The sequence below is a fragment of the Stenotrophomonas sp. SAU14A_NAIMI4_8 genome (assembly GCF_003086695.1).
In the GTDB taxonomy this organism is placed as follows: Bacteria; Pseudomonadota; Gammaproteobacteria; order Xanthomonadales; family Xanthomonadaceae; genus Stenotrophomonas.
Genome location: NZ_CP025999.1, coordinates 422820 through 536514, shown reverse-complemented (window position 1 = coordinate 536514; position 113695 = coordinate 422820). Strand labels below are relative to the sequence as shown.

The window sequence follows — 113695 nt, the reverse complement described above, 5'->3', positions numbered from 1 at the left end:
CGTCCTGCACAGGAGGGATGCCGATGCTGGGGCTGTATCTGTTCGTTCGCTTGGTGGGCCCGCTGCTGCTGGGTGGCCTGGTCGCGCTGTTTGCGTCGCGCTGGATCAACGCGCGCCTGGCCAAGCGCCCGGCGCAGCAGATTGCGCTGCCTGCCGAGAGTCTGCTGGACAGCCCAGCTGCAAAGCGCCGCTACCGCCGCATGCGTCGGCGCAGGCCGAACCTGACACACTTTCAGGTGCCGCCGCAGGCACCGCGACACTGGCTGTGGATCACCGTGGCCGTGGTCATTCTTGCGGCGTTTGGCGCGGCCGTGCTCACACCGGAGGGCGCACGCTTCCAGGTCATGGTGGAAAGTGCCGTGGGTTACCCGTCCACGGTCATCGACGTTGCCATCGACGAAGGGCAGCAGGATGCGCTGCTGCAGGCCTGGACCCCCGTGCTGATGCAGGCGGTGCGACCGGTCAGCATGCGCTACCAGCGCGGCCGCTACGGACCACCGTTTGATTCCCATGCGGTGATTGCCGTGCAGGTACGCCGCCACGGCAATCGTCTGCAGATCGCCACCGGCCAGCCGGTACAGGCCGAGCGCCTGCGTGCAGCACTGGCCACCCTCACCCCGGCTGCCGCGCCGACCGTGCAGATTTCAGAGCGCACGGTGGCGCCGTGGCGGGAAATCGGCTGGCGGGCCTGGGGGCCGCGCGTAGCGCAGTAAGTCGGCTGCTGCGTGGCTTCGCTGTGCAAGGTGCAGTGGGCACGCCACCTCAACCGCGCGGAAGCTTCGCCGCCCACATGTTGTCCACCAGGTTCGGATAGCGGCGGCCGTTCTCCTCGGCCCGCTGCCGCGCGGCGTCTTTCTGCGCCTGCGACAGCGGCTGCTTCTTCTGGCCCTTCGGGTTGGGCTTCTTCCAGGGCGGGGTGCGGGGGCTGGCCATGGCGGCAGTATGCCTGTGGCGCCCTACTTCTTCAGGAAATTCAGCAGGGCCAGGTTGAAGTCATCGGCATGGCTGGTATTGCAGCCGTGCGGTGCATTCTTCAGCACCACCAGCTCGCTGCCATCGATCGCCTTGTGCGTGCGCGCTCCCGAGCCTTCCAGTGGCACCGTCGCATCGCTGTCACCGTGCAGTACCAGGGTGGGCACGCTCACCTTGTCCAGGTCCGCGCGGAAGTCGGTGGTGGCGAACGCCTGCAGGCAGCCCAGCGCCGCGCGTGGGTCGGACTGGTGGCACAGGGCGATGGCGGCCTGGCGAGTCTCTTCGGTCACCATCAGCTGGCCGTTGGCGCTGAAGAAATCGCGGGTGAAGCCCTCGAAGAACGTCTCCCGGTTGGCCTGCAGCCCTTCGCGCATCGCATCGGCGTTTTCCTGGCTGAGCGGACCGTTCGGGTTGTCGTCGGTCTTCAGCAGATAGGGCGGCACCGCCGCGGCGAACACCACGCTGTGCAGGCGATCCTGGCCATGGTTGGCGATGTAGCGCGCCACCTCGCCGCCCCCCATCGAAAAACCGACCAGAGTGACGTCGTGCAGATCGCGGGTGTCGATGATCGATGCAAGGTCGGCGGCCAGCGTGTCGTAGTCGAAGCCTTCGGCGGGCTTCTCCGAGCGGCCGAAGCCACGCCGGTCGTAACTGATCACCCGGTAGCCGGCGTCGCGCAGCACCGGCACCTGGGCCTTCCAGGATTCGGCTGACAGCGGCCAGCCATGGATCAGGATGACCGGGCGGCCGGTACCGCCGGTGTCTTCAACGTGCAGGCGAATGGAAGGGGCAGTCATGGCAGCTCCCGTGGGGAAAGGAGGCACCTACCCTAGGCAGGCCCACCGATAGCCGCCGTGAGGGAATCGGCCGCGGCCGTGACACCGCGTGCACGGCGCAGGCCGGGCCGTCAGCCCTGCGGCCGCTTCATGCGGTCATAGACATCATCGGCCTGCACATCCACGTGGTCGACGCGGGTCACCTTGAAGTTCAGGTAAGTGCGCTGGTCCTTACGCGAGATATCCAGCGTGGGCGTACCGAAGATGAATACCACGCAGGCTTCACCGCTGGCGGCAAAGCGCTGCAGGCGCTTGATGTGCAGCGCGCCCATCTTCGAAGCAGTCAGCGCGCTGTTCCAGACCATCGCCGTGGGCGCCTGCGGCGGGTCCAGCACCTGCTCACCCAGCGCATCGACGCGCGTCATGAAGCGGATGCGGTAACCGTCGGGCGTCTGCGCGATCTTCGCCTTGCCCCAGTACACGCGTGGCTGACCGGACAGGCGGGCCCGGCGCGGCGAAAAATTCTCGAACATGTCGCGGTAGCTCAGCGCCGAGGTCGCGCCCGCGGTCAGCGTCTGGGTATCGTCCGTACCGTCCCGGCGTGCCTTCAACCAGCGCGATACCAGTGAGGCCACCGAATAGAAATCGGTACGACGGCTGCGCAGGCCCGCCGCATCACCGCCACCGCCGCGCGTGCTGCCACTGCCGCCCCCTGCGGCGGGCGCCGCATCACGCACGGTGAAGTAATCGGCCGGTCGCTCGAACAGGAACCGGTCCGGCGGCGGCGCGCCCGCTGCATGGGTCTGGCCCTCGCCTGCAGCGCTTGCCTGCTGCGCTTCGCGCTCGGCCGTATACGGACAGCCTTCGGCATGCGCCGGCCCTTTGTGGAGCACACGGTAATGCGGCTGCACCTGCAGGTTCAGCGCGTCGGTTTCCAGGTTGACGCAGGTATAGCGCGCCGGGCAGCCCTCCTGCGGGCAGGCGAAGGCCCGCCGGTCGTTGATCACCCCCGCCCAGTACAGCTCATAGGCGCGCTCGGCATTGATCACATCGTTGAATTGCTCGCTGTACGCCAGTTCCGTTGCCATCGCCTTCCTGTCCGCTCCGTCAGCGCTGGTGATAGCACTGCACTGCCACGCGCCCAGCGTACCGGGTTTGCAAGAACTGGTCCGACAAGCCGGGCACTGATTCCACCGCACATGGCATGGGCGCGCGGTAGCAGCGGTCGCCCCGGCCTGCGCCGCCCCGGCTCAGCCCTGCGGGCGGGCCACCCGGGTCAGCATCCAGCAGCCATAGCGGCGCGCGAAGGTGTACTGCTCGGCCTGCGCATCGTCACCCAGGCGTACCTGCTGCCCACCCTCAGCCAGCGGCGTGATGGCCGGGGTGGCACGCAGCGTAGCGCCCCGCAGGCGGCGCAAGCGCGCCGGCCCCGCTTCCCGGTGCACTTCGGTAGCCACCGGGCCGCCCTCGCTGGCCACGCCATAGGCGGGGGTCTCATATTCCAGCGGATCGGTGGTGTAGCGCATGCGCACCCGGTCGTCGGCCGGATCGGTGAAATGGCGCAGGAACTGCGCGAAGTCCTGTGCCGGGCAACTGGGGTCATCGCCCTCGGCCGGCATCGACTGCGCATGCCCCGAACCGCCCAGTGCGAGCATCCCCATGCCCAGCAGCCAGCGCCTGAATGTGTGCACGTCCATCGTGCCGTTCTCCCCGAAGCATCCTGGTCAACCTGCGCGCGCCATCCCCTGCACCGCAGGCATACAGGCTAGCAACAAACCGGTTACCCACGCAGCCACGGGCGTTCTACACTGCCACCCCAGATCCAGATGCGGCCACACGGAGGCCCCCATGACCCCCGACCACCCTGACTACACCCTTCACCAGCAGATTCGCCAGGGCGTGGCCGCGCTGGACGAAAAGCATGGCCGCAGCTTCGACACCACCAGTGAAAACCTGACCGCCAGCCTGACCGTGAAGGCCCGCGAACAGGGGCTGGAGCGCGCCGACCACGTGGTGGTGAGCAATGCCACGGCCCAGCACCCGGCCGGGCACAACATCTTCGTGGTGCAGGGCGACCCGGCCAACCCGGCCCATCTGCGCGCCATGCTGCCCACCGCCGAAGCGGCCCAGGTGCCGGCAGAGCAATCGCTGCAGAAGCTGGGCATTGCCCCGCAGCAGCCGGCCGTGGGTTTGCAGCCGGAACAACAGGCGCGCGAGCAGGAGCAGCAGCAGAACCCGGGGCAGCGTTTGGGCTGAGGCGTTGTTTACCCGATGGCCGGACAGTGTTCCCGATTTCCAGACACCATCCGGCCTTCTGGCATAGGCGAACCTGGGGTAGTGGTAGCGGGGCTGCGCTACCCCATGCGCGGCCCAGACTGTTCCTGCACCTGGCGCTGCTGCAGCTCGTCCTGCGAGCGTGCCTGCGCGGCTTGCGACAGCTCCTGGGCTCGCTCGAACGACGTTTCCGCGGGCGTCTGTGCGGCTACCGCGGTTGCCATGCTCGCGCGCAGATGTGCGGGGTCACCCGGATCACCTTGGACGATGAAGATGTTCTGCGCGGCATCGGCTTGCGCAGTGCGGTTGCTCAACAGCACATGATCGATGTGGGTCAGGCCATTGGCCTTGGCCAGGGCGTACAAGCTGGCGCTGATGTTCTCGCTGGTGGCGTCGAACGTGCGGCCGTTCTGTGCGTCCAGCGCGGCTACGCCTTGATTGATCTGCGCCAGCATCGGATCGTTGCGATGGCTGACATCCGCACCTGCAGCTGCCAGCGCGCGATCAGGTGACAGCGTCGGCGCGTCGTTATCAGAAAAGATCTTCTCGCGCCAGTTCTGCGTGGGCATCTCGTTGAAATGCTCCTTGTTCAGATCGCTGTCCGGGAACGGCGGTTTGATCATCTGGATGGGCTTGACGTTGTAAATCGGCTTGATGTCACCTTCGAAATCAATAACGCCAAGAACCTTGGAATCATGGATTCCCGCGTGCTTCAGAGAGGCCCAGACGAAGTCGGTGCAGCTGTTTGTGAACGTCTCGTAGTTCTTGGAGAATCCGTACTTCTCCGGATCTTTGGCGAACTCACGGATCCGATCAAACTGATCTTTGCTGATTTCGATGGTGCGGGAATAATAGGGATCTTGGTACTGTCTCGTGTCAGTCTCAACGATGGCCCCTGGGACCGCGACGTCGTGCCACTGGCGCTGATACCCGACAGGCGCCCCTCCCGGCTGGAAGCCATGGCTTATCCGATCATTCCCCGCTGCGGTCTCCATGTACACGTGACCTGAAAGCGACCGCTGCGTGCTGCCGGTCAGCGGCGTTCCTGGTGCAGCAACATAGAGGGTCAGCGTATGCCGTACGTCCTTGTCCATTACTTTGACCTCGCCATGTAGCCAATGAGCAGTTCAACGTTCAAGTTCTTCAGGTCGGATCGGTCTTCAAGCAGCTCGATAGATAGTCTGTATCTGCCAGGCTTTGCATTTGACAGGAAGGCCAGGCTAAGTGGCCTGTAGCGCGACGTCGGGGAGATAAGCCCGGCAGATTCCAGCGGCCACGTTGCGGGGCTCATCGCGACTGCCTGTGGCACAAAGCCCTCCGAGTCCAACAGTACATCCCGACGAATGACGGTGTCATAGCGCGTCAGTGGCAGCAATTCCTCTACGTCTTCATGCTTACCGAACAGGCGCACTTTCGCCAACAGCTTTTTACCGTTGAGCAAACTCTCCGCGCTTGAAACGGCTTCCGCGTCTCCAACAACACGCACGCCAATCCAGACTTCGGCAGTCAGATCTGCTCCAGCAGGCGGCAGCTCAAACTCCAGATCCACGATCTGCCCCGCCTTGTCCAACGCAATCGGGCGGGTCAGCGGAACCACCGTGCGCGCAGCGGCTTCCTCTGCGGTCAGAACCTTCGGCGGGGGCGGTGGTGGCTGGGCAGCGCAGCCAAGCAGCATGAGCAGGGCTATGGCCAGTGCGACGGCGCGCAGGGGCGGCACGGGGGCGATGTGCATCACGGCGTCCATGGGTCGGGTCGGCATTCCATCGGGGCCCTGCCAGCGTGTGGCCAGGCCGATGGCCGAATCTTCGCACAGGCTCGTGAACACACCTGTAGGGCAAATCTGAAAGGTGACCTGGGCCACGGTTTACCGGTGGCCCGGAAAGGAAAAAGGCAGGGTCCGCACCCTGCCTTTCCTGCGGAAAGCCGCCAGGCATGGCCTGGCGCTACCCCATCTCCGCTCGCCAGGCATGGCCTGGCGCTACTGTGTTACAGCTGGATGCGGGCGACGCTTTCTTCGCTGCCCTTGGCATCCTTTTCGCCATTCTTGATGCTGACGTACAGCACGTTGTTCTTCGCATCCAGGGCCAGGCTGTTCGGGTGCGTGGGCACTTCGTACGTTGCGACCTTCTGGTAGCTGTTGCTGTCGAAGGCGGTGACCGTGCCGCCATCGCGGTTGGTCACGTACAGGCGCTTGCGCGGTGCATCCAGCAGGATGCCCAGCGGGCCGGCATCGGTGGGGATGCTGGCCAGTTCCTTGCCGGTGCTGCGGTCGAGCACCAGCACGCGCTGGCCCGGGTGCTTGCTGGTGAAGCCCTCGCTGCTCTTGGTCATGTAGTTGCGGATCATCTCCGAACCCTGGTCGGTCACGAACAGGCGCTTGCCGTCCGGGTCCACCGCGATGTTCATCGGCTGCTCGGCGGCGATCTTGTGCTCGGCCACCACCTTCTTCGAATCGGTGCCCACCACCACCAGATCGGCCAGCAGGTTGCTGGTGTACACGCGCTTGTTGGCTGCATCCAGCGCCAGGCCCGGGGCCTTGGCCTTGCCCAGGCCCGGAATGGTGTCGATCAGCTTCAGCGTGGTGGTGTCTACCACGAACAGCACGCTGCCTTCGCCGGAATGACCGGTGACGTACAGGCGGTTGGCCGCGCTGTCGACCACCAGCTCACGCAGGTCGTGGGTGTAGCCGGCCTTGCCGTCCTTGCCCACCTTCTTTTCCATCAGCTGCACGGTGCCGATGGCCTTGTTCTGCGCGGTGTCGACCACGGTCACCGAGGTGTCCACGGTGTTGCCGACGTACAGGCGGTTGTGGGCGTCATCCAGCACCACACCGAAGGCCTTGCGCTCCAGCGGAATGCGGGTCTGCACGGCCAGCGTGGTCGGGTCCAGGCGCAGCACCTGCGACGGGCCGGCGTTGTCGCCGAAGCCACCGGACGAGGCAACGAACACGGCCTTCTGGCTCGGGCTGTAGGCCAGCTCGTACAGGCCCTGGGCAACGGCCTGGCGCTGCACGGCGGTGGTGGTGCGGGCGGCGGCGTTATCGGCGAAGGCCGGCGGCGCGCCCACGCTGAGCGAGATGGCCACGGCCAGTGCGGCCGAGCGGAAAAGCGACAAACGGTTCATGCGAGCATCCTTGAAAGGGCACGGGAGGGTGTCCTGGCTCGCTGGGCCGTACTGCGACGGCCCGCCCCGCATCTGTCTGCGCAGGGTGGGCTGGCTGGGTTAGCAGGCCAATGGTAGCAGGTGGGGCTGGTGCGTGGGCCGCGCGCGGCGGGGCGGTGGCCTCAGGCCATGCGCGGGCCTTGCGACTGCTGCAGCTGCTGGTCCTCCTGCAGGCGCTGTGCGTCGCGCTGCGGCTGGGCCTGGGCAAGCTGTTCGACGCGCTCGAACGAAGCCGCCACCGGGGTCTGCGCCGCCACATCCGCCGGCAGGCTGGCGCGCAGGTGCGCTGGATCGGCGCGATCGCCCTGCACGATGAACAGGTTGGGCGCTGCATCGCCGCGGCGCTCGCCCACTACGACCTCATCCACCCGCGCGAAGCCGTTCTGGTGGGACAGCGCAAGAAGGCTTGCACTCACATTGCCCAGTTCATCGCCGAACGCCCCCGTCGCCGCTACCTGCGTGTGCAGCTGGTTCAGGCGCGCATGATCGGCGTGGGAAGGATCGGCGGGCGTACCGTCCAAGGGGTTGGCATTCTGTGCCGGTTCGCCATGCTGCGAGATCCACCATTGACCGAAGCTCTGCTTGGGCATCTCATTCCACTTCACCGCATCCAGCTCACTTCCCTTGATCTGCTGCGGAATGGCGTTGATGGCCGGAATGTTGTCCAGCACCTTGATCGAGCCTTCGTAGTTCTTGATAGGACCGGCTGCACCGACCGGGTGCAGCCCGGCGTGGTTCAGCGCATTCCAGGTGAAGTCCGAGCAGGCATTGGTGATCAGGTTGTAGTTGTCCATGTCGAAGCCGTGCTTGGCCGGCGACTCGCCGAACTGTTTCAGCTTTTCGTATTGTTCCTTGCTGATCTCGATCGTGCGCTCGAACCGCGGATTCTGGTAGATCCGCACATCATGCAGTTCAACTTTCCCATGGCTGCTGCCATCGGCACCAACGTCGCGGGTCAAGCCAAAGCTCAGCGGCGCCAGCTTCTTTCCCTCCTCGTCGAGCGCTCCAGGCCGGTCCAGCGAAAAATACATGTGGCCGACCTGGGAGTCGTTCAGAACAATCTCATGCCCCTCCCGCTTGCCATGGCGCGGCGTGCCGGGTGCAGCGGCATGGATGGTAACGGTGTAGCGCTCGGCTGTCGGTTGCATGACTTACTTTCCTAGTGAGTAGTAGGCCGCAATGAACTCGACCTGCAGATTCCTGAATTCGGGCCGATCGTCCACAGCGTCGACCGTAACCCGGTAGCGGCCCGCATCAATCAAGCCTGCATCGGCCATCTCCAGCGTCCGATATGACACGTCCCGCGAGTGAAGCCCTGCCTCAATCAACGGATAGGTATCCACCGTTGCGGGCGACACACGGTCCACGTGACCATCGTTGGGAATTGGAACCCAGTCTCGGCCATCATCGGATGACCGCGAAAGAATGACGGCGCCAGCGTTCTTCCTGTCCAGGCGATCAAGGTGAACCCGCACCTTCAACGCGCCCTCTCTCAGACTGTCGGCGGCCTTTGACAGCGCCTCTTCGTCCTGTCCCTGCAACCTCAAACCAAGCTTCAGCCACGGCATCTGTGGATCAACCACCGCGGGCGCATCAAAGGTCACATCCACGATCCGCCCCGCCTTGTCCAACCGCACACCACGAGTGAACGGCACCACGGTGCGGGCTTCGGCCTCGGCGCGGGTGAGCAGCTTCGGCGCTTCCGGTGACGAACCACTGCCGCAGCCCACCAGCAAGGCAAGCGCCGCAGACGCAACAACGGCACGCACCGCGCGCATCACTGCTCCTTCAACCGCAGCGAATCGGCCACGTCGGTCTGCGCCGCCACTTCGGTGGCAATGCTGGCGCGGCGGTGCCCGGGGTCGTTGCGGTCGCCCTGCACGATGAAGATGCTGCCCGCGGCGGGGCTGTCCTGCGTGGGGCGACTGAGCAGCACGTGGTCCACGCGTGACAGGTTGTTCTGCTTGGCCAGCACCAGCAGGCTGGCGCTGATGCGCTGGCTGGTGTCATCGAAGGTGCGCCCGTGCGCGGCATCCAGCTCGGCCACTTTCTGGATCAGCTGCGCGAACAGACGATGGTCGGGGTGCGAGGGGTCCAGCAGCGTGCCGGCCACTTCAATGGGCGTGGGCGGCGGCTGATCGTCGGGCCGTACCCCTTGGCGGTGCAGTTCGGCCTCGCGCGCGGGCATCGGGTGGTGATGCTCGGCGTTCAGATCGCTGTCCGGGAACGGTGCGGCAATGCACTGGATTTCCGGCAGGTTGAACAGCACGGCGAATTCGCCCAGGTCGCTGCCACCATCCAGCGGCGCGGGCAGCGGGTGCAGGCGCGCGTAGTTCAGCGCGGCCCAGACGAAATCGCTGCAACGGTTGATGGTGGCCGGGCGGTCCACGTCGAATTCGAACTCGGCGGGTTCCTCGGCAAAATCGCGCAGGCAGCCGTAATGCTCCTCGGTGATTTCCAGCGTGCGGCTGTAGTAAGGGTCCACGTGCTCGTCGGCATCGTCGTGGCGCACCTGTGCGTACTGCACGCCGCTGGCGGTCTCGCCCGGCGGCAGGCGCGGTGGCGCGAAGCCGTAGCTGTGGGCCTCGTCACCGGCGGCTACCTGCAGGAACATCTGCCCGCGCGGCGAACTGCCGCCGCTCTTCAGCGGGGTGCCCGGCGCGGCCAGGAATACGGTGACGGTATAGCGTGTTGCCTGCTCCATGCCTGCTTTGCCTTGTTGGGTACTGCGGTCCTGGCCGGATGATCGCACAGGTGGGTGGAGCGGCAGGTGGAGGTGGGGGTGGTGACGCGATTGGCTTGCTGAATGTGTGAACCAGAGAGCATTCCGGTGATTCCGGCAAGGTGTTGCAGCATGCGGCGCCGGAATGGCGCGGCGCTGCCAAAACACATGCACCGATCTGCATACTCGGTGCGCTGCATCTTCTCGATAATCAGGATGCAGGACACGCAGCGTGTATGTGCGTAGCGCGCCTCTCAAGAATCTCCCGAACCCGCCGCTAATGCCGTTCAAGCGCCCGTTCGAGAACCCGATGAGCACCGAATACAGCACGCCGCCGTCCCAGGCCGCCACCGTCAACCCGATGCGTCTGCCCAACACCCTGCACCTCACCCTGGGCGCATTCGCCATGGTGATGGGCCTGGTGCTGCTGCTGGGCGTCAGTAACGCCGAACAGGTACGCGCCATGGGCCTGGGCTCGGTCGGCCGTGCCATGACTGGCCTGACCCTGCTGCTGTTGGGCGGTGTGCATGTGGGCGTGGCCATGCGCTACTTCCGCTTCACCGTGCTGCCGGGCGAGGCCGGGCAGATTGCGGTGCCGTCGGGCACCGGCTCGGTCAGCAACCACCTGGTGGGCCTCATCAACGACGGCATCACCGTGCGCCAGCGCCCGGATGATCCGCTGCTGTCCATGCTGTATGGCCTGGTGCCGCACCTGATCAACGCGCCGTCTGCCATCCGCTGGCATGCGGAAACCCAGCTGCGCCGCGCCGTGTATCTGGCCGGTGTGCTGGTCAGCTTCGCGCTGGCGTGGGTGTTCGCCCAGCCTGCGGCCTTTGCCTGGATGGCCGGCCTGTACTTCGCGCTGGCCGTGCTGCTGCTGAAGCCTTTCGCGACCCTGGCGGCCATCCGCCGCGGCGCCATGGAAGCGGCCCCCGACACCGTGCCCGCACCGCGCTGGGGCGCGATGGTAGCGCTGCTGCTGGTGTCCATTGCCGGCCCGCTGGCCATCACCCTGTCGCCGGTGCAGGTGCCCACGCCGCCCTTTGCTGTGGCCACCGTCGTGCTGCCCACCATCGCGGTGCTGGGCAGTGCGCTGATCGCCAGTGCCCTGTTCACCGTTTCGCTGATCGCCCAGACCGGCGGCTACAGCGCCTCGGCCGCGCGCCATCTGGTGCGCGAGGATCTGCAGATGCCCGATCTGACCAGCGGCCTGCTGGAGCGCCTGAAAACGCGCATGCCCTACCCCAGCCAGTACTACGCGCAGGACCACGAGGTCAGCAATGATGCCTTCGACGGTCACCTGCTGCTGGAAACCGAACCGCGCGTGCGCGCCGACCAGAGCGCACCGCGCTTGGCCGAAGCGTTCACGGCCGCCTGGAACTCGGACACGCAGCGACCGCTGCTGGCGCTGGGCCTGTTCGGCCTGGTGCTGGGCCTGGTGGGCGTGGTGTTCGCCTTCCTGTACGCGCGCAGCAGCGGCGCGGCCATGATGGGACTGATCGCGCTGGGCTTCATTTCCTCGGCGCAGTTCGCGCTGGCGTCGGCACACAAGCTGTGGAACCGCGTGGACTTCCAGTCCACCGTGTACCGGGTCAGCTACCGCGGCACCTACCACCGCGCCAAGCGCGTGGCGGGCAATGCCTACGCCGGCAACGGCACGCTGGCCGAGGGCGCCGTGCGCTTCGGGCCGCTGCGGGTGGCGGTGTGCGTGGCCGAAGTGACCTCGGTGGCTTTCGCGCGTGGCGGCAAGCGCCACATCACCGCGCTGGACCTGCTGCCGGACGAATCGCGCGCCCTGTTCGGCGTCTTTGAGGACTACAGCCGCGACGCACAGGATCGGGCCGGCCAGTTCTACCAGCAGGAACACCAGGTGCGTGAGGTGATGAGCCAGGGCGCACGCCCGCCGGAGCTGCCGCAACGCCAGCAGACGGTGGAACAGGTGTAGTGCACGGCCCCCGAGGTTCGCTTCGGGGGCCTTTCTTTGAGTGAAACCGTGTCGCCAGGCGTTACGCTGGCTGGCACTGGAAACGGAGATTCCCGATGTCTCGATTCACTGTGATGCTGGCGCTGGCGCTGGCACTGGCGGCGCTCGCCTGTGGCGCACCTTTTGCTGCGGCCGGCGCGGAAACGCCCGCTGTTACCACTGAGGTGTATGTAGAGCCCGGTGACAACGCCGGCCTCGTACTGGAACACACCCCCGCCACGCTGTATGCGCCGCTGCCGCGCCTGCCCGACGGTGTCCAGGCACCGCCGTTGCCGATAGTCGTGGCGGCCGATGTGGATGCCACCGGTGTGGTGACCAATGTGATGGTGGAGCTCTCCAGCCGCCTGCGTGACGTGGATCGTGCGGCGTTCAGAACGATCAACCAGTGGCGGTTCGAGCCGGTGGTGATCGATGGCGTGGCCGTGCCGGTGAAGCTGCGGGTGAAGGTGCAGTTCCTGGCGGAGAACTGACACGCGACTGCCAGGCGGGCGCTGAGCGCACGCGCCGCGCAAGCGGTCTAGCCCGCGCTGGCCGCACGCACCTGTATGTCCTGCTGCACGCGCTCGTCCTCCAGCTGCTGCTGTGCAAGATTGGCCGCTGCACGCTGCGCCGCCTCGTAGCTGACCGCATCGAACGCCTGCAGCGATTCCTCCACCGGTGTCTGCACTGCCTGCTCGGTAGGCATGTCGGCGCGCCGGTGGGCGGGGTCGGCCGGATCGCCCTGCACCACGAACAGCCGGTGGCCAGCGGGATGCTCCGCGGTGGCGTTGCTGACCAGCACGTGGTCCACCCGCTCCAGGTCGTTGTCCTTGGCCAGCACCAGCAGGCTGGCGGCCACCCGCTCGCTGGTTGCATCGAAGCTGCGGCCGTAACGGGCGTCCAGGTCCTGCACGCGCTCGCAGATCTGCTGGTAAAGCGGGTAGTCGGCATGGCCCGGGCGCGTGGGGTTGGTTGTTTCCTCAGGCGCGCCCTGCAGCGGCTCAGCAGCGCTGGGCTGGGGCGCAGATGCGGGTGCCGCAGGTTCGGGCACAGCCTCCTCAAGCACCACCTCGGGCGCTGGCGCAGGTTTGACCTCGGCCTGCTCACCCTCAGGCGCCACGGCGCGATCGACGGCGGGCTGTTCTGCAGTTCCCTCTGGCACAACCTGTGTCGCCTCCGGTTCGTTCTGCAGCGGCGCTGCAGGTTCCATCTGCACGTCCGGCGCAGGGGGCGGGGGCGGCGGGTCTGCGACCACCGTGCTCGCGTGGGCCATGGGCTCGCGTTCAGTGGGCTCGTCCCGCACAAGCTGCGCAGTGACAGGCGCTGCCTCGGCCTGCGTTGGCAGTGACTCAGGCGTAGTGTCGTGGCTCGGCTGCAGCGACGGCTCGGCAGCCACTGGCGTGGAATGCGTGGTAGCGGGACGTTCGGCCTCTACCTGCGGCGGCGGGTGCTGCGCCGCTTCGGTGCGCCGCTCGGGCTTTGCAGCTTCCTCAACCTGCCGGGATGGCTGGGAGGTGCGTGGGTCATCCGTTGTCAGCAGTGCATTGGGATCGCGCTCCCGTGTTGGGCCAGCCGGCAGCACCGGTGGCGCAGCTGCAGCCGTCGGCTCAACGGGCGTGGGCGGGCGATGCCGTTCCGCTGCGCGCTGTGCTTCGGCGACGGCGTCGGGTGCGTCGGCAGGTGCGGGATCGTCCGGCCGCGCATGCTGTGCAGCAGCCGACGCCACCTGCCCTGCATCCACCGTGGCAGCGCCCTGCCGATTCGCCTCCTGCAGCGCCTGCTGGTACGCCTCCTGCTCGCGCGGCGACAGTGCGGCAATACGCAGCTCGGGCGGCTCGGGTATCGGCGCCTGCTCGCCAGCGCGCTCGCGCACTTCGCGCCACGCCGCCTGCAGCTCTTCGGTGGTTGTCGTGGCAACCGGCCGGGCCACGCCGTCTTCGCCCACCTGGTAATGGATAATGGCGCGCGATTCACCCGCGACGCCGTCCACCGCGGGCGCCAATTGCTGCAGCGTGGGCCCATTGATGCCGTGCTGGCTGCGTGTACGCTCCATTGCCAGCTCGATGGCGTCCAGCCACTGCGGCGAAGGCGTGATGCCGGCCGAGGCGTATCTATGCCGGACCTCGTTGCGGTTCATCTCCGCGTTCGTGGGCGCCGGCCTGGCCTCCAGTTCGGCAAGGCTGCGCTCGAGCGCATCCAGCGATGGCTGCTGGATGGTGCGGGTCAGCTCCAGCTCCAACGCCATGTTGCCCTGGGCCACTACGCCCTGGTGCGACCATTGCCCAGCCGCATCGCGGTGATACAGGGTGTTGTCCGACCCAAGAATGGCATCGGGCTTGGCGCGCGCCGCGTCCACGGCGTCCGGCACCAAGGGCACGAAATCACTGGCGCGGCTTGCCGCGCGCGCTTCCAGGTAGCTGGCTGCGATTGCCGCCTTGCCATGCGCGATGTTGTCTTCAATGCGCTGCACGGCCTGCCGGTTCAACTCGGCCGCACGTTCCGGGGTGGCTAACTGGGTTTCGTACACGCCGCGATCGTTGGCCCCCACCACGTCTGTCTTGACCTGTCGGATCCATTGCTCGGTCTGCGGATCGCGCTGCCAGTTCTGGTTATCCAGACCGTTCACATCCTGCGGGCCAGCGGGAAGGTTGAACGGGTTCTGCGGCTCGGGCGCCTTGCCCAGTGCCAACTCGACAGCGCTCGCGCTGGCCTTGGCCCCCAGCTCACGCGCCTTTTCATAGCTGGCACCCACGCTGAACTCGACAGCGTTGGGCGAACGTTCGGCGGCATCCTCCAGCTTCGCCTGGCGCTGCCAGTTCAGCCTGTCGAACTTCCAAAGCACACCCGCCGCGTCTTCCTGCTGATACACCGCACGGTTGTCGAGCAGATCGGCGCCCTTGTCGAAGGCCTTGCTCATGAACAGCGCGTCGGCCGCCACCACTGCCGCCGGCACGAAGCTGGAGGTTCCGATGAGCGATGCCGTGGCCATGCCGCCCAACCAGCCCCCGCCACTGCGTGCGAGTGTGTGGTTGAACTCGGACTGGGCGGCGGTGCCATTGCCTTGCTGCAGGTGCTCGGAAATGCGTTGGGTGGTCAGGATGGCGTCCACGCCGGAGGCGAGGAGACCGCCGGAGCGGACGAGCTGGCTGGCGGAGGCTTCGCCTATGAGGAGGTCGAGGGTAACGAAGCCGCGTTGCGAGACGGGTTTGTATGCATGGGTCGCTGTATGGGTAAGATCATAGAGGTCTGCCCGGGCTCTACCGATGCCGGGAAGGTCGTCCACCAAGGTCTGCTGAACGCGAGCACGCGTCGCTTCGGAAAGCGCCAAACGGCCAGACTGCTCCGCATCCGATACCGCAAGCCGCATTTCCATTCGCCCAGCGACTTCACGCGCCAACGCATCACGCTCGCCAGGACCTGCCACAAGATTCTGAGGTTTGGCGAGAACCTCATCGAGCAAGCGCCCAACCCGCGAGTCCGACCGGACCATTGCCGCCCACTCTGACTCAACGGGACGCATGCGATTGAGCTCATTCAACTGATCAGCGTGATCAATCCTATACTGCGCTCTGGCACCAATCGTGCGAAGGTTGACCTCGTCGGTTTCACGCGATGTCATGAAGTTCGGCGTGGTAGCGAATAGGTCACCATTGATCAACGCCACCTTCAACGTGTCACGCAGCTCTTCGACCCGAGAGGCGACGCGCTTCAGTGCAGCTAGATCGTCGTTCAGGGCGGCGATACCGTCTCCAGATCTACCGATCGCGTTGATGGCATTGGTCACACCTGACGTATACGAGCTGCGCGTACGGCCCCGGTGCGGCGATGCTTCAAGATCTTCAGCGAGCCCACCGTTTACCGCAAGGTACAGGCGGTTGGCCGACGAGTCTGGATCCATCAAACCCCGCTCAACCAGCTTATCGAGCAGTTCGTTGTTTACGAACAGGCTCTTCTCAAGAACATGGTGGCTTTGCAGGATCACTCCATTGGACTGCATTCTCGCGATCTCCTTCGCAATGACTCTCGTGCAGAATTGCTCGCTGGGCGATCAAAGGCTGGCGGCATCCATCAGCCACACTCCACGCGTGAGGGGAGTGTTTCCAAATCCAGACTCAATCATCGCGTCACGCATGACGCGATCGCAGTACACATCTGCAGTGAACGGAGTCCTGAACACATGGGATCCAGCTACGACGTCCTTGCGAAAGGCGAGATTGGCGCCACCGGCTATGTCATAGAACTTGCCATTTGGATATCCATCCACGAGCACTTCCACGTTGGATGCTGCCTGATCAATTGCATCCAAGGTGCGAACGACTTCACATAGAAAGTATGAATTGTCCGCAGAGAAATCCGCAGATACAAACGCGCACTTCTTGAACTCGAACCCCTCCGGATCAACTCTTTCAAGTACATTCTTGAAAGCCTCGGAGACTAGCCAATAGCCTTTGAATCCTCCCTCAAGATCACGGGGCATTTCTCCAATCGAACTGTCATAGCGAAGGCACGGGACATCCCTCAGGCCCGAGAGCCCCCCGCTTCCGGGCGGCAGACTGAGGTGGCGTGCCAGCGGGATGTCCTGTTTGTTCTCCAACACTAATCCTCGTCCGCGGCCACCACCCCTGGTATCCGGCGTTACGAGGTAGAACTCGCCACTCCTCGGCGCGTTGACTTCTTTCACTCTGATCTCCCGATTCGAAGCATTCTCTGCCGTACACACGCCTTGGTGCCCCGGCCTCATCCGCCGCCGATTTCTCCGCCTTCTCGCATACAATTCCGTGCCAAGGCAAATCGCGTGCGCCGGCAACCAACGGCAGCTATGTTTGGACGGCTTCATCCACGATGGCCGGCAACGGCCCCCTTTTTACTCGGGGCTGGGCCTTCGGGCAATCGGAATGCAATGAAACCCCATATGGAACGGACCTGCGTCAAACCCAGCGCCCGCCCTCACGGAGAGGAACCCATCGCCGGGCCAGGTCTCCAAGGCACCGGGCTGAGAACTCGAATACAGCCGTGACCAGCGCAGGGAGGTACTCTGGCCTTGCGGGTGGGGACCATAGCCCCCGGCAAAGGCCAGGACCCTCAAGGAGTTCAACATGCAAGGAAGACAGCTGATCTTGGCAGCTACGCTCGCGCTGTTCAGCGGAACATTGAGCTGCACGTGGTGAAGCTGCAGGAAGCGAAGAAGGGTTTTGTGCTTCTACCATGTCGCTCGGTGGTCGAAAGCAGTTTGGGTTGGGTCAACCGCTTCAGGCGTCTGGCCCGGGACTACGAGCGCCTACCTGAGACATTGGCTGGGCTCCACTTGGTCGTCTTCAGTATCCTGCTGCTGGGAAACGCCGCCAGCCTTCTTCAACGTCCATAACACGCTCTAGGTCCCCATTCCTTGGCTGATAGATTCTGTTAGCGGATTCGTGCTTCTCAATGAATCCCTCCTGCGCCAATAGTTGCAGGAGAGAATGACTGTCAAACTCAGCTTGCTCAAAAACATGGTGGCTTTGCAGAATTGTCATTGAGATCGCTCCTTCCTTGGCAGCAGAAACCAATCTATCGACAGAGATCAGTAGTCAGCTGAATCCTCCAACCAGACCCCGCGCGGATGCTCGCACCCACCAAACCCGCTCTCCACAAGGGCATCCCTCATGACTCTGTCGCAGACGATTCGTCGAGAATGAAGATCCATGAAGAGATGCGATCCACGGGTAACATCCTTATGGAACGCAAGACGCGCCCCGCCTGCAAGGCTGTAGTACTTGCCGCCAGGGTACCCGGTGCGCACGTTGACCACTGACGCAGCTTCGTCAATGGCGTCGAGGGTCCTCACCACCTCGCAGAGAAAGCGCGCATCTCCCTCCAGATGATTATCCTGGACGTACTCGCAGCGAGCGAAGGAAACCGCGTCCGGATCTACAGATTCAAGCACCCGCTTCAACGAATCAGATACCAGCCAATAGCCTTTGAACCCGCCTTGCAGGTCAAGAGGCAGTTCGCCCTTGCTGACGTCGAAGCGCAATTGCGGCATGACCGCCAGCGCTTTGAGCCCACCACTACCCGCAGGCAAGCTCAGAGCCTCAGCGAGTGGAACATCATCGGCATTGCTCAGCGTGATCCCGTGACCGCGCGCGCCTCCTCGGGTGTCTGGGTCGATCAGATAGAACTCGCCCTTCTTGGACGCATGCTGATTGGCCATTCTCTGTCTCTCACGTCTGTCACCGCAGTTACACTGCGTATCCTCTCTGAAATAGGCTGCCGCCAGAGCTCGGCGAGCCCCTAGCTCGCCCATTGGACCTCGCTCCCTCAAGTCTTGTCACAACGACTTCCGTGCGCTTGCGAACCGACCAATGAGAGACCGATGGCGTCCATCAGCCAAGCGCCACGCTTGAATGGACTGACGCCAAATACAGATTCGATCATGGAACTCCTTTCCAACTGGGAAGTCCGTCTGGCGCTAGTAGTCCGCAGCGTCTTCAATCCAGATACCGCGCGGATTCGCTGCCGTCCCAAATCCGTGCTCAACCAAGCAGTCGCGCAACACCCTATCGCAGTACACCCGGCTACCTGAGTGGATGTCCATGAACACATGTGCCGCACCTACCTCAGCCACTTTGAATGACAACTTTGCTCCACCGGAGAGGCTGTAGTACTTACCATTCGGGTAGCCTTCAAGGACCTTCACGCTGGATGCCTCTTCATCAACAGCGTCCAGAATCCGCCTGATTTCACATAGGTAATGTGGCTCACCTTCCGAGCCATCCTCAAGCTTGAAAGTGCACCTCGCGAAAGAAAAACCATCTGCGTCCGCTTGCTCCAAAACATCCTTGAGCGCCTGCGATACCAGCCAGTAGCCTTTGAAACCGCCATGCAGATCCGAAGGCATGTCGCCGATCTGGCTATCGTAGCGAAGCCTGGGAACCGTCTTCAGCGAAGTCAGTCCACCGATTCCAGCCGGATCGCCCATGAATGCAGGCCAGGGGATCTCATCCTCATTGTCCCACTCAACCCCGTGCCCCCGACCAGGCGCGCCGATATCGGGGCTGAGCACATAGAACATGCCTTTAGGCGGGTCAACCTTACTCATGTCTACCTCTTTCATCCTCGAGCTACTTTGCTGGGACGAACGCGAGCCAAATCTTGCCTGCAGGCGTCGCATGCTGGCAGCGCCGTTCTGTAGAACACCTTGGCGACCACAGGGCAACCACTACATTTCCGCCGGCTGGCTTTCGTTCCGATGCTCCCTGGGGCAACAGCCGTGCGTTCGCTGCTCAACGAACCCTCCAATGTCAGCCGGTCACCACGTCATGGAACCAGACCCCGTTTGAAGAGCTCTTGGTGACTATTCCGGCGGCTTCCACCGCCTCCTTGAAGACGCGATCACAGAACACACCTTCGTAGTACGGGAGGCGGAACACGTGTGCATCGCCAATGACCTCCCGTTTGAACGCCAAGCGCACATCGCCGGTAAGTCCATAGTACTTACCCTCTTCGTAGTCATCGCTGACAATGATCTTCAACTGAGATGACTCTTCGTCCAGCGCGTCCAACGTTCTTACGACGTCACATAGAAAGTACGAATCTCCGCTTGCTCCGTCGGCGTAGCGGTAATCGGTTTCGTTGAACGCAAATGCCGCGGGATCCACCGTCTCCATGACATGTCGAAGCCGTGCTGAGACAAGCCAATACCCACTCATGCCTGCCTCAAGATCCTGAGGTGGCCACCCCTCCGTCTCGTAGTACACAAGACGGGGAACTTCGCGGAGAGCTGGGAAGCCACCGCTATCCGGACGCAGTAGAAAGTGTGGAGGCGTCTTGAGTTCCGGTTCATTCACAAAGATTACGCCATGCCCCTTGCCGCGACGCCTTGCATCTGGCCGCAACTCGAAGTACTCACCCTTCTTCGGAATATTCGATGTCATGAGGGGCTGTCCTAGCGAATGATCGAGAGCTCGCAGTCATCGACTGCAGAGGACAAGGCTGCCAGATTTCCAGGCGAGCGCCTAAGCAGAAGCGTGCGCAGGCCTGGGAGGTTCTCAAACACCACACCCTGTCGCCTTCCCCGTCGGCTGGCATCCGGCATCAGTAGGACGAACTCGCACCACTCAGGATGACTCATGCGCGAAGGCTCCATTCCATGCAGATCATCATTCATTCCCTTTCCACGATGATCAGATGCGTGCTGCATCGATGAAGGAGATCCCACTCAGCCTTGTGGCCGTGGGAATCCCCGCCGCCCGGATGACGTCGACGAAGCAGCGGTCGGCGATGACAAACGTACTGAACGGAGTAAGGAACACGTGTGCGCCGCTCAGAGCGCTCCTGTTGAACGCCAGGCTCGCCCCACCGGTGATCGAGTAGAACTTTCCATTCACGAAGTCGTCGTCCACCTCTATGTCCAGCCGGGATCTGTCCTCATCGAGTGCGTCCAACTCACGCACGACATCGCATAGGAAGTAACGCGGTCCCCGCGCGCCGTCCGGCATGCGGATCTCACACTCCACAAATGCAAACGCTTCCGGGTCGACCGCGCACATGGCATTGCGTAGACGCTCGGAGACAAGCCAATAGCCATCGAAGCCACCCTCCAGATCGCGCGGCGTGGGCCCTAGAGATGCATCAAAGATGATGCGCGGCGTCTCGCGCAACTCGGGAAAGCCACCCCCCTCCGGACGCAGGATGAGTCGGGGCGGCGTAAGCAGCGCCTGCACATTGTCGAAGACGGCACCTCGAAAAGGATGATTCGTCTCCAGATCAGGCGCGAAGAGGAAGTACTCTCCCATCTCGGCCAGGCCATCGTCTGTGGGCTCCATCGCGTGCCTCCTTGGCATCCCTGTAGCGCTGCAACTCGCTTCTATACGGCCAGCACCAGATCCCCATTGATCAGCGCGACTTTCACAATGTCCTGCAAGTCCCGCACAGCGCCCACTGCCCGTGCAACCGCGGCCGCCTCGGCAGGCAGGTAGAGCCGGTTCTGCGAGGCATTCATATCGAAGGCTCCGGCCACGTCCAGACGCCGAAGCAGTGGGCTGCCGGCAACGATCGTCGGCCCAATGGCCAGGTGCAGATCGAACAGGCCTACCTGTTCATCACTATTGGACATGCTTTTCCCTTCCAATGAGCACCAAGCAAGATGGCCAGCAACGGCCTCTTTTTACTCGGGGCCGGGCCTTCGGGCAATCGGAATGCAATGAAACTCCATGAGGAACGGACTTGCGTCACACCCTGCGCTCGTCCTCACGGCGGGGAATCCATCACCGGGCCATGTCTCCAAGGCACCGGCCTAAGAACTCGAACACAGCCGTGCCCAGCACAGGGAGGTACTCGGGCCATGTGGCTGGGGACCATCGCCCCCGGCGGAGGCCAGAGTTCTTCTTGCAGCTTCAGATATCTGTTGCGTCCGTAAACCACAGCCCTCGGGATACTTCCCCGCCACCGATTCCAGCGGCCAGAACCGCAATCCGCAGTGCGCTGTCGCAGAACACCAGATTTCCAGAGTAAGGCGTCCGGAAAACATGCGAGGCTCCAATCAGATCCTTGCGGAACGCCAAGGAGCTTCCTCCTCGAAGGTCGTAGAACTTGCCTCCTGGATAGCCTTCGTCTCGAACAATACGAAACGTTGAAGCGTCTTCGTCGACCGCGTCCAGGACGCGAGTAACATCACATAGGAAGTAGCTTGGCCCCTTGGAGCCATCAGCAAGCCTGTAGTCGCACGCCACAAATTCAAATGCGTCCGGGTCGAATGAGACGAACACGTCACGCAGGCGGGCCGAGACCAGCCAGTAGCCACTCATCCCCCCCTCGAGGTCCTCCGGAGGTTCACCCTTCTTGGGCGAGTAGACGAGTAGCGGTTTTTCGATCAACGGAGGAAATCCCCCTCCCTCAGGACGGAGGACAAGCCGTGGAGGAACCCTGAGGTTATTGACATTCTCGAACACCACGCCATGCCCCCTCCCGCCACGAGTTGTGTCAGGCATCAGCAGGAAGAACTCCCCACACTTGGGCAGGTTTGACTTCGACGGCTCCATACTTCTCATCTTCCCCTGAATACCGGCTTCCAGCCTAATTGCAGCTGGAAGTTGCTGGAAGAGGTATTCATATCGAACAGCTCCCCCTGTTCAAGTAACCGGCCTGAGAACTCGAACACAACCCTGTCCGGCGCCGGAAGGTACTCTGGCCTTGCGGATGTGGCCATAGCCCCCTGCAACGGCCAGGAATCTCAAGGAGTTCAACATGCAAGGAAGACAACTGATATGGGCCGCTGCCCTCGCGCTGTTCTGCGGAACAACCCATGCCCAGACCTCCGCCGCCGCTGCCGCTGCCGCTGCAGATTTGGACGCGGAAATGGAAATCGTTACCCGCAACTACATCACTGAAAACCCCAGCGTTTCGATCGATGACGCCATCACACGGCTCGCCATCCAGGGCGAACTCAATCCCACGTTCGAAGCGCTCAGAAGCGAGTTCGCGGACCGCCTGTCCTCCCTTTCATTGCGGCATGCACCCGATCAGCACATCTTCGTGGAACTGACCGGAACCGAGCCGGTGCCCAACCGGGTAGTGAAGACCGGAAGCGGAAGCACGCGCGTGGTGTTCGAGACCGGGAACGTGCACACGGAAGCGGAGTTCGATCGGATACTCGAACGGAACAACCCGCTGATCTTCAGCTCGATTCCAGGGTTGACAGGCATCTCGGGCTTTCCGGGCGAAAACCGCGTGCTGATCATGATCGAGGGCGATGCGGAGATGGCCAGAAGCCTGGACCCGCAGGTGAGGCAGCTGGCGCGCACCATGGGGCTCCAGGTCGACATTGAGCCCAACCACGGCAGGTCACGCAATCTCTAAACTGGACCTGAAAGTTGAGCGCCGAGCCGCCCGGCCACTCCGGTCATCGTTACCCGGCGTCAGCCCTGAAGACGCGCTGCTGACGGAGCGGCGCCCGCAAAGCTCCCCTCCCACCCCTGACATCCCCATCACCCGCTTTCACGCCGCTGGAATCGCGGCCTGCGCACGATCAGTCACACCCCCAAGCAGACCCCAGCGACGGCACCCAAAGCCTCGCCATCTGATCGTGATGCAGCAACTCGCCCCCGATTTCTGGAACCTGCGCGGCACCTTCAAGGTCGCCGGGCTGCTCGACGTAGGTACGCAGCTTTCCGTACTCCGCCGCAGCAATGGCCGCTTCGTGGTGCTGGACAGCTACACCCCCAGTGACGCCCAGCGCCAGGCCCTGCTCGGCCTTACCGCCGGCGGCACATTGGTGGACGCGATCATCAACGTGCATCCGTTCCATACCCTGCACTGCGAGCCGCTGCACCGGCTGCTGCCCGCTGCCCGCCTGATCGGCACCCGCCGTCATCTGCAGCGGGCGCCGCACCTGCCGTGGGATCCGCACGTTATCGAGGACGTGGCCACCCAGGCCGACTTTGCCGACGACCTGGATTTCTCCATTCCCGCAGGACTGGATCTGGTGCCGGCCAATGACAGCGTGCACGCCGGTTCGGTGCTGGTCCGCCATCGCCACAGCGGCATTGTCCATGTGGATGACACGCTGAACGTGTTGGCAGCGCCCGGCATGCTGGGCAGGTGGCTGCCGCAGTCGCGCCTGAAGTTCCACCCCACGCTGCCGCGTGTGCTGCAGCCGCGAGCCGGTGCCGCTGATGCGTTTGATCGCTGGGCCCGCGCATTGGCCGAGCGCTGGGCCGGCACCCCGTTTGTCTGTGCCGCCCATTCGGCGGTGCGCGAGCTGCCCACCCATGGCTGGCGCGACGAACTGCTGAAGGCCCTGCAGAACCTGCAGCGTGCGCTGCACCGCCATCGCCGTCACTACGGCTGACGCCGCTACTACCCTCGCCCTCCCTTCCCCAAGACAAGGTGGACCTGAACATGACCAAGCAACAGCTCACGACCATTAACCCGCTTACCGAAGGGGTGCTGGATACCTACGCCTACATGTCCGACGCGCAGGCAGCGGACACCGTAAAGGCGTGCCACGAGGCTTTCCTGCAGTGGCGCCTGCGCAGCCTGGAAGAGCGCGCCGCGGTGGTGGCCGCCATTGCCCGCAAGCTGGAAGAGAAGAAGGAAGCCTTCGCCCAGCTGATGACCAACGAAGTAGGCAAGCTGATCGGTGACAGCCGCAGCGAGGTGGACCTATGCGTGGCCATCTGCAAGTACACCGCCGAGCAGGGCCCGACGGTGCTGGCCGATGAGGAGCGCCCCTCGGCCAATGGCGTGGGCATCGTGACCCATTCGCCCATCGGCGTGGTGTACGGCATCCAGCCGTGGAACTTCCCGGCCTACCAGGCGGTGCGCTACTCCATCGCCAGCCTGATGGCCGGCAACGGCGTGCTGCTGAAGCATGCCGAAAGCTGCACCGGCAGCGGCCTGTTCCTGCGCGATCTGTACGAGGAGGCCGGCCTGCCCAAGGGGCTGTTCGGCGTGCTGCTGATCAGCCATGACCAGTCCGATGCCATCATCGACCACGACCTTGTGCGCGCGGTCACGCTTACCGGTAGTGAAAAGGCCGGCCGCACGGTGGCCGAAAAGGCCGGCAAGGCACTGAAGAAGACCGTGCTCGAACTCGGCTCCAACGATGCCTATCTGGTGCTGGACGATGCCGACCTGGAACTGGCGGTAAAGACCTGCGTGAAGGCGCGCCTGTTCAACAACGGCCAGACCTGCGTCAATGCCAAGCGCTTCATCGTGACCGAGAAGAACTACGACGCGTTTGTTGAGGCATACGCAAAGCAGTTCGAGCAGATCCGCATGGGCGACCCGAACGACGGCAAGACCCAGCTCGGCCCGATGGTGTCCAAGGCCCAGCGTGACACCCTGCACGAGCAGGTGAGCAAGAGCGTTGCCCAGGGCGCGCGGCTGGTGGTGGGTGGCGAAGTGCCGGCCAAGACCGGCTGGTTCTACCCGGCCACGGTGCTGGCCGATGTGGCGCCGGGCCAGGTGGCGTATGAGGACGAGCTGTTTGGGCCAGCTGCGGCCATCATCAAGGCCAAGGACGATGATGACGCCATGCGCATTGCCAACGACAGCCGCTACGGGCTGGGCGGCGGTATCTTCAGCCGCGATGTGAGGCGCGCGCGCGAGCTGGCCACCACGTACTTCGATACCGGCATGGTCTGCATCAACGGCTTCAACGTGGCCGGCCCCACCCTGCCCTTCGGCGGGGTGAAGGCATCGGGCTACGGGCGTGAGCATGGGCCGGAGGGGCTGAAGGAATTCGTCAACATCAAGTCGATTACGCTGCCGGCGGGGGCGTGATGTGGGCGGCTTCTGGAGCGTCACGGAGCGGGACGACCTCCCTTCAGGTGAGCGAATCGTTGATGGAACGGTGACCTCGAGAGCACTTCTGATCATGGCAAGCCTGCGCTGCTCACGCTGCACGCCATATAGTGGCCAGACCGCTGCAATGGATGTGCTGATGATCAGGAGTTCTCTACGGGCGTTGGGCGCTCGAACCGCCACATGTGGGCTTGTGGCTCTCTTGGCGATCGGAGTGGGTTGCGCGCGAACACCTGGTGCGTCCAGCGCCGGCGAGCGGAGCTCAGGACCTGAAGCACAGCCGTCCAGCATTCCGATGGCCGAGCTGCAGGCGCGCATCCTCACTTACGCAGATTCACTCAGGTCGCGCGCGGACATCAGTCCCGAGAAGTTCGGCGAGGCAATTGGATTCACTCTATTGCCCGTCCAAGGAAACAGCATCAAGACGCGAGCAAGGAATCTTGGCGTGGCGGAGGGCTACAACTACAGCGCGTCCTATTTCTCTGTCGAAGCGCCGGATGACTATCCCATGCACTCGATCATCTTCTATCAGGCGGGGAAGCCATCTGTCACCGAATCGCCCGACGGCGTCTGCTACTGGGACGCAGACAAAGCGGGGCGCGAGCTGGAACGGTTGGGGTACTCCGGGGGAGAGGAATCTCCATTCCAAAGAGGCGGTATCAGGAACTTTTGGCGTGCAGGTGGTGAGGGAAGACAGACGCTGAGCACTACCCTCCTCACTTACGCGAGTGGGACAAACCCAGGAGCAACGAAGTGCGTCTATGAAGTGCGATTCGGAGGAGCTGACCAGTGACGGAAGTACGACCTGAAATCGAGCCATTGCTGGCAGACCTGAAGTCGGACAAGCAGCTGCCGATGGGTAGAGATGGATGTGCGGCGCGTGATGCTCTGCTTTCAGGACGCAAGCCTTTGGAGAGACGTGGACGCTGAGCGTACGATCAGAGCACACTGGCCAATGGGTTGAGTAGGAACGACTATGCCAATGGACTTCAAGCCACTCGGTAGTTCTGCGATTGACGCCAGCAGCGGCGTATCCATCCCGCAGCCTCGCATGCTACCCGCAACTCTGCCGGAAGGCGGAACAGGCATCGAGTTCCAGTACGCATTCCGTCGCAATGGCGATCGAGTGGGCGGTTTAGGGATCTTCGGAATCGAGACTGCATTGGTGATCAATGGTCACCGCGAGTGGCTGTACAAGCTCGAGATCACGCACCATTCGGCCTTCGATTCGATTTTTAGACTGAAGCGAAAGATTGGAAACACGGATGATGATTTCATCTTTCTTTCCGCCATTGCCGAGGGTCTTGTAGCTGTATTTGTAGGCAGCGCCGATAGTACCGAGCCACAGAGAAATGTGGTTGTGACTTCTCTCAACGCCCTCAGTCAGCATGGAGTTGCGCTGCCCCAGCACATTCCATACTCAGCGAATGGCGAGATTGTCTTGGCAGAGGCATGCGTTCCCGACAGCCAATCGCAGGCGGTGGACCCGTAAACAGATGCGTGTTCAGTTACTTTTCCGCACAACCGTGGGTGGAGCGACCAACAGAGCGAAGGACAGTCCGCTATCGCCTCATCAGGTGAAGCGAGGTACCGGCTGCATCGATGCGGTCGAGCGTCATGTGCATCCTTTCAGTCGCTCTCCCCTTTGTCCCCCCTCCCAAGTGCGGATCCCGATAGCGCAGCAGGAATGGTAAACACTGTCATGCCCTTCGATTTCGAACCTACAGACATGTCTGCCGTAGATGAGCAGAGCGGAATCTCTATCCTGCGACCCAGGATCCTTCCAGATGCTCAGCTGGATGGCAGCGTAGGCATTGAATACCAGTACACGTTTAACCGCGACAGCAAGACTGTGTGGGCCATTGGCTTCTTTGGCAAGCAGGCACTCATCAGCACGAACGGCGGTCGCGAACGCCGTTACACACTGGACCTTGGCCCTGATTGGGTACTCAATGACATGCTCAAGTTCAAGGACTCGCTCGGCAATTTAGATGAGCCGTTTGCGCTCATTCAGAGCCTTGCACAGGGCCTTGTGAATTCGTTCGCTGTAGAGGTCGGCAACCCGCAGGACCTGCGCTTTGTAGCTTTCACCCGCGCCGACGCACTGGCACGCGTTGGGGTACCGGTTCCGGAGGGAACTCCAATCTGCGATGACGGCTCCATCATCCTCGCCAGCGTCTTCATCCGCGCTCACCAAGTCTGAGGAGGACCTTCATGGCCAGCTCAACCTTCGATGACTACGCCAGGACAACGTTCTCTGTAGCGACGGACGTAGCCGACGACACTGCTATCAGTACACGGCAGATGGACGAGGCGATCGACTATCTGAAGTGACCTGGCTCTGGCCCCAATGGCGCGGCGAGTGTTTCGGAGTAGGTGAAAGGGAGGCTGCACGGCTTCCTCGACTCATGAAGCATTACACCGCGTGGGGTATGGGACCCAGGAGCACTCCAGGACACCATCTGGAATCCAGTTGGCTTGCGGGCAACTGGAGGCAGGGCGGGTGACGCAATTGGCTTGCCGAATGTGTGACGCAGGCAGCAATCCCGTGCGTCCGCGAGCCAGGGTGTGGAGTGCAGCAGGAACGCCTCATATAGTTGGTGCATGTGAAGCAAGGGACTTGCTTATGGACTTCATCATGAGACCGCCGACGCTGCTACCGTTGACTGAACGTTCGCGTGGGCGACCGGTGTGATACCGATGGTGAAGCCCTCCCTGTTCTTGTGAACTCCGATTGGCCAATTTGACTGGTCATCACCAGTAGTCTCACCACGATATGCAGGTATTGAGATGCCCTTCCACTTTCAAGCCAAGCCCTACTCTTCGCTCGATCCAGCCAGCGAAACAGAGATCCCTCGTCCAAGAATTGGACCGACTGTCTTGGGAGACGGCCGGCACGGGACCGAGTATCAGTTCGACATCTATCGAGGAGAGACGCGGGTAGGCGGCGTAGGCTTCTATGGATGGGACGAAATGACTCAGGATGGTGGTCGCCCTGTCCACGCCTACGTCTTTGACCTTAGGCAACCTCAGGTCATCCTCGCCATGCTGAGATACAAGCAGAGGTTGGGTAGCGTTGATGACGACTTCACCTATCTCCAAGGCCTTGCACAAGGGTTCGCAATGTCATTCGCCGGTCGTACTGGCAATGATGAGGTCCTACGGTACCTCGCGGTGACCAACGCAGAGGCGCTAATGGAATCGCAGGTCCCGGTGCCTGCAAATGTCGCCAAGTGGGCCGACGGTTCCATTGTGCTGGCTATTGTTGACGTCGCTGTATCCGGCGGCTGAGGTCGTATGCCATGAGCAGATTCATCTTCGATGACTTTGTGAAGACCACGCTTGGGGGCGCAACCCAGGTTGGGAGCGGATATCCCCTGACGGCACAGCAGGTTTCCGATGTCGTCACCTATCTGAAGTCACCCGGATCTGGTCCTTCCGCCAACGTGAGCTTCGAACAGTATGTGACCGGCAGCATGCAGGCCCATCCTCCTCGGCTTCCAGACGGGGCGGATTACCTTGCGTTCTCCGGTCAGGACACCGCCGGCACCTCCAATTTCACCAACGCGGAAGGGTACAGAGATCAGATCAACGGCAGATCGGGAGTAATTGGGGATACACCATGGGGGAAGTTCATCAGTGGACTGGCCAAAGATCCCGCGCATATCCCCGACCTTCAGGTGATGGAAGCTGGACTCAAGCACGTGATGGACTCGAAGGGCATCATTCCTTACGACAAAGACCATGCGGGCGTGCTTCGCGACGTGATGTGGAACGCCGGTAGCCCGACATTCTTCGAGAACGCCATCGCGACGCGCAAACCGCTGGTCGCCTTTGTGGACGGTGCACCTTCCAACCGTGGTTTCGCCAGGTTCGAGCTGCCCACCGCCCTCGAACACCCCCAGCTCCGCATCAACGGCTACCCGATAAGCGCCTTCGGTCCCGACCCGCTCACCTTTGCCAGCCAGTCAGCCGCCGAGTACCAGACCCTAGAGCGCACCCTGGCCCAGCACGCCACCACCAACACTGGCCAAGCGGTCGACGTGGCCCAGGTACGCCTGCACCTGAAGCCCATCGATGGCTATGACGCCATGGGCAAGACCCTCTTCGAGAAGCCCCTGCACGACTACAGCGCCCTAAGCCTGCACGAGATGTCCACCACCCGCGCGGAATGGGTCGCTGCTCGCTCGGCGCTGTCCACAGGCCCGCGTCTGTTCGCCGATCTTCCCGAGCCACTGCCGCATTCGCCGCTGCAGCCGGGCGCGCCGCGCGGGCCTCCGGGCGTGGCAATAGCCGAGGCAGTACCTCACGGGGTGAACCCCGGCATGAAGGCGCTGGGCGTGGCGGGCGTCGCCCTTATGGCGCACGACTTCGCCACTTCCGGCCACAAGTGGGTGGAACTGAACTCGCAAGGCAACACCGCAGGTGCCGATTCCACTTCGGCGCACTTCGTCGGCCGCAACCTGGGGGGTGCGCTGGGCGGCTTCGCCGCAGGTGCGGGCATTGGGGTCGTATCCGGCTCGTGGTCGGGCCCCGGCGCTGTTGTTGCGGGCATCGCTGGCGGCGCGCTTGGCGCCCATCTGGGTGAACAGTGGGCCGCACAGAAGGACATCGAGCGGGTCTATATCCAGCAGGACCCGTTGCACCGCACCTGGACGCGTAGCCCGGCAGACCCGGAGGGCCGCTGGCTGCGCGGCGCCGAGCAACAGCAGGTGCAGAGCGCCGACCTGGGGACTGGCGTGGAAGTGCGGCCCGTGCAGACGGCGCAGGGCGCCGATGTCACCTTCAGAGCCGACTATGTGGCCACCGGCACGCTGGAGCGCCAGTTGAACTGGCAGGCCGCCCGCGCCTCTTACGAGCTGGGCCTGGCCAACCTGCCACCGCCGCAGAATCCCTATCGACTGAATGCCAGTGGCTTGAAAGAGCCGCCCCCCAGCGCCTTCGAGACCGGAAGGGAGTTCGTACGCGATACCGTCTCGCGGCAATGGGAGCTGGAGATACGGGAAGTCGTTGACGGGCGCACGCCCATCACCCGGCGCGAGCCCGTTCCGCCGGAACGCGAACCGGCCCTGGATGAGCAATCGCGCACCGTCATCGCGCAGAACGCGGCCAACACCCCTGCGTCGGTGGCATCGCGCTACATGGTGGCCCACGAGCAGGGCCGCTGGAGTGATTTCGGCGACGCGCAGAACCCGTCCGTTCCGCAGGCAATCCGCAAGGCGCAGGACGGCGCCGATACCCTGCGTGCAAGCGACGGCCGCAGCTACAGCCGTGATGCGGATGGCCAGTGGGTCCACGAGGGCGTGGGCTTCAACAGCCAGGCCAATCGCAATATCGGCGATGAGCTGGAGATCACCTGGCAGAGCCAGAATGCCGGCATTGCAGACATGGGCAGCATGGCCGAGCAGATCAAGGCCACCGTACACATCGCGCCTGAGGGCGTGCGCGGCCAGGTGGAGACGCTGTACGCAAAGCACGGCATTCCGCGCACCGAGGAGCAGCTTGCCGCCACTACCGCTGCGGTGGAACAGAAGCTGGCCGCCGTTGGAAAGCAGACCGACATCACGCTGGAACTGATGCCCGACCCGCGCACGCACGCGCCCAGCGCGGACAGCGCCATCGCCTCCTTCGGCACTGCCCCGGGCAACCGCATGGAGCTGACCTCCACTACCACCGTGGAGGACATGGCGCGCATGCAATCGGCCCATGGGTCCCCGTCCCCTGCCCTGCCGCAGATGGATGGGCAGCAACGCGAACACCCGACCGTTCCCGCTGTGGTGCAGGAACAGGAACGCCCCACCCATGCAGTGCACGGCCATGCCAGCAAGCCCGCGGAGGAACCCCAGACCGCAGGCAGCCCGCTGCTGCCGGGCCACCCCGACTACGCACTCTACGAACAGATTCGCGATGGAGTAGCTGCCCTGGATGCCAAGCACGGGCGCAGCTTCGATACGATCAGCGAACGGATGAGCGCGAGCCTGCTGGTGCTGGCCAAAGACAGCGACCTGTCACGCGTGGACCACGTAGTGCTGAGCAACGCGACCGCGCAGACCCCTGCGGGACAGACGGTGTTTCTGGTGCAGGGCGAGCTGAACGATCCCTCGCATCTGCGCTCCTCAATGCCCACAGCACAGGCCGTGCAGACGCCGGTTGAGCAATCGCTGCAGCGGTATGAAGGCGTGAGCCAGGAAGCGCAGCAGCGTGCGATGGGTCGTGAGCTTGAGCAGCAGTCGCAGGAGGAGCGGATGCAGCAGGAGGTGAGGGGGCGTGCGGCGAGTATGGGGTGATCGACACCAGCTACCCACGAAGGTTCAGGAGGACGGGGGCGTCGACGCTGCAGCTTCGGGAGCTCGGCGACGCCCTTCATCCAGCAACAGGCAGTCGGCATACACATCGCTGAGCCTGCGAACCTCGCCCTGCAGGCCGGGCACCCCGGTGAGGATGGCCATGTGCTGTCCTGCCATCATCAGGAGATTGTTGCTGTAACGCACGACGTTCACGGCCAACTCCAATGGGAAACCTGCGCGGCTTCGGCCAACCGCATGCACACCGGCGTGAATGAATGAGTTCAGCGCAGCCCACGCATGCTTCTTCAGTTCCTCCAGCAGTGGAACAAGGTTGGCCATGTCGGGGACTTGGGCAAGCGAATCAATCATCTTGCTCAGCATCGGAAGTGCCCTGCCCTCATCCTCCTTTGGCGACGATGACAGTAGCTTTACTTGATCGTCGGATGCACAGTGACGCAGCCAAACGCCGCGGACGAATGCCTCGAACTGACAGCGCAGCATTGCAGCCGCGGATGACTCAAGCCCTGCCTCCATAAGCATGCGAACCGCCTCTGCATGCTCCAGACTCAACACCGTCGCGTCCAGTGAAGTCCGGAACCTCACGCCGTTGTCAGCCAGTGGATAGTCGACGGTTGCGAGCATTGCTTGCCGGAGCAATGCAGATTGGTTGAACAGATGGTCCATCATGTTGATCCCCTGAATTTCCCTGGGCCGAATTGCGATCCCTGCAAGAACCACAGGCAATCAAGCGGAGTACGGGATAGGCCGCGCAGAACACCATTTGCACACCTACCCACGCTAGGAATGCGACTTCATCCCCAGCCACCGCTCCAAGCTCTTGCCGCCGTTGAGCAGGAGATCCGATTGAGAAAGGCACCGCCATGCCACGGCAACGCCAATAATCACCCAAAGCCAATAGCCAAAAGAAACGCTGGCGGTCACCTTGCCTATGACGAGGATGTAGCCAAGCAGGAGGGCCACCATGGCGGCCACGCCGTAGCCGACCATAAGCGCTACGGCAATGATGTTCCTGGTCTTGGGATTACCGAACCATTTCCGGCGCCAGCGAATCTCGCCGGTAGCGTCATCAGTCTCAACAAGGTCCCAAGCGTTGGCAACGTCCACGATGGCGCGTGCGGGTTGATCTAGCGCACACAACTTACGGATGACGGAGACCGGCAGATAGGCGCCGCAGTGGTGCCTGATGGCAACGGATAGCCAGAGGTCATCCTTGGCACTCTCCTCACGGAATAATTCAAGGAAGTCCTTCCGGGCCGAAGTACGCTGATGATTCAGGCCTGACAGCCATTTGAAGATTAATACCAACACCGCGCAAAGGGCGACGGGAACCAGAAACTGGTCGCCAGCAACATCGACCAATTTGTTGACGATGCCTTCCATGGAAATCCCCCATCCTCCCTGTCTTGCGTGAAGCATCGCCGATCGGTTGGGGTTCCGCAATTGAGCGTAACGGGGCTAGACGAGCCCAGTCCTGGCCCACGAGACGGGCCTCACCGAAGCTGGCGGCCCGCCTCTTCGACGATGACCATGACTCCGATCGATCCCACTTGGCTGGCCGCCTTCGATGCCGAGCTTCTCTACCTGTTCGCCATCGACCACCAGGATGCTGGCATGGATGCCTCCCTGCTGGACTGCTACGCAGATTTGCCGCCGCGTGAGGCGGCGTTGGCGTTCGGCAGTGACTACGACCTGGGGCGCGACGATGCGCTCTGGCCACGCCCTGGATTGGGGGTCATTGTTAAGTAGGTGACGCAATTGGCCTGTTTTTATAGCGGGCGCTGGATGAGGGTGTGTCGCAATTAAGCACCTGCTGCTGCGAGAAGTGCGCTCCGCGTTCGACATAGCGGCGGCAGCTTAACTTTCGCCGCAACCACTGTGCTGCAACGGGTTTCGCGGATTTTCTGCCGTGCCACAATGCTGGAAGCATCAGAACTGTCGGCCTTCTTGGCTGCGGTTTCTTGGCATTGGGCTTCTGTGCGGGTACACCTTTGCGTGCCACCGAGAAGGGTGGCACGGGCGTCGAAAACCCGTTCAATAGCCGGTGTGTTTACGCTTGTCAGCCGGCGTCACCTTTGCGTGGCGCCGGCTGGCAATCCGTTCGCGTTCCATGGCGGGCGGTGCGTGGGGGCCTTCGGGCCCGCCGGCTTGGCTATTGACCGGTTTTCGAGCCACGTACCGTCCGCCTCCCTTCGGGGTGGCGCTGCCGTCTGTCCTGTACGGAGCACTGCCATGAACGCATCGGAATTCCGCCCCCTGCACGCTGCCACCGACCCGGCCAATGCCGAGCCCGAATTGGACAGCGGTTCAGACCCTACTGCCTTCCTCACCACGTTGCGGCGCATCCAAAGCGGCGCCGCTGCCGATGGCCAGCCCTGGCCGGAGCGCTCGGCCGCGCTAGGCCGCCGCATTGCCCTGGCCGACGCCGACTGCGCCCTGGCAGGCCTGCGCGTGGTGCAGGAGATGCTGTTGGCCGGAGAGCGCGCGCGACAGAACGGAGAGCCCGCGCAGCACCTGGGCGACCGCACGATGGAGGGGCTGATGCTGGCGTGCGTGGCGCTGACGGCGCAAGCCAGCGCTTGCCTGCAGGTACGTGGCTAGTGCCTGCGCTGTGGGTCTGGTGCGCTGCGGCTCTGGTGCCGCAGCGCGACCCATGAGGGTGCCGCCCGTGGTTGTAACCAGCACGCTGATGGTGATGGGCCTGGTGTTCTCGGACTACCTCCTTCCCCAAGCGACGCTGGAGGTGAAGGCCTACCGCAGGCTGTCGGATTACTCCTTCGGGGTCATGCGGCAAGAGGCTGAGGCGTTTGCGCAGGCGCGGGGTGGCGTCCGGTTGGAGGTGGGCTCGGGGGATGGGAGCGAGCGGTACTTCGTGCTGCACACCAACGGGCAGCCGGTGATGCTGGTGGACAACTCATCACTGCAACTGGTGGTGATGGTTGTTGGGGATGCGGGGGAGCGGGCTCCGGATCTGGGGGATTTGCAGCAGCAGTGGCGGGTGCGGACGCGCCCGGATTGGGACCGGTGGCGCTAGCACGTGGGAGACCAGCCTCAAAGGCCATCGCGCCTTAGTACCAGGGCTTACATGCCGATCCAGTTTCGAACTTCTTCAGCTAGCACCCTTTCACTCAGAAAAGGATCTGTCTCAGGCGACGCCACCCACGCAAACTTTCTCACCCGAATCTTGCCGACTGCGGCCGGCAAAGGGACCAAGCCATCCTCCCGGCGCCTGAAGCCCACGACGAATCCTCTTTCTGCCTCAAAGCCAGATGCGAATGCAACGATCTGATTGAAGCTCGCACGGTCCCAGTCCCCACCGAAAAACTTGTATTTGACGTCTCCCACGATGCGACTTCCATCCACGACGAGGTCGGGATTTAGCGTGATCCCTCCCTCTGCCAAACGGAGCCCACGCTTCATTACATCGATGGGCGACAACGCATTTGCAAGAATGTTGCGCAGTCCGCTCTCCACTATGCCTGGCGTTGGAATCAGGAAGCAAGTCCCCGAGAAATTGCCGGCTTCCATGGAGGCTCCTCTCGAAGCCAAAACTAGCTTCGCAAGCGGCAGCGCCTTTGAATAGCGCGCGTGCAGACGGGTCGCCTGAAATTGCCAGTCGGATTCACGCAACACACCCACAGGCCCCATCGACAGTACGAGGCGGCGGGCGCGCCGCCTCTCGTCCGCATCGATGCTGGGGTCCGAAGCAATCGCAGCACAGCTCGCTTTCATCAGGCGGTTGATCGCCGCGTCTTCGTCTAGCTCTGAATATGTGCAATGAACCGCCACTCGACCAGAGAGGTTCGCCAGAACGGTGGGGACCGGCTGCACGGAGCCCCTCACCTCAGCTAACTCCTCCTCGTACTCGCTGTAGTCCCGATGCAATCCAAGCCGCAGGACGCGCTCTGCTTCCGCAAGCAACCATCGACAGACTAGTTCGCGCAAGTCTTGCGAGCTCCCGACGCGAGCTGGCGACCCGTCCACTCTCGGCGCCACCTCAGATTTTCCCATTAGGTGACAGAAGTGGGTCAGCGGGATCTTAGGGGCAACCTGCAGCTGGAGGTCTCCCAAGCGGACCACACCGACCACGTTCCTAAATTTCAAGATGTGCATGCCATTAGGGCGATATCCAACGCTAACCACTGATGCTTGTTCATCAGCGTTAGCGCTACCGTCGGCAACCGCTTTGGACTTTGAACCCCACCAACTGAGGCGCCCGGCCATCCGACGACCAATATCCTCTAGCGCCTGGACTTGCTGATCTGACAAGCGGACGGCACTTTCTCGATTCTCTTCAAGAACGACTTCAGTCAGCATAGTCTGGCCATAACTGGTTCACGCTCAGGGCGCCGATACCGTCCGGCTGATCGTAGTAGTACTCCTCAATGAGCGGCAAAAGCTTTCGCTTCCAGACCTCCCGTAGAACTTTCGGGGACATGTCATTGCGCATGAAGAAGGAGTGGCCGATGGTGTGGTGCCGGTCCAGGTCCCTAGTGAGATGATCATTGAGCCTGGACAGCCCTTCAACTACGGCTTCCGACGGAAGAGCTCTGGAGTTGAAGTAGCGTTCCAACACATCAGCATCAGGTGCGAGCTCGAAGATTTCAAAACGGCGCCGCATCGCCGCATCTATGGAACGAATGCTGCGATCGGCGGTGTTCATCGTTGCGATGAACATCAGATTGGACGGCAGCTTGAACTCCTTGGACAGCTGCAGACTGATTGCCTGATCCCGATACTCAAGAAGATACAGAAGCTCCCCCATTACCCTCGGGAGATTTGCTCGATTTGCCTCATCCATGATGATGACGTAGGGATGGTCTGGATCGTTGAGATGTCCGGCCTTACGCATGTCACTTACTATCTGCAGCACCACGCCTGCCTTCACGTCGAACGAAACGCCTGAAGGGCCTGCAACTGGGCGCAAACCTTCGATGAAGGCCTCATACGTATAGCTGGGATGGAACTGAACCAATCGCACCGCGCCCTTGCGAGCCCTAGTTAGATAGGTTGCTAACTTCTGGGCTACCCAGGTCTTGCTGGTACCGGGTGGACCAGCCAGAATCAATTGCGGCTGACTCCCACGCAGACAATCGATCATGCTGCTGAGCTCACCTTCGGCGAGGAGCGTCTCAGCCGCCAACCAGGACATGTCTAGATCGACCTCGAGCTCGACGGGAGCGCTTGACGCCTCCACGCGAGCAGCATCCTGGCTTTCATCGTCGCCGAGCCATGAGTCTTTGATACGCTCGTACACGTAACCAAATGCGTTCTGATTCACCACGCTGTTGGGGGTGGAGAATCCGTCTAGCAGTTCCAACTCTTCAACCGGGAAGGGGGTGATGAACTCGATGGCCTCGAGCTTGAACCATGTCTTGTAAGCGCCATTGGCGCTATCGTTGAATCGGTTTCCTTCATCGTATGTTCCCGGTAGCGAAGGCCATGGATTGGCGATCCCGTCCGCAGACGGCGCGCAGCGGAGCATCCCCACGCGGGCCTTAGCAACGATCTGACGTTTGCCTCCATTGATGTAGAGCGTGAAGCCGCTTGACAGCTCGTCGCGGACGCCTTCTCGGAGCCTGAATGTCCAGCCGCTAGCCCATCCGCCATTGCTGTCTATGCCTTCTAGCACAGAGCCGTAGTCCCGAGAAATTGTCTGCCATGTTCCCACGAGCGCAATGCGGCGATCGAGTCGTGGCGCCACCCGATCGCTGTGAGCATCGACAACTGCACCGTAAGCCTGAAGAGCTGCTTCGAGATCGACGATCAGCGATTGGTCGGAGGGAAGTTCGTCCACGCCGTAGTATTTGAACGCGATCGTGGACGCTTCATACATGCGCGCCTTGCTGCCACTCGAACGAAGATCTATGCCCGAAGAGAGATCGAAGCCCGCGTCGGCGAGACTGGGGATTAGAGCCCTTATCCCATCTGCACGGTCATTGAGCTTTCGAACGGCTTCCTTCCGATGAAGTGACTCGAACTCAGTTACTCCTTGGGCGAGAGTGAGGTAGACCCCGTCCCCTGCCTCGCTGAACAGATAGACGACGTAGACCCCACGCTGCGTTGTGGTGGTTTCTCTTCGATCAAGGATCGACAGCCAGGGGATTGTTGCCCAGTTGCCCTTGCCGTAGCTCGCCACCACTTTTAGATGCTCGTTACCGGCAACAATGGCAAGCCGCTCGACTCCCTCTTTCAGCTCCCGAAAGACATCTGCGACCTCATTCTCTCCCCCAAAACTGACCTCAGACCGCGCATGCTGGTACGTGCGAAGAATCGTGCCAAGCTTGGCCCTAAGGTTCTGGGATTCTTGGCCTGGCAATTGATCTGTCATAGGAGGCTCCTAGCCGCTGTCCGATGGCCTTGCAGAAAGGAGGCCAATTGCGACAACAGTATCGGAAGGCCATATAGCTCATCAATGATCTCTACTGTCCTGAATCGACGCAGTCGGCCTCCAAGGCCGTGTGATAGCCCCAGCGGACACCTAAAAAAGCGTAGATCTCCTGGAACGAGAGTGCGTTGAGCGAAATGACGGAGTCAGAGTTCAAGCCATGGCCCATCAGGCAAAAGAGCGCGCCCGCCCCTGAGTTCATCAAGGGCAGGCAGACAGTGCCTGCTACCTGTCGTCGGCTCGATCTAGTCCCAGTGCAGGCCGATCGTTCGGTCCAGGACGGCAAGCGCAGCACCTGGAACACCTGATAGTCAGACTGTAGGACGTCTGCGAGCAGAATGGGCGGCGGTTCAGTGACGTGCAGTAGGCTCGCGTCACGGACATTCTAGAGATTCGGGCTCGCGCATGATCAGTCGCCCTTGCCGGATAGCGGCGAGGGCTGACACTTTCGGTCCGCCAGGTCTGCGGCATTCCTTAGACCTCAACCCGACTCCTCCTTTTCCTCCGTGTGCCTTTCGAACTAGGCACGTCAGTTTGACCAGATGCGTACATTCGGACATAGGTGTCGAGCAGCCGTTCGACCGCCAGATCACCAGCGTCCACTTTTTCCGGACTTCTCAGCTTCGAAAGAATGGTCACGAGCTGCTGGGCAGGGAATTTTATGATCAACTTACCCTTATTATAGAACTCCCTAAAAGCCTCCAACTCCGCCCCTTTGCGAAGCCCAAACTCAGCATCCCGGCAAATTATGAACGCAAGCTCTCCATACTCGCGACCAAGATACCCGTAAACCTGCCTAAACTCATCAACCCCAATTTTTGCATAATTCTTAACCTCAAATATCACCTGCCTGGTCTTGTAATCATTAAGCACCCGACTCCAAATGCCGCCACCTTGATTTGTAGCCACTATGTCGCGCCTCTGGGAGGCGTTAGCATTGGGCCTCAGCTGGATATTGGAGAGTTGCTTTGAAAACGCGATCTCGACCGCCTTCTTGCACCAGACTTCGAATTGAGATGCTCCAGCAACCCCATCGGGAATGCCATTAAGCTCAGACATCAATTGCCCGAGAATACGTTTTCTCTGCTCACCACTCTGGGATTCGATCGCAATCTCGTATTCATCATATATTTCCTCCGCCTCACCCTGGGTCAGCTCAAAGCCACTTATGTTGAGTGCCGGCCAGTAGCACGGATGAATCATTAGAACATCTTCGTCCACAAGCGATTTTTCAAATCTCTTACCGTCGTGTGAATAAACAAAGCTTGCAATTTGCTTGTCAAAAACGCCGATGAACCCGATACCATAAAGTGCTTTAAGGACCTCTTGCGCGCTTCCTAGTATCGTAAAGTGTTGCGACTCGGCAGCGGTTAGGCCAGGGCTCGCCATGACGTTAGAAATCTTTTCTTGAACCTCAGTAAGCCTCAGCTTGGCGTCTCCACTAGAGAATGAGGAGACCAATGCTCTTAGACCAGGAAACACAGCCTCATACTCTTTCCCAAGATCATTGAAGCGAGTCACAGATATGCTTTTTGCAGACTCGTCAAAATCTGCCTCAATCAAAGTGGTCCGTTCCTGCCGTTGCGCCTGGTAGAAGGCCGTATTCAAGAGCGCAATAACATCCCGAGGACGGTAGAGAGTCAGCCTCAGACATCTCCTAAAACCCTCGCGGCCATGGAGCTCGTTTGCCGTGATGGCATTCCATACCTTTACATCGCTCTCTTTGGATATGCCGAAGACATATCTAATTCTCTTTGCCACCATGTAGAAGAGCTCCTGAGGATCCCAGTGAAGCCTAAGAACTTGGGACTCAAGATTTCTTGTAAAGTCTTTATCTTCGGCCTCAATCGCTCGAAGCATGTTGTCGCGAATGAACACAATCGCCCTAAAATGCCCTGCTAGGGATGACCTAATTTCGTCAGTCCCATACAGAATTCCATCAATGATGCTTGTGCCGGTAATGTCTGGCTCGTAGCCCTCATCAAGCCGATCTACAAGCAACACATATTCCTGTCCTGATTCAGATACAATTTCTGATATTTCGCTTGTCAGTCTCTCGACTGAGAGAAAAGCCGGAAGCTCCGCAATACGCTCATCCTCCCCTTCAACCTCAGCCTTAAAGACCTTCAGGACAGATCGGAGCCGATCAACTGGCGACAACCCGCGACTGCGCCAGTTTGTGACTTTGTCCGCAAGTTCTCTATTGGATTCAATATATTTTTTAAGCTTATAGTCGCTCAATAGCATTGAGGCGATTTCCATTAAGATCGTATACTTCCATGCGATCTTGATCCCAGCCCTCATTTTTGACAAATTGGCGCCAAACATTTTCGCTAATGGCCGAAGCCCAATCATTTGCTCTTCAACAGGAGCAATTTTTATCACTGGCGTCTTTCGATCAGACCATACTTTGCTGAGACGGTAGGTAATTGCACTCTTTCCCGTGCCACGTCGCCCCACTACGATGAACCTATCGACGCTCTCAAACAGAGTTCGATAGTCTTGCCATTCATAAAATGACTCATCGAGCGCTTTGTGGTCATTTTCTCCTCGCACATCCCCGAACGCATTCGGCTTTGCCGCCATTTGCACACTCCCTGTCTGTGCACACTAAATCCATAAAAAAAGGGGCAGCTTTCGCTGCCCCTTTCTTAATAATCAAACCCCAACAGGGTTAGCCTTCTCCGGATCAATCTTGTACTGCTTGATCGCCCGAGCCACATCCTTAGCCGTCATCTTCCCGTCCTTCGCCAGCGCCGCAATCGCGGCATGCGCGATGTAGTACCGGTCAACCTCGAAGAAGCGACGCAGGTTCGCACGGGTATCCGAACGACCGAAGCCATCCGTGCCCAGCACCGTATAAGACATCGGCACGAACGCACGAATCTGGTCCGCATACGCACGCACGTAGTCGGTGGCGGCAATCGCCGGGCCCTGGCGGCCGTCCAGCAGCTCGGTCACGTAGGCCTTGCGCTGCTCACCTTCCGGGTGCAGGCGGTTGGCACGTTCCACGTCGAAACCATCGCGACGCAGTTCGTTGAAGCTCGGGCAGCTCCAGATATCGGCGGTCACGCCGAAGTCCTTGTCCAGCAGCTCGGCGGCGGCAATCACTTCACGCAGGATAGTGCCCGAACCCAGCAGCTGCACGCGCAGATCGCCCTTCTTCGGCTTGCCGGCGTCGGTCAGCAGGTACATGCCCTTCACGATGCCTTCGGCTGCACCTTCCGGCATTTCCGGGTGGGTGTAGTTTTCGTTCATCAGGGTCAGGTAGTAGTACTCGTCTACCTGGTCTTCCATCATGCGCTTGGTGCCGTGCTGCAGGATCACCGTCACTTCGAAGCCGAAGGTCGGGTCGTAGCTGCGCACGTTCGGAATGCCACCGGCCACCAGATGGCTGAAGCCATCTTCGTGCTGCAGGCCTTCACCGTTCAGCGTGGTGCGGCCGGCGGTGCCGCCCAGCAGGAAGCCGCGGGTACGCATGTCGGCGGCCTGCCAGGCAATGTCGCCCACGCGCTGGAAGCCGAACATGCTGTAGTAGATGTAGAACGGCAGCATCGGCACGTTGCTGACCGAGTAGCTGGTACCGGCGGCCATCCACGAGCTGATCGCGCCCGGCTCGCTGATACCCTGCTGCAGCACCTGGCCGCTCTGGTCTTCGCGGTAGAACATCAGCTGGTCGGCGTCGACCGGCTTGTACTTCTGGCCGAACGGCGCGTAGATGCCGATCTGGCGGAACAGGCCTTCCATACCGAAGGTACGGGCTTCGTCGGCCACGATCGGCACGATGTGCGGGCCCAGTTCCTTGTCACGCAGGGTGATGTTCAGGCTCTGCACGAAGGCCATGGTGGTGGAATAGCTGCGCTCGCCGCTACTCTTCAGCAGGCGCTCGTAGGTTTCCAGCTTCGGTGCGTTGAAGCTCTTTTCGGCCTTGCGGCGGCGCTGCGGCAGGTAACCACCCAGCGCGGCACGGCGTTCCTGCAGGTACTGCACTTCCGGCGAATCCGGGCCCGGGTGGTAGAACGGCACCTGGCCGTCGGCCAGCTGCGCGTCGGTCACCGGAATGTTGAAGCGGTCGCGGAAGTGGCGCACCGCTTCGTCGTCCAGCTTCTTGGTCTGGTGGGTCGGGTTCAGCGCTTCGCCGGCGCTGCCCATGCCGTAACCCTTCACGGTCTTGGCCAGGATGACGGTCGGCATGCCCTTGGTGTTCACGGCCTGGTGGTAGGCGGCGTACACCTTGTGCGGGTCGTGGCCACCACGGTTCAGGCGCCAGATGTCGTCGTCGGAAAGACCGGCCACCATGGCGGCGGTTTCCGGGTACTTGCCGAAGAAGTGTTCGCGGGTATACGCGCCACCGAAGGCCTTGCAGTTCTGGTATTCGCCGTCGACGGTTTCCATCATCAGCTTCTTCAGAACGCCGTCGGTGTCCTTGGCCAGCAGGGCATCCCAGTAACCGCCCCACAGCAGCTTGATCACGTTCCAGCCGCCGCCACGGAACACGCCTTCCAGTTCCTGGATGATCTTGCCGTTGCCGCGCACCGGGCCGTCCAGGCGCTGCAGGTTGCAGTTCACCACGAAGATCAGGTTGTCCAGGCCTTCACGGCCGGCCAGCGCAATGGCGCCCAGGGTTTCCGGCTCGTCGCTCTCGCCGTCGCCGATGAAGCACCACACCTTGCGGTCGCTCTTTTCGATCAGGCCACGGTTTTCCAGGTAGCGCATGAACTGTGCCTGGTAGATGGCGGCCAGCGGGCCCAGGCCCATCGACACGGTGGGGGTCTGCCAGTAATCGGGCATCAGCCACGGGTGCGGGTACGACGACAGACCGCCGCCGTCCACTTCCATGCGGAACTTGTCCAGCTGCTCTTCGCTGATCCGGCCTTCCAGGAAGGAACGCGCGTAGATGCCCGGGGCGCTGTGGCCCTGGATGAACAGCAGGTCGCCCGGGTGGCTGTCGCTGGGGGCGCGCCAGAAGTGGTTGAAGCCCACGTCGTACAGGGTGGCACCGGAAGCGAACGAGGCGATGTGGCCGCCCAGATCGCCCGGCTTGCGGTTGGCGCGCACCACGGTGGCCATCGCATTCCAGCGGATGATGGAACGGATGCGCCATTCCAGCTCGGCATTGCCGGGGCTCTTGGCCTCCAGCTGCGGCTCGATGGTGTTCACGTATTCGGTAGTGGGAGAGAACGGCAGGTACGCACCCGAACGACGGGTCAGTTCCACCATGCCTTCCAGCAGCTGATGCGCGCGCTCGGGGCCCTCGACATCAATGACGGCCTTCAACGACTCGATCCACTCCTGGGTTTCAACAGGATTGGTGTCGTTGTTCAGCACTTCGTTCAACCAGTTCATTAGCGCTCCCATTACCGCACGCACGCGCGCGACTGTTGTATAGATTTCTAGACCGCAAAGTGTAGCGCACCAAGGGCTTTCGTCACTTCGCTACGCTGCCGTATGGAGGCGTTTGGCCTGTGTCCGCAAGGCCTGTCCCGGGCTGTCCCGGCGCCGGACAGTCTGGTTTTTCAGGCACCTGCGGGCGGCAGGCCCCCTGCCCCGGTGTCGCTTCTGCACCGCTGGGTGCATCGGCAGGACGCAGTGTTACCGCTGGCGATGACCGTTGTAGGGCAAGGCCTGCGCCGTTGTAGGGGCGTTCTGGCGGCTGGCGATGAACCGCCGCCAACATGTCGCGCCTGCCTCTGGATTGGCCGTGGGCCGGGCGGGAAGCTGCACCGCGCAGGCAGCCCCTTCCCCTGCGGCGCCCGCCACCTGGCGCCGCAGCTGCTTCGCCCAGAACCCACCGCAGCTTTGCGGTGGGTTCTCTCGTTGGGGCCGCCGTGGCCTGAATGCAGCATGGGTTTGGCCCGAATCTGGACTTGTCCGGTCCGGCTTATCGATATATCGTTTGCGCACTCGTTACCGATATATCGAAATGAGCCGATCCGCTACCCTGCGGGCCCGCCCGGCCCCATCCCCCGAAGTGCCCCGCCGCAATGGCCAGCCGCGCGTGCTGAGCCGTGGCGACCTGCGCCTGCTGGTGCTGGCCCTGATTGGCGAACAGCCGCGCCACGGCTACGAGCTGATCCAGCACATCAGCGGCTTGTTCATGCAGGCCTACACGCCCAGCGCCGGCACCATGTACCCGCTGCTGGCCAGCTTCGAGCAGGCCGGCTGGGTGGAATCGCACGAAGAAGATGGCCGCCGCGTGTTCCGCATCACCGCCGCCGGCGAATTCGAACTGAAGGTGCAGCGGCCGCAGGTGCGGCTGGCCCAGCGCCGCGCGTTCGACCGCGCCCGCGAGATCACCAAGGCCTCGCTGCCGGCGCCGCTGGCCGCGGCCCTGCGCGAGTTCAAGCAGGCGCTGGTGCGCCACCACGGCCGCTGGAGCGAAGGCGAGGCCGAACAGGTGGCCGCCCACCTGCAGCACGCCGCCGCGTTGTTGAACGGATCCCTGGGCGATGGACCGCTGCCGATCACCCCGACCGAGCCAGACTGACGCCCGCCAGGTCTTCCCCCTTTGCCGCGCGCCCCGCGCGACCTTACCGCTACAGGTACTGACATGACCGACCATGAAAACAAGCGACTGCGCCTGGATGTGCGCTTCCGCCAGCTGACCGTGCTGCGCACCGAAACCGTAACCCCGCACATGCGCCGCGTGGTGCTGGGCGGTGCCGACCTGGCCGGTTTCGATTCGCCCGGCGCCGACGACCATATCAAGCTGTTCTTCCCCAACAGCAGCGGCGAGATGGTGCTGCCCACCATGACCGCCGAGGGCCCGCGCTACCCCGAGGGCAAGGAACATTCGCCGGCGCGCGATTACACCCCGCGCTGGTGGGACCACGAAACCGGCGAACTGGCCATCGACTTCGTGCTGCACGACCAGGGCATTGCCGGGCCGTGGGCACAGCGCGCGCAGCCGGGCGACACCCTGGCCATCGGCGGCCCGCGCGGCTCGTTCGTGGTGGCCGACACCTACGATGCCTACGTGCTGATTGGCGATGAAACCGCGCTGCCGGCCATCGCCCGCTGGCTGGACGTGCTGCCCGAGCACGCCGAAGTGCAGGCGTGGATTGAAGTGAGCGACGAAGACGAGCGTCAGGACCTGCCGCAGTACGAAAACGTGCGCATCCACTGGCTGGAGCGCAACGGCTTCCCGGCCGCCACCAGCACCCTGCTGGAAGACCAGTTCACCGATTTCGAAGCCCCCGACGGTGACACCTTCTACTGGATCGCCACCGAATCGCGCCGCGCGCGCATGATGCGCAAGTTCCTGGAAGGCCACCTGGGCGTACCGCGCGACTGGATTCGTTCCACCGGCTACTGGAAGGCCCACCCGGACGAAACCGACGGCGATTGATGATGTGGGGTCAGAGCCCTTTCCGCAGGAAAGGGATCTGACCCCGCTACAATCGCGCTCCTTTCCCGCACCTGTGAGGCCCCACCATGGGCAAACTGACCCTGGCCGGCATCGACAAGCTGCGTACCCGTTTCGCCGATGACGCCGCCTGCGATACCGCCCTGGCCGCCTTCGCCGACGCCGCCGCCCTGCGCGCGCCGCTGCGCGAACTGCTGGACGCCGAGCACCGCTACCTGCAGGCCGAATTCGAAGTGGCCCAGGTGGCCGACGTGCTGCGCCGCGACCAGAAGTACGCACCGGTGGGCCGCCCGTCGGTGCACATCGTGCAGCTGCGCAAGCAGCAGGCCGCCACCAAGCAGGCCGCCCTGATCGCCCGCCAGGTGGTAGCGCAGGCCGCGCAGACCTTCGTGCGGGTAAGCGGCATGACCGTGAAGGCCAAGCAGAGCCCGAGCGACGCATGCGCCGCATGGTTGATCGCGCAGCGGTGATTGCAGGGGTACGGTGGCCATGACATGGCGCGCGTGCCAAAGCGGGTTTCGGCGGCCATGACCCGGTAGGGGCCAACCTTGGTTGGCCCACGGGATCACAGGCGTGCCAACCAAGGTTGGCACCTACCAAAGCGAATTCCGGCGGCCATGGCCCGGTAGTGGCCAACCTTGGTTGGCCCACGGGATCACAGGCGTGCCAACCAAGGTTGGCCCCTACCAAAGCGAATTCCGGCGGCCATGACCCGGTAGGGGCCAACCTTGGTTGGCCCACGGGATTACCGGCGTGCCAACCAAGGTTGGCACCTACCAAAGCGAATTCCGGCGGCCATGGCCCGGTAGGGGCCAACCTTGGTTGGCCCACGGGATTACCGGCGTGCCAACCAAGGTTGGCACCTACCAAAGCGAATTCCGGCGGCCATGACCCGGTAGTGGCCAACCTTGGTTGGCCCACGGGATTATCGGCGTGCCAACCAAGGTTGGCCCCTACCAAAGCGGTTTCCCCAAAAAAGAAGGCCCGCTTTTCAGCGGGCCTTCTGCCTTCTCACGACGAGTGAGCGGGTTACATCAAGCGGCCGGCTTTTCGCCGGTGGCTTCGGTGGTGATGCGGATCTTCACTTCATCGCTCACGTTCGGGGCGTACGCGCCCACGCCGAAGTCGCTGCGCTTCAGGGTGGTGGTGGCGTCGAAGCCCGCCGCCGGCACCTTGGCCATCGGGTGCTCGCCACCGCCGTTGATGGTCACGTCCAGGGTGACCGGCTTGGTGATGCCCTTGATGGTCAGGTCGCCGGTGACAGTCAGCTTGTTGGTGCCGGCCGCTTCAACCTTGGTGCTCTTGAAGGTGGCATCGGCGAACTTGGCGGCGTCGAAGAAATCGGCGCTCTTCAGGTGTTCGTCGAACTTGGCGGTGAAGCTGTTCAGGCCGCTCAGCGGCAGCTTCACTTCCACGGTGCTCTTGGTCACGTCGGCGGCGTCGTACACCAGGGTGCCTTCCACGTTGCCGAAGTGGGCGCTGGGGTTGGAGAAGCCGAAGTGGCTCCACTGGGCCAGCACGTCGGTGTGGCTCGGGTCCAGCTTGTAGGTGCCCGAGGCGATCTGGATCGCTTCAGCAGCCGGGGCAGCAGCAGCAGCGTCGGCGGCCGGGGTGGCAGCCTGTTCGGTGGTGGCCGGGGCGGCGGCATCGGCGGCCGGGGCAGCGGTGTCGGCCGGCTTCGAGCAGGCGGCAATGGCCAGGGTCAGGGCCAGCGGCAGCAGCAGTTTACGGGTGGCGCTCATCAGGAAACTCTCCGGATCGTAGGGTGGGTACACGGTGCAGCAGGGGCCCGCCAAGGTGGCTGGGCCGAAACCGAGACAGCGACTTACGCGATGCGCGCCGCTTCGTCGAACGACAGACGCGGCAGACGGGGGAACAGGCCCGAGGGGTCACCGTAACCCAGGTTGACCAGGAAATTCGACTTGATGCTGGTGCCGGCGAAGAACGCTTCGTCCACCTTGGCATTGTCGAAGCCGGACATCGGGCCGGCATCCAGGCCCAGCGCGCGCGCGGCCAGGATCAGGTACGCACCCTGCAGGCTGCCGTTGCGGAACGCGCCTTCGTGGCGGCCTTCACGCGGGCCGTCAAACCAGGCCTTGGCATCGGTGTGCGGGAACAGGTAGGGCAGCTTTTCGTGGAAATCTTCGTCGAAGGCCACGATGACGGTGACCGGCGCGGCCAGGGTCTTGTCATGGTTGCCTTCGGACAGCGCCGGGGCCAGCTTGGCCTTGGCTTCGGCCGACTTCACGAAGACGAAACGCGCCGGGCTGCCGTTGGCGGCGGTGGGGCCCCACTTCAGCAGTTCGTACAGCGCGTGCAGCTGGCTGTCGTCCACCGGCTTGTCGGTGAATGCGTTCTGGGTGCGGGCGGTGCGGAACAGCTGGTCCAGTGCAGCAGCGTCAAGCGCGTGGGACATCGTGGATCTCCAGGGCAGCAACAGGGAAAAGGGCGAAGCAGCGCAGGGGCTGCGGCGCGAAACAATGAGCCGCAGTGTAGAGTGTCGCGACTGTTGCAACACCCAGCAGGGCTGAAACGAATTAATGCCAATGGTGAAACGATCGAGCGCGCCGTGGACGATCACGGACGGCCGTGCAGGCAATGTGCGCCAGGCCGTGGCGCTGGCTTCGGCGCTGCGCCTGGGCACCCACCGCCCGCTGGTATTGCAGCCGCGCGCACCGTGGCGCTGGCTGTCGCCGCGCCGCCTGCCCGGGGATGTGCACGGTTTCGGCGAGACACTGGCGACATTGGCCGCCGAACCGCCGCCGCTTGCGATCGGCTGTGGCCGCCAGGCCGCCGGCGCGCTGCGTGTGCTGCGTGCACGTGGCAGCAAGGTGGTGCAGATCCTGGACCCGCGCATTGCCGCCCGCCATTGGGATCTGCTGGTGGTGCCCGAACACGATGCCCTGCGCGGCAGCAACGTGCTGACCCTGCTGGGCAGCCTGAACCCGGTGGACGATGACTGGCTGAGCCTGGGCCGCGCCGCCTTCGCCGATTTCCATGCCCTGCCCGGCCCGCGCACCGCCTTGCTGGTGGGCGGGCCGACGTCGCTGGCGCCGTGGGACGAAGCCGGCATGGTGCGCGTGTTCCAGGCCCTGGCCGAACAGCTGCGCAGCGAAGGCGGCAGCCTGCTGGCCACCACCTCGCGGCGCACACCGCCGGCACTGGCCGAGACCCTGCGCGCGATCTTCGCCGACCTGCCACATGTGATCTGGGGCGACGGCGGCGATGGCGTGAACCCCTATGCCGGCCTGCTGGGCTGGGCACAGCGGGTGGTGGTGTCGCCCGATTCGGTGAACCTGCTCTCTGAGGCCTGCGCCACGCGGCTGCCGGTGGCGGTGGCGCTTGCCGATACCGCGCAGGGCCGGTTGGCGCGCTTCCAGCAGCAACTGCGCGAACGCGGGCGGCTGCAACCGCGCTGGCTGGACTGGCAGTGCGCGGCCATCGAGCCGCTGCGCGAAACCGCGCGGGTGGCGGCCGAAGTGAAGGCCCGGCTGGGGCTGGGCTGACCCCGGGGCATGCCCGTGCCGGCCGCACAACGCCGCCACGGGCATTGGGTATGATCGGCCACGCGGGGCCGCCCCGCGCCCGCTCGCTCCATGGAGGAACAGACGATGCGTACCCTGCCCTGCACTGCCGCCGCCCTGGCACTGGCCATGGGCCTGCTGGCCACCGCCCCTGCCGATGCGCGGCGCGTTTATCACATCATGGAAAACACGCCGGAGCCGGTACGCCTGGATGTTTCGCCCGGCCTGGTGGCCAGCATGGCCGCCGCCGACGAAGCCGCACGCAACCCCCCGCCGGGCCAGGCGCCCACGGCACCGTCCAACGGCGCGCCGCCGCCAATGCAGGTGGTGTCCATCGGCACCAACGTGGATGGCGAACGCGAGGTGCTGCTGCAGCAGCCAGGGCAGCCGGGCAACACCGCCGCGGTGCGCTGGCCGAACCAGGCAGGTGACCCGTCGGTGCTGTTCCATGTGGGGCAGCAGGTGCAGTTCGACCACACCCCGTCCGAAGGCCGGAAGGGGCTGATGGCGCGTGACGCGCAGGGCCGCCCGCTGACCCATATTCCCGAACCGGCGCCGGCATCGCAGGGCTGGAACACGCAGTACTAAGCCGGCAGTACTGAGCCCGCCGTACTGAGGCTGCCGCTCCGCCTGAACGGCGGTTTTTGGCGTTGCGTGGGTACGGGGGGATAATGGCCGATTCCTTTTTCCTTCCCGCCCGCCATGTCCGTGCGTCCTGCCCCCGTGTTTGCTCCCCTGACCGCGCGCGCCCTGGTGCTGGCCGTGCTGGCCATGGGCGCGGTGGTGCTGCTGTCCAACGTACTGGTGCAGTACCCCATCAATGACTGGCTGACCTGGGGTGCCTTCAGCTACCCGGTGGCGTTCCTGGTCAGCAACCTGATCAACCGCCGCTTCGGCCCCGGCCCGGCGCGCCGCGTGGCGTGGATCGGATTCCTGGTGGCGGTGGTGCTGTCGGTGTGGGTGGCCACCCCGCGCATAGCCATTGCCTCGTGCTCGGCCTTCATCGTGGCGCAGCTGCTGGACATCACCGTGTTCGACCGCCTGCGCCGTGGCAGCTGGTGGCGCGCACCGATGGTGGCCACCACCTGCAGCGCCACGGTGGACACCACCATTTTCTGGTCGATCGCTTTTGCCGGTTCCACCCTGCCGTGGGTGAGCTGGGCCGCCGGCGACCTAGCCGTGAAGCTGGCCATCGGCGTGTGCCTGCTGGCCCCGTTCCGCGCGTTGCTGTGGAAGATGGCGCCGCTGCGCAGCGAGCTGCGCTGAGCGCGGGTTCCCGCCTGGCCACATGACCCGGTAGTGGCCAACCTTGGTTGGCCTGCGGGGTCTCCGTGTGCCAACCAAGGTTGGCACCTACCAAAAGCACATTTCCCGGCAGGCCACATGACCCGGTAGTGGCCAACCTTGGTTGGCCCGCGGGCTCCGTGTGTGCCAACCAAGGTTGGCACCTACCAAGAGCGCATTCCTGGCCGGCCACATGACCCGGTACTGGCCAACCTTGGTTGGCCTGCGGGTTCCGTGCGTGCCAACCAAGGTTGGCACCTACCAGAAGCGGGTTCCCGGCCGGCCACATGACCCGGTAGTGGCCAACCTTGGTTGGCCTGCGGGTTCCGTGCGTGCCAACCAAGGTTGGCACCTACCAAAAGCGCATTCCCGGCCGGCCGCATGACCCGGTAGGGGCCAACCTTGGTTGGCCTGCGGGGTCTCCGTGTGCCAACCAAGGTTGGCACCTACCAAAAGCGCATTCCCGGCCGGCCACACGACCCGGTAGTGGCCAACCTTGGTTGGCCTGCGGGTTCCGCGTGTGCCAACCAAGGTTGGCACCTACCAAGCGCGGGTTCCCCAGAGCGGGTTCCCGGCCGGGCGCGGATCACGCAAACGGCAATCCTGCAGCCACGCACGCGGCGGTAATCACGCTGCAGGCGTCTTCAATCGCGGGGGTGGGCGGGGCCAGGCGTGGGCGGCGATCCAGCGTGCAAGCCAGGCCAACATCCAGCAGCGCGGCATGCGCGCCCTGCAGTTGCTGCGCGGTAGCGACAGGCAGGAATTCCGCCGCGGCCAGTGCATCAATCAGCGAGGGCGTGTCGCGCGGCTGCAGCAGCGCGGGCTGCTGTGCGCTGCGCGCCAGTACGCCGGTCTGCAGCAGGAATTCCAGATCCACCACGCCACCGCGCCCCTGCTTCAGGTCGAAGCGGCCGGCATCGCTGCGGTCCAGTTCGCTGCGCATGCGTCCACGCATCTTCAGCACGTCGGCATACAGGGTGTCCTGGTCGCGCAGGCGGCCCAGGGTCTGTGCGCGCACCTGTTCGAAATCGGCCAGCAGGCTGGCATCGCCGGCCACGCCGCGCGCACGCACCAGCGCCTGGTGTTCCCAGGTCCATGCGCGCTCGCGCTGGTATTCGGTGTAGCTGGCCAGCGAGGACACCAGTGAGCCCTTGCCGCCATCGGGGCGCAGGCGCACGTCGATGTCGTACAGGCGGCCGGCAGCGGTGACCGCGCCCAGCAACGCCATCACCTTCTGCGCCAGGCGCGCATACCAGCGCCCCGGTTCCAGCGGGCGCGGGCCATCGCTGGCTTCCACGCCAGCGGGATGATCGTGCAGGAACACCAGGTCCAGATCGGAACCGAAGCCCAGTTCCAGCCCGCCCAGGCTGCCGTAGCCGATGATGGCAAAGCGCCCGCCCGGCACCTGCCCGTGCGCGGCGTGCATGTCGGCCTCGGCCAGGGCCAGCACGGTCATCACCACCGCCTGCGCCAGCTCGGCCAGTTGCCGGGTGCTGTCCACCGCGCCCTGGCGGCCATCCAGCGTGGCCATGGCCATGCGGAAACTGAGCGCCAGGCGCGTTTCGTTCAACCAGCGCAGCTGCGATTCGGGGTCTTCCACCGGCAGCACCTGCCGGCATTCGGCCAGCATGCCGGTGAAGGCGGGCATCGGTCCGGACACGCGCACATCCAGCAGTTCGTCCAGCAGCAGCGGATAGGCGGCCAGGCGTTCGGCCAACAGCGCGCTGCGTGCCAGCACATCCACCAGCCGTGCCAGCGCGCTGGGTTGTTCGTCCAGCAGTGCCAGGTAGCTGGTGCGGCGCAGGACCGCCTGCAGCAGGCCAAGCACGCGCTTCAGTGCGGCATCGGGCTGCGGCGAACGGGTGGCGGCATGCAGCAGCGCCGGCAGCACGCGATCCAGGCGCGCTCGGGCGTTGTCAGAGAGCGCCTTCACCCCAGTGCTCTGGGCGAAGTCGCGCAGCGACTGGTCGGCGCCGTTGGCGTCGAAGAAGCCGGCCTCGGCCAGCAATTCGGCATTGCTGCCCTCGGGCAGGCTGCGCCAGTAGCTGGCCAGCGCATCGGGCGCGGCCTGGCCCTGGCGCGGCGCCAGCAACGCAGCGAATTCGGTACTGACCCGCTGCTGCTGTTCGGCCAGCGCAGCGCGCAACGCGTCCCAGTGCGGGTAGCCCAGGCCCGTGGCGATGCGCTGGCGGTCCAGCGGGTCGCTGGGCAGCACGTGGGTCTGGGCGTCGCGCAGCATCTGCAGACGATTTTCCAACCGCCGCAGGAACAGGTAGGCCTCGCGCAGTGCCGCGCCATCGTCCGGAGCGATCTGCCCGGCGTTCACCAGCGCCTGCAGCGCCACCAGCAGGCGACGCTCGCGCAGCACCGGCTCGCGGCCGCCGCGGATCAACTGCAGCGCCTGGCACAGGAATTCGATTTCGCGGATGCCACCGGCGCCGCGCTTGATGTCTTCATGCAGCTCGCGCCGGGCGACTTCGGCGGTGATCGCCGCCTTCATCTCGCGCAGGCCGTCCAGCGCGGTGAAATCCAGGTAACGGCGGTACACGAACGGACGCAGGCTCTGCAGCCAGGCCTCGCCGGCGGCGATATCGCCGGCCACGGTGCGCGCCTTCAGCCAGGCGTAGCGTTCCCAGTCGCGGCCTTCGCGCTGGAAATACTGGTCCATGGCAGCGAAGGACAGCGCGACCCGGCCGGCGCTGCCGAACGGGCGCAGGCGCAGGTCCACGCGGTGGCTGAAGCCATCGACCGTGGTGTCGTCCAATAGCTTGGCCAGGCGCTGGCCGAGGCGGGCGAAATATTCCTCGGCAGCCAGCGGGCGCGGGCCGTCCGATTCGCCGCCGTGCGGGTAGGCGTAGACCAGGTCGATATCGGAACTGAAGTTGAGTTCGCCGCCGCCCAGCTTGCCCAGGCCGAACACCACCAGCTGCAGCGGCTGGCCGTCGGCATCGCGCACCACGCCGTGGCGCTGGGCGAATTCCTGCTGCAGCGCCTGCAGGGCCAGGCGCAGGCAGTCTTCGGCCAGCACGGTGGCGCCGGCCAGGGTCTGCGGCACGTCGTCCAGGCCGGCCAGGTCGCGCCAGATCAGCCGGGTGGACATGGCGGTGCGCCAGCGCCGCAGCTGCGCCGGCCAGTCGCTGGGCTGCAGCGGGTCGAGCACCGGCGCCGGCACCGGCGGGCAGCCCGGCGCGGCCAGCTGGGCCAGCAGGCTGGGTTGGCGCACCAGGGTGTCCAGAGCGAAATCGCTGGCCACGGCCAGTTGCGCCAGGAACGGCAGCCGTTCAGCGGCGATGGGCTCGGGCACGGCCTGGGCCAGGCGCGCCAGGGCGCGGTCTACCAGGGGCTGCAGGGAAGCGGGCACTTCGGCGGGGGCAACGGTCATGCCCCGATTCTCGCGGGGCCGGATGTCTTTGCCAACGGCTGGCATGGCAGCGGGGTCGGATCCCTTTGCCGGCGGCAAAGGGCTCGGACCCTACCCCAACGCTCGCTCCATTGGGGTCAGAGCCTTTTGCCGTTGGCAAAAGGATCCGACCCCATCCCTGCGTATTCAGCTTGGGCGCCAGGCAATAAAAAAGCCCGCTTGCAGCGAACTGCCAGCGGGCTCTGCTCCCTCCCCCACGTCGGGATGCAGGGCCATCGTGCGGGCTGCGGACGGACAATGCACGCTGCACTGCAAAACAAAACTGCTGGGTATGGTAGCCCCGGCCCCGGAAAAGCCATTCCACGAAGGTAGAACGCCCCGTACCGGGGGGGATGGCCGATAATCGAGCTTTCCCCCCAGAAACACTGTCGTCATGTCTGTTGATCGCATCGCCAACGCGCGTCTTCGTGACCGCGTGGTCTCTGCCGAGGCCGCAGCCGCGCTGATCCAGCCCGGTGAAACCGTGGCCATGAGCGGCTTCACCGGCTCCGGTTACCCCAAGGCCGTTCCCGTGGAACTGGCCCGCCGCATCGAAGCGGTGCACGCCCAGGGCAATCCCTTCCAGATCAAGCTGATGACCGGCGCCTCCACCGCGCCGGAGCTGGATGGCGCGCTGGCCAAGGCCGATGGCATCGCCATGCGCATGCCCTTCCAGAGCGACCCGGATGCGCGCAACCGCATCAACGAGGGCAAGCTGGATTACATCGATATCCACCTGAGCCACGTGGCCCAGCACGTGTGGTTCGGTTTCTACGGCGAGATCGACACCGCGGTGATCGAAGTGTCGGCCATCCGCGAAGACGGTTCGCTGGTGCCGTCCACCTCGGTGGGCAACAACAAGACCTGGCTGGACCTGGCGAAGAAGGTGATCGTCGAGGTGAACGAGTGGCAGCCGGCCGGCGTGGATGGCATGCATGACATCTACTACGGCACCGCCCTGCCGCCGCACCGCAAGCCGATTCCGCTGGTGAACGCCAACGACCGCATTGGCGATACCGCGCTGCGCTGCGACCCGGACAAGATCGTGGCCGTGGTGCGCACCAACGGCCCGGACCGCAACAGCCCGTTCAGCCCGATCGATGCCACCAGCGAACAGATCGCCTCGCACCTGATCGAATTCCTGAAGCACGAAGTGAAGAAGGGCCGGCTGCCGCCGAACCTGCTGCCGCTGCAGTCGGGCGTGGGCAATATTCCCAACGCCGTGCTGGCGGGCCTGGCCAAGAGCGGTTTCCGCGATCTGGCCGCGTTCACCGAAGTGATCCAGGACGGCATGCTGGACCTGCTGCGCGATGGCGTGCTGAGCTATGCCTCGTGCACCGGCTTCGCGCTCAGCCCGCAGGCCAACGAAACGTTCAAGGAACACATCGATTTCTACCGCGAGCGCATCATCATGCGCACCCAGGAAATCTCCAACCATCCCGAACTGGTGCGCCGCCTGGGCTGCATCGGCATGAACGGCATGATCGAGGTGGATATTTACGGCAACGTGAATTCCACCCACGTGATGGGCACGCGCATCATGAACGGCATTGGCGGTTCGGGTGATTTCGCCCGCAATGGCTTCCTGTCGGCGTTCCTGAGCCCGTCCACGGCGAAGAACGGCAGCATTTCGGCGATCGTGCCGATGGCCAGCCACGTGGACCACACCGAGCACGACGTGTCGGTGATCGTGACCGAACAGGGCCTGGCCGACCTGCGTGGGCTGACCCCGCGCAAGCGCGCGCAGGTGCTGATCGACAACTGCGCGCACCCGGATTTCCGCCCGCAGCTGCAGGATTACTTCGACCGCGCCAGCCGCGAAAGCTACGGCAAGCACACCCCGCACCTGCTGCCCGAAGCGCTGTCGTGGCACCAGCGCTGGCTGGATACCGGGACGATGAAGGGCTGATTGCTGTCGGGGTCAGAGCCCTTTTCTGCCGAAAAGGGATCTGACCCCGATCATGGCGCGCGTCGGGGTCGGATCCCTTTCCAACGGAAAGGGCTCTGACCCCACCCCTGCATCAACCGCGCAGCGCCGCCAGCGATTCAGCCTGCAGGCGCTCGTAGATCTCGAACTCGTCATTCACCGCCACGCCCAGCGCCTGCTCGAAGGCCTCGCGGTTGGCGTGCGCGGCATAGGCGCGCTGTTCTTCGCCGCCCAGGTTCGACTGGAAGATGCCGGCGGCGCTGACCGGCAGGAAATCTTCGTAGACGATCGGGTCGGCCGTGGCCAGGCCCGCCGCCACCAGCACTTCGGCCGGTAGATCGGCCACGCGCTCCGGCGCGGCACGGCCGGCCTCGGTCAGCTGGTAACGGTAGTAGCCCAGGCCTTCCTGGCGCAGGGTGTCATGGTCGTCGGGGAAGCTGGCGAACACCGCCTGCAGGCGCTGGCCGTAGTCGCCGCCGGTGCTGCCGGCACCGCCGGCGTCACGCGCCTGCGCCAGCAACTGGTCGTACAGCGCGCGGCCCTTCGGGGTCAGGGCCAGGCCGCGCTGTTCGATCTCGCCGAAGCGCGCGGTATGGGTGCCGGCGTCGCCGCCTTCCGCATCCGGGAAATGCACGGCCTCTTCCAGCGCCTTGAAGCTGGTCTGCCGCAGCAGGATCGGGCAGGCGCGGCGCGGCGGGCCCTCGATCACCGCCTTGGCGGCCATGCCCTGTTCGATCATCGCGCCCTGCGCCGCATCGATATCCAGCGTGCGCGGGGTCAGGTGGTTGATATGCGGGCCACGGAAGCTGACCACGTCGGCCACCAGCCGGTGCGCGTTGTGCAGGGCGTGGTAGGTGGGCAGATCCACGGTGGCATCGCCGTGCCAGCGGAAGGTTTCCAGCGCTTCGGCCACGAAGCGTTCGGCATCGGCCTGCGACAGGCCACCGTCACGCTCGGCCTGGTCGATCAGCGCCAGCGCGCCGTCGGTGAAGATACGGCGGCGCTCGAGGATGCGCGCGGATTCGGCGCGCAGGGTTGCGTCTTCGATCAGTTCCAGCCGCAGCAGCGAGGTGAACACGCGGAACGGGTTCTGCGCCAGTGCGGCGGCAGTCAGCGGGCGGAAGGCGGTGGAATGCACCGGCACGCCGGCCACCGACAGGTCGTAGTAGCCCACCGGGTACATGCCCATCACTGCGAACAGGCGGCGCAGGGTGGCCAGTTCCTGCACGGTGCCGACGCGGATGGCGCCATGGCGCTCTTCGTCCAGGCGCGCACGTTCATCGTTGCGCTGCAGCTGCGCGGCCAGTGCGGGGTCGTTTTCCAGAACCTGCGTGTTGATGCGCTCCACCAGGTCCACCAGTGCGCCGTACAACGGCACTTCGGTGCGGTACATGCGGGACATGGCCTGGGCGAACAGGCGGCGGATCAGATCAGGCGAAACGAAAGAGGCGCTCATCGGTTACTCGATCACGGGAACGGGGAACAACGCGAATCCCTATTGTCGCCGCAGTGCGCGGCCGCGGCGAGACGCACAGCAGCATGACGGATATCGGTAGCGCCGGGCCATGCCCGGCGGATTGCTCTGCTTTGGTGGGTGCGAACCTTGGTTCGCACCGATCTGGCAGGGGCCGGGGCAAAGACGTGCGAACCGAGGTTCGCACCTACCAGACCCCCCGGCAGGCATGGCAGCAGCCGGGGACTGCTTTGGTAGGTGCGAACCTTGGTTCGCACTGATCTGGCAGCAGCCGGGGCAAAGACGTGCGAACCGAGGTTCGCACCTACCAGCCCCCCGCCAGGCATGGCAGTAGGCGTGGACTGCTTTGGTGGGTGCGAACCTTGGTTCGCACCGATCTGGCAGGGGCCGGGGCAAAGACGTGCGAACCTTGGTTCGCACTGATCTGGCAGCAGCCGGGGCAAAGACTGCGAACCAAGGTTCGCACCTACCAACCCCCCGCCAGGCATGGCAGTAGGCGTGGATTGCTTTGGTGGGTGCGAACCTTGGTTCGCACTGATCTGGCAGCAGCCGGGGCAAAGACGTGCGAACCGAGGTTCGCACCTACCGGACCCCCGCCGGGCATGGCCCGGCGCTACCGGCCCAGCTGGCGCTTCAGGGTGGCATCGAGGGTGATCGGCCGGTCCCAGTGCTCGAAGCTGGCCACCACGGCGTGGCGCACGGCGCGCACGTGCAGATTGGTCGGCTTCACCGGCATGCGCTCGACCACCGCTTCCCAGCCGCCTTCCGGGTTCTGGCTGAAGGCGCGCACGCTGTCGCGGCAGGTCTGGCCGCTGGCCTTGGCCCAGAAGCAGGCGAAGTAGATATCGCCGGCCTGCCAGCCATGGGCAGTGAACAGCGCGCTGACATAGGCGCGCGGCACGTCGGCATAGCGCGAGACTTCGTCCAGGAAGGCGTCAGGGTAGCGCTCGGCGTAGTGGTTGATGTCCTGCAGCTGGGCATCCAGCCAGCCGTCGCCGCTGTTCACTTCATAGGCCGCCGAACGTTCGGCGGTCTGCTGGGCCAGCACGGTAGCCGGCACCAGCAGCAGGATCGACAGCAGCGCGCGCAGGATCAGGTTCATGCCCCGATTCTGCCGTAGCCGCTGCGCCCTGTCAGGCCGCGGTGGCCTTGGCCTCGATGGCGGCCAGCGCGGCCGGCCAGTCCCAGGCGGTATCGGCGGTGACCATGCGCGGCTCGTCCTCGGCCACGCCGTGCTCGGTTTCGTGGGCCCAGGTAACCGCGTACGGGGTATGGATGCCCCAGCCACCCAGGGTGACCACCGGCTCGATATCCGAACGCAGCGAGTTGCCGACCATCACGAACTGCGAGATCGGCAGTTCGAACTCGGCCAGCACGCGGGCGTAGGTCTGCGGGTCCTTCTCGGACACGATCTCGATGCGCGGGAACAGGTCGTGCAGGCGCGCAACATCGATCTTCGCTTCCTGGTGGAACAGATCGCCCTTGGTGATCAGCACCACCGGGTAGTGTTCGGCGATGGCCGCCACCGATTCGCGCACACCGTCGATCAGCTCAACCGGGTGGCGCAGGGTGTCATGCCCGATGTCCAGGATGCGCTGGATGTCCTTGGCTTCGATGCGCTGGCCGGTGATGTCGATGGCCGCTTCGATCATCGACAGGGCCATGCCCTTCACCCCGTAGCCGAACACGCCCAGATTGCGCTGCTGTACTTCCAACAGGTGGCGCGCGGTGCGGGTGTCGTGCACGTCGATGTAGCGCGACAGCAGGTCCAGATAATCCTGCTCGGCCTTGCGGTAGTAGTCCTCGCTCTTCCACAGCGTATCGTCACCGTCAAAACCGACCAGGCCGATGGCGCGCGACGGCGCGGGCGTGGAAGTGTTCATCGCACAAGGATACAGGCCCCCGGCACGCAGAAAAAACCCGGGCGGCCGAAGCCGCCCGGGTCCCCATGCACCGGTTGTCCCGACGGTGTTGGATCAGCGGCCCGGCGCGGCGTTGCCGCCGGCCGCGGCGCCCTGCTGGGCCGCCACGTAGGCCTTGTACTCATCGGGGCTCAGTTCCCCGTCCTTGTTGGCGTCGGCCTGGTCGAACACCTGGGCCAGGCCCGCGTTCACCTGCGCCTCGGCCTTGCTGATGGTGCCGTTGCCATCGGTATCGATGCTGGCCCAGGTCTGGCCGCCGCCACCGCCACCGCTGGCCTGCGCCGACGCTGCGGCCGCCGCGTTGCTGGCCTGGTCAGCGGCCTGGCCGGCCTGTGCCGCCGACTGCTGGGCCTGCGCGGCCTGGTTCTGTGCCTGCGCGGCCTGCTGCTGGGCGGACTGCGCCATGGCCGGGAGGGTGAGCAGGCTGCCAGCAGCAACGACCAGGGCGATCAGGGGCTTACGGTTGCGAATCGTCATAGGGGATATCTCCTTTGGGTGGTGTTGCGCGGCCTGTTGTTTCCGCACGACACCTACCCTGCCACCCCGTTTCTGAATCGATTTTGCGCCGCGACCGGCGCCACCACGCGGCATTAACCACTCGGCCACGCGCATGCTTTAGCGCAGTGGTTAGCGCGAAGTGAGCGGCTCATAAGACGCGCATTCAGCGCGCGTGGATTTAACCTGCAGGCAACGAAAAACCTGCGTCAGTCGACGTTCTGCGTGGATGACCGCGAACTGAACACGATCCATCCCAGCGCCACGCCGGCGAGCGCGCCGGCGATTTCCAGCACCACCCGGCTGCCCAGTTCGTTGGGATCGTGGATGGTGGACAGGAAGATGCGCGCATACAGCGGCGACTCCAGCCGCACGATGCCCATGTAGAACAGCTTCCAGATATCTATGCCGGCGCCGATGATCACCGCCAGCACGCACGAAGCACCGATGGCCTGGTTCACCGAACCGCCCAGGCCACGCACCACGCGCAGCATCAGCAGGTACATCAGCAGGCCGACCAGCAGGGCGATGCCGCCGGCTTCCAGGGTGCCAAGCAGGCCGAAGTGCAGCGGAAGGTTCATGCGGGCGCGCGTGCGGGGAGAGGCGGCCAGTGTAGATCCACGCCATGCGTGGATGAAATCCTGGGCGGCCATCGAACACCATCCACGCGCGGCGTGGATCTACTGCACACGGTGGATCCACGCCATGCGTGGATGAAATCCTGGGCGGCCATCGAAAACCATCCACGCGTGGCGTGGATCTACTGCACGGGGACGTCGTAGGCGGTGCTGGGGTCCGGTTCGGGCCGCAGGGTGTAATGCCACCATTCCTGCGGGTAGTTGGCGAACCCACGCCGGGCCATGGCCTGCAGCAGCTGCTGGCGGTTGCCGCGCTGCGCCGGGGTCAACCCGGGTGTTTCGGTATGCGCGCGCACACCGAAGAAATCGAAATCGGTGCCCATGTCCATCACCACGCACGTGCCCGTGCGGCAATCCAGCAGGCCCAGGTCGACGGTGGCGCCACGGCTGTGGCCCGAACGTTCGGCGATGTAGCCGTCGGCCAGCAGCTGCGGCTTGTCCAGGTCTGGGTACTGCACGGCCTTGCGCGATTGCTCACGCGGATCGTGCACCCAGGCCATGAACGCCTGTACCGCGCGCACGGGCCGGTAGCAGTCGTATACGCGCAGGCCATAGCCGGCGCTGCGCAGGTCGGCTTCCACCTGAGCCAGCGCCTGCGCCACCGGTGCCAGCAGATAGCAGGCCGGCGCCTGGTAGCCCGACACGGGGGCGCCGGTGAAGTTGTTGGCGCCGGCGTAACGGATGTCGAGCTGGATCTGCGGCGACACGGTGCGGATCTCGACCAGCCCGGCCGCCGCAGCATCAGTGGCTGGGGAAACTCGTGGTGGCTCAGCGGCGCGGGACGTAACCACCGCTGTCAGCGCAATCGCCAGTGCGAGTGAAGTGCAGATCCTGGAAGTCATAGCTGAAGTCGATCTCGGGGTCGATGGCACGCAGGTCCAGCGTTGGCGGCGCGCCGTCGCCCGGCTGCAGCCATGCCTGTGCCTGCTCACCCAGCGTATCCCAGTGCAGCAGCCAGCGCCCCTGCACCTGCTGCACGCTGGCCTGCAGCTTCGGTGATTTTTCCACGGCAAAGCGCAGCCCCTTCGGCCCGGGGCACAGCGATGCGGCGCCCAGCCAGGGATCACGATAGCGGCCCTGCCAGCGCGTCAGGTCGTCAGACGTAGCCGCGGGCGCCCGTGCGGTGGAGGGCAGCCCGCCAGCGCTGGCCGCACGCACCGCGCGATCGGCGGCCAGTTCGGCCAGGTAGCTCATGGCAGAGGCGGCCTGCTCGGGCGCGGTGTAGCCCTTCAACATCGACTGCATCAGCGCGGTGCGTGCATCCTCGCCTTCGCCATTGATCAGCATCACCACGCCCACCTTGCGGTCGGGCAGCAGCGCCAGCGAGGAGTACATGCCCGACAGCGTGCCGGTGTGCGCCACCTTCCACTGCCCGTCCATGTCTGACACCCGCCAGCCATAGCCATAACCGTAGAAGTGCGCGTTGTCCCAACGGCGCTGGCGCTCGCCCAGCGGCATGGGCATGTGCAGGGTCCACAATGTGCGCCGCTGCTCGCTGCCCAGCCAATCGGGCACCAGCGCAGGGTCCAGCAGCACCTGCATCCAGCGCGTCATGTCGGCCAGCGAACAGCGGATGCCACCGGCGGCCATCGATGTCAGATCAGGGCTGTGCGCACCATCGGCGTTGACCACCACCGGTTGCCCATCGCGAACGGTATGTGGCTGCGCCACGTTGCCCACGCGCTTCACCGACCACGCACCCACCTGGCAGCGCCGCATGCCCAGCGGCTGGAACACCTGTTCGCGCAGCAGCTGGTCATAGGGCTTGCCGCCGGCGGCGGCGGCCACTTCGCCAGCCACCACATACATCAGGTTGTCGTAGGCATAGCCACTGCGGAAGCTGCTGACCGGCTTCAGGTGGGCCAGCCCGGCGATGATGTCGGCGCGGGTGTAGGTATTGGGCTCGGGCCACAGCATCAGATCGCCAGCGCCCAAACCAAGGCCGCTGTTGTGGATCAGCAGGTCGCGCACCTGCATGTGCTCGCCCACCCAGGCGTCATGCATGCGGAAGGCGGGCAGGTACCTGCGCACCGGGTCATCCCAGCGCAGTTTTCCCTGCTCCACCAGGCGGGCCAGCAGGGCGGCGGTCATGGCCTTGCTGTTGGACGCGATCTTGAACAGCGTGTCTTCGTCGATGCGTCCGCCATCGCCGCGTGCGCCCTGGACGTAGCGGTAGGCCACGCGGCCGTCTTCCACCACGGCCAGGGCGATGCCTGGCAGGTGCTCGTGCTGGACCACGGCGGCTACGTCGGCATCGATGTTTGCGGTGCTGGTGGCCTGTGCGTGGACTGCCGGTGCCAGTGCCAGCAGGGCGATGCCGGCGCAACGCCGGCAACGGCCCCGCACGCGGTGTCGCGCACCCTGCGAAGCGCAGTCGAGCAAGCTCGACGCTACCGGGCGCGCGCCGGCGGCGCGACTCAGAAGTTCCACGTCACCACCAGCTGGGTGTAGCGCGGGGCCTGCCAGCGCGTGCCCGTGCCGAAGGTGGCTTCGCGGTACACGCCCGGCTGCGCTTCGTAGCGCTGGTGCACGTTGATGGTTTCCTGGTTGTTGAACAGGTTGTACACCGACAGCCGCGCGCTCAGGTCGATGCCCTCCACCGGCAAGCGCCAGGTCACGTTGGCACCCAAGGTCCAGGTCCACGGCAGGCGACCGAACGCACCGCGCGGGCTGTACTCGAACTGGCGCTGGTCATACGGGCCGGAACAGTTGGCCACGCACAGCCAGCCGGTGCCGCCGCCGCTGCCCTCGCTGGAGGTACTGCCGCCGGCGATGCTGTCGTTGGGCCACATCACGCCATAGGCGGTGATCGGGCCACCGGACTGCACCTGCAACGTGGTGCCGAACGACCACTGCTTGTTCAGCGCATACGCCGCGCGCAGCTTGAACTGGTGGCGGAAATCGTTGAACAGCACGCCATAGCGTTCGTTGGTGGCCGGGTGGTCCCAGAACTGCACCATGCCGGTGTCGCCGTAGTTGGTGTCCGAGTTCACCGGGCCTTCGAAGTTGCCTTCGCTCTTGGACCACAGGTAGGAGGCGTTGAACAGCCACTTCTCGTCCCAGGCGCGGTCGATCTGGAATTCCAGCCCCTTGTAGGTGCGCTTGGGCTTGGAATAGCCGATCACTTCGCCGCTGCCGCCCTTGCGGTAGCCGCTGTTGGCGGTATCGATGGTGATCCAGCCTTCCTGCGCGCAGCCAATCCTGGAATCGCCCCAGATCGTCAGCGATTCGCCAGGGTTGGCGATCGGCCACAGGGTGCTGGGGGTCGGCCCGCACGGGGTGTAGTTGATGCGGATGTCATCCAGCGCGCGGGTCATGCGCCGGTAGGTGGCATTCACGCCCCACGACCAGGCCTGGTTGATCATGCTCTGGAAGCCCAGGATGTACTCATCCTGGTAGACCGCCTTCAGGTCCTTGTCCACGCTCTGCCGCAGGTCGGCACCGCCAGTGTTCATGCGCGTATCGGTCGGGCCGATCTGCTGGCCGATGATCGGCGCCATGTACGCCGAACCGGTGGGCGAGGTCTGCTGCTGCCAGCCTTCCAGCACGTAGTAGCTGTATTCGTCGGTCAGGCCGCCGGCGAAGTTGACGTTGATGTTGTTGGTGACCGGCAGGTAGTAGCGGCCGGCGTTGCCGAACAGCTTGGTGCTGCCATCACCGCGCATGTCCCACGAGAAGCCCACGCGCGGCGCCACCAGGTCGTCCATCTTGATGAAGGCATTGCCCTGCGCGGTGCGGTTCTCGAAGCGGTCCCAGCGCACGCCCAGGTTCAGCATCAGGTTCGGGGTGACGTTCCAGATGTCTTCCAGGTAGAAGGCATTGGCTTCGGTTTCGAACTTGCCACCGGACTGGCGGTTGCGTGCACGCAGCATCTCGGTCACGCCGGCCGGCACGTAGGCGTTGGCGCCGTCCCACACTTCATCGCCGGGGCGCGCCACGTAGGCGGTATAGCTCAGCGCGGTGGGGCCGGGGTAGCGGGTGGACTGATCGGTGGTCATCAGTTCGCGGTCCACGCCGAAGCGCAGCAGGTGGTCACCCAGCTGCCACTCGAAATCCAGGCGCGCCACATCGCGGGTGTCATCACGCTCGGCCACCGCGGTACCGGTGGGATGGCAGCCGGCGCGCAGGCCCTGCAGCTTGTACAGGCGCGTGCCGTAGGTGCTGTCGGTGAACACCGGGCTGCAGGCCTGGTCCAGCGACGAATTGGTGAACGCACGCTGGTTGTTCTGCCCCACCATGGCGCGGGCAGTGAAGTTCTGGCCGAAGTGGCCGGTATAGGTGGCCGACCAGTTCTTGCCGCCGGTCTCGGTTACCGAATCGCCGCCCCAGGCGCCGATCTCGTCCTCGTCCCAGTCATAGCCATAGGACGCGTTGGTCACATCGCCTTCGTCGGAAAACGCCAGCAGGGCCAGGCTGTGGTTGTCGTTGATGTTCCAGTCCAGCTTGGCGCCCCAGAAGCCGTTGCCGGAATCATTCTTGAACCAGGTACTGCCATCGGACGAGGTGTTGTGGCCCTTGTCGCTGCGGTCTTCGTACATGGCAAACAGGAACAGCTTGTCCTTGATGATCGGGCCCGAGCCCCAGACGTTGGTCTTCAGGAACGAGTTGTTGTCACGGCTGCCATAGGAATGCGCACTGCCATCGCGGTGGAAGTGGTCGCCCGCGCTGGAACGCCAGGCGCTGGGTTCGGCGGTCACTTCCACGCCGCCCTTGAATTCGTTGCTGCCCGAGCGGGTGACCGCATTGATGACACCGCCGGTGGAACGGCCGAACTCCACCGAATAGCCGCCGGTCTTGACCTGGAATTCGTTGAAGAACGCGAACGGCGCGGTGCTGAAGCCGCGCCGGGTGTACATGTCAGTCACATTCAGGCCGTTGATGAACACCGCGTTTTCAGCCACCGACGAACCGGCGAAGGACAGCCCACCGAACGAGGAATTGCCGCCCACCACGCCCGGCGCCATCAGCGCCACCGCCGACAAGTCCTGCGCCACCGGCAGCCGCGAGATCTCCTGGCGGTTGATGTTGAACGAGGTTTCGGTGGAATAGACATCCACGCGGTTGACCACGCGCGTGCCGCGCACCTGCAATGCATCCAGGTTGGTCACGCCGCCGCCGCTGGCCAGGTTCACCGTGGTGGTGCCGCCCACCGCCACGCTCACCGCCACCTGCTCGCCCAGGGTCTGCCCATCGCGGCTCAGCTGCAGCTGGTAGTCGCCCACCGGCAGCTGGCCCAGGCGGTAGCTGCCATCGGCGCCCACGGTCACCGTGCGGGTCAGGCCGGTGCTGCTGCTGACCACGGTGATCTGGTCACCGGCGCTGGCCCGGCCGGCCACCGCGCCGGTCACGTTCTGTGCGAATGCGATGCCCGGCGCGATCACGCCCAGACACGCGCCCAGGGCGACGCTCAACGCCGCCCGCTTGATGCTGTAAGCCTTCATCCCCTGCTCTCTCCTGCAAGAATTGAATGGTGTGGAATGGATCTAGCGGATGTCGCGCTGGGGTTGCCTGGCGGGCAGTACCTGCCACTGGAAGTCATAGCTCCACTGGTCGAAGTACAGGTTGCCGCCTGCCCACTCGGCCTCGCCGCGCTGCGAGTCGACCGTTTCCGAGCGGTAATGCTGTTTGGCCGGCACCAGGGGCTGGCCGAAATCATCGTTGAAGGCGATGCGGTAGCCGTCCAGGCCACCCAGGTAGAAGTCGCGCAGCGCAGGCACATCGCTGGCCAGCGCGCCGGTGGTCACGTCCATGGGCAGCCAGCCATACGGCGCCAGGTACACCTGCCCCCAATCGTGCAGGTTGTTGTAGCCGCTGCCATCGTCTGAAAACACCATGCCCGACTGCCAGCGCGCGGGAATGCCGTTCATGCGCAGCAGGGCGATCAGCAGCATCGTCTGCTGGCCGCAGTCGGCATGGCCGGCGCGCAGCGCGTAGTCGCTGATGTTGCTGAGCGTGGAATACTCGCGCGCACCGGCCCAGGGAATGCGATCGACCGCGGCGAACAGCCTGCGTACCACTTCATACGGCCGCGTTTCGCCCTGCAGCACCTGGTCGGAGAACAGCTTCAGCGCCGGGGTGAACTGCACATGCGGCAACTGCTCGGCCAGGTACGGCTGCAACGCGGGGTCGGCAGGCGTGGCCTGCACGCGCGCCGGATCGATGGCCGTATGCCGCGCGAAGATCGTCAGCGCGTAGCGGATCTCGAAGCGGGTGGGTTGCCCGGCCACGGCTTTGGCTTCCATGTACGCCGTGCGCTGCAGGGTGCTGGGCGGCGCCACCTGCGCGTTGCTTGGCGTGCTGCCCAGCCACTGCAGCTGTTCCTGCTGGCCGGCAATCTCGCGCGGGTATGGAATCCACGCGCGCACGGTTTCGCCGGCCGGTACCGCATCGGCTTTCACCGTCAGCGATTGGGTGAACTCGATGCGTTGCGGCAGCACCGCGGCGATGCCGGTGCGCGCGGCCGCGGCCAGTACTTGCTGGTGATGCGCGTTCAGCACTTCATTGGGGCCGGGCGCTGGCAGCGGCGCATCGGCACGGCGGCGCGCACGCGCTTCATCACTGAGCAGGAACAGGTTCGACGGCGCGCGCTTGAAGTACCAGCGGGTGCCGTCGATATCCAGGTGTTCAATCAGCCCGCGCTGGTCCCAGCGCGCGAATTCTTCGTCGGTCAGGTCGGGAATCCAACGGCGCACGGCCGCCTGTGCGGCGGCGCGGTCCAGGCTGAAATCCAGACGGATGCGGCGCATGCGCTCGTCCTGGAACTGCAGTTCGGCGGTGCCGTGCGCTTGTGCGATCAACGCCTGCGCCTGCGCGAAGTGGCCGGCGTCGACGGCATCGATCACCTGCAACAGGCGCACGCCAGACGACGGTGCCGCCGCAGCCGCGCACGCCCACAGCAGCAGCGCGGCACCCAAGCCGGCGGCAACAGGCAGACGCGGTTTGCGAACGACGGATTCCACAGCGACACTTCCCCAGCGCGGGTGGTAACGGCTGTGTAACACGGGCGGCAGGGGTGGTCAATAATTTATTCTTGCTTTCGCCGCCAAAAGGAATAAATATTCCTAACAGGCATTCGAGGAGGGTGTGCAGCGCATGATCCTGGCTTCCCGCAAACCGCGCCGTGGCACCTGGCGCCGCTGGTCCCTGGCCCTGTGCCTGCTGGCCACCCCGGTCTTCGCACAGGCCGCACCCGATCCCGGCGCTCCGCTGCCGTATGTGATCGGGCTGCACGAGGCCTACCTGACCCCGGACTACTGGGCCGCGCGGCTGGACAATGCCGATGCACCGATCCTGGACCGCGCGCAGATCCAGGCGCAGAACGCGCGCATGCGTGCGCTGGATGCCCACATCCAGGATATCGCCGCGCTGCCCGCGCAGCTTTCGGCGCAGCAGGTGCGCGCCAGCATCACCGCCCTGTCGCAGTGGCCGACGCGTGCGCTGTTCAACGACGCCGGCCAGGACATCGCCCCGGCACAGCGCAGCGCGATCGAAGCCAACCTGGGCCTGCAGGGCGTGCCGGCGCAGGTCAGCCCGGCCTATGGCCTGGTGGTGAAGCGCGCCGCACTGCGCACCTTCCCCACCCGACAGCGCGTTTTCAGCAGCCGCGGCGATACCGATATCGATCGCTTCCAGGAATCTGCGCTGTTCCCCGGTGACAAGGTGGCCGTCGTGCACCGCAGTGCTGATGGCCGCTGGCTGTTCGTGCACAGCGAACGCTACAGCGCCTGGATCGAAGCCGAAGCCGTGGCCACCGGCGAGAAGGCCAGCGTGGTTGGCTATGCCACGCAGGGCCCGTACCGCATCGTGACCGGTGCAGTCGCTCATACCGCCTACACCCCGGAAGAACCGCGCGTATCGCGCCTGCAGCTGGACATGGGCGTGCGCCTGCCGGTGCTGGCCGACTGGCCGGCCGCCACCGCGGTGAACGGCCAGCAGGCGCATGCCGCGTGGGTGGTGCAGCTGCCGGTGCGCGAAGCCGACGGAAGCCTGAAGCTGGTGCCGGCCCTGCTGCCGCGCTCGCAGGACACCGCCGCCGACTACCTGCCGCTGACCCCGCGCCTGCTGCTGCAGCAGGCCTTCAAGTTCCTGGGCGAACGCTACGGCTGGGGCCACGACTACGACACCCGCGACTGCAGCGGCTTCGTTTCGGAAATCTACCGCAGCTTCGGCGTGCTGCTGCCGCGCAATACCAGCGCGCAGGCAGTCAGCCAGGCGCTGGACCGCCTGCCGTTCACCGACAAGGACAGCAAGGCCGTGCGCGACCGCGCCGTGGCCAACCTGCAGGTGGGCGACCTGGTCTACATTCCCGGCCACGTGATGATGGCCATCGGCCACGTCGACGGCCGCACCTGGGTCATCCACGATACCGCCGGCGGCAGCTGGTTCGGCGCCGACGGCAAGCGCGTGCAGGCCCATCTGAATGGTGTCTCGGTCACCCCGCTGGAGCCGATGATGGCCAGCGACACCGTCCGCTACATCGACCGCATCACCAACATCCAACGCCTGCGCACCAAGACCCCTGAATGAAGATCACCGCCATCGAACTGGGCATGCTGCGCGTGCCGCTGAAAACGCCGTTCAAGACCGCCCTGCGCACGGTGGAAACCGTGGAGGACGTGGTGGTGCTGGTGCGCACCGATACCGGCCACACCGGCTACGGTGAAGCACCGGCCACCGCGGTGATCACCGGCGATACCCACGGCTCGATCATCGAAGCGATCCGCCACTTCATCGCCCCGCGCCTGATCGGCCAGGAAGTGGTCAACCTCAACCGCCTGTGCGGCCTGGTGCAGACCGCCATGGAGCGCAACACCAGCGCCAAGGCGGCAGTGGAAATCGCCCTGTACGACCTGTGGGCGCAGCTGCACGGCGCACCGCTGTACCAGATGCTGGGCGGCGGCGACCCGGTCATCACCACCGACATCACCATCAGCGTGGACTACATCGACAAGATGGTGGCCGATTCGCTGTCGGCCATCGATCGCGGTTTCGAATCGCTGAAGATCAAGGTGGGCAAGGACATCGGCCTTGACATCGAGCGGGTGAAGGCGATCCACACCGCCGTGCAGGGCCGCGCCCTGCTGCGCCTGGATGCCAACCAGGGCTGGACCGCCAAGCAGGCGGTGCACGCCATGCGCACGCTGGAAGAGGCCGGCGTGGTGCTGGAACTGCTGGAACAGCCGGTGAAGGCCGCCGACATCAACGGCCTGAAGTACGTGACCGACCGGGTGAACACCCCGGTGATGGCCGACGAAAGCGTGTTCAGCCCAAGCCAGGTGATGGACCTGATCCAGCAGCGCGCGGCGGACATCATCAACATCAAGCTGATGAAGACCGGCGGCCTGTCCAACGCGATCCGCATTGCCGACATTGCCGGCATCTACGGCGTGCCGTGCATGATCGGCTGCATGATCGAATCGAGCATCAGCGTGGCCGCCGCCGTGCACCTGGCCGTGGCCAAGAGCGATGTGATCACCAAGGTCGACCTGGACGGCCCCTCGCTGGGCCAGTTCGACCCGGTCAGCGGCGGCGTGCATTTCAACGAATCGGAAATCAGCATTGCCGATGTACCCGGGCTGGGCATCACCGAAGTGCGTGGGCTGGAGATGCTGGGTTGATTCATGCCTTGCGGCTGGATTGGCGTACAACTGACGCTGGGTCGCGCGTTACTTTTCTTTGCGCGCAAAGAAAAGTAACCAAAAGAAACGCTCCGCCATCCGCGAGCCGACGTGCTGCGCACGCCGGTGCCCTGCGCTACAAGGCGGATTCAAGATCCAAGGCAACAGCCGCCGGTAGATCCACGCCACGCGTGGATGCATTTGCCTCTGCCCCACCCCGTATCCCCTTCGCGGCTGGCACGCGCGCGATATGTCCGGGGTCGGGCGGGTGGCGCTTGCAGGGGTGTCCGCGCCATGGGCCCGAGGCATGCCTCGGGCGGGTTGGGCAGGACGCCCAACCCCGGCCTTGCCGTTTGCGCAGGACAGCGCAAACGAGCAAGCGCGGCCAAGCCTCCATGGACGGATTCACGGCGTCCCCTGCAAGCCCCACCCGCCCGACCCAACACATGACCCGCTCTCCGCGACCCACCGCAACGCCTTTGATAACCCCCGGACGCCCCCCATGCCGCCCCTGCTGAAAATCCGCGCCGAGCGTGGGCAGATGTCGGCCATCGAACGCCGCATCGCCGATTTCATCCTGGACAACGCCCACCTGCTGCGCGATTACTCCTCGCAGCAGCTGGCCAGCGCGCTGGGCATCAGCCAGTCCAGCGTGGTGAAGTTCAGCCAGAAGCTGGGCTTCAAGGGCTACCCGGACCTGAAGTATTCCATCGGCCAGGACGTGGCCCGCGCCGGCAGCGCCGCGCCGCAGGCCCCGCATGAGCCCGAGGGCGGCGACGACTACCAGCGGCTGGACGACGCCCTGCAGCGCAGCAAGGCGCAGGCCGAGGAAGAAACCCGCGCAGCCAATCCACGCGAGGAAATCGAACGCATCGTGCAGATGCTCGATGGCGCGCCCAAGCTGTTCGTGTACGGGCTGGGCGACGACGGCCTGTACGCACGCGAATTCGCCATGCGCCTTTCGCTGCTGGGCCTGCTGGTGGTGCCCCACACCGACCCGGTGCTGCTGCTGGCCAACCTGTCCGCCGCGCGGCCCGGCGATGTGCTGCTGGTGTTTTCCGAATTCGGCCACCTGCCGCAGCTTTCGCACCTGTCGCGGCAGTTCCAGGACATGGGCGGCAAGGTCGTCTCGATCACCCGCCATACCGCCAACCCGCTGCGCGCGCACGCCGCCGCGTCGCTGGTGGTCTGCGCGCACGACCGCGCGCCGCAGGTGGCGCAGCTGCTGTACCGTAGTGCCATGCACGCGCTGCTGGATTTCCTGTTCGTGCTGCTGTGCCATGCCAATCCGGATCGCCAGCGCCAGCTGGCGGTGAACCTGGAGCGGATCGACCACCTGTTGGATTCCTGACCGGAGTACCCGCATGAACCGCTTGTTCCGTCGTGCCGTCAGCGTGGGTCTGTTGATCCTGCTGCCGCAGTTGCCCGCCGCCGCCCTCAGCCCGCTGCCGCCGCCCCTGGCACACAGCAACCAGCTGGTGGTGGTGGTGACTGACGACTGGGATGCCACGCAGGGCAAGCTGCAGGCCTACACGCGCGGCGCCAAGGGTTGGCAGCCGCAGGGCCCGGCATTCGACGTGGCGATCGGGCGCAAGGGCAGCGCCTGGGGCCTGGGCCTGGCCGCCGCGCCGATGGACGGCCCGCAGAAGCAGGAAGGCGATGGCCGCAGCCCGGCCGGTGTCTTCGCCATCGGCAGTGCCTTCGGCTACGCTGCCAAGGCCAGCACCGGGCTGACCTATCTGCCGATGCAGCAAAGCAGTTACTGCATGGATGTACCGGCATCGCCGTACTACAACCAGGTGGTGGACGCGCGCGAGGTGGGTGCCGAGGCGGTGAAGGATTCCACCGAGCCGATGCGGCTGGACCTGCACAACAAGGGCGACGTGCGCTATCAACAGGGCTTCATCATTGCCCACAACGCCGGCAACGAACCCGGCCGCGGCAGCTGCATCTTCGCCCATCTGTGGCGCCAGCCCGCCGAAGCCACCGCCGGCTGCACCGCCATGACCGCCGCGCACATGCGCACCCTGCTGGCCTGGCTGAAAGATGACGCGCAGCCACGCTTCGTGCTGCTGCCGCGCGCGCAGTACCTGCATTACCAGGACCGCTGGCAACTGCCCGCATTGACGGGGGCACTGCGTTGAGCGCACAGGACGAACCGCAGCTGCAGCGCGCGGTCAGCCGCTGGCAGATCGTCGGGCTGTCGATCAACGATGTGATCGGCAGCGGCATCTACCTGCTGCCGGCGGCCACGGTCGCCCTGCTCGGCCCCTTCAGCCTGTGGGGCGTGGTCGCCGCCGGCATCGTGGTGGCCCTGCTGGTGCTGTGCTACGCGCAGGCCGCCAGCTACTTCGATGAACCCGGTGGCAGTTACCTGTACGCGCGCGAAGCCTTCGGCCGTTTCGCCGGTTTCGAGATCGGCTGGATGATCTGGCTGACCCGCATCAGTTCCGCCGCCGCACTCAGCAATGCGCTGGCCGATGCCGTGGCGCGCTTCTGGCCCTGGGCCGGTGCCGGCGTCGGCCGGCTTGCGGTCATCGTGCTGTCGCTGGGCTTCCTGACCGGGGTGAACATCATCGGCGTGCGCTCGGCCGCGCGCACCGGCATCGTGCTGGTGATCGGCAAGATGCTGCCGCTGCTGCTGTTCGTGGCCATCGGCGCGTTCTACATCGATCCACAGCTGGCCTTCTCCGGCCAGCGCCCGGATCCGCACGACCTGCAACGCATGGGCGAAGCCGCCCTGCTGCTGCTGTACGCCTATGCCGGGTTCGAGAACATTCCGGCCGCCGCCGGTGAATACCGCAACCCGCGCCGCGATATTCCCTTCGCGCTGATCACCATGATCGTCACCGTCACCGTGATCTACGGTGCGGTGCAGCTGGTCGCGCAGGGCACCCTGGCCGGCCTGGCCAGTTCGGCCACGCCGCTGGCCGATGCCGCCGCCGGCTTCGGTGGCGAGGCGCTGGCGCTGATCCTGACCGTGGGCGCCACCATTTCCATCCTGGGCACCAACAGCAACACCATGATGATGGGCCCGCGCTTCCTGTTCGCCCTGGCTCGCGATGGCTACGGGCCGAAGGTGCTGGCGCAGGTGCATCCGCGCTTCCGCACGCCGGCCGCCGCCATCCTGTGCCAGGGCGTGATCGCGCTGGGCCTGGCGCTGTCCGGTTCGTTCGTACAGCTGGCCCTGCTGTCGATGACCACGCGCCTGTTTGCCTATATCGGCACGGCGGCGGCAGTGCTGGTGCTGGCCAAGCGCTTTGCCGACCGGCCCGGCGCGTTGAAGCTGCCCGGTGGCCCGCTGATTCCGGTGCTGGCGCTGCTGCTGTGCGTGGCGCTGTTCATCAGCGCCAGCTGGCAGAACATCGCCGCCGCGCTGATTGCCTTCGCCATCGGCGCGGTGATCTACAAGCTGCCGCGCAAACCCGACATCGCGTGATCGGGGCCGCCGGGCATGGCCCGGCGCTACCGTGGGGATACCTGCCCTTCACGCAACCGGCCCGGGCTGTTAACCGCTGCCCGGGCACGATCAGGCTTCGTCCACCACGGAGCCCAAGCGATGAGCCCCGACTACCAGATTCCCGGCCGCGTGCCGGAAGACAGCACCCCGCGCCAGGCCGTTTCCGACTATTGGCGCGATCGCTACACGGCCGAGCCGTACTACGACGAAAGCCTGTACTTCGACGACTATGAACCGGCCTATCAGTTGGGCCATTCCGCGCGTGCGCAGGACATCATCCGCGCCTACGAGGAAGTGGAGCGCGAACTGGAAGGCCGCTGGGCGCAGGAACGCGGCAAGAGCCGGCTGGAATGGGCGCAGGCGCGCAACGCGGTGCGCCGTGGCTGGGAAGAATCCGAGCGCGTGCCACGCAATCGGTGAACACGGCTGCGCATCGGTGGCGCCGCGCATGCTCGGCGCCACCGCTCATCCGTCATTCCTGTTCCGGCAGCGGCGGAATGGCCGTCCCACGCGGCGCTTCACCCGCACCTGCCGCGATCAGGTCGCGGGTGTTCTTCTGCACCGCCACCGCACCAAACAGCGACAGCGCGAAAGCCATGCCATAGAAGCCCTTCTCGCTCAGCGCCAGGGTGGCGTTCCACAAGCCCACCAGCAACAGCAGCAGCGCCGACAGCAGCGCAAACCAGCACAGCGCGTAGTACAGCCCGCTCACCGGGATGCCTTCCACCCGGTCGCGCACGCTCTTCTGCAGGGAAACGGCGGCAAACAGGCCGAACAGCAGCAGGGTCAGGTAGTAGCCTTTCTCGTTCAGCGCCATCTGTGCGTTGAACAGGCCGATCAGGTAGGCCACCGCCCCCAGCAGCAGGGCCACCCACGAGGCGGCGATGAAGGCGGGGGACGGTCGGGCGGTAACGGGGGTGTGCATTGCAGATCCTTGCAGACTGGCGGGCATGCATTGCCCGGGCACGGCCACCCTAGACCATTGGCGAAGCGCCGCACAGGGGGCAGCAGGACCTTCGGGCCACGACCGTCACCCCCACGGTGGTATACAACACAGAGCCTGGCCATCCGCATCCCCGTTGGAGATACCCATGACCCGCACGCCCCTGCTGCTCGCCCTCGGCCTGTTGCCGATCCTTGCCACCACCGCCTGCAGCGCCGCCGGCCCGGACACGGCAGCCACCTCCGCAGCCGCCGCAGCGCCGGCCAGCACTGGCGAGCGCCCGTTCACCGCCACCGAAATCAGCCGCTTCGACCAGCCCTGGGCCATGACCTTCCTGCCCGACGGCAGCCTGCTGGTGACCGAAAAGCGCGGCAAGCTGCAGCACGTCGATATCGCCAGCGGCGCCAAGCATGAGATCCGCGGCGTGCCGAAGGTGGCCTATGGCGGCCAGGGTGGCTTCGGCGATGTGATCCTGCATCCGGATTTCGCCCGCAACAATGTCGTTTACGTCAGTTATGCCGAAGAAGGCACGCTGAACACGCGCGGCGCGGCCGTGGCCCGTGCCACCCTGGCACTGGACGCGCAGGGCGGTGGCGAGCTGAAGGATCTGCAGGTCATCTGGCGGCAGACGCCGAAGGTCAGCGGCCAGGGCCACTACGGCCACCGCCTGGCGTTCGGCCCCGATGGCAAGCTGTGGATCGGTTCCAGCGAGCGACAGAAGTTCGATCCGGCGCAGGACATGGGCAGCAACCTGGGCAAGATCGTGCGCCTGAACGACGACGGCACGCTGCCGGCCGACAATCCCTTTGCATCGCAGGGCGGCGTGGCGGCGCAGGTCTGGTCGCTGGGCCATCGCAACATCCTGGGCATCGCCTTCGATGGCAACGGCAAGCTGTGGGCGCAGGAAATGGGCCCGGCCGGCGGTGACGAGCTGAATCTGATCCAGCGCGGCTCCAACTACGGCTATCCCATCGTGTCCAACGGCGATCACTACGATGGCCGCCCGATTCCCGACCATGACACGCGCCCGGAATTTGCCGCGCCGAAGGTCACCTGGAACCCGGTGATTTCCCCGGCTGGGCTGATCTTCTACAACGGCGCGCTGTTCCCGCAGTGGAAGGGCAGCGCCTTCATCGGCGGCCTGTCGTCCACCTCGCTGGTGCGCGTGGCCTTCGACGGCGACAGCGCCCGCGAGGCCGAACGCTTCAACATGGGTGAGCGCATCCGCGAAGTGGAACAGGGCCCGGACGGTGCGCTGTGGCTGCTGGAAGATGGCAGCAAGGCACGCCTGCTGAAGCTCACGCCGAAGGCCTGATCACCTGGCGATGCGCAGCTGGAACGGCCCCGCATGCGGGGCCGTTCCGCTTTTCACTTACTGGATGGTGATGACCTTCACTTCGCTGCGCGTGCACGCCGCATCCAGGCACGTGCCGTTCAACCAGACCTGGCCATCGCCGATCATCACGCCCTGCTGGTTCACGAAGACCTTGCCGAAATCCTGTTCGGACACGGCCTTGACCACCGCCGGGGTAATGATGGTTTCGTAGTTGCGCTGGAACTCACCCGGGCCGGTGATCTTCCTGCCGCCGGCGATATTCAGCGGGAAGCGCACTTCCTCCACCACGGCCGCACGGTCGCCACCGACCACGGCGGTCTTGAACGCGTTGAACACCTTTTCGTATTGCGCGGCGTCGCCCAGCACGCTGTCGATGCGGGCACGCGCGTCGTCGGCGCTGGTTTCAGCCGGCGCGACCGCGGGGGCGGCGGGTTCAACGGCAGGCGTGGGCGCGGCCGCGGCGTCCATCGGCGGCGGTGCGTCGGCCGCCGGTTCGGCCGGCGCGGGCGGCTGCGAACAGGCCGCCAGCAGCAGGGCCGGCATCAGGAAAGCAATCTTGCGCATGCGCGGACTCCATCGGATCGAAAGCCCGATGGTAGCGCCGGGCCACGCCCGGCGTGTTCGTGCATCGTGAGCAAGGCAACGCCGGGCATGGCCCGGCGCTACCGCTTGCCGTAGATCCACGCCATGCGTGGATCAGGGCGCAATCAGCCCTTCAACAGCTCGAACTGCACCGCTTCACCGGCCGCCGACGAGGCACACACCCACACGTCGAACTGGCCCGGCTCGGCACGCAGCACGCCGTCGCGGCCAGTGAACGCCAGCTGCTCGCGGGTCAGGGTGAACACCACCTCGGTCGATTCACCCGGCTGCAGGGCCACCTTGCGGAAGTCCTTCAGTTCACGCACCGGGCGCACGCGGCTGGCCACGCGATCGTGGATGTACAGCTGCGCCACTTCTTCGCCGGCCACGCGGCCGGTGTTGGTCAGGGTGGTGGTCACGGTCAGGGTGTCATCCCAGCCCAGCTGCGCGGCGCTGAGCTGCGGCACGCCGTAGGCGAAAGTGGCGTAGCCGATGCCGTGGCCGAACGGGTACAGCGGCTCGTTCGGAATCTCGCGCCAGCGCGCCTTGAATTCCGACATGGTCGGCAGTTCCGGGCGGCCGGTGCGCGGGTGGTTGTAGAAGTACGGCTGCTGTCCGGACACCTGCGGGAAGCTGACCGGCAGGCGGCCGGACGGGCTGTAATCGCCGAACAGCACATCGGCCACGGCATGGCCGGTCTGCGTGCCCAGGTACCAGGTAACCGCCACGGCGTGCGCATTGCGCACCGCGCCCTGCAGGGCCAGCGCGCGACCGTTGCGCAGCAGCACCACCAGCGGCTTGCCGGTCATCGCCACGGCCTCGGCCAGCGCCTGCTGTGCCGGCGGCAGGGTGATTTCCACGCGCGACTGCGCTTCACCGCTGTACCGCTGCGGTTCGCCCAGTGCCAGCACCACCACATCGGCACGCAGCGCAGCGGCCACGGCCGCTTCGGTGCCGCCCGGGATGGCCGCTTCCAGCTCACAGCCCGGCACGATTTCCAGCAGCGCTGCATCGCCGATGGCCGCGCGCACGCCGGTTTCCAGATCCACGTAGCGCTGCTTGTCGCCGAACAGGGTCCAGCAGCCTTCAATGTTCTCGCGGTCCTGCACGAACGGGCCGATCAGGGCGATCTTCTGCCCGGTCTTCTGCAGCGGCAGCACGTTGTCGCGGTTGTTCAGCAGCACGATGGAACGGCGCGCGGCGTCGCGCGACAGTGCGTCGTGGGCGGCGATGTGCGAGGTGTCTGCTTCGCGGGCCGGGTCCAGCGACCGGTACGGGTCGTCGAACAGGCCGATGGTTTCCTTCAGCCACAGGATGCGGCGCACGCCTTCGTCCAGCACGGCCATCGGCACTTCGCCGCTTTCCACCAGGCCCGGCAGGTGTTCGGCGTAGAAGCCGCTCTGCATGCTCAGGTCCAGGCCAGCGGTGAACGCCTTGGCGGTGGCATCGCGGTCGTCGGCGGCATAGCCGTGGGCGACCAGTTCCATGTCGGCGGTGTAATCGGAAATGACCACGCCCGGGAACTTCCACTCACCGCGCAGGATGTCGGTCAGCAGTTCGGCGTTGGCACTGGCCGGCACGCCGTTGATGTCGTTGAACGAGGACATCACGGTGATCGCGCCGGCATCGAAGGCGGCCTTGAACGGCGGCAGGTGCACGTCGCGCAGGGTCTGCGGCGAGATGTCCACCATGTTGTATTCCATGCCGGCCATCACCGCACCGTAGGCGGCGAAATGCTTGGGCGTGGCCAGCAGCGAATCGGCGGCGCGCAGGTCGCTGCCCTGGAAGCCACGCACGCGGGCGGCGGCGAACGCACAGCCCAGCACCACGTCCTCACCGGCGCCTTCGGCACCGCGGCCCCAGCGCTGGTCGCGGGCGATATCCACCGCCGGCGCGTAGGTCCAGTGCAGGCCGGCTGCGGTGGCCTCGATTGCAGTGGCACGGGCGGTGCGCTCGGCCAGGTCCGGTTCGAAGCTGGCTGCTTCGCCCAGCGGGATCGGGAACACGGTGCGCATGCCGTGGATCACGTCGGCGGCCAGGATCACCGGAATGCCCAGGCGGCTTTCCTCGGTGGCCACCTGCTGGATGCGGCGGCCCAGTTCGGCGCCCACGCCATTGAACAGCGAGCCGACCTTGCCCTCGCGCACCTGCTGCAGCACCTGGTCGGCGTTGCGCACGTTCGCTTCCGGGTTCACGTCCGGCGCGAACGGACGCACCATGTCGGCGAAGACACCCAGCTGGCCGACCTTTTCCTCGACGGTCATCTGGGCAATGAGGGATTCGATGCGATCGGAGGCCACCAGCTGTCCTTATGAAAACGTTTACAAGCCCGGCATTCTAGCGTTCCCGGGCGGTTTGGCGAGAGGTTTCTACGTTCAGTTTCGTGCGCCCGCCCACAGTCTGGGCGTTCCATACGGGTGCGGACGCGAGGGTGCAGCTTACTCCGAGCCGGCCTGCTGGCGCTGCCCGGCCATCAACATGGCATCGCTGGAGGCCTGGAACACCCGCAGCCCGAAGGCCGGCAGGATGGCCAGCAGGTGGTCGAAAATGTCCGACTGCACCGCCTCGTACTCCGCCCAGGCGGTGCTGCGGGTGAAGCAGTACAGCTCCAGTGGCAGGCCTTCGGTGGTCGGCTGCAGCTGGCGCACCAGCAGGGTCATGTCCTGGTGGATGCCGGGGTGGTTGCGCAGGTAGCGCTCCACGTACACCCGGAAGGTGCCCAGGTTGGTCACCCGGCGGCTGTTCACATCGGCCACGCCCTGCTCGCGCAGGCGCCCGTTCCACTGCCCCAGCTCCTGTTCCTTCTGCTGCAGGTAGTCGCCCAGCAGGGCGAACTGGCCCAGGAACTGCAGATCGCCGTCATCCAGGAAGCCGACGCTGTGCTGGTCCAGGTACAGCGCGCGCTTGATCCGGCGGCCACCGGCTTCCTGCATGCCACGCCAGTTCTTGAACGATTCGGTCACCAACTTCTTGGTCGGAATGGTGGTGATGGTCTTGTCGAAGTTCTGCACGGTGATGGTGTGCAGGGCGATGTCGATCACGTCGCCATCGGCGTTCTGGCTGGGCATTTCGATCCAGTCGCCAATGCGCACGCGGCCGTCGCCACTGATCTGCACGCTGGCCACCAGCGACAGGATGGTGTCCTGGAAGATCAGCATCAGCACCGCGGTGGCCGCCCCCAGGCCGGTCACCAGCGGCCCCAGCTTCACCCCCAGCAGGGTGGCCAGGATCGACAGGCCGGCGGCCACGAACACCACGATCTTGACCACCTGCAGGTAGCCCTTGATCGGCTTGTTGCGGGCATCGGGCTTGCGCTCGTACAGGTCGTTGGCCGCGTCCAGCGCGTGCGACACCGCCAGCGCCAGGGTCAGCACCGCCCAGGCGGTACACAGCGCCACTACGCCGCTGACCAGGCGCGGCGGCAGATCGGGAATCAGGGCCACGCCCGAGGCGATCACCTGGCTGGGCACCACGTTGGACAGGCGCGCGATGACCCGCATCAGGTGGCTGCCTCGGCCGGTATCGGCGCCGGGCAGGCGGCTGATCAGCCGCCGCAGGCCGCGCAGCAGGATGCGCTTGGTCACCCAGTTGGCCAGGCCGGCGGCGACCAGCAGCGCCGAAATCATCAACGCCAGGTAGGCGCCGGGATAGGGTTCCAGTGTGTTCTGCAGCTGGTCCAGCCACTGTACCGCCACCACCGCGTCCACCATCCGTTGTCTCCTTGTTGTTGTGTCATGCAGGCCGGCGCGTGGCCGGCGGAAAAACCCGCGTCCGTCAGTCGCGCGAACGCTCGATGATCACACCCACCGCGCGCGCGCCGCGCACCGCACCGGGCTTGCTCAGTTTCAGCCGCAGCCACTTCACCTCGAACTCGTCCAGCACGATCTGCGCGCAGCGCTCGGCCAGGGTTTCCACCAGACCGAACTCCGATTCGCGCACGAACTGTTCCAGGCGCTTGCTCACCGCCTTGTAGTTCAGGGTATGGGCGATGTCATCGCTGGCAGCCGGGCGACGGTTGTCAAAGCCCATCTCCAGATCGAACACCAGGTCCTGGCGGATGCGCCGTTCCCAGTCGTAGATACCGATCAGGGCGTCGATGGTCAGCCCTTCGATGAAAACCTTGTCCATTGCGGTTACCAGCCGAATACAGACGGCCATGGTACCGGCACGGCGGTGAGCCTGCCCGGAACGGGGGGTGGCGGTGGATGCGGCGGAAAAAACAAAGGGCCCTGCTAGCGGGGCCCTTTGGTACCTCTCAACGTCCTCGGGGGGAGCTGGAAACCAGCCGCGAGTCCCGAAGCACACGCTCACGAAGGTATCGCATCGGCCCTGCTCGTTGCGAGAGGCGATTGCGGCATTGCTGATGCCGGAAAAAGCAAAGGGCCCCGCTAGCAGGGCCCTTTGGTACTACCGTTTGTCCCCGGGGGGAGCTGTTGAACAGCCGCGGATCCCGGTGGCGCAGCATTCGAAATTGAAGCACGTCAGGCCTGCTGATCAAGAGGCGATTACGACGATGCCGGTGCCTCAAAAGACAAAGGGCCCTGCTAGCGGGGCCCTTTGGTACCTCTCAACGTCCCCAGGGGAAGCTGGAATCCAGCCGCGAGTCCCGGAGCACACGCCGCAAGGTTAGGAGTGCCACCCAGCCCAGTCAATTGGCAAATGCGACACGGCAGACGACAGGGTGAAAAACCGAGCCGATCCACAAAAAACACTGACGATCCTGATGCCGTTTTCTGATGTTCCTGCCTCGTTCCCAAGGTCAATGTGAAACCACGTTCCCTGGGAGTGAGTTGATGAAGGAAAGCAGGATCCTGCAGGCAGCGCTATCCCGGCAGAGATGGTCGACCTACGAACGCATCGCTTCGCGTTGCGTAGCCGAACCAGCCACGCTCTATGCCTGGAACATGCAGATGTGTGCTGCTCTCCTGCCACCGCTGCACATCTGCGAGGTCGTGATCCGCAATGCAGCCGCTACGGCGCTGGCGCATCGCTATGGTCGATGCTGGCCTTGGCATCCAGCGCTGCTGCGCAGCCTTCCTGCCGAAGGCGCGCTTGCATCGCTACGCGATGCCTGCGGCAGCGCCGGAGCTCCCAGGGATGTACCGGAGGTCATCGCCAAGCTGCGATTCGGCTTCTGGCAGCAATTGTTCGCTCGACGGTTCGAGCATTCGATCTGGGCCGGGACCATGAGCCTGGTGCTGCCACACGCACCGTCGGCGCCGCTGTCCGTCCTGCGTCGGTCCATCCATGCCGACCTCGACCGCATCCGCCACCTGCGCAACCGCATCGCTCACCACGAACCCATCCTGGAGCGCGACATCGGTGCCGACCTGGCCGCGATCGGGCGACTGATCCATGCGCGCTGTCCGCATACCCTGGGCTGGTTACAGCGCCATGAGCGGGCGACGACGGTATTGGCGGCATCGCCGTTGGGTGCCCGCCCGTAAGGTGCCCGCCGGGCATGGCCCGGCGCTACCGGCGCGCGTGGTTTACGCCGCCGGGAAATCGTCGTTCACACCGCCGGCAGGGTCGCCATGTCCCAGCGCGGGGTCACCTCGACCTTCGGCGGGTTGTGCTGCCCGGCCTGCAGCCGCAGCGCGCCGGCGAAGGCGATCATCGCGCCGTTGTCGGTGCACAGCGCCGGGCGCGGGAAGCAGGCACGGCCGCCCAGGCGTTCGGCCATCTGCTGCAGGCGCGCGCGCAGGCGCTTGTTGGCACCCACGCCGCCGGCCACCACGATCACGTTGGTACCGGCCGCTTCCAGCGCGCGCTCGCACTTGATGCTCAGCGTTTCCACCACCGCATCTTCGAAGCCACGGGCAATGTCGGCGCGGGTCTGCTCGCTCTGGTCGCTGTCGCGCCAGGCCATCAGTACCTGGGTCTTCAGGCCGGAAAAGCTGAAATCCAGACCCGGCCGGTCGGTCATCGGCCGCGCGAAGCGGTACACGCCGGGCGTGCCCTGCTCGGCCAGCCTGGCCAGCTGCGGGCCACCCGGGTACGGCAGGCCCATCATCTTGGCGGTCTTGTCGAAGGCCTCGCCGGCCGCGTCGTCCAGGGTTTCGCCCAGCAGGCGGTACTGGCCGATCGCATCCACCGCCACCAGCTGGGTATGGCCGCCGGACACCAGCAGGGCCACGAACGGGGCCTGCGGCGGGTCGTCTTCCATCAACGGCGCCAGCAGGTGGCCTTCCATATGGTGTACGCCCACCGCCGGCACCTCCAGCGCCCAGGCCAGCGAACGGGCCACGCCCGCCCCCACCAGCAGGGCGCCGACCAGGCCGGGGCCGGCCGTGTAGGCCACCCCGTCAATGTCGTCCACGCCCAGCCCGGCCTCGCCCAGGGTCTGGCGGATCAACGGCAGCAGCTTGCGCACGTGGTCACGGCTGGCCAGCTCGGGCACCACACCACCGTATTCGGCGTGCAGGGCGATCTGGCTGTAGACCGCATGGGCGCGCAGGGCCGCGCTGCCGGCCAGGTCGGTGTCATACACCGCCACGCCGGTCTCATCACAGGAAGATTCGATGCCAAGGACTCGCATGCCTGCTATTATGACGCCCCTGCCGGTCCCTCGGGGGCTGTGCAGAACCCTCTGCAATCGAACCACCGGCCCGTATTCAGGGTTGGCCGCTTGCAGTTTGTCTTTTCGCCGCTATAATGTGCGGCTCGCCGGGCGTGACCCGGTTCTACTGTGTCCCGGAGATTCCATGCCCAGCGTCAAAGTCCGCGAGAACGAGCCCTTCGAGTTTGCTCTTCGCCGCTTCAAGCGCACTTGCGAAAAGGCCGGTGTGCTGGCCGAAACCCGCAAGCGCGAGTTCTACGAAAAGCCGACCCAGGAGCGCAAGCGCAAGGCCGCCGCTGCTGTGAAGCGTCAGCTGCGCCGCTCGTCGCGCGACGTCACCAAGCGTCAGCGCCTGTACTGATCGGACGCATCTTCATTGCGGCGGGCTCGTCCTTCCGCAGTGGAGTCGAAGCCGGCACGCGCGAGCGTTGCCGGCTTTTTGCGTTTCCGGGCCCGGGCATCCGCCCCGCCCCACCACCACCACGAGGTTCCTCATGAGCATGAAGCAGCAGCTCACCGAAGACATGAAGGCCGCCATGAAGGGCGGCGAGAAGCACAAGCTGGGCGTGATCCGCCTGATCAACGCCGCCATCAAGCAGAAGGAAGTGGACGAGCGCATCGAGCTGGATGACACCGCCGTGATCGCCGTGCTGGACAAGATGGTCAAGCAGCGCAAGGACTCGGTCAGCCAGTACGAAGCGGCCAACCGTGAAGACCTGGCCGAGATCGAGCGCGCCGAGATCGTGGTGATCGAAGCCTACCTGCCGGCCAAGATGGGCGAAGCCGAGATCGTGGCCGCCATCCAGGCCGCCATGACCGAAACCGGCGCCAGCACCCCGGCCGACATCGGCAAGCTGATGGGCGCGCTGAAGCCGAAGCTGGCTGGCCAGGCCGACATGGGCCTGGTGTCCAAGCTGGTCAAGCAGCAGCTGTCCTGAGACGGCCCTTGGGGTCAGAGCCCTTTCGCCACGCGAAAGGGCTCTGACCCCATCGCGGTCCCCGGCGCTTCACCACGCCTTCGACCCCCGGCTGCTACAACAGCCGCATGGTCGAACCGGCACCCCGCGTCCCCGTGAATCTGCAAAAGTACGTCCAGCGCCTGCAGGACAGTTTCCCGATGGCGGTAGGCAAGCGCTTCGTCGACATCGATGTGCTCACCCAGGCCGCCTCGGTCTCCTTCTACGCCCTGCTGTCGATGGCACCGCTGCTGGTGCTGCTGCTGTGGCTGACCGCCTCGCTGTACCCGCCCGCGCAGCAGGCCCTGGTCGAACAGATCAGCTCGGTGGCCGGCAGCAGTGCTGCCACGGTGGCCGAGACCGTGCTGAAGAACGCCGACAACCAGCCCGACGTGGGCTCGCTGGCCGGGCTGTGGAGCACCCTGCTGCTGTTCATCGGCGCCACGGCGGTGTTCGCCCAGCTGCAGAACGCACTGAACCTGATCTTCCGCACCAGCGGCGAACGCCTGGATGGCATCAAGGCCTGGTTGCGCAAGCGTGTGTTCTCCTTCGGCGTGGTGCTGGCGCTGGGCTTCCTGCTGATCCTGTCGATGACCGCCACCACCATGCTGCAGGTCGCATTCGCGCAGCTGCCGTCAGTGCTGCCGGCCATCGGCTACCTGACCAGCCTGCTGCTGTACGCGGCCGGCTTCGCCTTCATGTACCACTACCTGCCGGACCGCCGCGTGGCCTGGCGCCAGGCCTTCATCGGCGGCGTCATCACCTCGGCGCTGTTCGCGCTGGGTCGCTATGGCATCGGCGTGTACATCGCCACCGTCGCGCCGGGCAGCGCCTACGGGTCGATGGGCGCGCTGGTCATTTCGCTGGTCTGGATCTACTACGCCACCGTGGTGTTCTTCGTCGGCGCCTTGATGACCGCGGTGATCGACGAACGCCTGCGCGCGCGCACCCATCTGGCGCTGGCCGGCATCGATCCGGCCACGGCGCAGGCAGATGCCCAGCAAGGGGTAAACTAGGGGCACTGTCTGTTCCCCTCTGCGTGGCCCTGCCGGCCGCGCCCCTGCCCTGTTGCCCATGGCCCGTATCCCCGACGCATTCATCGACGACCTGCTGGCCCGCTCCGACATCGTCGAGGTGGTCGGCAGCCGCGTGCCGCTGAAGCGCCAGGGCAAGGAATACGCCGCCCGCTGCCCGTTCCACGATGAACGCTCGGCCTCGTTCACCGTCTCGCCCACCAAGCAGTTCTATCACTGCTTCGGCTGCGGCGCGCACGGTACCGCCATCAGCTTCCTGATGAACTACGACCGCCTCGAATTCCTCGACGCGGTGGACGAACTGGCCAAGCGCGCCGGCATGGAAGTGCCGCGCAGCGAGAACCCGCGCAGCGCGCAGCAGCAGGACGAAGGCCGCGAGCTGTATGCCGCGCTGGATGCGGCCATGAAGTTCTTCCAGAAGAACCTGGAAGGCAGCGACAAGGCGCGCGCCTACCTGGATGGCCGCGGCGTGGACGAAGAGAACCGCGCCCGCTTCCAGATCGGCTACGCGCCGGACGGCTACAGCGGGCTGCGCGATGCGCTGGGCAAGGACGAGCGCAAGATGAAGCTGCTCGACCGCGCCGGTCTGTTTTCCAAGAACGACCGCGGCCACGTCTACGACAAGTTCCGCGACCGGGTGATGTTCCCGATCTTCGACCGCCGTGGCCGGGTGATTGCCTTCGGCGGCCGCGTGTTCGAGAAGGACGACGGCCCCAAGTACCTCAACTCGCCGGAAACCGCGCTGTTCCACAAGGGCCGCGAACTGTACGGCCTGTGGCAGGTGCGCCAGGCCAACCAGAAGATCGAACGGTTGATCGTGGTCGAGGGCTACATGGACGTGGTCTCGCTGTTCCAGTTCGGGGTCACCCAGGCGGTGGCCACGCTGGGCACGGCCACCACGCCCGACCATGCCGAGCTGCTGTTCCGCAACGCGCCGGACGTGTTCTTCTGCTTCGACGGCGACGCCGCCGGCCGCCGCGCCGGCTGGAAGGCACTGGAATCGGTGTTGCCGCGCATGAAGGATGGCCGCCAGGCCTTCTTCCTGTTCCTGCCCGATGGCGAGGACCCGGACACCATCGTGCGCAAGGAAGGCGCCGAGGTCTTCAACGAACGCCTGAAACAGGCCACGCCGCTGTCGCAGTTCTTCTTCGATGAACTGACCCGCGAGATCAACCTGGGCACGCTGGACGGCAAGGCCCGCCTGGCCGAACGCGCAAAGCCGATGCTGGCGCAGATTCCCGACGGTGCCTTCGGCGACCTGATGAAGCAGCAGCTGGCGCAGCTGACCGGCCTGGGCGGCGGCAACGCGGCGGCCGCGCGCGCGCCGGTGCCGCAGCGCGCGCCGGCCCGGCAGATCCAGCCCATCGCCAAGCGCAGCCTGGTGCGCGGCGCCATTGCGGTACTGCTGCAGCAGCCGTCGCTGGCGCTCACGCTGGGCGGCAAGCATCACTTCCAGGGCCTGCGCCTGCCCGGCGTGGAGCTGCTGCTGGAACTGCTGGGGCTGGTCGAACAGCGCCCGGACATCAGCACCGGCGCCCTGCTGCAGCATTTCGACGGCCGCGAAGAGCAGGCCTCGCTGCACACGCTGGCCGCGCAGACCCTGCCCGGCGATGAGGCGGTGTGGACCCAGGAACTGCACGACGCCGTCGCCCAGCTGGAGAAACAACTGCTGGTGCAACGTCTGGACGAACTGTTGGCAAAGCAGCGCCAGCAGGGCCTGGACGATACTGACAAGTACGAACTGCGCGAGCTGTTGAAGGCGCGCGCCACCCTGCGCCTGTAGGGCGGCCAACCACGGAGAGACCATGCTGCTGCGCCTGACCTGCCTGCTGTTGTTGTCGCTCTGCATGCCCTTGGCCGCGCTGGCCGGGGAGAATCCGATCAACGAAGTGCGCCCGGGCCTGCATGCCGGCGGCCAACCCAGTGCCGCGCAGCTGCAGGCGCTGGCCGCGCAGGGCGTGCGCACCGTCATCGACCTGCGCCAGCCCGATGAAGACCGCGGTTACGACGAGATGGCCCAGGCCGAAGCACTGGGCCTGCGCTACGTGCGCATTCCGGTAGCCGGCGCCGAGGGCCTGGATGCAGCCAACGTGCGCGCCGTGCACCAGGCGCTGCAGCAGAACCAGGGGTCGGTGCTGCTGCACTGCGCCTCGGGCAACCGCGCCGGCGCCGTGCTCGCCCTGGTCAACGCACGCTACGAACAGGCCACCCCGGAACAGGCCCTGCCATTGGGCCAACGGGCCGGCCTGAAATCCCTGGAAGCCGCCACCCGCCAGCGTCTGGCGGAGCCGGTCACCTCCCCCTGACCCCCACGTACCAAGGAGCCTGCCCACCATGACCCGCTGGTGGTCGCGCCTGCGACCGGACAACTTCACCCTCGCCCTGCTGTGCACCGTGGCCCTGGCCTCGCTGCTGCCGATGAAGGGCGCCGCCGCCATGGTGCTGGACGATGTCACCACCGTGGCCATCGCCGCCCTGTTCTTCCTGCACGGCGCGCGCCTGCCTCGCGAATCGATCATTGGCGGCATGCTGCACTGGCGGCTGCACCTGACCATCCTGGCCTGCACCTTCATCCTGTTCCCGCTGCTGGGGCTGATGTTCAAGCCGCTGTCAGGCTGGCTGCTGACCCCCGAGCTGTACCTGGGCGTGCTGTTCCTGTGCACGCTGCCGTCCACCGTGCAGTCGTCCATCGCGTTCACCTCGATGGCGCGCGGCAACGTGCCGGCCGCGGTCTGCAGTGCGTCGCTGTCCAGCATCCTGGGCGTGTTCCTTACGCCGCTGCTGCTGACCGCCCTGGCCGGCACCTCCGGCGGCGTGCACGACCCGCTGCATGCGATCGGCGGCATCATGCTGCAGCTGCTGGTGCCCTTCGTGGCCGGCCACCTGCTGCGGCCGTGGATTGCCGGCTGGGTGGAAAAGCAGCGCGCGCTGCTGCGCTACACCGACCAGGCCACCATCCTGCTGGTGGTGTATTCGGCGTTCGGCGAAGCGGTGACCGAAGGGCTGTGGAGCAAGACCCCGCTGCTGTCCCTGTTTGCCGTGGCCGTGGTGGCCGCCGTGCTGCTGGGCATCGCCATGCCGCTCATCACCTTCCTGGCGCGCCGCCTGCACTTCAACCGCGAAGACGAGATCGCCATCGTGTTCTGCGGGTCGAAGAAGAGCCTGGCCACCGGCGTGCCGATCGCCAAGGTGTTGTTCGCCGGCGGCAGCCTGGGCGCCATCGTGCTGCCGGTGATGATCTACCACCAGATCCAGCTGATCGTCTGCGGCGTGATCGCGCAGCGGTATGCGCGGCGCGCGCCCTGAGTCCGGTAGCGCCGGGCCATGCCCGGCGGAGCGCAGACGGGGTCAGAGCCCCTTCGGGGATCCGACCCCACATGGATCCACGCCATGCGTGGATGGATACACCACGGTGAGGACGGGGTCGGAGCCCCTTCGGGGATCCGACCCCTATTGGTAGCGCCGGGCCATGCCCGGCGGCATCAGCCGGTCACATCCAGGGCAGGATCCAGTGGTCCACCAGCAGGAAGGCGAACAGCGCCATCAGGTACACGATGGAGTACTGGAACATCTTCATCGAGAAGAATTCATCCGGCGGGTTCTGCATGCGCCAGGCGTACCAGAGGAACACGGCGTTGAGCACGATCGCCCCGCCCAGGTAGAACGGCCCGCTCATGCCCACCAGGTACGGCACCACGCACACCAGCGCCAGCACCACCGAATAGGCCAGGATCTGCTTGCGCGTGTGCACCACGCCGTGGGTGACCGGCAGCATCGGGATCTTCGCCTTGGCGTAGTCCTCGCGGCGGAAGATCGCCAGCGCCCAGAAGTGCGGCGGGGTCCAGATGAAGATGATCAGCACCAGCAGCGACGAATACGCCCAGTCCGACGAGCCCTGCATGCCGGTGATCGCCGCCCAGCCCAGCATCGGCGGCATCGCGCCGGCCAGGCCGCCAATGACGATGTTCTGCGAGGTCGCCCGCTTCAGGTACACGGTGTAGATCACCGCATAGCCGATCAGCGAGGCGAAGGTCAGCACCGCGGTGATCCAGTTCACCCACAGCAGCAGGATCGCCATCGACAGCACGATCAGCACGCCGGCGAACACCAGCACCTGCCACGGCTTGACCTTGCCCACCACCAGCGGGCGCCACGAGGTGCGCGCCATCTGCGCGTCGATATGCGCATCCAGCAGCTGGTTGATGGCAGCGGCCGCTGAGGCGGCCAGCCAGATGCCCAGGAAACCCAGCGCGCCGGCGCGCACCTGTTCCCAGCTGGGTACGCCCGGAATGGCCAGGACCATGCCGACCAGGGCGGTGAAGACGATCAGGGCCACGACCTTGGGCTTGGTCAGGTCCCAGTACTGGCGATAGTTGGAAAACATGCGATCAGTCCGGCGCGCGCAGGCGGGCCAGCAGGCTCACCAGCACGAACAACAGGGCAACGGCCACGCCGTTGTGGGCCACGGCCACCGCCAGCGGCAGGGCCAGCTTCACGTTCAGGATGCCCAGGGTGACCTGCAGCACCAGCAGGGCCACCAGCGCACTGGCCCAGCCGCGCATGCTGGGCAGGCGGAACAGGCGCAGGCCCAGCCACAGCAGGTAGGCCGCCACCACGATGGCGAACAGGCGGTGCGCCATCTGGATGGCGATGCGCGAGGCGCCATCCAGCACGCCCCCTTCGTAATCCACGCCGATGCCGCGCCACAGGGTGAAGCCTTCCACGAAGTTGTGCTGCGGCCACCACTGGTTGGCACAGCGCGGGAAGTTGTCCAGCGACGCGCTGCCGCCACCGCAGGCCAGCGCGGCGTAGTTGGCGCTGACCCAGCCGCCCAGCGCGATCTGGGTGACCAGCACGGCCACGCCGATGCGCAGCAGCCACTTCAGCTTTGGGGCTTCGGCCAGGGTGATCGGCAGGTGCGTTGCCCGCCACGCCATCCACACCAGCAGGCCGAACATCAGCATGCCGCCCAGCAGGTGGCCCATCACCACGATGGGTTTCAGCAGCAGGGTGACCGTCCACATGCCCAGCAGGGCCTGGAAGATCACCACCGCCAGGGTCAGCAGGGCCGCCCGGGCCAGGTCGATGTTGCCCCAGCGCAGCGCGGCGATCAGCAGGATCGCCTCACCCACCAGGGCCAGGCCGCTGGCCGTGCCATGCCAGCCCATCATGTACAGCGGTATGCCGGCTGCCACCAGCACGCAGGCGGTCACCACCGCCGTGCTGCCGAAGCGCCGCTTGCGGGTGGCCAGCAGGGCCAGGGTCAGGATCTCGATGCCCAGCGCGCCGGCCAGGAAGCGGTGCACCTGCTCGCGCCAGGCCTTGTGGGTTTCCAGCGGGCGGATCTCGGTGGCCGGGTGGCCGATGGTTTCTTCCACGTGCTGCGGCCAGGTGGCCTGGCCATAGCAGGTCGGCCAGTCCGGGCAGCTCAGGCCAGCATCGGACAGGCGCACGAAGGCGCCGAACATGATCGTGCTGGCGGTCATGATCATGGCGAACCACGCCAGGCGGTGGAAATTACGGTGCAGCGCCGGACGCGCGGAAAGGCTCATCAAACGGGACTCACTTCAGTTTCAGCAACGTGGCCATGTCCTTGCGCAGGCCCCCCAGGTCACTGCCGGGGGCATGGCGCATGATCACGAAGCCGTTCGGATCGATCACATAGACCGGCAATCCGGCCGGATCGTCGGCACCGGGCAACGCCGCGCGCAGGGCGGGCGACGGCGCCAGTGGCCGCAGCGCGGGCAGTGCGGCGATCGGCGCCGGTGGCGTGCCCAGCCACAGAATCTCCACATTATCGGCGTTATGGCCGAACAGCTGCCACACCTTGCCCAGTCCCTGCGACAAAGTGACGCACTGCGCGTCGCAGGCCTCGGCGGGCGCCACCAGCAGCCGCCAGGTGCGCGCTTCGGGGTTCCACGGGTAGGGCTGGCCGTTGGCCAGGGTTGGCGGCTGCTGGCGCAGGTCCACCGGTGGCTGCAGCAACTGCCCGGCATTGCGGTGCCCGGTGGGCTGCCAGCCGGTGAAGCGCAGCACGGCGGCCAGCGCCATCGCCCCGAAGAACACGGCGAACAGCAGCAGCAGGGTGCGGCGGCCGGAACCGCGTGCCTGCGGGGTGGTGGCGGTGTTCATGCGGGCATTTTCTCATGGTTGGGTGGAAGGAAGCGGCCGGCAGCCACCGGACCGGATCAACGCCGCCGCCGGCGCTCTGGTAGCCCCCGACCTTGGTCGGGGGAATTGGTGCCAACCAAGGTCGGCGCCCACCGGAGCCGGTCAACGCCGCCGCCGGCGCCATTCCAGCACCAGCGCCACCACCAGCACGGTCAGCGCCAGGCCGAACCACTGCACGGCGTAGCCCAGGTGGCGCTGCGGCGGCAGGGTGTTGGGCAGCAGGTCCAGATCGCGCTCGTCGCCGATCGGCAGCGCCGGGTCCAGCCGCAGCACCCGGTCGGGCAGCGCGGCCAGGCCCAGCGCGCGGGCCAGGCCATCCGCTGGCAGGCGGCTGGCCAGCCAGCGCCCGGGCTGGCCGGTTTCGCTGAACGCCGGGCCCAGCGCCAGGCCGGCCGACGGCGGCGGCGCCAGCAACCCGCGCACCGCCAACGGCGCCGGCAGCGTGTCCAGCACCGGCAAGGTGCGGTCCGGCGGCAGCGCGCGCCAGCCCATATCGACCAGCAGCACGCCGCCACTGTCACTGCGGAACGGCCGGTACACCTTCACCCCGGCGCGGCCGTGGCGCATCTGGTTGTCCAGCAGCACCACGCCGGGCAGGAAGCGGCCGTGGTCGGCCACCCCGTGCAGTGCACCGGGCGCCGCCAGCGCCTGCGCCAGCGGCAACGCCTGCGCCACCGCCGACCCCTGCGCATCCAGCAGCGCCTGCTTGGCATGCATGCGCTGCAACTGCCACAGGCCCAATGCGGTGAAGCCGGCCATCGCCAGCAGCGCCAACAGCCAGCCGATCCAGCGTGTGTGCTGGCGCATCATGACAAGTCCACGCAAACGCGGTCAGATAGGCGCATCCACCCTGCCCCCGAGCCGTGCATGAGTGATTCGCTGAAGACCCTGCTGGTGATCGCGTTCCTGATCGTCATCGTCTGGAATCTGGGCGCCGGCCTGTACTATCTGCTGGTCGACCGCGGCCAGACCAAGCGCACGGTCAATGCGCTCACCCGCCGCATTGCCGTGTCGGTGGCGCTGATCGCGCTGGTGATCGTCAGCATCTACATGGGCTGGATCAAGCCGCACGGCGTCGGCGGCTGAGGGTACCTGCCGCTGCGCAGTCAAAGGACGTAGACGAACAGGAACAGCATCAGCCACACCACGTCCACGAAGTGCCAGTACCACGCGGCGGCTTCGAAGCCGAAGTGGTTGTCGCGGGTGAAGTGGCCCTTGGCCGAGCGCAGCCACATCACGATCAGCATGATCGTGCCCAGCAGCACGTGCGCACCGTGGAAACCGGTCAGCATGAAGAACGTGGAACCGTAGATGCCCGAGCCCAGCGTCAGGTTCAGTTCCTTGTAGGCGTGGATGTATTCCTCGGCCTGCAGGGTCAGGAAGAACGCACCCAGCAGCACGGTCAGGCCCAGCCACACCAGCAGCTGGCGGCGGTGGCCGCCCTTCAGGGCATGGTGGGCGATGGTCAGGGTCACGCCGGAAGTGAGCAGGATCAGCGTGTTGATCAGCGGCAGGCCCCAGGCGGGAATGGTCTGGAACGCACCACCGATCGCCGCCGGTCCATTGGTCGGCCAGCCGGCCGAATAGCCCTGCCACAGCAGCTCGTTGGTCATCACCCCATCGCCTTCGCCGCTCAGCCACGGCAGGCCCAGGTTGCGGGTGTAGAACAGCGCGCCGAAGAAGGCACCGAAGAACATCACTTCGGAAAAGATGAACCAGACCATGCCCATGCGGAACGAGCCATCGACCTGGCGGTTGTAGTGCCCGGCCTGCGACTCGCGCACCACATCGCTGAACCACCAGAACAGGGTCAGCACCAGCATCGCCAGGCCGGCATAGAAGGTCCAGCGGCCCCAGCTGGCATCGTTCAACCAGCTGGCCACGCCCACCATGGTCACCATCATCGCGATGGAGCCCACGAACGGCCAGCGGCTCTGGGCCGGGACGAAGTACACATTGGCGTCGTGCGGGGTCTGGGCCATGTCGGTTTCCGGGTCAGGGAGCGGCGTGCGCGCCTTCCGAGGTAGCGGCTGCAGCCAGCCGATCGGACAGCGCATCGTTGCGGTAGAAGGTGTAGGACAGGGTGATCGTCTTGATCTCCGGCGGCAGGTCGGGATCGACGATGAAGCGCACCGGCATGTCGCGCTTCTCACCGGCCTGCAGGGTCTGGGCGGTGAAGCAGAAGCATTCGGTCTTGCTGAAGAACCCCGACGCACGTGCCGGCGCCACCGAGGGCACGGCGCTGCCCACCACCGCGCCTGCACTGTCGTTGCGGGCGAAGTACAGGGCTTCGTTGAGTTCACCCGGCACCACGTCCATGGTCAGCTGCTCGGGGTGGAACGACCACGGCAGGCGCGAATTCACCCCGCCGTCGAATTCCACGCGCACGGTGCGCTTGCCGGTGGCGGCGCCGGTGCTGGCTTCACTGCCGGGGCCGCGCTCCAGGCGCACGCCGAACACTTTTTCGCAGGCGATGCGGTACAGCGGCACCAGCGAGAACGTCAGCAGGAACACCGCCACCGCCACGCCGATCAGGCGCGGCAGGCCGGCGCTGCGTGAGGTCGCGGTGGCCGGTGCATCGCTCATCGGCCGATCACCCCGCTGAGGATGAAGCCCACGTAGACCAGCACGGCGATGGCGCCGACCCACAGTGCGGTGCGGCGGGCGCGCTGGCGCTGCTGGTAAAGCAGACCGTTGGTCGGCTGCATCTCGCCAGTCGACCAACGGTCGACTCTACCGCTCGGCTGCTCTTCGCCCTGGTTCTGGTAGAGCCGACCGTTGGTCGGCTGCTCTTCGCGAGTCGACTGACAGTCGACTCTACCCATCGGAAACGGGTTCTCGTTATGCATGGCCCACCTCAATGCGTGATGTCATCGTGGGCCAGGTCGCCCGGGCGCAGGGTTGGCGGCGTGGTGAAGGTGTGCGCCGGTGCCGGCGAGGGTAGCGTCCACTCCAGCCCGCGTGCACCCTCCCAGGAACGATCGGCGGCCTTTTCACCATTGCGCAGCGACGACAGCAGGATCGCCGCCATCATGAACGGCGTGGCGAACATGCCAAACGCACCGATCGAGCTGATCAGGTTCCAGTCGGCAAACGCCACGCTGTAATCGGGAATGCGCCGCGGCATGCCGGCCAGGCCGAGGAAGTGCTGCGGGAAGAACAACAGGTTCACGAACACGATCGACCACCAGAAGTGCACCTTGGCCCACTTCTCGCTGTACATGCGCCCGGTCCACTTCGGCCACCAGTAATACACTGCTGCGATCAGCGCGAACACTGCACCGGTCACCAGCACGTAGTGGAAGTGGGCCACCACGAAGTAGGTGTCGTGGTACTGGAAGTCGGCGGCGACGATGGCCAGCATCAGGCCGGAGAACCCGCCGATGGTGAACAGGATGACGAAGGCCACCGACCACAGCATCGGCGCTTCGAAGGTAAGCGAGCCGCGCCACATGGTGCTGACCCAGTTGAACACCTTCACCCCGGTCGGGATCGAGATCAGCATGGTGGCGAACATGAAGTAGATCTCGCCGCCCAGCGGCATGCCCACGGTGAACATGTGGTGGGCCCAGACGATGAACGACAGGAAGGCGATCGCCGCGGTGGCGTAGACCATCGCCTGGTAGCCGAACAGCGGCTTGCGGCTGAAGGTCGGGATGATCTCGCTGACCACGCCGAAGGCGGGCAGGATCATGATGTAGACCTCGGGGTGCCCGAAGAACCAGAAGATGTGCTGGTACATCACCGGGTCACCGCCACCGGCGGCATTGAAGAAGCTGGTGCCGAAGAACTTGTCGGTCAGCAGCATGGTCACCGCGCCGGCCAGCACCGGCATCACCGCAATCAGCAGGAACGCGGTGATCAGCCAGGCCCAGCAGAAGATCGGCATCTTCAGCAGGTCGATGCCCGGCGCGCGCATGTTCAGCACCGTGGCGATGATGTTGATCGCGCCCATGATCGAGCTGATGCCGGCCACGTGGATGGCGAACACGCTGAAGGCCACGTTGTAGCCGCCCTGCAGCGACAGCGGCGGGTACAGCGTCCAGCCACCGGCCGGTGCACCGCCGGGCAGGAACAGGGTCAGCAGCAGCAGGCTGAAGGCCACCGGCAGCAGCCAGAACGACCAGTTGTTCATGCGCGGCAGCGCCATGTCCGGCGCGCCGATCTGCAGCGGAATCATCCAGTTGGCCAGGCCCACGAAGGCCGGCATCACGCCACCGAAGATCATCACCAGTGCATGCACGGTGGTCATCTGGTTGAAGAATTCGGGCTTGACGAACTGCAGGCCCGGCTGCGCCAGTTCGGCACGGATCACCACGCTCATCGCCGCACCGATGATGAACATGATGAAGCTGAAACCCAGGTACAGCGTGCCGATGTCCTTGTGGTTGGTCGAGAAGAACCAACGCTCGAAGAAGCTCTGGTGGTGGTGGTGATCGTCGTGCCCAACTGCCGAGTGCGCCATTGCAAAACACCTCTCAGAATCGGTTGTCACCGCGGCCGCAGGCGGCCACGGGTGTTGGATCAGGCCCCGTCGGCCGGCGCCGCCGGCGCCGCAGCGGGCGCGGCGGCATCAGGTGCGGCTTCCGCTGCTGCAGGTGTGGCCGGTGCAGCAGGCTCGGCAGGCGGCGCCGGCTTGCGCTGCGCCAGCCACTGCCTGAAGTCTTCCTTGGACACCGCCTCGACCACGATCGGCATGAAGCCGTGGTCCTTGCCGCACAGTTCTGCGCACTGGCCGCGGTACACGCCGGGCTGCTCGATGCTGGTCCAGGCTTCGTTGATGAAGCCGGGAATGGCGTCCTGCTTCCAGCCCAGCGCCGGCACCCACCAGGCATGGATCACATCGTCGGAGGTGATGACGAAGCGCACTTTGGTATCGACCGGCAGCACCAGGCGGTTGTCCACGTCCAGCAGGTAATGCGGGTGGCTTTCGCGGTCGGGCACGATGCCACTCTGCCGCACCCGGTCCGATTCGCGGTCCAGGCGGCTGGTGAAGGTCACGTTCTCGCCCAGGTATTCGTACTTCCACATCCACTGGTAGCCGGTGATCTTCACCGTCATCTCGGCATCGCGGGTGTCGTACATCTTGATCAGGTTGGCCGTGGCCGGCCAGGCCATCACTACCAGGATGATCACCGGAATGACGGTCCAGATGATCTCGGCCTTGGTGTTGTGGCTGAAGGTGGCCGCCACCGCGCCCTTGGACTTGCGGAACTTGAACATCGCATAGCCCATCGCGCCGAACACGATGACCCCGATCACTGTGCAGATGATCAGCGACAGATTGTTCGACTCCCAGGCCAGGCGCGAGGTCTGGGTGACCCCCTTGCCCATGTTCAGCTGCCACGGCTTGGGATCGGCCGCCTGTGCCCAGGCCAGTGCCGGTACCAGTCCCCCGGCCACCACCGCGGCGGCCGCTGCAACGCACTTCGTGCCCCACCTGCTGCTTTGCTTCATTGCCTAGACCCTTAGCGTCGTCGGTTGCCGCCATCGCTGGCGGCGAGCAAGCCTTCAAGCATTTCAGCAAGCGTCTGGCGTTCGGCCGGCGCGAGGAAACTCCCCACCTCCACCTGCCGTCCGCTGGATGCCAGCCGGACCCTCTCATCACCGGTGACCAGGCGTACCCAATGCGGGTGCGCACGGAACACCGGCGAACCACCGGGCGTGGGGATGACCTCCACACACGCCGGCACTACCCGGATCTCCTCCTGCCGTTCGCCGCTGCGCCACAGGGCGCGCAGGGCGGCTGCCAGCAACAGGCTGTACAGCAGCGCGAACAGGGGGGCGAATACATTGCCAGCCAGCCAACCGACGGCCGAAACCAGCCACATCGCCCCGCCCAACACGGTGAACAACAGGATGAACTGCCGGGCATCGAGCGCCCGTGGGGGACGCAGCCGCAGCTGCGTACCTGACCCATCCGGAGCTGGAAGCACCTCGATCATGTCGCAACCGCGTTCCTGCCGCGGGAAACGTCTCGATGGTAGCCCTGCCCTCTCGCCGGTAGCAAGGGTGCATTCACACTTTTTCCGATGTTGCAATACAGCATGAGCCCGGCGGCGCGAATGACGAATTCGGCACAAAAAAGCCCGGCTGGGCTGAACAGGCTGAATCCACCGCCATCAGGGGCAATCAGCGTTCATCAAGGGCGCTGAGAGGCCCTTCCCGGCGGCCAAAAAATGATTAAAATCGCCAAGTTTTCCACTGGCCGGACCGGCATGAACGCACCCTCTTCCTCCCCCACCGCCAACGACGCGCCGCGTCCGGGCGCGCTGCTGTCGCCGGAACTGCCGGCGCCCCCCAACCCGTTCCGCCAGGCCATCACCGACGCCTGGTTGAAGGACGAGGCCAGCCACGTGCGTGACCTGCTGGCGCAGGCGCGCCTGCCGGCCGAGGAGCAGGCCCGGGTGCAGGCGCTGGCCGCCGACCTGGTCGGCCGGGTGCGCGTGCGCGCCAAGGACCAGGGCGCGATCGAAGCCTTCATGCGCCAGTACGACCTGGGCAGCGAGGAAGGCGTGCTTCTTATGTGCGTGGCCGAGGCGCTGCTGCGCATTCCCGACCAGGACACCGCCGACAAGCTGATCCGCGACAAGCTGGCCGATGCCGACTGGGAAAAGCACCTGGGCGGCAGCGACTCGGTGCTGGTCAACGCCTCCACGTGGGGCCTGATGCTGACCGGCAAGCTGGTGCAGATGAACGATGCCACCCGCGCCGATGCGCCCAGCGCGTTCAAGCGCCTGGTCGGCCGCGTGGGTGAACCGGTGGTGCGCCTGGCCGTGCGCCAGGCGATGAAGATCATGGGCCACCAGTTCGTGATGGGCCGCACCATCAGCGAAGCACTGGCGCGCTCGCACAAGGGCGACAACGCCAGCTACCGCTATTCCTTCGACATGCTGGGCGAAGGCGCGCTGACCATGAAGGACGCGCTGCGCTACCTGGAAGACTACCGTCGTGCGATCCACGCCATCGGCGGTGATCACAAGGCACGCGGCGGCCGCCCCGACGGCGACGTCAACAACGCACCGGGCATCTCGATCAAGCTGTCGGCGCTGTACCCGCGCTACGAACATGCCAAGCGCGCACGCGTGCTGAAGGACCTGGTACCAGGCGTGCTGGAACTGGCGCAGCTGGCCAAGAGCTACGGCATCGGCTGCACCGTCGACGCCGAAGAATCGGACCGCCTGGAACTGTCGCTGGACATCATCGAACAGGTGTTCTCCGATGCCTCGCTGGCCGGCTGGGATGGCTTCGGCGTGGTCGTGCAGGCGTACCAGAAGCGTACCCCGTACACCATCGACCACCTGGCCGACATGGCGCGCCGCGCCGGTCGCCGCCTGCAGGTGCGCCTGGTGAAGGGCGCCTATTGGGATGCCGAGATCAAGCGCGCGCAGATCGAAGGCTATCCGGGCTACCCGGTGTTCACCCGCAAGCAGAACACCGACGTGTCCTACCTGGCCTGTGCCAAGCGTCTGTTCACCCATGCCGATGCGATCTACCCGATGTTCGCCACGCACAACGCGCACACCATCGCCGCGGTGCGCAGCATCGCCAACGGCGGCGTGTACGAGCACCAGAAGCTGCACGGCATGGGCGATGACCTGTACGCCGAAGTGGTGCCGGCCGATCGCCTGGGCCTGCCCTGCCGCGTGTACGCACCGGTGGGTTCGCACGAAGACCTGCTGCCGTACCTGGTGCGCCGCCTGCTGGAAAACGGCGCCAACTCCAGCTTCGTCAACCGCATCACCGACGAGCGCGTGCCGATCGCCGACCTGGTCCGCGACCCGGTCGAGATGGTCGCCTCGTTCGAATCGATTCCGCACCCCAAGATCCCGCTGCCGGTTGACTTGCTGCGCAGCCAGAACCACGACAGGAAGAACTCCATGGGCGCCAACCTCGCCAACGACAACGAACTGCGCGCCCTGGCCGAGCAGATCAACGCGGCTGTAAAGCCGTGGCAGGCCGCGCCGCTGGTGCCGGGTGCGGTCACCACCGGTGCCTCGCTGCCGGTCACCAACCCGGCCGACAGCCGCGACGTGGTGGGCCAGTGGCAGGCCGCCGACGCCGCCACCGTGCAGAAGGCGCTGGCCAATGCCGTGGCCGCGCAGCCGGCCTGGAACCGCACCCCGGCCGCCAGCCGCGCCGCCATCCTGGAACATGCCGCCGACCAGCTGGAAGCGCGCATGCCCGAATTCATGGCGCTGTGCGTGAAGGAAGCCGGCAAGAGCCTGCCCGACGGCATTGCCGAAGTGCGCGAAGCGGTGGATTTCCTGCGCTACTACGCCAAGCAGGCGCGCGAGCAGTTCAGCCACGCCGAGAAGCTGCCCAGCCCGACCGGTGAATCCAACGAGCTGCAGCTGCACGGCCGCGGCGTGTTCGTCTGCATCAGCCCGTGGAACTTCCCGCTGGCGATCTTCCTGGGCCAAGTGGCCGCTGCCCTGGCCGCTGGCAACAGCGTGATCGCCAAGCCGGCCGAGCAGACCAACCTGATCGGCTACTACGCGGTGAAGCTGCTGCACGACGCTGGCGTGCCGGCCGAGGTGGTGCAGTTCCTGCCGGGCGACGGTGCCACCGTCGGTGCCGCGCTGACCGCCGATCCGCGCGTGGCCGGCGTGGCCTTCACCGGCTCCACCGAAACCGCCCGCGCGATCAACCGCGCCATGGCCGCGCGCGACGCCGCCATCGGCGTGCTGATTGCGGAAACCGGCGGCCAGAACGCCTTCATCGCCGACTCTTCGGCGCTGCCGGAACAGCTGGTCAAGGACGCCATCGGTTCGGCCTTCACCTCTGCTGGCCAGCGCTGCTCGGCCGCGCGCGTGCTGTTCGTGCAGGACGACATCGCCGACAAGGTGATGACCATGCTGGCCGGCGCAATGAAGGAACTGAAGGTCGGCAACCCTGGCCTGCTGTCCACCGACGTCGGCCCGGTGATCGACGCCGACGCGCTGAAGATCCTGCAGGACCACGCCGCGCGCATGGACCGCGAAGCGCGCCTGATCGCCGCTGCCGAACTGTCCGCCGAAGCCGCCCATGGCACCTTCTTCGCACCGCGTGCGTATGAACTGAAGGACCTGGGCCAGCTGCAGAAGGAAGTCTTCGGCCCGGTGCTGCACGTGATCCGCTGGAAGGGTGAGCAGCTGGATGCGGTGATCGACCAGATCAACGCCACCGGCTACGGCCTGACCCTGGGCGTGCATTCGCGCATCGACGAAACCGTGGACCGCATCAGCAACGGCGTCCACGTCGGCAACGTCTACGTCAACCGCAACCAGATCGGTGCGGTGGTGGGCGTGCAGCCGTTCGGTGGCCAGGGCCTGTCCGGCACCGGCCCCAAGGCCGGCGGCCCGCACTACCTGCTGCGCTTCGCCACTGAAAAGACGGTGACGGTGAACACCACCGCCGCCGGTGGCAATGCCTCGCTGCTGACCCTGGGCGACTAAGACACCCCTCCCTTCCACGGGTGTGATGGATGCACGGAAAACCCCGCGAAAGCGGGGTTTTTTGTGTCCTTCCGGTGGCGCCAGGCGATGCCCGGCGGCGCTTACCCGGCCACCACGCTGAAGCGGTTGTCCGCGCGCATCGCCAGCTCGGCCTGTACCCGCGCCACCCGCGCGTCCAGATCGCCTTCCAGCAGCACATATGGCACCCCACGCGCCTGCAGCTGCTGCAGGTACCACGCGTGCTGCCGTGCGCGGAATTCCACGCCCACGCGCGTGCCATCCTGCTCGAAGGGAATGTCCGGCGCGCACAGGAACAGCAGGTCGTAGGGCCGCGCTGCGGCGCGCTGCAGCTCCGCTGGCGCCGTCTGGAACATCCAGCCGCTGTAGCCCAGGGTGACCAGCGGGGTGGTATCGCAGAACAGCCAACGGTGCGCGTGCTGCGCCGCCTGCTCTTCATGCTGCGGCTGGGTCGCGGCGATGCGCAGCAGATCCTGCGCGTGCAGCGCACCGCCCTGCTGTTCCCACAACGTACGGCCAAACTCGGGCACCCAGGCCGTGCCCAGGCGTTCGCCCAGCACCCGTGCCAAGGTGCTCTTGCCGGTGGATTCGCCACCAATGAAGGCGACGCGCTGCACGTGGTCGGCATACACCGCCGGCGACAGGCTGCTGCGGTGTGCATGCGGATCAGCACGCAGCTGCGTACCACTGGCCTGGCCGATGTCGGTCGCGCGGTCCAGCCGGTGATGCTGCACCGCTGCAGCGAACTGCTGGGCCAGGGCGGCGGCGAAACCATCGCCATAGTCTTCGCCGGTGAACACGGCCTGCACCGGCCCACCGAACAGCGCCAGGCACAGCCACGCGGTGAAGTCGCGCTGCACCTGCTCGCTTTCACTGTCCTGCGGCAGCGCGCGCACCGCCACGCCATGCGCGCGGCACAGGGCGGCCAAGCGGTCGTCATCCAGCACCACGATGGTCGCCTGCGGGAAGCGCGCCCGCAGCCAGCGCTCGCGCCTCTCGGCACTGTAGCCGGCGAATCCCGGCTGTGACCACCCGATCACCAGCAACTGCTGGCAGCGCGCGGCAGCGAACTCGATCAGCCGTTCATGGCCGCGATGCAGCGGGCAGAACTTGCCCACCACCAGACCGCGCGGCACCTTCTCAGGCAGTGGCATCGGCCGCGCCCGGCGCCGCGCGGTCGGCGCGCATCAGCGTGCGCCAATGGCGCAGCGCCACCAGCGCATTGATCCAGAAACCGATATACAGGATCGAGGTCAGATGCAGGCCGCGGCTGTAGTAAAGCGGCACTGCAATGGTGTTCACCAGCAGCCACACCCACCACGATTCCAGCTTGCGCTGCATCATCAGGATCTGCGCGATCACGCTCAGCACCAGCACTGCCGAATCGATGTACGGCGCATAGGCCTGGGTCAGGCGGGTCAGCATCCAGCCATAGCCCAGCGTGCCCACCACCGCCAGCGGCAGCAGCCACGCCCAGGCGCGCGGGCGCAGCGAGGTGATCGGCAACGGCGCGCCGTGGTCACCCCGCAGCCATTGCCACCAGCCCAGCACGCTGATGACGATGAAGAAGCCCTGCAGCACCATGTCGGCGTACAGGTGCGAACGCTCGAACACCGCAGCGAACAGCGCGCAGCCGACGATGCCCAGCCACCAGGTGTGCACGTTGTTGCGGCCGGCCAGCAGGATCGAGCCGGCCACGGCGATGTTGGCAGCCAGCTCCAGCTGGAAATTGGGATCGGACAGGTTCATGCCACTATTGTCGTCGATCCACGCGCCGCGCGTGGGCGGCCACGACCGGATCGGTGCACGCGATGTGGATGGCCCCAGTAGATCCACGCCATGCGTGGATGACCCACCACCCGTAGATCCACGCCATGCGTGGATGACCCACCACCCGTAGATCCACGCCATGCGTGGATGACCCACCACCCGTAGATCCACGCCATGCGTGGATGACCCACCACCCGTAGATCCACGCCATGCGTGGATGGCGCACCACTAGTAGATCCACGCCATGCGTGGATGGCGCACCACTAGTTGATCCACGCCATGCGTGGATGGCGCACAAAAAGAAAGCCCCGCTTGCGCGGGGCTCTCCCTGTACTGCGTCAGGCCGTGGCCTTTATCAGAACTTGTACTGCATCGAAGCGGCCAGCACGTCGCCGGTCACCTTGTACTTGCCGGTCACGGTGTTGCCAGTGGCCGAGGTCGAGGTGATGTTCGGATCCTTGGTGAACAGGTGGGTGTAGCCCACGCTGTATTCCATCTTCTCCGACGGGGCCCAGGTCAGACCCAGCGACAGCCACTTGCGGGTGGTGTCCGGCACGCGCACGTCGCGGTGGGCATCGGTGGTCGGGGTCTGGTCGTACGCCAGGCCGCCGCGCAGGGTCAGCTGCTCGTTCAGACGGTACTCGGTACCGATCGAAGCGAAGGTGGTGTCGCGGTAGTGGAACGGCAGCACGCTGTCGGGCTGGTTGGAATCGTAGTCAACCGTGACCTGGTCGAACTTGCTCCACGCGGTGCGCGAAACGTCGGCCATGATCTTCCACTGGTCGTTCACGCGGTGGCTGACGCTGACCGTGGCGCTGGCCGGCAGGGTGATGGTGGCACGGCCGTTGCTGTCAACGAAGGTACCCGGGGCAGCGCTGGCCAGGAACGCGGCCGCAGCCGGGGTCATGGTGAAGTCGGCCTTGCCGTCGGTGATCTTGTGTTCCACTTCCGAGCGGTAGCTGAAGGCGATGTTGGTGCCTTCCACCGGGCTGACGGTCATGCCCAGGGTGTAACCCACGGACATTTCGTCGCCCTTGATGCGCAGGTAGCCATCGGCGGTACCCGGCGAGAAGCCCAGCTGGGCAGCCTGGATACCGGCCTGGCGGGCAGCGGCAGCGGCCTGGGCCTGGGTGCCGCCACGGGCCAGCACGGTGGCAGCAGCACGCTGCTGGGCGCTGGCGTTGATGGCGGTGCCGGCATCGACGGCGCTGGTCAGGTCAACGTCCAGGCGCTCGACGAACACCGACGCACCGAAGGACAGGTACGGGTTCACGTCGTAGGAGAACGCGGCGCCCAGGTCGACGGCCTGCAGTTCGGTCTTCACGCCGTTGTAGCGGCCGACCCAGTCACGGTCGTATTCGGTCTTGAAGCCGAACGGCACCGACAGCGACACACCGAAGTGCATGTTGTCCTTTTCGCCGAACGGCACGTGGAAGTAAGCGGCCGGAACCGGGGCGATCATGCCGGCGTCGCCGCCGTTGCCGCCGGAAATCGGGGCGCCGTTGCCGTACTGGCCTTCGCCGCGGAACTTGGCGCCGAAGCTGATGGCGCTCACGTCACCCTGGAACTGGGTGCCGTCGAGCAGGCGCATCGAGGCCGGGTTGGTGGCGACCACCGAGGCATCGCCTTCGGCAGAGGTCGAGCCGGCGAACGCGCGGCCGAGGCCCTTGGCGCTGTTTTCCTTCAGCTGGAAGGCAGCGGCGTTGGCATCGGCGGCGGCCAGCGCACCGGCAACGCCGACGGCCAGCAGGGTCAGTCGGGCAATGGTGGAAGCAGTTTGCATCGTGTTCTCTCTCCGGTAAGCGGTGATGGTGCTCTGAGTGCGCCTGCGCCTACCGGACCCGAAGGCCCGCCAGAACGCGCCGGATTCCCCTCCCGACATACGACGCCGTATGCGAGTATCACTCAGAGACGTTAATGAAACAATAACAGCAGCGGGGCTTTTCCCTTCGCAAAACATGAACAGGCGCCTCCCCGCACAATGCCCGCGCACGCTAGGCTAGCGCCCATGTTCGTCTCGCTCCCCTCACGCAAGAAGGCGGCCCTGCGCTGGGCCACGCCCGTGCTGTTTGCGTCAGTGTGGCTGGCGTTCCTGTGGTCCATCTCACGCCCGGACGACGCCCGTCGCAGCCTGTGGCTGGACTGGGGCGCCCTGTCCACCGGCCTGACCCACCCGCTGGACTACTGGGCCACGCTGCAGGACGGCAGCGTGCTGCGCCTGTTCACCGCCCTGTTCCTGCACGCGGACTGGTCGCACCTGCTGGGCAACCTGGTGTTCCTGCTGATCTTCGGCCTGCCCGCCGAGCGCGTGCTGGGCCCGTGGCGGTTGCTGCTGCTGTTCCTGCTGGGCGGGGCGGTATCGAACCTGGTGGCGATCTACACCATGGGCAGCCCGGACCAGATCATCATCGGCGCCAGCGGTGCGGTGTCGGCGCTGATCGGCGCTTATCTGGCGCTGTTCCCCGGCGCGCGGCTGGGGGTGGTCATTCCGCTGGGCCTGTTCTTGGAATTCGTGCGCGCCCCGGCCTACCTGCTGATCGGCGTGTGGGCGTCGCTGCAGGTGGTGTTCGCCTACATCGGCCCGACCTTCGGCATGGTGGCCTGGTGGGCGCACATCGGCGGCTTCCTGTTCGGCCTGCTCTACGGCGTCTACGTGCGCGCCGCGATCGCCCGCAAGCTGCGCAAGCGCCACGGCTTCTAGCCATCTTCTCCGTAACGTCGAGCTTGCTCGACTGCTTTGGCCTGTCCGTAGAGGCGAGCTTGCTCGACTGCTCTGGCCTGTCCGTAGAGTCGAGCTTGCTCGACTGCTTCAGGAAAAAACAGTCGAGCAAGCTCGACTCTACCTACGCCGCACGGCTGACCAGCAAGGTGTTGTGGTGCGTGTCGAACACCAGTGTCGCGCCCTCATCCAGCACCACGGCGTATTCGAAGAAGGGCAGCTCACCCAGCAGGGGCACCAGCTCGCTCGCCGGCAATGACCACACCGGCCACGGTCCGGCGCGTTCGTCAGAAACGATCAGCTGGATCTCACTCTGCGCAGGCCCCAGCAGTTCCGCCAGGCGGGCAAGCCCCTGCATGCCATCGTCGTAGCATGCATGCGCCCGTACAGCAGGGGCACCGTCCCACCAGAGAATCCGTCCCGGGTCGATGCCATGCCGATGGGCGAGGGCGTGCAGCCAGGCGCCGGCGACGCCGGGCGCCCAAGGCTCGCGAGCCAGCAGTTCGCCGATGCGGAAAGCGAGCGCGGAATCGTCCATGGGCGAGCATCGCATCGCCGGGCACGGCCCGGCGCTACCGTCAGGGCTTGGTCGGGGCCGGGGCGGGCTTTGCTTCCGGCTTCGCTTCAGCCTTCGCCGGCGGCTTGGCTGCAGCAGCCTTGGCGGCCTCGGCCTTCAGCCGCGCGGCCACCGAACCGGGGTTCTTCAGTTCGGCCAGGGCATCGTCGATGGGGCCGTCGCCCGGCAGCACGGCGCCGGCGCTGTAGCCCTCGGTGCCTTCGTCGTCACCACGCAGGTGGCCCGGCAGGGTCGCCTCGCTGTAGTCGCTCAGGCTGGCCGGCAGCGCGTCTTCTTCCGGCGTGGGCGCCGGCTTCAGTTCCACGTCCGGCACGATGCCGGTGGCCTGGATCGACTTGCCGCTGGGCGTGTAGTAGCGCGCGGTGGTCAGCTTCACCGAGTCGCCGTTGTCCAGCGGCAGCACGGTCTGCACCGAGCCCTTGCCGAAGGTGCGGCTGCCGACCACGCGTGCCCGCTGGTTGTCGCGCAGCGCACCGGCCAGCACTTCCGACGCACTGGCCGAACCGGCATCGACCAGCACCACCACCGGCGCGCCCTTCAGCAGGTCGCCCGGGGTGGCGTCGAAGCGTGCATCACTGATACGGATGCGGCCGCGCGTGCTGACGATGTTGCCCTTCTCCAGCAGATCGTCGGCCACCTGCACGGCGGCTGTCAGCAGACCACCGGGGTTGCTGCGCAGATCCAGCACCAGGCCCTTCAGGCTGCCGCCGGACTGCTTCTGCAGCTGCTGCACGTGCTTCTGGAAATCAGCGCCGGTGTCGGCCTGGAACGTGGCCAGGCGGATATAGCCGTAACCCGGTTCCAGCAGGCGGCTGCGCACGCTGGTCACGCGGATGGTCTGCCGGGTGAGCGGCACATCGAACGGCTTGGGCTTGCCCTCGCGCACGATGGTCAGCACCACCTTGCTGCCGGCCGGGCCGCGCAGCGGTTCGCTGGCATCGATGGCGCTGATCGGCTTGCCGTCGATGGCGATGATCAGATCGCCCGCCAGGATGCCGGCCTTGGCCGCAGGCGTATCGTCAATCGGAGAAATCACCTTCATCGAAGCGTTGTCGGGCTGCTGCTGCAGCTCCACGCCAATGCCTTCGTAGGCGCCGTTGGCCTGTTCGTCGAAGGCCTCGGCGTCTTCCTTGTTGAAGTAGGTGCTGTGCGGATCCAGGTCCAGCAGCAGGCCGCGCACCGCCGACTGCATCAGCTTGTTGTCGTCCACCGGGTCCACGTAGGCCGCACGCACGGCGTTGTAGACCGCCACGAAGCGCCGGATATCTTCCAGCGGCACCTTCGATGTCACCGCCTCTTCGTTGCTGGCGGCCTGCGCCGGGGTTTCGGCGGCGGCCGCAGGCGCGGTCTGCTGCGCCCAGGACAACGCTGGCAACAAGGCCAGCAAGAGGGTGGCGGTACGGGCTGCGCGCATGGATCACTCCTGTCGACGGTGGCATCGTGCCCAAGGCACATGCACCGATTATGCGCGAAGCGTGGGTAAATTCCCGTTGAATCCCGCGGCCATGCGGCCGCCAGGATTCAGCGGCGCTGCAGCCAGCTGTCCGGATTGACCGGTTGGCCACCGCGGCGCAGTTCGAAGTACAGCGCGGTGACGCCCTGGCCGCCGGAGTTGCCAACCTTGGCCACCGCATCGCCGCGGCTGACGCGCGCGCCGGCATCCTTCAGCAGGGTGTCGTTGTGCGCGTACAGGCTCATGTAGCCATTGCCGTGGTCGACGATCAGGATCATGCCGTAGCCGGTCATCCAGTCGGAGAACACCACGGTGCCATCGGCCACCGCCGTGACCGTGCTGCCGGCCGGCGCACCGATCAGCACGCCGCTGCTGGTACGGCCATCGGGCAGCTTGCCACCGTAGCGGGCCAGCAGATTGCCCGACAGCGGCCAGCCCAGGCCGCCGACCTTCGGCGCGGGCGCCGAGGCCACTGCCGGCGGTACCTTGGTGGGCGGCGCCGGGCGGCCTTCGGCCTTGGCCTGGCGGGCCGCTTTCTCGGCCGCCGCCTTTTCCGCCGCCGCCTTGCGTGCAGCGGCGCGGCGCTCGGCTTCGGCGCGGGCGGCAGCGGCGCGCAGGTTGGCCAGCAGGGTTTCCAGCGCCTTGGCATCCTGGCCCAGCGCCTGTTCTTTCTCGCGCCGGTCCTTGAAGCGTTCTTCCAGCGACGCCACCGTCTGCGCCCGTTCGCGGCGGTCGGCAGCCAGCGTGGCGGCCTGCTGCTTCTGGTCGCGCTGGGCGCCCTGAAGATGCTGCTGGCGCTCGGCGATCTGGGCCTGCAGCGTCTCCAGTTCCTGCAGATCCGCGGTGAGGGTGGCGATGCGCTCGGCGCGCTCGCGCTGCAGGTAGCGGTGGTAGGCCAGGGCGCGGTTGGCATCGGCCACCGTGTCCTGCGACAGCAGCAGCTTCAGCGGCGCGTGATTGCCCAACTGGTAGGCCGCGCGCAGCAGGCCGGCCAGTTCGCGGTGCTGCTTGGCCAGGGTGGCCTGCAGTTCGTTGCGGCGCTGCTCGGCCTGGGCCAGCGCCTGGGCCTGTTCGCGCAGCGCGCTTTCAGTCTGGGCCAGGCTGCGGCCACTGCGGGCCACTTTTTCGTCGGCCTCGCGCAGTTGTCGCGATGCCTGGCCACGCTGGCCCTCGATCTGCCGGCGCTCCTGCGCCACGTCCTTCAGCTCGCTGCGCAGCTTCTGCAGCTTGCGCTCGGCCTCGCGGGTGGACGCGGTCTGCGCCCCGCCCGGCACCGGCAGTGCCAGCGCCAAAGCCAGCCCCAGCAACAGGCAACGCGCGCCGCGGACGGCGATGTGATGCTGGCGTGAGGGGAAGACGTTGTGGCGCAAGGGCTTTCCAGTGACTTCAGGCAGTTGCAGGGGGTGCCGGGGAATGGTGACATCTCCGCACGCGGCCTGCCAGCCGCACAACAACGAGGTCCCCATGAAAACCCATTCCATTCCGCTGCTGTTGGGCCTGCTGCTGGCCGCCGCGCCGCTGGCGGCGCAGGAAAACATCAGCAAGGTCAACGGCAGCATCGGCGCCGATCCGGGCCAGCGCTACGGCAAGCTGGACACCGTCAATGGCAGCATCCGCGTGGGCGAAGGCGTGGAAACCGGCAGCATCGACACCGTCAACGGCGGGGTGACCGTGGCCGACCGCGCACGCACCGGCAGCATCGAGACGGTGAACGGTGGCGTTCGCCTGGGCCGCGAAGTGATCGCCCACGGCGATGTCAGCACGGTCAACGGCAGCATCTTCAGCGACGCCGGCAGCCAGATCGAAGGCGGCGTGGAAACGGTCAACGGTGGCATCGGCCTGGTCAACAGCCGGGTGCGCAAGGACGTGGAAACGGTGAACGGTGACATCACCGTCGGCATCGGTTCGCAGGTGTCCGGTGGCGTGCACGTGCGCAAGCCGAACTTCAGCGTCTCGCTCACCACCAGCCGCAAGCCGCGCATCATCATCGGCCCCAATGCCGTGGTCAGTGGCCCGCTGGAATTCGAGCGCGAGGTGGTGCTGTACGTGCACCGCAGCGCCCGCATCGGTCCGGTCACCGGCGCCGACGCCATCCCGTTCGACACCGATACCGCCCCGGCGGATTGACGTCGTGCTGCACCGGGGACTGATCCCCGCTACCTGGCCGTGCCTGGCGCGGCCCCCATCTGTATCCAGGATACCGACGATGCCCCGTAAACTCCTTCTGTGCCTGGCCGCTGCGGCCGCGCTCAGCGCCTGCAAGGGCGAAGACACGCCCGCCGCCGCGCCGGCCACCGACACCGCTGCGGCGGCCAAGCCGGCCAGCCACGCGTTCTCGCCGGACATCAACGCCGCCGATTTCAGCGAGATGGTGAAGACCCTGGCCTCGGATGAGTTCGAAGGCCGCGCCCCCGGCAGCAAGGGCGAAGAGCTGACGGTCAACTACATCCGCGACCAGATGCAGCGCATCGGCCTGCAGCCGGGCAACGGTGACAGCTGGTTCCAGGACGTGCCGATGACCGAAACCACGGCCGATGAGTCGACCGTGCTGAAGATCGAGCAGGGCGGCAAGACCACCGAACTGAAGTTCGGCACCGACATGGTGGTCGGCACCCGTACTGGCCAGACCGAAGTGAAGCTGGATGCCAGCAACCTGGTGTTCGTCGGCTACGGCGTGGACGCCCCGGAGCAGAAGTGGAACGACTACCAGGGCCAGGACTGGAAGGGCAAGACGGTGGTCATGTTCGTCAATGACCCGGGCTTCCACGTCGACGACCAGACCCTGTTCGACGGCAAGCGCATGACCTATTACGGCCGCTGGACCTACAAGTTCGAAGAGGCCGCGCGCAAGGGCGCCGCCGGCGCGCTGATCGTGCATGACACCGCCGGTGCCTCCTATGGCTGGGATGTGGTGAAGAACTCCTGGGCCGGCCCGCAGTACGACCTGCCGGCCAAGGATGATCCGGAGCGCCGCCTGCCGGTGCAGGGCTGGCTGAGTGCCGAGGCCGCCAAGGCGCTGTTCGCCGGTGCCGGCCTGGACCTGGCCCAGGCGTACAAGGACGCCAGCAAGCGCGGCTTCAAGCCGGTACCGCTGCAGGCCACCGCCTCGGTCGACCTGAAGAGCCAGGTCGCGCAGAAGCAGTCGCGCAACGTGGTGGGCGTGCTGCCGGGCAGCAAGCGTGCCGACGAAGCCGTGCTGTACATGGCCCACTGGGACCATCTGGGCAAGCATGAAGGCGAGGAAGGCGACAACATCTACAACGGGGCCGTGGACAACGCCACCGGCGTGGCCGGCATTCTGGAAGTGGCCGAAGCCATGGCCCACCAGGACCCGAAGCCGGAGCGCTCGGTGGTGTTCCTGGCGGTCACCTTGGAAGAGTCTGGCCTGCTGGGTTCGAAGTACTACGTGGCCCACCCGACCTTCCCGCTGGACAAGATTGCCGGGGTGATCAACATCGACGCGATGTCGGTGGCCGGCCGTGCCAAGGACGTGACCGTGACCGGCTTCGGCAGTTCCGAGCTGGAAGACATCCTGAAGCCGCTGGCGGCCGCACAGGACCGTACTTTGCACGGTGAAACCTCGGTGCAGAGCGGGTTCTACTTCCGTTCCGACCACTTCAACTTCGCCAAGGCCGGCGTGCCGGCCCTGTATGCCGATGGCGGTGAGGACCTGCGCGACGGCGGCGTTGACGCCGGCCGCAAGGCAGCGACCGACTACGGCAACAACCGCTACCACGGCCCGAAGGATGAGTTCGACGCGGCCACCTGGAAGCTGGATGGCACCGTGGAAGACCTGCAGCTGATGTACGGCGTGGGCAAGGAACTGGCGGGCGGCGATCGCTGGCCGAACTGGTACGAAGGCAATCCCTTCAAGGCCGCCCGCGACACCATGATGAAGAACAAGGCCTCGGCCCCGTAGCGTCGAGCGTGCTCGACTGATTCATCTGGACAACAGAGCGGCGCCCCACGGGGCGCCGCTTTTTTTGTGCCGCCGCCCAGAGTAGGTGGCAACCTTGGTTGGCACTGCTTTCCGCCGGGCATGACCCGGCGCTACCCATCCACGCGTGGCGTGGATCTACTGGGGTCAGCCCTGGTAGGTGCCAACCTTGGTTGGCACTGCTTTCCGCCGGGCATGGCCCGGCGCTACCCATCCACGCATGGCGTGGATCTACCGGGCGCTTGGTTTCGCGCCAAACCCATCCACGCACGGTAGGTGCCAACCTTGGTTGGCACTGTTTTCCGCCGGGCATGGCCCGGCGCTACCCATCAACGCGTGGCGTGGATCTACCGGGCGCTTGGTTTCGCGAAAAAACCATCCACGCACGGTAGGTGCCAACCTTGGTTGGCACTGCTTTCCGCCGGGCATGGCCCGGCGCTACCCATCCACGCATGGCGTGGATCTACTGGGGTCAGCCCTGGTAGGTGCCAACCTTGGTTGGCACTGCTTTCCGCCGGGCATGGCCCGGCGCTACCCATCCACGCGTGGCGTGGATCTACCGGGCGCTTGGTTTCGCGCAAAGAAAAACCCCGCTGCGTGAGCAGCGGGGTTTTGGGTGTAAACCCTGGCGATGACCTACTCTCGCATGGCTTGAGCCACACTACCATCGGCGCAGCTGCGTTTCACTTCCGAGTTCGGGATGGGATCGGGTGGTTCCACAGCGCTAATTTCACCAGGGAGACGGTTGCAGCAGCGCTTGCAGCGCCAGCTCGCGATCTTGCCCTTGGGGCGGAAGGTACCTGGAAAAAGCAGTGCCTTCACTTAATAAGAAAAAACCCCGCTGCGTGAGCAGCGGGGTTTTTGGGTATAAACCCTGGCGATGACCTACTCTCGCATGGCTTGAGCCACACTACCATCGGCGCAGCTGCGTTTCACTTCCGAGTTCGGGATGGGATCGGGTGGTTCCACAGCGCTTAAACCCTGGCGATGACCTACTCTCGCATGGCTTGAGCCACACTACCATCGGCGCAGCTGCGTTTCACTTCCGAGTTCGGGATGGGATCGGGTGGTTCCACAGCGCTAATTTCACCAGGGAGGCTTTTGGAGAGTCGCACTCGTCCCGGGGGACAAGGCGCCAGCCTCGCATAGTTCTTGTGACGTAGCGTGCACTTGGATGCTCTTACGACGCTGTCGTAAAGCCAAGGCAACTTGAGGTTATATGGTCAAGCCGCACGGATCATTAGTATCAGTTAGCTCAATGCATTGCTGCACTTACACACCTGACCTATCAACCACGTAGTCTACATGGTTCCTTCAGGGGGCTTGTGCCCCGGGAGATCTCATCTTGAGGCGCGCTTCCCGCTTAGATGCTTTCAGCGGTTATCGCTTCCGAACATAGCTACCCGGCAATGCCACTGGCGTGACAACCGGAACACCAGAGGTTCGTCCACTCCGGTCCTCTCGTACTAGGAGCAGCCCCTCTCAAATCTCCAACGCCCATGGCAGATAGGGACCGAACTGTCTCACGACGTTCTGAACCCAGCTCGCGTACCACTTTAAATGGCGAACAGCCATACCCTTGGGACCGACTACAGCCCCAGGATGTGATGAGCCGACATCGAGGTGCCAAACACCGCCGTCGATATGAACTCTTGGGCGGTATCAGCCTGTTATCCCCGGAGTACCTTTTATCCGTTGAGCGATGGCCCTTCCATACAGAACCACCGGATCACTAAGTCCTAGTTTCCTACCTGCTTGATCCGTCGATCTTGCAGTCAAGCACGCTTATGCCTTTGCACACAGTGCGCGATGTCCGACCGCGCTGAGCGTACCTTCGAGCTCCTCCGTTACTCTTTAGGAGGAGACCGCCCCAGTCAAACTACCCACCATACACGGTCCCCGACCCAGATAATGGGCCCAGGTTAGAACGTCAAGCACGACAGGGTGGTATTTCAAGGATGGCTCCACTGCAGCTAGCGCCACAGTTTCATAGCCTCCCACCTATCCTACACAGACGAACTCAACGTTCAGTGTAAAGCTATAGTAAAGGTTCACGGGGTCTTTCCGTCTTGCCACGGGAACGCTGCATCTTCACAGCGATTTCAATTTCACTGAGTCTCGGGTGGAGACAGCGCCGCTGTCGTTACGCCATTCGTGCAGGTCGGAACTTACCCGACAAGGAATTTCGCTACCTTAGGACCGTTATAGTTACGGCCGCCGTTTACTGGGGCTTCGATCAAGAGCTTCGCCTTGCGGCTGACCCCATCAATTAACCTTCCAGCACCGGGCAGGCGTCACACCCTATACGTCCACTTTCGTGTTTGCAGAGTGCTGTGTTTTTGATAAACAGTCGCAGCGGCCTGGTTACTGCGACCCTCGGTAGCTTGTGCTCGCATGAGCCACCACCAAGGGTGCACCTTCTCCCGAAGTTACGGTGCCATGTTGCCTAGTTCCTTCACCCGAGTTCTCTCAAGCGCCTGAGAATTCTCATCCTACCCACCTGTGTCGGTTTACGGTACGGTCTGCGTAAGCTGAAGCTTAGGAGCTTTTCCTGGAAGCGTGGTATCAGTGACTTCGCCATAAAGGCTCGTCTCGGTGCTCGGTCTTAAAGGATCCCGGATTTGCCAAAGATCCAAACCTACCGCCTTTCCCCAGGACAACCAACGCCTGGTACACCTAACCTTCTCCGTCCCTCCATCGCACTTACGCGAGGTGCAGGAATATTAACCTGCTTCCCATCGACTACGACTTTCGTCCTCGCCTTAGGGGCCGACTCACCCTGCGCCGATTAACGTTGCGCAAGGAAACCTTGGGCTTTCGGCGTGCGGGTTTTTCACCCGCATTATCGTTACTCATGTCAGCATTCGCACTTCCGATACCTCCAGCAGACTTCTCAATCCACCTTCAACGGCTTACGGAACGCTCCTCTACCGCGCATACAAAGTATGCACCCCAAGCTTCGGTTCTGTGCTTAGCCCCGTTAAATCTTCCCCGCAGACCGACTCGACCAGTGAGCTATTACGCTTTCTTTAAAGGGTGGCTGCTTCTAAGCCAACCTCCTGGCTGTCTGTGCCTTTCCACATGGTTTTCCACTTAGCACAAAATTTGGGACCTTAGCTGTGGGTCTGGGTTGTTTCCCTTTTCACGACGGACGTTAGCACCCGCCGTGTGTCTCCCATACAGTCCGTCTCGGTATTCGGAGTTTGCAATGGTTTGGTAAGTCGCGATGACCCCCTAGCCATAACAGTGC

100 protein-coding genes, 3 rRNA genes and 1 pseudogene (1 of these 104 running past the window's edge) are annotated in these 113695 nt (G+C 65.1%); 42 read left to right on the top strand and 62 right to left on the bottom strand.

Annotated features, from left to right (window positions below):
• Positions 1–23: 23 nt before the first annotated feature.
• On the top strand, positions 24–713 hold the full coding sequence (locus C1930_RS02350) for a hypothetical protein (RefSeq protein ID WP_108770993.1): 690 nt from the start codon (positions 24–26) through the stop codon (positions 711–713).
• A gap of 49 nt (positions 714–762) precedes the next feature.
• On the opposite strand, the gene C1930_RS20390 is transcribed toward C1930_RS02350, so the two are convergent.
• From C1930_RS20390 to C1930_RS02335, 4 genes are all read right to left on the bottom strand, one after another.
• A complete protein-coding gene (locus tag C1930_RS20390) occupies positions 763–933 on the bottom strand; it encodes a hypothetical protein (RefSeq protein ID WP_199912398.1) in 171 nt (56 codons plus the stop codon).
• A gap of 23 nt (positions 934–956) precedes the next feature.
• Positions 957–1769 carry an alpha/beta hydrolase gene (locus C1930_RS02345; protein ID WP_108770992.1) on the bottom strand — a complete coding sequence of 271 codons (813 nt, stop codon included), beginning with the start codon at positions 1767–1769 and terminating at the stop codon, positions 957–959.
• A gap of 110 nt (positions 1770–1879) precedes the next feature.
• The gene (locus C1930_RS02340; protein WP_108770991.1) at positions 1880–2836 is read right to left on the bottom strand and encodes a hypothetical protein; all 957 of its coding nucleotides are present in this window, start codon (positions 2834–2836) and stop codon (positions 1880–1882) included.
• 162 nt (positions 2837–2998) lie between these two features.
• Positions 2999–3445: a hypothetical protein gene (locus C1930_RS02335; protein WP_108770990.1), complete on the bottom strand. Its 447-nt coding sequence runs from the start codon at positions 3443–3445 to the stop codon at positions 2999–3001.
• A 151-nt stretch (positions 3446–3596) separates the two neighbouring features.
• On the opposite strand from C1930_RS02335, the gene C1930_RS02330 reads away from it, so the two are divergent.
• A complete protein-coding gene (locus C1930_RS02330; protein ID WP_108748322.1) occupies positions 3597–4004 on the top strand; it encodes an XVIPCD domain-containing protein in 408 nt (135 codons plus the stop codon).
• Between the two features lie 98 nt (positions 4005–4102).
• On the opposite strand, the gene C1930_RS02325 is transcribed toward C1930_RS02330, so the two are convergent.
• The 6 genes from C1930_RS02325 to C1930_RS02300 form a co-directional block, all read right to left on the bottom strand.
• A complete protein-coding gene (locus C1930_RS02325) occupies positions 4103–5116 on the bottom strand; it encodes an XVIPCD domain-containing protein (protein ID WP_108770989.1) in 1014 nt (337 codons plus the stop codon).
• Positions 5116–5754 carry a hypothetical protein gene (locus C1930_RS02320; protein ID WP_159093528.1) on the bottom strand — a complete coding sequence of 213 codons (639 nt, stop codon included), beginning with the start codon at positions 5752–5754 and terminating at the stop codon, positions 5116–5118. The genes C1930_RS02325 and C1930_RS02320 overlap by 1 nt, the downstream gene beginning before the upstream one ends.
• Before the next feature lie 254 nt (positions 5755–6008).
• Positions 6009–7145, bottom strand: coding sequence for a YncE family protein (locus tag C1930_RS02315; protein ID WP_108755261.1), 1137 nt, complete (start codon positions 7143–7145; stop codon positions 6009–6011).
• A gap of 161 nt (positions 7146–7306) precedes the next feature.
• Positions 7307–8332, bottom strand: a complete 1026-nt coding sequence (locus tag C1930_RS02310) for an XVIPCD domain-containing protein (protein ID WP_108770987.1) — start codon at positions 8330–8332, stop codon at positions 7307–7309.
• A gap of 3 nt (positions 8333–8335) precedes the next feature.
• The gene (locus C1930_RS02305) at positions 8336–8962 is read right to left on the bottom strand and encodes a hypothetical protein (protein WP_234412723.1); all 627 of its coding nucleotides are present in this window, start codon (positions 8960–8962) and stop codon (positions 8336–8338) included.
• Positions 8962–9888, bottom strand: coding sequence for an XVIPCD domain-containing protein (locus C1930_RS02300; RefSeq protein ID WP_108761083.1), 927 nt, complete (start codon positions 9886–9888; stop codon positions 8962–8964). Before C1930_RS02300 ends, C1930_RS02305 begins: the two co-directional genes overlap by 1 nt.
• Positions 9889–10186: 298 nt before the next feature.
• Between C1930_RS02300 and C1930_RS02295 the strand changes: the two genes are divergently transcribed.
• Positions 10187–11851 carry a hypothetical protein gene (locus C1930_RS02295; protein ID WP_108770986.1) on the top strand — a complete coding sequence of 555 codons (1665 nt, stop codon included), beginning with the start codon at positions 10187–10189 and terminating at the stop codon, positions 11849–11851.
• Between the two features lie 95 nt (positions 11852–11946).
• Positions 11947–12360, top strand: a complete 414-nt coding sequence (locus tag C1930_RS02290) for a TonB family protein (RefSeq protein ID WP_108770985.1) — start codon at positions 11947–11949, stop codon at positions 12358–12360.
• 47 nt (positions 12361–12407) lie between these two features.
• Here the strand turns inward: C1930_RS02290 and C1930_RS02285 are convergent, their stop codons facing one another.
• Entirely contained in the window at positions 12408–15866 is a 3459-nt protein-coding gene (locus tag C1930_RS02285; RefSeq protein WP_108770984.1) for an XVIPCD domain-containing protein, read from the bottom strand.
• A gap of 51 nt (positions 15867–15917) precedes the next feature.
• Positions 15918–16550 (bottom strand): DUF1629 domain-containing protein, encoded by a 633-nt coding sequence (locus C1930_RS02280; protein WP_234412722.1) that lies wholly within the window; start codon positions 16548–16550, stop codon positions 15918–15920.
• Positions 16551–17018: 468 nt separating this feature from the next.
• Between C1930_RS02280 and C1930_RS02275 the strand changes: the two are divergent.
• Positions 17019–17234 (top strand): annotated as a pseudogene (locus C1930_RS02275) (transposase); the annotation flags it as partial.
• Here the strand turns inward: C1930_RS02275 and C1930_RS20385 are convergent.
• The 7 genes from C1930_RS20385 to C1930_RS02245 form a co-directional block, all read right to left on the bottom strand.
• Entirely contained in the window at positions 17185–17382 is a 198-nt protein-coding gene (locus C1930_RS20385; RefSeq protein WP_199912443.1) for a hypothetical protein, read from the bottom strand. The pseudogene C1930_RS02275 and the gene C1930_RS20385 sit on opposite strands and share 50 nt — an antisense overlap.
• A 47-nt stretch (positions 17383–17429) precedes the next feature.
• Positions 17430–18059, bottom strand: coding sequence for a DUF1629 domain-containing protein (locus C1930_RS02270; protein ID WP_108772523.1), 630 nt, complete (start codon positions 18057–18059; stop codon positions 17430–17432).
• 258 nt (positions 18060–18317) lie between these two features.
• Positions 18318–18947, bottom strand: coding sequence for a DUF1629 domain-containing protein (locus C1930_RS02265; protein WP_108757624.1), 630 nt, complete (start codon positions 18945–18947; stop codon positions 18318–18320).
• Between the two features lie 202 nt (positions 18948–19149).
• Positions 19150–19782 carry a DUF1629 domain-containing protein gene (locus C1930_RS02260; protein ID WP_108755254.1) on the bottom strand — a complete coding sequence of 211 codons (633 nt, stop codon included), beginning with the start codon at positions 19780–19782 and terminating at the stop codon, positions 19150–19152.
• A gap of 249 nt (positions 19783–20031) precedes the next feature.
• Positions 20032–20673: a DUF1629 domain-containing protein gene (locus C1930_RS02255; protein ID WP_108755253.1), complete on the bottom strand. Its 642-nt coding sequence runs from the start codon at positions 20671–20673 to the stop codon at positions 20032–20034.
• Positions 20674–20714: 41 nt separating this feature from the next.
• Positions 20715–20963 (bottom strand): hypothetical protein, encoded by a 249-nt coding sequence (locus C1930_RS02250; protein ID WP_108770983.1) that lies wholly within the window; start codon positions 20961–20963, stop codon positions 20715–20717.
• A 280-nt stretch (positions 20964–21243) separates the two neighbouring features.
• Positions 21244–21888 carry a DUF1629 domain-containing protein gene (locus C1930_RS02245; protein WP_108770982.1) on the bottom strand — a complete coding sequence of 215 codons (645 nt, stop codon included), beginning with the start codon at positions 21886–21888 and terminating at the stop codon, positions 21244–21246.
• Positions 21889–22093: 205 nt separating this feature from the next.
• Between C1930_RS02245 and C1930_RS02240 the strand changes: the two genes are divergently transcribed.
• The 8 genes from C1930_RS02240 (at position 22094) to C1930_RS02205 (ending at position 31440) form a co-directional block, all read left to right on the top strand.
• Positions 22094–22705 (top strand): hypothetical protein, encoded by a 612-nt coding sequence (locus C1930_RS02240; protein WP_108770981.1) that lies wholly within the window; start codon positions 22094–22096, stop codon positions 22703–22705.
• Between the two features lie 229 nt (positions 22706–22934).
• A complete protein-coding gene (locus tag C1930_RS02235; protein ID WP_108770980.1) occupies positions 22935–23696 on the top strand; it encodes a hypothetical protein in 762 nt (253 codons plus the stop codon).
• A gap of 50 nt (positions 23697–23746) precedes the next feature.
• The gene (locus tag C1930_RS02230; RefSeq protein ID WP_108770979.1) at positions 23747–25132 is read left to right on the top strand and encodes an NAD-dependent succinate-semialdehyde dehydrogenase; all 1386 of its coding nucleotides are present in this window, start codon (positions 23747–23749) and stop codon (positions 25130–25132) included.
• A gap of 316 nt (positions 25133–25448) precedes the next feature.
• Positions 25449–25946, top strand: a complete 498-nt coding sequence (locus C1930_RS02225) for a hypothetical protein (RefSeq protein ID WP_108770978.1) — start codon at positions 25449–25451, stop codon at positions 25944–25946.
• Between the two features lie 189 nt (positions 25947–26135).
• On the top strand, positions 26136–26645 hold the full coding sequence (locus tag C1930_RS02220) for a hypothetical protein (protein ID WP_159093526.1): 510 nt from the start codon (positions 26136–26138) through the stop codon (positions 26643–26645).
• A gap of 210 nt (positions 26646–26855) precedes the next feature.
• Positions 26856–27356, top strand: coding sequence for a hypothetical protein (locus tag C1930_RS02215; RefSeq protein ID WP_108770976.1), 501 nt, complete (start codon positions 26856–26858; stop codon positions 27354–27356).
• 587 nt (positions 27357–27943) lie between these two features.
• Complete coding sequence (locus C1930_RS20135; RefSeq protein WP_159093525.1) at positions 27944–28444, top strand: hypothetical protein; 501 nt, start codon at positions 27944–27946, stop codon at positions 28442–28444.
• An 11-nt stretch (positions 28445–28455) separates the two neighbouring features.
• Positions 28456–31440: an XVIPCD domain-containing protein gene (locus C1930_RS02205; RefSeq protein WP_159093523.1), complete on the top strand. Its 2985-nt coding sequence runs from the start codon at positions 28456–28458 to the stop codon at positions 31438–31440.
• 24 nt (positions 31441–31464) lie between these two features.
• On the opposite strand, the gene C1930_RS02200 is transcribed toward C1930_RS02205, so the two are convergent.
• Complete coding sequence (locus C1930_RS02200; RefSeq protein WP_234412721.1) at positions 31465–32127, bottom strand: hypothetical protein; 663 nt, start codon at positions 32125–32127, stop codon at positions 31465–31467.
• 111 nt (positions 32128–32238) lie between these two features.
• A complete protein-coding gene (locus tag C1930_RS02195; protein WP_108770973.1) occupies positions 32239–32841 on the bottom strand; it encodes a hypothetical protein in 603 nt (200 codons plus the stop codon).
• A 147-nt stretch (positions 32842–32988) separates the two neighbouring features.
• Here C1930_RS02195 and C1930_RS02190 point away from each other — a divergent pair, with 147 nt between their 5' ends.
• The 3 genes from C1930_RS02190 to C1930_RS02180 all read left to right on the top strand — a co-directional run bounded on the left by C1930_RS02190 (position 32989) and on the right by C1930_RS02180 (position 34492).
• A complete protein-coding gene (locus C1930_RS02190; RefSeq protein ID WP_199912397.1) occupies positions 32989–33207 on the top strand; it encodes a hypothetical protein in 219 nt (72 codons plus the stop codon).
• A gap of 483 nt (positions 33208–33690) precedes the next feature.
• Positions 33691–34059 (top strand): hypothetical protein, encoded by a 369-nt coding sequence (locus tag C1930_RS02185; protein ID WP_108770971.1) that lies wholly within the window; start codon positions 33691–33693, stop codon positions 34057–34059.
• A gap of 52 nt (positions 34060–34111) precedes the next feature.
• A complete protein-coding gene (locus tag C1930_RS02180; RefSeq protein WP_159093521.1) occupies positions 34112–34492 on the top strand; it encodes a hypothetical protein in 381 nt (126 codons plus the stop codon).
• Positions 34493–34539: 47 nt separating this feature from the next.
• On the opposite strand, the gene C1930_RS02175 is transcribed toward C1930_RS02180, so the two are convergent.
• The 4 genes from C1930_RS02175 to aceE all read right to left on the bottom strand — a co-directional run bounded on the left by C1930_RS02175 (position 34540) and on the right by aceE (position 43192).
• The gene (locus C1930_RS02175; protein WP_234412769.1) at positions 34540–35571 is read right to left on the bottom strand and encodes an McrC family protein; all 1032 of its coding nucleotides are present in this window, start codon (positions 35569–35571) and stop codon (positions 34540–34542) included.
• A 193-nt stretch (positions 35572–35764) separates the two neighbouring features.
• Positions 35765–37789 carry a DUF3578 domain-containing protein gene (locus C1930_RS02170; RefSeq protein WP_108770968.1) on the bottom strand — a complete coding sequence of 675 codons (2025 nt, stop codon included), beginning with the start codon at positions 37787–37789 and terminating at the stop codon, positions 35765–35767.
• A 531-nt stretch (positions 37790–38320) separates the two neighbouring features.
• Positions 38321–40432, bottom strand: coding sequence for an ATP-binding protein (locus C1930_RS20380; protein ID WP_199912396.1), 2112 nt, complete (start codon positions 40430–40432; stop codon positions 38321–38323).
• Between the two features lie 72 nt (positions 40433–40504).
• Complete coding sequence (aceE, locus tag C1930_RS02160) at positions 40505–43192, bottom strand: pyruvate dehydrogenase (acetyl-transferring), homodimeric type (RefSeq protein WP_108748283.1); 2688 nt, start codon at positions 43190–43192, stop codon at positions 40505–40507.
• 577 nt (positions 43193–43769) lie between these two features.
• Here aceE and C1930_RS02155 point away from each other — a divergent pair.
• The 3 genes from C1930_RS02155 (at position 43770) to C1930_RS02145 (ending at position 45682) form a co-directional block, all read left to right on the top strand.
• The gene (locus C1930_RS02155; RefSeq protein ID WP_108770967.1) at positions 43770–44333 is read left to right on the top strand and encodes a PadR family transcriptional regulator; all 564 of its coding nucleotides are present in this window, start codon (positions 43770–43772) and stop codon (positions 44331–44333) included.
• Between the two features lie 63 nt (positions 44334–44396).
• Positions 44397–45194 carry a siderophore-interacting protein gene (locus tag C1930_RS02150; RefSeq protein WP_108755226.1) on the top strand — a complete coding sequence of 266 codons (798 nt, stop codon included), beginning with the start codon at positions 44397–44399 and terminating at the stop codon, positions 45192–45194.
• An 86-nt stretch (positions 45195–45280) separates the two neighbouring features.
• Positions 45281–45682: a hypothetical protein gene (locus C1930_RS02145; protein ID WP_108770966.1), complete on the top strand. Its 402-nt coding sequence runs from the start codon at positions 45281–45283 to the stop codon at positions 45680–45682.
• Between the two features lie 564 nt (positions 45683–46246).
• On the opposite strand, the gene C1930_RS02140 is transcribed toward C1930_RS02145, so the two are convergent.
• On the bottom strand, positions 46247–46954 hold the full coding sequence (locus C1930_RS02140) for a YceI family protein (RefSeq protein WP_108751972.1): 708 nt from the start codon (positions 46952–46954) through the stop codon (positions 46247–46249).
• 83 nt (positions 46955–47037) lie between these two features.
• Complete coding sequence (locus C1930_RS02135) at positions 47038–47628, bottom strand: malonic semialdehyde reductase (RefSeq protein ID WP_108751971.1); 591 nt, start codon at positions 47626–47628, stop codon at positions 47038–47040.
• A gap of 130 nt (positions 47629–47758) precedes the next feature.
• Here C1930_RS02135 and C1930_RS02130 point away from each other — a divergent pair, with 130 nt between their 5' ends.
• The 3 genes from C1930_RS02130 to C1930_RS02120 all read left to right on the top strand — a co-directional run bounded on the left by C1930_RS02130 (position 47759) and on the right by C1930_RS02120 (position 50002).
• Positions 47759–48718, top strand: coding sequence for a mitochondrial fission ELM1 family protein (locus C1930_RS02130; protein ID WP_108770965.1), 960 nt, complete (start codon positions 47759–47761; stop codon positions 48716–48718).
• Positions 48719–48823: 105 nt separating this feature from the next.
• Positions 48824–49324: a hypothetical protein gene (locus C1930_RS02125; protein WP_108770964.1), complete on the top strand. Its 501-nt coding sequence runs from the start codon at positions 48824–48826 to the stop codon at positions 49322–49324.
• A 114-nt stretch (positions 49325–49438) separates the two neighbouring features.
• Positions 49439–50002, top strand: coding sequence for a queuosine precursor transporter (locus tag C1930_RS02120; protein ID WP_108770963.1), 564 nt, complete (start codon positions 49439–49441; stop codon positions 50000–50002).
• 604 nt (positions 50003–50606) lie between these two features.
• Here the strand turns inward: C1930_RS02120 and glnE are convergent.
• Positions 50607–53402, bottom strand: a complete 2796-nt coding sequence (gene glnE / locus C1930_RS02115; protein WP_108770962.1) for a bifunctional [glutamate--ammonia ligase]-adenylyl-L-tyrosine phosphorylase/[glutamate--ammonia-ligase] adenylyltransferase — start codon at positions 53400–53402, stop codon at positions 50607–50609.
• A 412-nt stretch (positions 53403–53814) separates the two neighbouring features.
• Here glnE and C1930_RS02110 point away from each other — a divergent pair, with 412 nt between their 5' ends.
• Positions 53815–55329 carry an acetyl-CoA hydrolase/transferase family protein gene (locus C1930_RS02110; RefSeq protein ID WP_108755220.1) on the top strand — a complete coding sequence of 505 codons (1515 nt, stop codon included), beginning with the start codon at positions 53815–53817 and terminating at the stop codon, positions 55327–55329.
• Between the two features lie 112 nt (positions 55330–55441).
• Here the strand turns inward: C1930_RS02110 and C1930_RS02105 are convergent, their stop codons facing one another.
• The 9 genes from C1930_RS02105 to C1930_RS02065 all read right to left on the bottom strand — a co-directional run bounded on the left by C1930_RS02105 (position 55442) and on the right by C1930_RS02065 (position 66835).
• Positions 55442–56803 carry a VOC family protein gene (locus C1930_RS02105; protein ID WP_108770961.1) on the bottom strand — a complete coding sequence of 454 codons (1362 nt, stop codon included), beginning with the start codon at positions 56801–56803 and terminating at the stop codon, positions 55442–55444.
• 631 nt (positions 56804–57434) lie between these two features.
• Positions 57435–57923, bottom strand: a complete 489-nt coding sequence (locus C1930_RS02100) for a hypothetical protein (RefSeq protein ID WP_108755218.1) — start codon at positions 57921–57923, stop codon at positions 57435–57437.
• A gap of 31 nt (positions 57924–57954) precedes the next feature.
• Positions 57955–58704: an HAD family hydrolase gene (locus tag C1930_RS02095; RefSeq protein WP_108770960.1), complete on the bottom strand. Its 750-nt coding sequence runs from the start codon at positions 58702–58704 to the stop codon at positions 57955–57957.
• 93 nt (positions 58705–58797) lie between these two features.
• On the bottom strand, positions 58798–59220 hold the full coding sequence (locus C1930_RS02090; RefSeq protein ID WP_108748269.1) for an EF-hand domain-containing protein: 423 nt from the start codon (positions 59218–59220) through the stop codon (positions 58798–58800).
• Between the two features lie 227 nt (positions 59221–59447).
• Entirely contained in the window at positions 59448–59819 is a 372-nt protein-coding gene (locus C1930_RS02085) for a hypothetical protein (protein WP_108770959.1), read from the bottom strand.
• A gap of 179 nt (positions 59820–59998) precedes the next feature.
• Complete coding sequence (locus C1930_RS02080; RefSeq protein WP_108770958.1) at positions 59999–60718, bottom strand: M15 family metallopeptidase; 720 nt, start codon at positions 60716–60718, stop codon at positions 59999–60001.
• Positions 60645–62192 carry a serine hydrolase domain-containing protein gene (locus C1930_RS02075; RefSeq protein WP_108772521.1) on the bottom strand — a complete coding sequence of 516 codons (1548 nt, stop codon included), beginning with the start codon at positions 62190–62192 and terminating at the stop codon, positions 60645–60647. The genes C1930_RS02080 and C1930_RS02075 overlap by 74 nt, the downstream gene beginning before the upstream one ends.
• 101 nt (positions 62193–62293) lie before the next feature.
• Positions 62294–65317, bottom strand: coding sequence for a TonB-dependent receptor (locus C1930_RS02070; protein WP_108770957.1), 3024 nt, complete (start codon positions 65315–65317; stop codon positions 62294–62296).
• Positions 65318–65359: 42 nt separating this feature from the next.
• Positions 65360–66835 (bottom strand): transglutaminase-like domain-containing protein, encoded by a 1476-nt coding sequence (locus C1930_RS02065; RefSeq protein ID WP_108770956.1) that lies wholly within the window; start codon positions 66833–66835, stop codon positions 65360–65362.
• Positions 66836–66968: 133 nt separating this feature from the next.
• Here C1930_RS02065 and C1930_RS02060 point away from each other — a divergent pair, with 133 nt between their 5' ends.
• The 6 genes from C1930_RS02060 to C1930_RS02035 all read left to right on the top strand — a co-directional run bounded on the left by C1930_RS02060 (position 66969) and on the right by C1930_RS02035 (position 73373).
• Entirely contained in the window at positions 66969–68402 is a 1434-nt protein-coding gene (locus tag C1930_RS02060) for an SH3 domain-containing protein (RefSeq protein WP_108772520.1), read from the top strand.
• Entirely contained in the window at positions 68399–69493 is a 1095-nt protein-coding gene (locus tag C1930_RS02055; protein ID WP_108755213.1) for a dipeptide epimerase, read from the top strand. Before C1930_RS02060 ends, C1930_RS02055 begins: the two co-directional genes overlap by 4 nt.
• Before the next feature lie 502 nt (positions 69494–69995).
• Positions 69996–70844, top strand: a complete 849-nt coding sequence (locus C1930_RS02050; RefSeq protein ID WP_108755212.1) for a MurR/RpiR family transcriptional regulator — start codon at positions 69996–69998, stop codon at positions 70842–70844.
• A 13-nt stretch (positions 70845–70857) separates the two neighbouring features.
• A complete protein-coding gene (locus C1930_RS02045) occupies positions 70858–71637 on the top strand; it encodes a L,D-transpeptidase family protein (protein WP_108755211.1) in 780 nt (259 codons plus the stop codon).
• Entirely contained in the window at positions 71634–72932 is a 1299-nt protein-coding gene (locus tag C1930_RS02040) for an amino acid permease (RefSeq protein ID WP_108770955.1), read from the top strand. Before C1930_RS02045 ends, C1930_RS02040 begins: the two co-directional genes overlap by 4 nt.
• A 120-nt stretch (positions 72933–73052) precedes the next feature.
• Complete coding sequence (locus C1930_RS02035; RefSeq protein ID WP_108751954.1) at positions 73053–73373, top strand: hypothetical protein; 321 nt, start codon at positions 73053–73055, stop codon at positions 73371–73373.
• Between the two features lie 52 nt (positions 73374–73425).
• On the opposite strand, the gene yiaA is transcribed toward C1930_RS02035, so the two are convergent.
• Positions 73426–73878 carry an inner membrane protein YiaA gene (yiaA, locus tag C1930_RS02030; protein WP_108761035.1) on the bottom strand — a complete coding sequence of 151 codons (453 nt, stop codon included), beginning with the start codon at positions 73876–73878 and terminating at the stop codon, positions 73426–73428.
• A gap of 166 nt (positions 73879–74044) precedes the next feature.
• Here yiaA and C1930_RS02025 point away from each other — a divergent pair, with 166 nt between their 5' ends.
• Complete coding sequence (locus tag C1930_RS02025) at positions 74045–75211, top strand: PQQ-dependent sugar dehydrogenase (RefSeq protein WP_108770954.1); 1167 nt, start codon at positions 74045–74047, stop codon at positions 75209–75211.
• Positions 75212–75268: 57 nt separating this feature from the next.
• On the opposite strand, the gene C1930_RS02020 is transcribed toward C1930_RS02025, so the two are convergent.
• The 4 genes from C1930_RS02020 to folB all read right to left on the bottom strand — a co-directional run bounded on the left by C1930_RS02020 (position 75269) and on the right by folB (position 79942).
• Positions 75269–75796, bottom strand: a complete 528-nt coding sequence (locus C1930_RS02020) for a hypothetical protein (RefSeq protein ID WP_108770953.1) — start codon at positions 75794–75796, stop codon at positions 75269–75271.
• A gap of 143 nt (positions 75797–75939) precedes the next feature.
• Entirely contained in the window at positions 75940–78114 is a 2175-nt protein-coding gene (locus C1930_RS02015) for a glycoside hydrolase family 3 N-terminal domain-containing protein (RefSeq protein WP_108770952.1), read from the bottom strand.
• A 138-nt stretch (positions 78115–78252) separates the two neighbouring features.
• Positions 78253–79524 (bottom strand): mechanosensitive ion channel domain-containing protein, encoded by a 1272-nt coding sequence (locus tag C1930_RS02010; RefSeq protein ID WP_108748255.1) that lies wholly within the window; start codon positions 79522–79524, stop codon positions 78253–78255.
• 64 nt (positions 79525–79588) lie between these two features.
• On the bottom strand, positions 79589–79942 hold the full coding sequence (gene folB / locus C1930_RS02005) for a dihydroneopterin aldolase (protein ID WP_108751949.1): 354 nt from the start codon (positions 79940–79942) through the stop codon (positions 79589–79591).
• Between the two features lie 665 nt (positions 79943–80607).
• Between folB and C1930_RS02000 the strand changes: the two genes are divergently transcribed.
• Positions 80608–81261: a hypothetical protein gene (locus C1930_RS02000; protein WP_108755204.1), complete on the top strand. Its 654-nt coding sequence runs from the start codon at positions 80608–80610 to the stop codon at positions 81259–81261.
• Positions 81262–81326: 65 nt separating this feature from the next.
• Here the strand turns inward: C1930_RS02000 and tsaD are convergent, their stop codons facing one another.
• Positions 81327–82352 (bottom strand): tRNA (adenosine(37)-N6)-threonylcarbamoyltransferase complex transferase subunit TsaD, encoded by a 1026-nt coding sequence (gene tsaD, locus C1930_RS01995; protein WP_108751947.1) that lies wholly within the window; start codon positions 82350–82352, stop codon positions 81327–81329.
• A 166-nt stretch (positions 82353–82518) separates the two neighbouring features.
• On the opposite strand from tsaD, the gene rpsU reads away from it, so the two are divergent.
• The 6 genes from rpsU to C1930_RS01965 all read left to right on the top strand — a co-directional run bounded on the left by rpsU (position 82519) and on the right by C1930_RS01965 (position 87669).
• On the top strand, positions 82519–82734 hold the full coding sequence (gene rpsU / locus C1930_RS01990) for a 30S ribosomal protein S21 (protein WP_002808376.1): 216 nt from the start codon (positions 82519–82521) through the stop codon (positions 82732–82734).
• A gap of 133 nt (positions 82735–82867) precedes the next feature.
• The gene (locus C1930_RS01985) at positions 82868–83311 is read left to right on the top strand and encodes a GatB/YqeY domain-containing protein (RefSeq protein ID WP_108770951.1); all 444 of its coding nucleotides are present in this window, start codon (positions 82868–82870) and stop codon (positions 83309–83311) included.
• A gap of 107 nt (positions 83312–83418) precedes the next feature.
• Positions 83419–84345 (top strand): YihY/virulence factor BrkB family protein, encoded by a 927-nt coding sequence (locus tag C1930_RS01980; RefSeq protein WP_108770950.1) that lies wholly within the window; start codon positions 83419–83421, stop codon positions 84343–84345.
• 58 nt (positions 84346–84403) lie between these two features.
• On the top strand, positions 84404–86146 hold the full coding sequence (gene dnaG, locus C1930_RS01975; RefSeq protein ID WP_108755202.1) for a DNA primase: 1743 nt from the start codon (positions 84404–84406) through the stop codon (positions 86144–86146).
• Between the two features lie 22 nt (positions 86147–86168).
• Positions 86169–86669, top strand: coding sequence for a sulfur transferase domain-containing protein (locus tag C1930_RS01970; RefSeq protein WP_108755201.1), 501 nt, complete (start codon positions 86169–86171; stop codon positions 86667–86669).
• A gap of 28 nt (positions 86670–86697) precedes the next feature.
• The gene (locus tag C1930_RS01965) at positions 86698–87669 is read left to right on the top strand and encodes a bile acid:sodium symporter family protein (protein WP_108761027.1); all 972 of its coding nucleotides are present in this window, start codon (positions 86698–86700) and stop codon (positions 87667–87669) included.
• A 184-nt stretch (positions 87670–87853) separates the two neighbouring features.
• On the opposite strand, the gene cyoE is transcribed toward C1930_RS01965, so the two are convergent.
• From cyoE to C1930_RS01945, 4 genes are all read right to left on the bottom strand, one after another.
• On the bottom strand, positions 87854–88747 hold the full coding sequence (cyoE, locus tag C1930_RS01960; protein WP_108755199.1) for a heme o synthase: 894 nt from the start codon (positions 88745–88747) through the stop codon (positions 87854–87856).
• A gap of 4 nt (positions 88748–88751) precedes the next feature.
• A complete protein-coding gene (locus tag C1930_RS01955) occupies positions 88752–89915 on the bottom strand; it encodes a COX15/CtaA family protein (protein WP_108751941.1) in 1164 nt (387 codons plus the stop codon).
• Positions 89916–89925: 10 nt separating this feature from the next.
• Positions 89926–90495 (bottom strand): hypothetical protein, encoded by a 570-nt coding sequence (locus C1930_RS01950; protein WP_108770949.1) that lies wholly within the window; start codon positions 90493–90495, stop codon positions 89926–89928.
• A 141-nt stretch (positions 90496–90636) separates the two neighbouring features.
• Positions 90637–91344, bottom strand: coding sequence for an SURF1 family protein (locus C1930_RS01945; protein ID WP_108770948.1), 708 nt, complete (start codon positions 91342–91344; stop codon positions 90637–90639).
• Between the two features lie 57 nt (positions 91345–91401).
• Between C1930_RS01945 and C1930_RS01940 the strand changes: the two genes are divergently transcribed.
• Complete coding sequence (locus C1930_RS01940; protein ID WP_108748240.1) at positions 91402–91620, top strand: twin transmembrane helix small protein; 219 nt, start codon at positions 91402–91404, stop codon at positions 91618–91620.
• Positions 91621–91640: 20 nt separating this feature from the next.
• On the opposite strand, the gene C1930_RS01935 is transcribed toward C1930_RS01940, so the two are convergent.
• From C1930_RS01935 to C1930_RS01910, 6 genes are read right to left on the bottom strand one after another with little or no spacing between them, the layout of a single operon-like run.
• Positions 91641–92516, bottom strand: a complete 876-nt coding sequence (locus tag C1930_RS01935; protein WP_108748239.1) for a cytochrome c oxidase subunit 3 — start codon at positions 92514–92516, stop codon at positions 91641–91643.
• Between the two features lie 13 nt (positions 92517–92529).
• The gene (locus tag C1930_RS01930) at positions 92530–93120 is read right to left on the bottom strand and encodes a cytochrome c oxidase assembly protein (protein WP_108751938.1); all 591 of its coding nucleotides are present in this window, start codon (positions 93118–93120) and stop codon (positions 92530–92532) included.
• Positions 93117–93383, bottom strand: a complete 267-nt coding sequence (locus C1930_RS01925) for a hypothetical protein (protein ID WP_108770947.1) — start codon at positions 93381–93383, stop codon at positions 93117–93119. Before C1930_RS01925 ends, C1930_RS01930 begins: the two co-directional genes overlap by 4 nt.
• 8 nt (positions 93384–93391) lie before the next feature.
• Positions 93392–94999 carry a cytochrome c oxidase subunit I gene (gene ctaD / locus C1930_RS01920; protein WP_108751936.1) on the bottom strand — a complete coding sequence of 536 codons (1608 nt, stop codon included), beginning with the start codon at positions 94997–94999 and terminating at the stop codon, positions 93392–93394.
• A gap of 59 nt (positions 95000–95058) precedes the next feature.
• Entirely contained in the window at positions 95059–95991 is a 933-nt protein-coding gene (gene coxB / locus C1930_RS01915) for a cytochrome c oxidase subunit II (protein ID WP_108751935.1), read from the bottom strand.
• Positions 95992–96002: 11 nt separating this feature from the next.
• Positions 96003–96479: a DUF2244 domain-containing protein gene (locus C1930_RS01910; RefSeq protein ID WP_108748234.1), complete on the bottom strand. Its 477-nt coding sequence runs from the start codon at positions 96477–96479 to the stop codon at positions 96003–96005.
• Positions 96480–96752: 273 nt separating this feature from the next.
• Here C1930_RS01910 and putA point away from each other — a divergent pair, with 273 nt between their 5' ends.
• Positions 96753–99971: a bifunctional proline dehydrogenase/L-glutamate gamma-semialdehyde dehydrogenase PutA gene (gene putA, locus C1930_RS01905; protein ID WP_108770946.1), complete on the top strand. Its 3219-nt coding sequence runs from the start codon at positions 96753–96755 to the stop codon at positions 99969–99971.
• A 101-nt stretch (positions 99972–100072) separates the two neighbouring features.
• Here the strand turns inward: putA and C1930_RS01900 are convergent, their stop codons facing one another.
• The 3 genes from C1930_RS01900 to C1930_RS01890 all read right to left on the bottom strand — a co-directional run bounded on the left by C1930_RS01900 (position 100073) and on the right by C1930_RS01890 (position 103542).
• Complete coding sequence (locus tag C1930_RS01900; RefSeq protein ID WP_108755195.1) at positions 100073–101143, bottom strand: AAA family ATPase; 1071 nt, start codon at positions 101141–101143, stop codon at positions 100073–100075.
• Positions 101130–101738: a nicotinamide riboside transporter PnuC gene (gene pnuC, locus C1930_RS01895; protein ID WP_108755194.1), complete on the bottom strand. Its 609-nt coding sequence runs from the start codon at positions 101736–101738 to the stop codon at positions 101130–101132. Before pnuC ends, C1930_RS01900 begins: the two co-directional genes overlap by 14 nt.
• Before the next feature lie 376 nt (positions 101739–102114).
• On the bottom strand, positions 102115–103542 hold the full coding sequence (locus C1930_RS01890) for an outer membrane protein transport protein (RefSeq protein WP_108755193.1): 1428 nt from the start codon (positions 103540–103542) through the stop codon (positions 102115–102117).
• Positions 103543–103767: 225 nt separating this feature from the next.
• On the opposite strand from C1930_RS01890, the gene C1930_RS01885 reads away from it, so the two are divergent.
• Positions 103768–104460: a rhomboid family intramembrane serine protease gene (locus C1930_RS01885; RefSeq protein WP_108770945.1), complete on the top strand. Its 693-nt coding sequence runs from the start codon at positions 103768–103770 to the stop codon at positions 104458–104460.
• A gap of 142 nt (positions 104461–104602) precedes the next feature.
• On the opposite strand, the gene C1930_RS01880 is transcribed toward C1930_RS01885, so the two are convergent.
• From C1930_RS01880 to C1930_RS01870, 3 genes are all read right to left on the bottom strand, one after another.
• Positions 104603–105016 carry a hypothetical protein gene (locus tag C1930_RS01880; protein WP_108770944.1) on the bottom strand — a complete coding sequence of 138 codons (414 nt, stop codon included), beginning with the start codon at positions 105014–105016 and terminating at the stop codon, positions 104603–104605.
• 40 nt (positions 105017–105056) lie between these two features.
• Positions 105057–106469 carry a S41 family peptidase gene (locus C1930_RS01875; RefSeq protein WP_108751930.1) on the bottom strand — a complete coding sequence of 471 codons (1413 nt, stop codon included), beginning with the start codon at positions 106467–106469 and terminating at the stop codon, positions 105057–105059.
• A gap of 107 nt (positions 106470–106576) precedes the next feature.
• Entirely contained in the window at positions 106577–107878 is a 1302-nt protein-coding gene (locus C1930_RS01870) for a peptidoglycan DD-metalloendopeptidase family protein (protein WP_108755192.1), read from the bottom strand.
• Positions 107879–107972: 94 nt separating this feature from the next.
• Between C1930_RS01870 and C1930_RS01865 the strand changes: the two genes are divergently transcribed.
• Both C1930_RS01865 and C1930_RS01860 read left to right on the top strand, forming a co-directional pair.
• The gene (locus C1930_RS01865) at positions 107973–108635 is read left to right on the top strand and encodes a hypothetical protein (RefSeq protein ID WP_108757616.1); all 663 of its coding nucleotides are present in this window, start codon (positions 107973–107975) and stop codon (positions 108633–108635) included.
• A 79-nt stretch (positions 108636–108714) separates the two neighbouring features.
• Positions 108715–110427 carry a M28 family metallopeptidase gene (locus C1930_RS01860; RefSeq protein ID WP_108755191.1) on the top strand — a complete coding sequence of 571 codons (1713 nt, stop codon included), beginning with the start codon at positions 108715–108717 and terminating at the stop codon, positions 110425–110427.
• Between the two features lie 641 nt (positions 110428–111068).
• Here C1930_RS01860 and rrf (C1930_RS01855) read toward each other — a convergent pair.
• The 3 genes from rrf (C1930_RS01855) to C1930_RS01845 form a co-directional block, all read right to left on the bottom strand.
• Positions 111069–111183: ribosomal RNA gene (gene rrf, locus C1930_RS01855) — 5S ribosomal RNA — on the bottom strand.
• A gap of 241 nt (positions 111184–111424) precedes the next feature.
• A 5S ribosomal RNA gene (rrf, locus tag C1930_RS01850) occupies positions 111425–111539 on the bottom strand.
• Positions 111540–111664: 125 nt separating this feature from the next.
• Positions 111665–113695: ribosomal RNA gene (locus tag C1930_RS01845) — 23S ribosomal RNA — on the bottom strand (it continues 847 nt past the right edge of the window).

Excerpts from the sequence above, each read along its gene's own strand:
- C1930_RS02085 (WP_108770959.1), bottom strand. The coding sequence starts at position 59,819 with ATGAACCTTCCGCTGCACTTCGGCCTGCTTGGCACCCTGGAAGCCGGC.
- C1930_RS20380 (WP_199912396.1), bottom strand. The coding sequence starts at position 40,432 with ATGGCGGCAAAGCCGAATGCGTTCGGGGATGTGCGAGGAGAAAATGAC.
- C1930_RS20390 (WP_199912398.1), bottom strand. The coding sequence starts at position 933 with ATGGCCAGCCCCCGCACCCCGCCCTGGAAGAAGCCCAACCCGAAGGGC.
- C1930_RS20135 (WP_159093525.1), top strand. The coding sequence starts at position 27,944 with ATGCCCTTCCACTTTCAAGCCAAGCCCTACTCTTCGCTCGATCCAGCC.
- C1930_RS02050 (WP_108755212.1), top strand. The coding sequence starts at position 69,996 with ATGCCGCCCCTGCTGAAAATCCGCGCCGAGCGTGGGCAGATGTCGGCC.
- C1930_RS02190 (WP_199912397.1), top strand. The coding sequence starts at position 32,989 with ATGACTCCGATCGATCCCACTTGGCTGGCCGCCTTCGATGCCGAGCTT.
- C1930_RS01945 (WP_108770948.1), bottom strand. The coding sequence starts at position 91,344 with ATGATGCGCCAGCACACACGCTGGATCGGCTGGCTGTTGGCGCTGCTG.
- C1930_RS02195 (WP_108770973.1), bottom strand. The coding sequence starts at position 32,841 with ATGGAAGGCATCGTCAACAAATTGGTCGATGTTGCTGGCGACCAGTTT.
- C1930_RS01965 (WP_108761027.1), top strand. The coding sequence starts at position 86,698 with ATGACCCGCTGGTGGTCGCGCCTGCGACCGGACAACTTCACCCTCGCC.
- C1930_RS02180 (WP_159093521.1), top strand. The coding sequence starts at position 34,112 with ATGAGGGTGCCGCCCGTGGTTGTAACCAGCACGCTGATGGTGATGGGC.
- C1930_RS01925 (WP_108770947.1), bottom strand. The coding sequence starts at position 93,383 with ATGCATAACGAGAACCCGTTTCCGATGGGTAGAGTCGACTGTCAGTCG.
- C1930_RS01950 (WP_108770949.1), bottom strand. The coding sequence starts at position 90,495 with ATGAACACCGCCACCACCCCGCAGGCACGCGGTTCCGGCCGCCGCACC.
- ctaD (WP_108751936.1), bottom strand. The coding sequence starts at position 94,999 with ATGGCGCACTCGGCAGTTGGGCACGACGATCACCACCACCACCAGAGC.
- C1930_RS02130 (WP_108770965.1), top strand. The coding sequence starts at position 47,759 with ATGGTGAAACGATCGAGCGCGCCGTGGACGATCACGGACGGCCGTGCA.
- C1930_RS02020 (WP_108770953.1), bottom strand. The coding sequence starts at position 75,796 with ATGCGCAAGATTGCTTTCCTGATGCCGGCCCTGCTGCTGGCGGCCTGT.
- folB (WP_108751949.1), bottom strand. The coding sequence starts at position 79,942 with ATGGACAAGGTTTTCATCGAAGGGCTGACCATCGACGCCCTGATCGGT.
- yiaA (WP_108761035.1), bottom strand. The coding sequence starts at position 73,878 with ATGCACACCCCCGTTACCGCCCGACCGTCCCCCGCCTTCATCGCCGCC.
- C1930_RS02220 (WP_159093526.1), top strand. The coding sequence starts at position 26,136 with ATGGACTTCAAGCCACTCGGTAGTTCTGCGATTGACGCCAGCAGCGGC.
- C1930_RS02110 (WP_108755220.1), top strand. The coding sequence starts at position 53,815 with ATGTCTGTTGATCGCATCGCCAACGCGCGTCTTCGTGACCGCGTGGTC.
- C1930_RS02345 (WP_108770992.1), bottom strand. The coding sequence starts at position 1,769 with ATGACTGCCCCTTCCATTCGCCTGCACGTTGAAGACACCGGCGGTACC.
- C1930_RS02035 (WP_108751954.1), top strand. The coding sequence starts at position 73,053 with ATGAGCCCCGACTACCAGATTCCCGGCCGCGTGCCGGAAGACAGCACC.
- C1930_RS01865 (WP_108757616.1), top strand. The coding sequence starts at position 107,973 with ATGAAAACCCATTCCATTCCGCTGCTGTTGGGCCTGCTGCTGGCCGCC.
- C1930_RS01955 (WP_108751941.1), bottom strand. The coding sequence starts at position 89,915 with ATGAGCCTTTCCGCGCGTCCGGCGCTGCACCGTAATTTCCACCGCCTG.
- C1930_RS02000 (WP_108755204.1), top strand. The coding sequence starts at position 80,608 with ATGAAGGAAAGCAGGATCCTGCAGGCAGCGCTATCCCGGCAGAGATGG.
- C1930_RS02255 (WP_108755253.1), bottom strand. The coding sequence starts at position 20,673 with ATGGAGCCCACAGACGATGGCCTGGCCGAGATGGGAGAGTACTTCCTC.
- C1930_RS02225 (WP_108770978.1), top strand. The coding sequence starts at position 25,449 with ATGGCCGAGCTGCAGGCGCGCATCCTCACTTACGCAGATTCACTCAGG.
- C1930_RS02140 (WP_108751972.1), bottom strand. The coding sequence starts at position 46,954 with ATGAGCGCCACCCGTAAACTGCTGCTGCCGCTGGCCCTGACCCTGGCC.
- tsaD (WP_108751947.1), bottom strand. The coding sequence starts at position 82,352 with ATGCGAGTCCTTGGCATCGAATCTTCCTGTGATGAGACCGGCGTGGCG.
- C1930_RS02295 (WP_108770986.1), top strand. The coding sequence starts at position 10,187 with ATGCCGTTCAAGCGCCCGTTCGAGAACCCGATGAGCACCGAATACAGC.
- dnaG (WP_108755202.1), top strand. The coding sequence starts at position 84,404 with ATGGCCCGTATCCCCGACGCATTCATCGACGACCTGCTGGCCCGCTCC.
- C1930_RS02250 (WP_108770983.1), bottom strand. The coding sequence starts at position 20,963 with ATGTCCAATAGTGATGAACAGGTAGGCCTGTTCGATCTGCACCTGGCC.
- C1930_RS02310 (WP_108770987.1), bottom strand. The coding sequence starts at position 8,332 with ATGCAACCGACAGCCGAGCGCTACACCGTTACCATCCATGCCGCTGCA.
- C1930_RS02260 (WP_108755254.1), bottom strand. The coding sequence starts at position 19,782 with ATGACATCGAATATTCCGAAGAAGGGTGAGTACTTCGAGTTGCGGCCA.
- C1930_RS02060 (WP_108772520.1), top strand. The coding sequence starts at position 66,969 with ATGATCCTGGCTTCCCGCAAACCGCGCCGTGGCACCTGGCGCCGCTGG.
- C1930_RS01910 (WP_108748234.1), bottom strand. The coding sequence starts at position 96,479 with ATGATCGAGGTGCTTCCAGCTCCGGATGGGTCAGGTACGCAGCTGCGG.
- putA (WP_108770946.1), top strand. The coding sequence starts at position 96,753 with ATGAACGCACCCTCTTCCTCCCCCACCGCCAACGACGCGCCGCGTCCG.
- C1930_RS02285 (WP_108770984.1), bottom strand. The coding sequence starts at position 15,866 with ATGCAGTCCAATGGAGTGATCCTGCAAAGCCACCATGTTCTTGAGAAG.
- glnE (WP_108770962.1), bottom strand. The coding sequence starts at position 53,402 with ATGACCGTTGCCCCCGCCGAAGTGCCCGCTTCCCTGCAGCCCCTGGTA.
- C1930_RS02010 (WP_108748255.1), bottom strand. The coding sequence starts at position 79,524 with ATGGTGGACGCGGTGGTGGCGGTACAGTGGCTGGACCAGCTGCAGAAC.
- C1930_RS02200 (WP_234412721.1), bottom strand. The coding sequence starts at position 32,127 with ATGATGGACCATCTGTTCAACCAATCTGCATTGCTCCGGCAAGCAATG.
- C1930_RS02350 (WP_108770993.1), top strand. The coding sequence starts at position 24 with ATGCTGGGGCTGTATCTGTTCGTTCGCTTGGTGGGCCCGCTGCTGCTG.
- C1930_RS02270 (WP_108772523.1), bottom strand. The coding sequence starts at position 18,059 with ATGGCCAATCAGCATGCGTCCAAGAAGGGCGAGTTCTATCTGATCGAC.
- coxB (WP_108751935.1), bottom strand. The coding sequence starts at position 95,991 with ATGAAGCAAAGCAGCAGGTGGGGCACGAAGTGCGTTGCAGCGGCCGCC.
- C1930_RS02265 (WP_108757624.1), bottom strand. The coding sequence starts at position 18,947 with ATGAGTAAGGTTGACCCGCCTAAAGGCATGTTCTATGTGCTCAGCCCC.
- C1930_RS02105 (WP_108770961.1), bottom strand. The coding sequence starts at position 56,803 with ATGAGCGCCTCTTTCGTTTCGCCTGATCTGATCCGCCGCCTGTTCGCC.
- C1930_RS01970 (WP_108755201.1), top strand. The coding sequence starts at position 86,169 with ATGCTGCTGCGCCTGACCTGCCTGCTGTTGTTGTCGCTCTGCATGCCC.
- C1930_RS02340 (WP_108770991.1), bottom strand. The coding sequence starts at position 2,836 with ATGGCAACGGAACTGGCGTACAGCGAGCAATTCAACGATGTGATCAAT.
- C1930_RS02090 (WP_108748269.1), bottom strand. The coding sequence starts at position 59,220 with ATGACGATTCGCAACCGTAAGCCCCTGATCGCCCTGGTCGTTGCTGCT.
- C1930_RS01875 (WP_108751930.1), bottom strand. The coding sequence starts at position 106,469 with ATGCGCGCAGCCCGTACCGCCACCCTCTTGCTGGCCTTGTTGCCAGCG.
- C1930_RS02055 (WP_108755213.1), top strand. The coding sequence starts at position 68,399 with ATGAAGATCACCGCCATCGAACTGGGCATGCTGCGCGTGCCGCTGAAA.
- pnuC (WP_108755194.1), bottom strand. The coding sequence starts at position 101,738 with ATGAACCTGTCCGATCCCAATTTCCAGCTGGAGCTGGCTGCCAACATC.
- C1930_RS02330 (WP_108748322.1), top strand. The coding sequence starts at position 3,597 with ATGACCCCCGACCACCCTGACTACACCCTTCACCAGCAGATTCGCCAG.
- C1930_RS02290 (WP_108770985.1), top strand. The coding sequence starts at position 11,947 with ATGTCTCGATTCACTGTGATGCTGGCGCTGGCGCTGGCACTGGCGGCG.
- C1930_RS02305 (WP_234412723.1), bottom strand. The coding sequence starts at position 8,962 with ATGCGCGCGGTGCGTGCCGTTGTTGCGTCTGCGGCGCTTGCCTTGCTG.
- C1930_RS02245 (WP_108770982.1), bottom strand. The coding sequence starts at position 21,888 with ATGGAGCCGTCGAAGTCAAACCTGCCCAAGTGTGGGGAGTTCTTCCTG.
- cyoE (WP_108755199.1), bottom strand. The coding sequence starts at position 88,747 with ATGTTTTCCAACTATCGCCAGTACTGGGACCTGACCAAGCCCAAGGTC.
- C1930_RS02230 (WP_108770979.1), top strand. The coding sequence starts at position 23,747 with ATGACCAAGCAACAGCTCACGACCATTAACCCGCTTACCGAAGGGGTG.
- C1930_RS20385 (WP_199912443.1), bottom strand. The coding sequence starts at position 17,382 with ATGACAATTCTGCAAAGCCACCATGTTTTTGAGCAAGCTGAGTTTGAC.
- C1930_RS02135 (WP_108751971.1), bottom strand. The coding sequence starts at position 47,628 with ATGTCCCACGCGCTTGACGCTGCTGCACTGGACCAGCTGTTCCGCACC.
- C1930_RS01885 (WP_108770945.1), top strand. The coding sequence starts at position 103,768 with ATGTTCGTCTCGCTCCCCTCACGCAAGAAGGCGGCCCTGCGCTGGGCC.
- C1930_RS01860 (WP_108755191.1), top strand. The coding sequence starts at position 108,715 with ATGCCCCGTAAACTCCTTCTGTGCCTGGCCGCTGCGGCCGCGCTCAGC.
- C1930_RS02155 (WP_108770967.1), top strand. The coding sequence starts at position 43,770 with ATGAGCCGATCCGCTACCCTGCGGGCCCGCCCGGCCCCATCCCCCGAA.
- C1930_RS02125 (WP_108770964.1), top strand. The coding sequence starts at position 48,824 with ATGCGTACCCTGCCCTGCACTGCCGCCGCCCTGGCACTGGCCATGGGC.
- C1930_RS02095 (WP_108770960.1), bottom strand. The coding sequence starts at position 58,704 with ATGAACACTTCCACGCCCGCGCCGTCGCGCGCCATCGGCCTGGTCGGT.
- C1930_RS02320 (WP_159093528.1), bottom strand. The coding sequence starts at position 5,754 with ATGCACATCGCCCCCGTGCCGCCCCTGCGCGCCGTCGCACTGGCCATA.
- C1930_RS01935 (WP_108748239.1), bottom strand. The coding sequence starts at position 92,516 with ATGGCCCAGACCCCGCACGACGCCAATGTGTACTTCGTCCCGGCCCAG.
- C1930_RS02300 (WP_108761083.1), bottom strand. The coding sequence starts at position 9,888 with ATGGAGCAGGCAACACGCTATACCGTCACCGTATTCCTGGCCGCGCCG.
- C1930_RS02045 (WP_108755211.1), top strand. The coding sequence starts at position 70,858 with ATGAACCGCTTGTTCCGTCGTGCCGTCAGCGTGGGTCTGTTGATCCTG.
- C1930_RS02325 (WP_108770989.1), bottom strand. The coding sequence starts at position 5,116 with ATGGACAAGGACGTACGGCATACGCTGACCCTCTATGTTGCTGCACCA.
- C1930_RS02205 (WP_159093523.1), top strand. The coding sequence starts at position 28,456 with ATGAGCAGATTCATCTTCGATGACTTTGTGAAGACCACGCTTGGGGGC.
- C1930_RS02150 (WP_108755226.1), top strand. The coding sequence starts at position 44,397 with ATGACCGACCATGAAAACAAGCGACTGCGCCTGGATGTGCGCTTCCGC.
- C1930_RS02170 (WP_108770968.1), bottom strand. The coding sequence starts at position 37,789 with ATGACAGATCAATTGCCAGGCCAAGAATCCCAGAACCTTAGGGCCAAG.
- rpsU (WP_002808376.1), top strand. The coding sequence starts at position 82,519 with ATGCCCAGCGTCAAAGTCCGCGAGAACGAGCCCTTCGAGTTTGCTCTT.
- C1930_RS01880 (WP_108770944.1), bottom strand. The coding sequence starts at position 105,016 with ATGGACGATTCCGCGCTCGCTTTCCGCATCGGCGAACTGCTGGCTCGC.
- C1930_RS01900 (WP_108755195.1), bottom strand. The coding sequence starts at position 101,143 with ATGCCACTGCCTGAGAAGGTGCCGCGCGGTCTGGTGGTGGGCAAGTTC.
- C1930_RS02335 (WP_108770990.1), bottom strand. The coding sequence starts at position 3,445 with ATGGACGTGCACACATTCAGGCGCTGGCTGCTGGGCATGGGGATGCTC.
- C1930_RS01985 (WP_108770951.1), top strand. The coding sequence starts at position 82,868 with ATGAGCATGAAGCAGCAGCTCACCGAAGACATGAAGGCCGCCATGAAG.
- C1930_RS01930 (WP_108751938.1), bottom strand. The coding sequence starts at position 93,120 with ATGAGCGATGCACCGGCCACCGCGACCTCACGCAGCGCCGGCCTGCCG.
- C1930_RS02025 (WP_108770954.1), top strand. The coding sequence starts at position 74,045 with ATGACCCGCACGCCCCTGCTGCTCGCCCTCGGCCTGTTGCCGATCCTT.
- C1930_RS01890 (WP_108755193.1), bottom strand. The coding sequence starts at position 103,542 with ATGCAAACTGCTTCCACCATTGCCCGACTGACCCTGCTGGCCGTCGGC.
- C1930_RS01940 (WP_108748240.1), top strand. The coding sequence starts at position 91,402 with ATGAGTGATTCGCTGAAGACCCTGCTGGTGATCGCGTTCCTGATCGTC.
- C1930_RS02100 (WP_108755218.1), bottom strand. The coding sequence starts at position 57,923 with ATGAACCTGATCCTGCGCGCGCTGCTGTCGATCCTGCTGCTGGTGCCG.
- C1930_RS02185 (WP_108770971.1), top strand. The coding sequence starts at position 33,691 with ATGAACGCATCGGAATTCCGCCCCCTGCACGCTGCCACCGACCCGGCC.
- C1930_RS02235 (WP_108770980.1), top strand. The coding sequence starts at position 22,935 with ATGCAGCAACTCGCCCCCGATTTCTGGAACCTGCGCGGCACCTTCAAG.
- C1930_RS02175 (WP_234412769.1), bottom strand. The coding sequence starts at position 35,571 with ATGCACATCTTGAAATTTAGGAACGTGGTCGGTGTGGTCCGCTTGGGA.
- C1930_RS01980 (WP_108770950.1), top strand. The coding sequence starts at position 83,419 with ATGGTCGAACCGGCACCCCGCGTCCCCGTGAATCTGCAAAAGTACGTC.
- C1930_RS02145 (WP_108770966.1), top strand. The coding sequence starts at position 45,281 with ATGGGCAAACTGACCCTGGCCGGCATCGACAAGCTGCGTACCCGTTTC.
- C1930_RS02080 (WP_108770958.1), bottom strand. The coding sequence starts at position 60,718 with ATGACTTCCAGGATCTGCACTTCACTCGCACTGGCGATTGCGCTGACA.
- C1930_RS02120 (WP_108770963.1), top strand. The coding sequence starts at position 49,439 with ATGTCCGTGCGTCCTGCCCCCGTGTTTGCTCCCCTGACCGCGCGCGCC.
- C1930_RS02240 (WP_108770981.1), top strand. The coding sequence starts at position 22,094 with ATGCAAGGAAGACAACTGATATGGGCCGCTGCCCTCGCGCTGTTCTGC.
- C1930_RS02215 (WP_108770976.1), top strand. The coding sequence starts at position 26,856 with ATGCCCTTCGATTTCGAACCTACAGACATGTCTGCCGTAGATGAGCAG.
- aceE (WP_108748283.1), bottom strand. The coding sequence starts at position 43,192 with ATGAACTGGTTGAACGAAGTGCTGAACAACGACACCAATCCTGTTGAA.
- C1930_RS02315 (WP_108755261.1), bottom strand. The coding sequence starts at position 7,145 with ATGAACCGTTTGTCGCTTTTCCGCTCGGCCGCACTGGCCGTGGCCATC.
- C1930_RS02070 (WP_108770957.1), bottom strand. The coding sequence starts at position 65,317 with ATGAAGGCTTACAGCATCAAGCGGGCGGCGTTGAGCGTCGCCCTGGGC.